The sequence below is a fragment of the Streptomyces sp. NPDC005799 genome, assembly GCF_040630525.1.
Lineage (GTDB): Bacteria > Actinomycetota > Actinomycetes > Streptomycetales > Streptomycetaceae > Streptomyces > Streptomyces griseorubiginosus_B.
This window is the reverse complement of the sequence record NZ_JBEXXQ010000009.1, coordinates 56,890-171,660: the sequence shown is the minus strand read 5'-3', so window position 1 is coordinate 171,660 and position 114,771 is coordinate 56,890. Positions and strand designations below refer to the sequence as shown.

Here is a 114,771-nt window from a genome sequence, read left to right as displayed (position 1 = left end):
GCGGAAGACGCGGCGGATCTCGTCGGGGTCGGCGCCGATCCGCTGGGCCTGCGCGGCAGCCGTGTCCAGGACCTGCTGCTCCCGGGCCGGGTCGTCGATGGGGCTGTCGGTGCCCCACTTCGCGGCGGCCACCAGGTCGGCGGTGGCGACGCGTTCGGCGGCCAGGGAGACCACGGGAAGCAGCGGTGAGGACGTGGGGGCCGCCGTCGCGGTGCTCGGCAGGGCGAGCAGCGCGGCGGCGGCGATCGCTGTGGTGCTCAGGGGGGTGGTGATGCGCATGTGCTCATCAAACCCCAGCCCGCCCACCTTCGGGTCAACTGCTGCTGACGCTCTCGCTGTTGACGGTGAAGTTCAGGCCACCGGAGGACGACGTGATCTCGAAGCCGAACTGCAGATCCCCGATGGTGACGTTGCCGAACCAGCCCTTGGTGTCCTTGATCCACTTCAGGATGGGCAGGACGTTGACGGTGCCGGAGGTCGAGTTCGAGGTGCGGACGAAGGAGAAGACGTCGTTGGAGCCGTTGTTGCCCTTGTAGACGGTCCAGGTGTGGCCGCCGAGCGTGACGGTGCCCTGCGAGGTGCCGAGCGGACCCACCGCGCCGGTCTTGTTGACCCAGAGCATGATCTCGTACTTGTAGCCGGTGTCCCAGATGTCGTACGACGTGTTGTAGGCGCCGGACGACGGGACCGAGACGTTGTAGCTGCTGGTGAGCGAGGCGAGCGAGGTGATCGACTTGTTGATCACCTTCTTGGCGTTGGGGTAGGACTTGATGCCGCCGGTGTTGGGGTGGTTGGCGTTGACGCCCCAGTTCGTGCCGGAGTTGGCCCAGATGCACTGGCTGCCGGCGCCGGAGCCCCAGATGTTGTTGTAGAGCGTGTAGCCGTTCAGCGTGGTGTTGCCCCACTGGTCGCAGGAGCTCCAGACGGCGGCGGAGGCGGGGGCGGACGCGAGGCCGACGGTGGCGCCGAGGGCCATCGCCGGGGCCAGCACGGCCATGGTGACCTTGCGCAGGGTGCTGTGTGCCATGGTGTCCCTTCCATGGGTGGGGGGAGATTGCGGGGAGTTACCACGCCCCCAGGGTGAGGACGTGGTCTTCTCCGGCGACGAGGTCGAGCGGTCGCGCGCCGGAGGAAGTCCGGAGTTCGACGCGGTGGGTCCGGGTGGGGCGGATCACCGCGGTCGCTTCCTCGGGGTTCCAGGTGAGGTCGAGGTCGGCTCCGAACCGGGTCCGGTAACCGAGGAGTTGGCCCGTCGGACAGGCGGCCGGGAGGGCGGGCAGCAGGACCAGACGGTCCGGGGTGGACTGGACGAGCATCTCCAGGAGCACGGCGGGCAGGGTGTGCGCGGCGTCGGCGTTGTAGACGTCCCGGTTCGGGTAGTGCGCGCTCATCAGCGAGGTGTGGAAGAAGTCGCCGCCCAGGACCTGCCCGAGGGCGTGGGCGACCCGTTCCCCGTCGCGCAGGCGGGCGGCGATCAGGGCGTGGTGCAGATGGCCGTGCGCGGAGTCGTTCTCGGCGCCGCGCAGTTCGAGGGCGCGGTGAGCGGCCGCCGCGAGGTCCGGGGTGTCGTAGGGGTTGATCTCGTCGAGCGGCCAGACGCCGTAGAGGTGGCTGAGATGGCGGTGGTCGTAGGAGTCGTCGAGGCCGGGCCAGGCCCATTCGGCGAGGGCGCCGTCCGTGTTGATCCGGTGCGGGGGCAGCCGCTCGGCGAGGGCACGCCACCGGTCGGCCTCCGGGGTGCCGGGGTGGTAGTCGGCGGCGGTGAGCAGGGCGTGCCGGGCGGCCGAGAGGTCCATCGCCGCGTTGATGGCGCCCCAACTCCCGTTCGCGGGACGGTTCTCGGGCGAGTAGGAGGGGACCACGACGAGATGGCCGTCCTTGTCGAAGCGGTCGAGGAAGTCCTCGTAGAAGAGAGCCACCTGGCCGAGGGCGTGGGCGGTGTGCGGGTCGCGGGAGCCCTCGGTCTCGTCGTGGTCGACGAGCGGCTTGAGCAGCCAGTCGGCGCCGGCCGTCCACAGATGCAGCGGGTACTCACGGCTGAAGTGGTACGACAGCCCCGACTCGCCGTCGGTGTGGGCGGGGGCGACCACGCCCCGGGCGCCGAAGACCGTACGGGCGTTGACCGCCCAGTCGGTGAGCTGACGGTGAATCAGTGAGGCGTGGGCCCGCGTCACTTCGGGCAGCGCGGCGCACGCCGCGGACGCGGTCTGGAGGTTGAGGTTGGCGTCGTTGGTGAAGGCGCCGGACCAGCCGGTGTTCCAGTCGCCGGTCCACAGCCCGGTCAGACGGGGTGGGTTGAGGCCGCTCGCGGAGAGCAGGTGGTAGCGGCCGGCGGCGAAGAGACGCTCCAGCAGGGCAGGGCTGTCGGGGAGGGACAGCAACTCCGACCCCGGCAGCGCGCGTTCGGCGGGATCGGCGCCGAGGTCGAGGGTCACGCGCTCGTAGGCGGTGCGGTGCAGGACGGTGTGACGGTCCAGGAGGACGGTGTACGGGTCCGCGGCGTCCGGCAGCGTGTCGCGCAGGGCGCGGGCGTGCGGGGTGGTGTCCAGCTCACCGGTGTGCCGCAGGACCCGGGTCAGCAGCAGCACCGACCCGGCGCCGGTGATCCGGACCCCGGGCGGCGCGAGCGCCGTGCGGCCGCCCTCGGCCACGACGAGGGTGAGCCCGGTGTACGCCGTCTCGCTGCCGGGGTAGCGGACGCGCAGCGTGAGCAGGACACCCTCGGGGGTGAGCACGGCACCGTCCCCGACGGCGAGACCGTGGGGCGCGCCGGGGAGGCGGTGGTCCAGGGCGATGTCGAGGTCGCCGCCGCTTGTGTACTGGACGATCACGTCGTCGGCCCGCGACACGAACACCTGGCTGCGCCGGGCACCGCACTCCGTCTCGACGACGCCGGTCGTGAAGTCGACCGAGCGGCGGTAGGGGTGCGGCTCCTCGCCGGGTGCCCTGCTCAGCCGTACCTGGAAGGCGGGATGGAAGGGCTGCACCCACTGCAGGTCCCGGCCGTCGGTGAAGGCCTCGGCGGCGCGCAGGTCGCCCGCGAGCAACCGGTCCTTCAGCAGCGGGAGTTGCGCGGCGAGCCGGGGCGGGCGGGCCTTCTCCCCGCCGTTCGGGCGGAGAAGGGTGTGATGGGTGACGACGGTCCGCTCGTCGTCCAGATCGCCGAACACAAGGGCGCCGTGGTGGCCGTTGCCGCTGAGGAAGCCGTCCTCCCAGCGTTCTGCGGGGCGGGGTTCCCAGGTACCGTGCGTGATGGTCATGGGCGCAACACCACCACGCCGTACCGGTCGAGTGTGACCTCGCCCGCGACTTTCACCCCGGTGAGCAGGTCCTGATGGCTGCCCGGCACCTGCACGGCGACCGGTTCCCGCCCGTGGTTGAGCAGGAAGAGCAGGTCCCCGCGGCGGACCGCCTCGACCTGGTCCGGCAGACCGTCGAGGACGGGACGGACGCCCGCCCCGGCCGCGATCCCGGCGAGCAGGACACGCAGCGCGTGCGGCTCGGGGAGCGTGGAGACGTACCAGGCACGACCGTTGCGCAGCACGGCGGGCAGGCCGTCGAGTTCCCCGCCCTTGTACACGGCCTCCACCGAGGCGTCCTCGACGGGATCGATCTCCTCCGACCACAGGATCCCGCGGAACCGGTCGGTCTCGACCGTCTCGTCCTCGTCCAGCGGCCACCACTCGTGCAGCGTGCGAATGCCGAGCAGTGCGCGCAGCCGGGCGTCCATGCCGCCGGTGCGCACCCGGTCGTCCTGGTCGGCGACGCCGGTCAGGAAGCCGCAGACGAGGGTTCCGCCGCCGCGGACGTAGGAGAGGAGGTTGTCGATCGCCGTGTCCGTGAGGGCGTACGACTGCGGGACGACGACCAGCTTGTACCCGGTGAGGTCGTGTTCGGGGCGGGCGAAGTCGGTGGCGAGGTGGGCCTGCCAGAGCGCCCGGTGCCAGGCGGTGAGAAGCTGCGGGTGGTCGACCTTGGTGGAGAGCCGGCCCTCGTGGGAGGCGGCCCACCAGGAGTGCCAGTCGTGAAGAATCGCGATGTCGCCGTCGGTGTGCCTGCCCGCCACCTGGTCACCGATTCGCGTGAGTTCGGCACCGAGCCGCTTGATCTCCTGGAAGGTGCGCCCCTCCTCCCCCGCGTGAGGGACCATCCCGGAGTGGAACTTCTCCGCGCCCTGCCGTGACTGCCGCCACTGGAAGTAGCAGACGGCGTCGGCGCCGCGGGCGACGGCCTGGAGGGACCAGAGCCGGTTGAGTCCGCGCGGCTTGGGGTGGTTGACGCCCCGCCAGTTCACCGGCCCGGCCGCCTGCTCCATCAGCATCCAGGGACCCCGGGCCTGCGAGCGGGTCATGTCCTGTACGAGGGCGCCGTGCTGGGCGCCGAACGGGTCACGCGGGTCGGGATACAGGTCGACCGAGACGACGTCCTCCTCCTCGGCCCACCGCCAGGCGTCCTGTCCGGCCCACAGCGGCATGAAGTTGGTGGTGACCGGGATGTGGGCCGGGGAGTGCCGGCGGACGATGTCCCGCTCGGCGACGTAGCACTCCAGGAGCATGTCGGAGGTGAACCGCTTGAAGTCCAGCACCTGCCCGGGGTTCTTCAGATAGTGGGCGTGGCGCGGCGGCAGCACCTCCTCCCACGACCCGTATCCCTGGCTCCAGAAGGCCGTACCCCAGGCGGAGTTGAGGGCGTCGAGCGTGCCGTACCCCGTCCGCAGCCAGTCGCGGAAGCGGGCGGCGGACTCGTCGCCCCAGTCGTAGGTGCAGTACTCGTTGTTGATGTGCCACATGGTGAGGGCGGGGTGGCCGCCGTAGCGGGCGGCGAGGTCCTCGGTGATGGCGGCGGCGTAGCGGCGGTAGACGGCGCTGGAGTGTGAGAAGTGCTGCCGTCCGCCCCACCACTCGACACGGCCGTCCTCGTCATGGGGCAGGGTCTCGGAGTGGAGGTGCCCCAGCCAGGGCGGGGGCGAGGAGGTCGGGGTGGCGAGGACGACACCGATGCCATTGTCGTGCAGGAGGTCCATCAAACGGTCCAGCCAGCCGAAGTCCCGCTCCCCCGGCCGGGGTTCGAGCTTCGACCAGGAGAAGACGCCGAGGGTGACGGAGTTGACGCCGGCGTCCCTCATCAGCCGGACGTCCTCGTGCCAGGTCTCCTCGGGCCACTGCTCCGGGTTGTAGTCGCCGCCGAAGAGGATGCGGCCACGGGTGGCGTCACCGAGCCCCGGCATCAGACGGGCTCCCCGTACTGGATCCCCCGCCCGTTGGTGGCGAGGTAGACCCGCCCGTGGATGCGGGGGTCACCGACGATGACGTCTCCGATGTACCCCCACTGATGCCGGTCGTCGTTGATCCGCACCCAGGTCCTGGCGCCGTCGTCGGAGCGGTGGACGGCGGTGCTGCTCTCGGTCGAACCCACCTGGTAGACCGCCGGGTAGTCCGCCCCGTCGGCGGCCTTGCCGAAGCCGAGCGTGTACGAGGCCCGGCAGCTGTCGACCTTCGAGAAGCCGGCCCCGCCGTCGACGGACCGGAAAAGCCCGTTCCCCTTGGCGCTCAGCCACAGGTCACCGGAGCGCCCGGGCGCCGCGACCACCTTGAACTGACTGTCGCCGGAGGGCAGCCCGGTCGCACGCGCGGTGAAGGAACGGCCACTGTCAGTGCTGGCGAGTAGCGTTCCTGTATCGGTGTCGTACGCGTAGAAGAGCGTCGGGTCGGCCGGGTCGGCGACCGGCGTGGCGCCCTTCGGGAAGGAGGAGATCTCGGTCCAGGTCGTGCCGTTGTCCGCCGAGCGGTGGGCGGGGTACTTCGTGCCGTCCCAGTGCACGAAGGACCACAGCAGCACACTGCCGTCGGCGTTGGTGGCGATCGGTCCCGGTGCGTCGTGCGCGATGGAGGGCCGGCCCGCGAAGGGTGCCCAGGTCCGTCCGCCGTCGTTCGAGTACGCGCCGTTGCCGTTGTCGCCCCAGCCGGTGCGCACCACGTACGCCGGCCTGCCCGCGGCCTGCGCGAGTCCCGTCGCCGACCCGAACACGGGGTTCGTCGCCATGCCGCGGGAGGGCGAGGCGGTGAGCCGCTCGTGGTACAGCACGCCGATGTCCCCGGACCCGCTGATCAGATGCGCCTCCCCGACCGGGGGCGAGATCAGCTGGCGCACGGACGTCTCCTCCAGGCCCCGGATCCGCGGGGCCCAGTGGACGAGGTCCCGTGTGCCGTAGAGCGTCGCGCCGGTGCCGTACACGACGTGCCGGGAGTCGTACGGGTCGACGGCGACGGACTGGATCCACCAGCCGAACTTCGGCTGATCGGCGCCGAACCTGAGAAAGGGGGTTTCCGAGACGTCGAGGACCGCCGTGTCCTTGAGGGACGTCCAGCTGCGGCCGCCGTCGGTGGTCCGGTACAGGGTGTCCACGGCCGCCCACCGGTTGTTGGTGGAGACGACGACGGTCCCGGGACGACGGGCGTCGACGGCGACACCGCCGTACCCGAAGGTGTCGGCGGACCCGTCGCCGGCGGTCCCGCCGGGCTTCACGGGGGTGACGTCGGTCCACTTTCCGCTGGAGGTGGCGAGCTTGTGCACACTGCCGTTCGCCTGCCCGTTGGGCCCGGGCGCGTCGGCGTACGTCACGTACAACTCACGGGCGTGGCAGTCGTACGCGGCCCGGATCGGCACCTTGGCGGACGCACCGGAGGGTTGCCCGGTCACGGCTTCCCACCTGCTGCCGTCGGCGGTCCGGAAGAGGTTCGGGGAGGAGCCGTCTCCGTCTCCCCACCCGGCGTAGACGCAGCGCCCGACGGCGAGGAGCAGGGTCACGCCCTGCCCGCCTGCACTCGGGATGCCCGGGAAGGCGGCGACGGCCGCCCAGGTCGCGCCACGGTCAGTGGACTTCAGGAGCCCGTCGTGCCGCGTCCCCAGCCACAGCACGTCACTGTCCCGGGGATCGACGAGCAACCGCTCCCCCGCCCCCCGGCCGTCCTCGTTGGCACCGAGCTTCACGGTCAGGTCGCTACGGCTCCAGGTCACACCCCTGTCCTCGGACCGCAGGACGGCACCGTTGCCTGCCCAGGACTGCGTGTAGGTGCCGAGGGCGAGATAAAGCCGGTCCGGGTGAACGGGATCGACGGCGATCGCCTCGACGCCCAGCAGATTCCAGTCGTCCCACCCGATGTGATCGATGAGGGGAATCCAGCGTGCGGCGCGATCGTCCCAGCGGTAGGCCCCGCCGATGTCGGTACGGGCGTAGGCGAGACCGCGGACCGACGGATGGAACAACACACCGGTGACGAACCCGGTCCCGCCGATGACGGCGTTGCGCCAGCGATAGGAGGGGGCAGTGGCGTCGGCTCCGGCAGCTTGCGCACGGCCGCAGAGGAGCGGTACTGCGGCAGCGGCAGCGGTACCGGCGAGAACGGCACGACGACTCAGGTAGGACATGCTCATGACACACCTCGCTCTTCGAACAGGGGTGGGGGACCTACCTCAGGGGCGCAGGGCCGTATCGATGTGCGGCTCCGCCGCATGGGCGCAACCAGCGGTCACCCCTTCACCGCTCCGGTCAACATGCCCTTCTTGAAATGCCGCTGCACGAACGGCGACAACACGGCCACCGGCAGCAGCGCCATCACCATGACCGCCATCTGGATGGCGAGCCCGGACAGCTGGCCGGTCCTGATGGCCTGCCCCAGCCCGACCGGCTGCTGCTGCCTCTGCACCAGCTGGATCATGACGTTCTGCAACGGCATCTTGTCCTGGTCGTTCAGGTAGAGCGAGGCGTTGAACCAGGCACTCCAGTACCCGACGGCGTAGAACAGCGTGATCACCGCGAGGACGGCCCGTGACAGCGGCATCACGATCGTCCACAGGATCCGGAAGTCCCCGGCTCCGTCGATGCGCGCGCTGTCGATGAGTTCCTGCGAGATCCCCATGAAGAACCCGCGCAGGACCAGGATGTTGAAGACGCTCACCGCGCTCGGCAGGATCAGCGCGAGGTAGGAGTCCGTCAGGCCGACGGACTGCACCAGCAGATAGGTGGGGATGAGGCCGGCGCTGAAGAACATGGTCGCCAGCAGTGTCATGAGAATCCCGCGGTGGGCGAGCGAGCCGCTGCGGGACAGGCCGTAGGCGCACAGCACGGACACCGCCATGGAGAACAGCGTGCCGACCAGGGTGACGAGAACGCTGACCGTCGTGGCCCGGGTGACCTGACCGCCGCTGAGCAGTTCCTTGTAGGCGATGAAGGTGATCCCCTGGGGCACGATCACCAGGCCGCCCGCCTCGTCGATGGTCTTGCGCGAGGAGAGGCTGGTGACGACCACGATCCACAGCGGGAAGAGGACCGCCAGGCAGGCGAACGACAGGACCAGCCCCTTGCCCGCGAGGCCGGCCCTCGAGGGCTCCTCCTCCCACGCCGGGCGCTCGGCTGCGGCCCACCGGATCGGCTTGGTCGCCGGTTCTTCGATGACGGTGGTCACTTCTTGTACACCCCCTGCTCGCCCATGAGATGGGCCACCTTGTTCGCGGTGAGGACCAGGCCGATGCTGACCACTCCCTTGATCAGACCGGCGGCGGCCGCGTAGCCGAAGTCCTGGTTGCGTACGCCGTTCCACCACACGAACGTGTCGAGGACCTCACCCGCGTCCGGTCCGACGGCATCGCGTTGGAGCAGGATCTGTTCGAACCCGACGGTCAGGGCGTCGCCGACGCGCAGCACGAGAAGCAGGGCGACCACCGGGCGCAGGGCGGGGAGCGTGACGTGCCACATCCGGCGCCAGCGGCCGGCACCGTCCATCGCGGCGGCTTCGTACAGGTCCGGGGGAACCGAGGCGAGCGCGGCGAGGAAGACGATGATCCCCCATCCGGCGTCCTTCCAGACGCTCTGCGCGGTGACCAGGAGGGGGAAGGTGTTCGGGTCGGTCATGATGTCGAAGCCGTTGTAGCCGTGCTGCCGCAGCAGTTGGGAGAGCATGCCCGCGCCGCCGAACATCTGCTGGAAGACGGCGATGACCAGGACCCAGGAGAAGAAGTGCGGCAGATAGAGGACGGCCTGTGCCACGGCCCGTACCCGGGGCCGGACGAGGCTGTTGATGAGCAGCGCGAGCAGGATCGGGATGGGGAAGAACAGCACGAGCTGGACGAGGAACAGCACCAGCGTGTTCTCGACGGCGCTCCAGAACGCGGAGTCCCCGAAGACCTGCTGGAAGTTCTCCAGTCCCACGAAGGGGCTGTGCAGGATGGAGACGATGCCGTTGTCGCTGACGTAGGGGTCGTAGTCCTGGAAGGCGACGATGTTGCCGAGGATCGGCAGGTAGTTGAAGACCAGGAGCAGCACGACGGCCGGCAGCGTCATGAGGAGCAGGACGCGGTCGCGCCGGAACCTGACGCGCAGGCTCAGTTTTCCCGGACGTCGCTTCTCCCTGGAGCCGGTGGCGTCATCGGACGCCACCGGGGTCTTCTCGAGCATGCTGGCCTCGGCACCGCTCCGAGGCACCGTGCTGTGGGACACGGCGGTTCTCCTTGCCTCGGGGGCTGATCAGCTCGCGGCCGAGCCGTTCTCGTCGAGCAGCTTCTTGTACCAGTCGCGCAGTTTGTCGCCACCCTTCGACTTCCAGTCGGCGATGGCCTGCTGCATGTCGCTGATCTTCTTGTGGCCGCGGACGATGTCGTCCTCGAGCTGCTCGAAGTTGTCGGCGAGGTTGGTGTAACGGTTCGGCTCGGCGACCTGCAGTCCCCAGAAGGACGACTTGCTGGTGAAGGAGCCCATCCGCTGCTGCCACTCCACCATGCCCTTGGTGTAGTCCGGGAGGTCGGGGTGCGCGATGGTGGCGGCCGGACTGGCGACCATGACGAAGGCGTTGACGACCTCGTTGTTGCCCTTGTCGTTCTTGACGGGCACGCCGTTCTTGAGCGTGTAGTGGGTGCCCTCGACGCCGTAGTTGGTCATCATCCACTCCTTGGTGCCGTACGGCGCCGCGGTGACGTTGGCGACCGCCAGGACGTCGTGGATGACGGACTCGGAGGCCTTCTTGTTGACGAAGGCGAAGATGCCTGCCGGGTTCGCGGCCCACAGCTTCGGGGTGCTGCCGTCGTGGCCCCAGAGGTCCATGCCCCAGACCTTGAAGTCGGGGTTCTGGGTGATCTGGGAGGCCTGTCGGCCGTACCAGTTGGAGATGTCGTCGTTCCAGATCAGGAACTCGGCGGCGGCGAACAGGGGGGCGGGGTCGCCGATCTGGCTCTTGCCCAGCCGGAACTGGGGGTGGACGTAACCGGCGGCCATCAGCTTGCGCGCCCACTCCAGCGCTTCGAGGTACTCCGGGGTCTCGATGCGGTTGATCATCTTGCCGTCGACCACGGTCCAGCCGAGCGACTTCTCCCCGCCGCTGATCACCCCGAAGGTGTTGAACGCGGTCCACTTCATGTCACCGCAGGCCCACCGCTTGGACTTGGGCCTGGTGATCTCCTTGCACAGGGCCGTGAACTCGTCGGCTGACTTCGGGACTTCGTAGCCCTCCTTGTCGAAGATGTCCTGGCGGTAGAGGGGCACGATGTTCTGGACGAACGGGGCGGGCATCGGCAGGCCCAGCAGCTTGCCGCCGAAGATGGACCGCTGCCAGGCGTCGCTGGGGATCGCCGCGAGGTTCGCGTACTCCTTGACCTTGTCCCCGGACAGGTAGGGACCGAGGTCGGCGAACTTGCCCGTGATGGCGCTGGGTATCCGGCCGGTCATGTTCCAGCCGGGAATCACGACCACGTCCGGGATGTCGCTGGAGGCGAGGACCGCGCCGAGTTTCTGGTCGTAGGTGTTGCCGTCCTGGTTCCGCCACTGGACGTCGACGCCGATCTGGTCGTTCATCGCCCTGTAGTAGGGGTTGCCCTGCTTCGGCGGGGAGCCCCAGAACGGCGACATGACGGTGACCTTGCCGCCCTTGCCGAGCTTCTTCGGGACCGAGGTCTTGAGGTCGGCGATCGCGAGCTCTCGGGTGAAGCCCATCGCCGAGCCGTTCTTGGCCGGGATGTCGGGTGTCACCACGTTGCTGGCCACGTAGGCCGGAAGCAGTTTCCTCGCGTCCTTGCCCGAGGTGGTCCCACCGCGCGAGCCGCTGTCCGACCCTCCGCACGCGGCCAGCAGCGGCATCCCGCCGGCGACCGCCGCGGTGGCGACCGCAGTCGAGGCGAGGAAGCTTCTCCGGCTCGGCCCGGAGGGGTAAGCGGCGTTCGGCGTCATTGCGTCAACCCTTCGTGGCACACCAGGACACCCGGCGGTGGCCGTCGGCTGCGGTGTCTTGAGTGGAACTGGCTGAGCGGAAGCGGTCCTTCGACGCAGTGCGAGGGCATTCGATTAGTCGAAGCGCTTCGATGTCGGTGTGAGGTTAGGTGAACGCCTGGGGGTGCACAAGGGTCGATTCCAAGATTCCTACGCTCCCTCATACTCGGCCGGTTCGCGTATGCCGCACGAAGTAAACGTGCCCCTCTCTTGACACCCGCCCATCCGTCGAATGAGCATCGAAGCGCTTCGAAAGCGCTCCGTCGCTCCATCACAAGGGGACCTCCACGTGACCGAACAGACGCCGCCCACGCCGCCGTTCCGCGATCCGCAGCTGCCGTTCGCGAAGCGCATCGACGACCTGGTGGAGCGGTTGACGCTCGCTGAGAAGATCTCCTTCCTGCACCAGTTCGCGCCCGCCGTGGAGCGGCTCGGCATCGCCGCGTTCCGCACGGGCCAGGAGGCCCTGCACGGCGTCGCCTGGATGGGTCCGGCGACGGTCTTCCCGCAGGCCGTCGGCCTCGGCGCCACCTGGAACACGGACCTGGTGCGCCGCGTCGGCGAGGCGGTCTCGAAGGAGACCCGCGCGATGCGCGCCCGGGACGACCGCGTGGGCCTCAACGTCTGGTCCCCGACGGTGAATCTGCTGCGGCATCCGCTGTGGGGCCGCAACGAGGAGGGCTACTCGGAGGATCCGAGACTGACCTCGGCCATCGCGACGGCGTACACCCGGGGTCTGCGCGCCGACCACCCGACGTACTGGCGCACGGCGCCGGTCCTCAAGCACTGGCTCGCCCACAACAACGAGACGGACCGCGCCACTTCGTCCTCCTCGGTGCGTCCGCGCGTCCTGCACGAGTACGACCTGCGCGCCTTCCGCGAGACGGTCGAGGCGGGCGCGGTCGCCGGGGTGATGCCCGCGTACAACCTGGTCAACGGCCGCCCCAACCACGTCTCCCCCTCTCTGCGCGAGCACCTGCGCACCTGGACGGAGGAGGAGCTGCTGGTCTGCTCGGACGCGGGGGCGCCCTCCAACCTCGTCGACTCCGAGCATTACTACGACAGCCACGAGGAGGCGACGGCGGCCGCGCTGCACGCGGGTGTGGACAGCTTCACCGATCACGGGACGGACCCCTCTAAGATCACCGCCCGGGTCCGAGGGGCCCTGGACCGGGGCCTGTTGACGGAGGCCGACATCGACACGGCCGTCCGCCGCCAGCTCTCGGTACGTTTCCGTCTCGGCGAGTTCGACCCGCTCCACGACCCGCACACGGGCGCCCACGACTTCGACACCCCGGCGCACCGCGCGCTCGCCCAGGAGGCGGCCGAGCAGGCGATCGTGCTGCTGAAGAACGACGGTCTGCTGCCCCTCGCCGCCGACACCCGCGTGGCCGTGGTGGGCCTGCTGGCCGACGAGTGCAAACTCGACTGGTACAGCGGCACGTTGATCCACCGCTCCACCCCGCTGGAGGGTCTGTACGAGCGCTTCGGCGCGGACCGCGTGGAGTTCGCGGAGGGCGTCGACCACGTCCGCCTCAGGACGTCGGCCGGCGCGTTCGTGGAGGTCCCCTCGGCCGGCGCGGACGACGAAGTGCCCGGTGCGGAGGGGGCGTTGGACCCGGCCCTGCTGGCCGGCCGCACCGATCTGCCGCCGCTGACCACCGGTCCGGCCGGCACCGAACTCGCCCTCGTGGACTGGGGGGACGGCGTCCTCACGCTCCGGGCCCCCGACGGCCGTTACCTCTCGGTCGCCGACGACGGCCGCGTCCGCGCCTCCGCAAACCAGCCCGGCGGCTGGGTCGTCCAGGAGACCTTCCGCCTGGAACCCCACGAGAACGGTCACCTCCTCAGGCACCTCGGCACAGGTCGCCATGTCACTGTCGCCACCGACGGAGTGAAGGTTGCCGAGGGGAATCCGGAAATCTTCGAGCTGGTCTTCGCCGAGCGCGGCGAGGAGGCCGTGCGCAGGGTCGCCGAGCAGGCGGACGTGGTCGTGGTCGTCGCCGGCAACGACCCGCACATCAACGGGCGCGAGACCGAGGACCGTACGACGCTGCGGCTGCCCGGCCACCAGGAGCGCCTGCTGCGCGCGACCCGCGCCGCCAACCCGCGCACGGTGCTGGCGCTGGTCTCCGCCTATCCGTACAGCGTGCGGACCACCTCGCTCCCGGCGGTGCTGTGGACCGCGCACGGCGGCCAGGCGGCCGGCACCGCGCTCGCCCGAGTGCTGGCCGGAGACGTCTCCCCGGCCGGCCGGCTCCCGCAGACCTGGTACGAGAGCGACGCCGATCTGCCCGGACTGCTCGACTACGACGTGATCGGCGGCCGGCAGACCTATCTGTACTTCGAGGGCACGCCCCTGTTCCCGTTCGGACACGGCCTGTCCTACGCCGCCTTCTCCTACGGCGACCTGACGACCGGGGTGGAGGGCGACGCGCTGCGCGTCTCCTTCACGGTCACCAACACCGGCGATGTGACGGCCGACGAGGTCGCCCAGCTCTACACCCGGGCCGTGGAACCTACGGTGCCGCGTCCGCGGCGCGAGCTGCTCGCGCACCGCCGGGTCACGCTCGCGCCGGGCGAGCGGGCGGAGCTGGACTTCGAAGTCCCGCTGTCCGCCTTCGAGTTCTGGGACGTGGCGCGGGGCGGGTGGCGGCTGGAGCCGGGCCCGTACGACATCCTGGCGGGCGCCTCCAGCGAGGACGTCCGGCTGCGCACGACGGTGATCCTGGACGGTGCGCCCGGCGCCCCGCGGCCGGTGCTCCGACGCGGGCTGGAGGCGGCCGACTTCGACGAGCAGAGCGGGGCCGTCATCGTCGACCGGACGAAGGTGGCGGGTGACGCGGTGACGTCGGAGGCCGACCGTGTCGCCGAACTGCTCTACCGGGACTGCGACTTGGGGGACGGCGTCAGCGAGGTGCGGGTGACGGTGGCGGGCGAGGGAGCCGTCGAGGTGTCCCTGGACGGGGGCGCGGTGCTGGCCGTGCTCAGCCCGAGGACGCCCACCCCGGGGCCGTACGACTACACCACCCTGCGCGCCGGCATCGTCGCCGAGGGCGTGCACGACGTGCATCTCAGGCTGCGCGGCCCGCTGCGGCTCGCGCATGTCGGCTTCTCCGGTTGAGGGGCCGGGGAAGGCCGGCGTGAGGAAGGGGCCCGGCACCGGAAGGCATCGGTGCCGGGTCCCTTCGGGGAGCCTATATGAAAATGGTTCCCATTAATCAGGAGGGTCGACTCAGAGGGCGAGCCCGGTCAGCACGAGGACGCGCTCGTAGGTGTAGTCGTCCATCGCGAACTTCACGCCCTCGCGGCCCACGCCGGACTGCTTGGCGCCGCCGTACGGCATCTGGTCGGCCCGGTAGGAGGGGACGTCGCCGATGACGACGCCGCCGACCTCGAGGGCGCGGTGGGCGCGGAAGGCGGCCTGCAGGTCGTGGGTGAACACCCCTGCCTGGAGGCCGTACTTGGAGGAGTTGACGGCCGCGAAGGCCGTGTCCTCGCCGTCCGCCTGCTGCACGGTCAGGACGGGACCGAAGACCTCCTCGCAGGAGATGGTCACATCGGCCGGAACGTCGGTGAGGACGGTCGGCGCGTAGGAGGCGCCGTCACGGTCGCCGCCGGTGAGCAGGGTCGCGCCCGCCTCCACGGCCTCCTTCACCCACGACTCGACGCGCTTGGCCGCGTCCTCGCTGACCAGCGGGCCGACGTCCGTCTTGTCGTCGCTCGGGTCGCCGGTGACCTGGGCCTCGACGGCGGCGACGATGCGCGGCAGCAGACGGTCGTAGACGGAGGCGTCGGCGATGACCCGCTGCACGGAGATGCAGGACTGGCCGCCCTGGTAGTTGGAGAAGGTGGCGATGCGGGTGGCGGCCCAGTCGAGGTCGGCGTCGCTCGCGTAGTCGGCGAGGACGACGGCCGCGCCGTTGCCGCCGAGCTCCAGCGTGAGGTGCTTGCGCGGCACCGAGTCCATGATCGCGTAGCCGACCTTGTCGGAGCCCGTGAAGGAGATGACCGGCAGCCGCTCGTCCTGGACCAGGGCGGGCATCTTGTCGTTGGCGACCGGCAGGATGCTCCAGGACCCGGCCGGGAGCTCGGTCTCGGCGAGGAGGTCACCGATGATCAGGCCGGAGAGCGGGGTGGCCGGGGCGGGCTTCAGAATGATCGGCGCGCCGGCGGCGATCGCCGGGGCGATCTTGTGGGCGCAGAGGTTGAGCGGGAAGTTGAACGGCGCGATGCCGAGGACGACGCCCTTGGGGAAGCGGCGGGTCAGCGCGAGCCGGCCCTGGCCGCCGAGGTCGGTGTCGAGGCGCTGGGCCTCGCCGCTGTTGAAGCGCCGGGCCTCCTCGGCGGCGAACCGGAACACGGACACGGCACGGCCGACCTCGCCGCGCGCCCACTTGATGGGCTTGCCGTTCTCGGCGGAGATCAGCCGGGCGATCTCCTCGGTGCGCTCCACGAGACGGCGGCTGACGTGGTCCAGGGCGGCGGCACGGACGTGGGCGGGGGTGGCGGCGAACTCGTCGCGCACGGCGTACGCCGCGGCGACGGCCTCCTCGACCTGGGCGTCCGTCGGCACACTCACCCGGCCGACCACGTGGCCGTCCCACGGGGAGGTGACGTCGACGGTGTCCTCGCCGGTGACCTGGCGGCCGGCGAGCCAGAAGGCGGTGGTGGAAGTCATTGCGGGATCCCGGCCCTTCCGTTGGGGTGTACAGGGGGTTCGCGTCCACGGTAGGCCGCGTCGGGCGGGGGTGCGTTTGTCCGGCGTGTAGTGGTCGACCGGCCAGGTGCGCCTCTTTGGCGAGTCCGCGGAGCCCGGGCGGGGGCGCGTCCGGCGGGCAACGGCCGACCAGCCGCGTGCGCCTCATGGGCCGGCCCACGGACCTCATCGAAGCACCGGGCTCAAGTGCCTCCGACAGGCAACGGTCCACCACCCGCGCACACCTCACCGGCCAGTCCCCGCACCTCCTCGACCATGCCAAACAACGGGGCGCCCGGCAGGCAACGGTCGACCAGCCGCGCACGCCTAGTCACCCATCTCCTCGAAGCGCCGGACACGAGTGCCTTCGGCAGGCGGCGGTCGACCACCCCGCGCACGCCTCATCGGCCAGTCGGCCGATCTCCTCGACCGTGCCGAGCGAGGAGGCATCCGGCAGGCAACGGTCGACCAGCCGCGCACGCCTCATGGGCCAGTCCGCAGATCTCATCGAAGCGCCGCGCACGCCTCATCGCCCAGGCCGCCGATCTCCTCGACCGCGCCAGGCACGAGTGCCGCCGGCGGGGAGCTGTCGATCAGCTGCGTGCCCTTGTCTCCGGCTTCCTACTCCGCCGACGTCGCCTTCAGCGCCAGCCACAGCTCCATCCGTACGTCCGGGTCGTCCAGGGAGCGGCCGAGGATCTCCTCGACGCGCCGCATCCGGTAGCGCAGGGTGTGCCGGTGGACGCCCAGGTCGGCCGCCGCCGCGTCCCACTGGCCGTGCCGTGACAGCCAGGCCCGCAGCGAGGCCACCAGGTCGCCCCGGCCGGTCGCGTCGTGCTCGTACAGCGGGCGCAGCAGGCCGTCCGCGAAGGCCTTCACCGCGTCGTCGGCCAGCAGCGGCACCACGGAACCGGAGGCCAGCTGCTCATGGGCCACGTACACCCGCCCCCGCCGCCGGGCGACCGACAGCGCCTGTTCGGCCTGCTTGTAGGCCGCCGCCACGGCGATCGGGCCGACCGGCGCCGACACGCCGACGACCAGTTCGTCCTCGTCGCCGCCCAACTGCTCCCGGGCCGCCCCCGTCCGCGCGGCCTCCAGGCCCGCCGCGAAGTCCGCGCAGGCCGCCAGAACCGCGCCCTCGTCGGCCGCGAGCGCCATCAGCCGCTCCCCGTCGGGTACGACCAGCAGGGCCTCCCCCGCCCGCGCGGCGGCGGACTCCGCGGCCTCGGCGAGCGCGGCCAGCGGATCGGCGCCGACGGCGTCGGTCCCGGTTCTGACCGTCTCCAGGTGCGCGTGGGAGTCGACGCTCATCCGGACGGCCGGGGCCGACTCGGCGACGATCATCCGGAACGGGGCGTCCAGGAGCCCTCCGTACAGGTCCCCGGCCACGGCTCGCGCGTGGTCCGGCTCCCCGGCGAGCAGCATCCGCAGTACCGCCACCCCGATCCGCTGCTCGGCGGCGCGCAGCGAACGGGACCGCTCGGTGGTGAGCGTCAGCAGGGCGATCGCCGAATGGACCGCGTACCGCTCGGCCGTGCCGAGTGCCGACGCCGTCCCCACCGCCAGCGCGGCCCGCGGCCGGCGTCCCGTGCCGAGCGAGTGCAGCTCGACCCGGTCCTCGTTGTCCGGGCCGCCGACCACCGAGGACGCCGGGGCCGGCCGTTCCCGCAGCCGTTCCACGTCCGCCGTGAGCCGCGCGGCCCGCCGCCCCGCCCACTCCGGCGCGGTCGCGACGACGGCACCGGAGGCGTCGTACAGCGCGGCCCAGCCGTCGACCTGTCCGGCGAGCGCGGCGAGCAGTCCCTCCGGGCCTTCGGCGAGCGCCTGCCTGGTCAGTTCCCGCTGGGCGGCGAAGCCGGCCGTGACCGCCCGGTACTGGTCGGCCGCGATCGCGGCCGACACGGCCTTGCTGATGGCGAGAAACGGCGTGCGGCGCGGCACCTCCAGCAGCGGCAGCCCTTCTTGTTCCGCCGCGTCGATGAGCGCCTTCGGGATCTCCTCGTAGTTGACCCCGACCGCGAAGCCGAGTCCGACGACCCCGGCACCCACCAGCCGCTTCACATACCGCCGCATCGCCTCCGGGTCCTCCGCGTCCAGCTTCAGCGCGGTGATCAGCAGCAGCTCGCCGCCCTCCATGTACGGCACGGGATCGGCGAGCTCGCTGACGTGCGCCCAGCGGACGGGCACGTCCAGCCGGTCCTCGCCCGCGCGCACGGTCAGCTTGAGCGCGGAGTGGTGGACGAGCGAGGCGAGGGTCGGGGGCATGGGGCCTTCAGGTCTGTGTGGGCAGCGTGATCCCTGTGATCACTTGGCCGCCGTGTATGAACAGACTATGCCGATTCCGCCGAACCGTACGATCCGGTTTCAGCCCCTGAGGTCCACCAGCAGCGGCGGCGCGTGCTCCCCCTTCACGTTCGTCAGGGACAGCACCGCGTGGCCCGGCGGCACCCCGTGCGCCAGCTCCGACGCCGACCAGCGCTCCCGCTCCACCTGACGCACGGTCACCGCGCGCTGCGTGGGCGCCTTTCCGGTGATCACCCGGCGCAGTATGTGCAGGGCCTTGCCGGCCGGGGTCTCGGCGATGATCTGCCGGTCGGTGACGTCCCGCGCCTCGATCCACTCCTTGCCCCACACCTCGGCGAAGTCCTGCCCGTCCCACGGGGTGAGCCCGGACAGCGCCATCCGGCAGCCGACGGCACCCAGCAGCGGACCACGCAGGGGCCTGGCCACGTCGTCGAGGGTGCGCAGAGTCAGCACGACGCCGGCGTTCCCCGACCGCAGCCGCTGGATGCCGCGCACCGCCTCCGGGGTGACGACGCCCGTCGCGTCGTCCAGCACCAGACAGGCGAACAGCGACCGGTCCTCCCGTACCGCCACGCTGGCCGTGAACTGCGCGAGCACCAGCCGCGCCAGCATCCGCGAGGCGTCCGCGTGTCCGCGCTCGGGCAGGTCGATCCGCACCCGGACCGGGTGGTCGAGGGCCTTGAGGGAGAACGGCTTGGACTGACCGGAGGTGTCGAAGAAGCCGGCGAAGGCGGGCCGGTCCAGCAGCGCCACCCGGTCCGCGAGCACCGCCGCCACATCGCCCGGATGCCCCGACTGCCGCTCCCGCGCGTCGAGTTCACGGATCAGCGACTCCTGCCCGGAGCCCTCCAACGCGCTGCGCAGCTCCCGCAGCGGCTCGGGCGCGCCGTCGAGCAGCCGGCGCAGCTCGGGTACGGAGGGGAAGCGGCCGTGGACCGCCCGGAACGGTCCGAGCAGCTGGGCGAGCACGGTCGTGGAGCGCCGGCTGTCGCTGCCCGGGTGCGGATCGGCGAGGTCCCCGACCAGCGCCTCGGCGAGCACGGCCGCCGCCTCGTCGGGATCGGCGCTCCCGCCGTACAGGTCCAGGTCGTACTCCGACTCCGGGTTCCCGATCCGTACGACTACGTCGAAGGCGTCGGCCGGTCCGAGCCCCGCGCCCGCCGCGCCGACCACGACGACCGCGGCCCGTCCGGCCAGCGCGTGCAGGCACAGCGACTCGGCGAGCGGGCGCACCACGGTACCGGTCTTGCCGGAGCCGGCCGGGCCCACGGCGAGCAGGGAGGTGCCGAGCAGTTCGGTGCCGAGGCCGAGCCCGGCGCCGCGGTAGGCGTAGGGGTTGCGGGGGTCGTCGGCGGTGGTGCCCAGCCGTACCTGGCCGGTGAGCAGGTCGTGGCGGGCGATCCGGGTGGACAGGTCGCGCTCGCCGGAGGGGTGCAGACAGGCGGCGGCGCCGTCCTTGAGCACGGCACCGGTGAACGTGGCGAGGTTGAACCGGCCGCTGCGCACGCCCTGCCAGGCCCGGACGATCCGTGCGTGATCGACGTCCCGCATCCTCCCGGCACGCGCCTCGGCGGCGAGCCGCTCGGCGGCGTCGACGGCTCCGGCGGCACGCAGTTGCGGCCACTCGGCGGGGTCGTGGTCGGGGGCGGGCGGACGCTCGGTACGGGGTGCGGTCTTGCCGCGCCAGGCGGGCGGGCCGTAGCGGCGCCAGATCTCGCTCCAGCGGCCGAGCCTGCCGACGGCCAGCATGATGATCAGGGCGATCAGCACGTAATAGGCGTAGACGACCACCACCGAGGCGAAGCTGTGCGGTTCGGCCCACGAGTCCGGGATCATCGCGTAGAGCGGCAGCAGCCACCAGCCGCCGAGGTAGCCGTTCCACAGCAGCGACCAGACGAGCCAGCCGACGAGGAAGGCGATCAGCGCACCGCTGATCAGCTGGCGGGCGGGGATGAGCTCCGGTTCCTCCTGCGCGCGGGGCTTGTGCCCCAGCCGCCACACCCCGGGCAGCGCCTCCGGGCGCGGCGCCCTGAGCCATGCCAGGAACCCCGAGCTGTCAGGTTGCGGCGGAACCGGCGGCGCCGTGGGCATCGGCGGCACCGCGGAGCGTGCCCGCGGCACAGGATTCGCATGCGTCTCCCGCGCGTCCCGCGTCCCGTCGCTGTCCATCGCCCTCGCTCCCTGACCAGCCGCTTCCATCCACCTTCAGCGGTCAATCTAACGCCCTCACCAAGGGAGTTCACCGATTGCGCGGCCGAGCGGGCCCGGGTGCTCCCGGATGCGCCATGTCCACCGCGGACAACCCGATCCGCCGACAACGCCCACATGGAGCATGCCCACCCCCCGCTCCCCGTCCTAGCCTGCGAGAAAAGAAGGCAAGAAACCGCAATTCCCCCCAGGAGCCCCTCATGAGCGACCTTCCGCAGGAGCGCCGCGTCGTCACCGCCATCCCCGGCCCGAAGTCGCAGGAGCTGCAGGCCCGCCGTACCGCCGCGGTCGCGCAGGGCGTGGGCTCCGTGCTGCCCGTGTTCACCGCGCGCGCGGGCGGCGGGATCATCGAGGACGTCGACGGCAACCGGCTGATCGACTTCGGTTCCGGCATCGCCGTGACGTCCGTCGGCGCGTCCGCCGAGGCCGTCGTACGCCGGGCCTCCGCCCAGCTCGCCGACTTCACCCACACCTGTTTCATGGTCACCCCGTACGAGGGCTACGTGGAGGTCGCCGAGGCCCTCGCCGAACTCACCCCGGGTGACCACGCGAAGAAGTCGGCGCTGTTCAACTCCGGCGCCGAGGCCGTCGAGAACGCCGTGAAGATCGCGCGGGCCTACACCAAGCGGCAGGCCGTGGTGGTCTTCGACCACGGGTACCACGGGCGGACCAACCTGACGATGGCGCTCACCGCCAAGAACATGCCGTACAAGCACGGCTTCGGGCCGTTCGCGCCCGAGGTCTACCGGGTGCCCGTGGCCTACGGCTACCGCTGGCCGACCGGTCCGGAGAACGCGGGTCCGGAGGCCGCCGCGCAGGCCATCGACCAGATCAGCAAGCAGGTCGGCCCGGACAACGTGGCCGCGATCATCATCGAGCCGGTGCTCGGCGAGGGCGGCTTCATCGAGCCGGCGAAGGGCTTCCTGCCGGCGATCCGCAAGTTCGCCTCGGACAACGGCATCGTCTTCGTCGCCGACGAGATCCAGTCCGGCTTCTGCCGCACCGGCCAGTGGTTCGCGTGCGAGGACGAGGGGATCGTCCCGGACCTGATCACCACCGCCAAGGGCATCGCGGGCGGGCTCCCGCTCGCCGCCGTCACCGGTCGTGCCGAGATCATGGACGCCGCGCACGCGGGCGGGCTGGGCGGTACGTACGGCGGCAACCCCGTCGCCTGCGCCGGTGCGCTGGGCGCCATCGAGACCATGAAGGAGCTCGACCTCAACGCCCGGGCGAAGACCATCGAGTCGATCATGAAGCCCCGGCTGACCGCCATGGCCGACAAGTTCGACGTGATCGGCGACGTCCGCGGCCGCGGCGCCATGATCGCCGTCGAGCTGGTCAAGGACCGTACGACCAAGGAGCCGAACCCGGAGGCGACCGCCGCGCTGGCCAAGGCCTGCCACCAGGAGGGCCTGCTGGTCCTGACCTGTGGCACCTACGGAAACGTCCTCCGCTTCCTGCCCCCGCTGGTCATCGGCGAGGACCTGCTCGGCGAGGGTCTCGACATCATCGAGCAGGCCCTCGCACGGATCTGAGACACAGGGAATCCGCAGCTCACGCACAGGAAACCGGTCTCTCGCGCCCCAGCAGTCCCAGCCCTTTCGAGCGCCGGGACTGCGTGGCTGGGGCGGCGAGCGGCAGGCCGTGTGAAGAACGTGTGCGAGGTGTCTGTCGGGACTCGATTCCGCCTGTCTTCGGCCACCGGACTGCCGTAGGTTCTACCCAGATGAGAGATACACCCCGCCCACAGGGGACTGTGGGCGATTTCAGGCCGTGGCCTCCCCAGCTACGACCTGGTCGTGCCCTCGCGCACACACCCGGAGCCTCCGGTTCCGGATCTCCTCACCGATCGGACAGTCGCCCGCCCCAAACCCCCCGGGGTGGGCGTCCATCCGGTCAGATCGGCCGCCTCGGAACGACCCCCCCTGTTCCGGGGCGGCCGGCCTCCTTCTTCCTCCTTTTCCTCGGGCTTCCCGCCCTGCTCTTCACGCTGATCACCTGGCAGGTCGCGGCCGGCGGCCTGCTGGTGCGCGTGGACAAGCGGCTCAGCCACGCGCTCGTGGACCCGCGGCGCTTCTACGAGGTCCTCGCCGACCTGGGCAACATCGGTGTCGCCGTCCCCGTGCTCGCCGTCGCCATCGGGTACGTCGCCTGGCGCGGGCGCGCCACCGGTACAGACCGCTGGTGGCTGCCGCCCCTCGCCGCGGCCGTCCTGATGGCACTGGTCCCGGCCCTGGTCGTCTCGCTGAAGGTGCTGATCGACCGTCCGGGCCCGCCGGTCACGGGCCCGGGCACCGGCTACTACCCGTCCGGCCACACCGCCACCGCCTCCGTCGCGTACGGCGCGGCGGTCCTGCTCCTCCTCCCCGGGCTCCGTGCGATGTACGCCCGGCGGGGACTGGTCGTCGCCTGCGCGGTGGTGAATCTCGCCGTCGGCTACGGCCTCGTGCGGCGCGGCTACCACTGGCCACTGGACGTCGTGGCCAGCTGGTGCCTGTGCGCGCCGCTGCTGACGGGCTTCTGGATGCTCGTCAGCCGAAATAGCCGTCGAACGTCTTCTGGAACTCCCCGTTCGAGTAGCGGTCCCAGTTGATCGACCAGGTCATCAGGCCGCGCAGCGCGGGCCAGGTGCCATGGGTGGGGTACGAGCCGCAGTTCGCCTTCCTGGTCAGGCAGTCGAGGGTCTTCACGACCTCGGCGGGGGCCACGTAACCGTTGCCCGCGTTCGTCGAGGCGGGCATGCCGATGGCCACCTGGTCGGGGCGCAGCGGCGGGAAGACGTTGGCCGGGTCGCCCGCGACCGGGAAGCCGGTGAGCAGCATGTCGGTCATGGCGATGTGGAAGTCGGCGCCGCCCATCGAGTGGTACTGGTTGTCCAGCCCCATGATCGGGCCCGAGTTGTAGTCCTGGACGTGCAGCAGGGTCAGGTCGTCGCGCAGGGCGTGGATGACCGGGAGGTAGGCGCCGCACCGGGGGTCCTGGCCGCCCCACTTGCCGGTGCCGTAGTACTGGTAGCCCAGCTGCACGAAGAAGGTCTCCGGGGCCATGGTGAGCACGAACCTGCTGCCGTACTTCGCCTTCAGGGTCTTCAGCGCCGAGATCAGGTTGACGATCACCGGGGTGGTCGGGTGCTTGAAGTCCGTGTCGTCGGCGTTGAGCGAGAGGGAGTGGCCCTCGAAGTCGATGTCCAGACCGTCGAGTCCGTAGGTGTCGATGATGTTCGAGACCGAGGAGACGAAGGCGTCACGGGCCGCGGTGGTGGTCAGCTGGACCTGGCCGTTCTGGCCGCCGACCGAGATCAGCACCTTCTTGCCGGCCGCCTGCTTGGCCTTGATCGCCGCCTTGAACTCGGCGTCGGACTCGACGTTCGGGCACTCGGCGACCGGGCAGCGGGTGAAGCGGATGTCGCCGGAGGTGGCGGAGGTCGGCTCGCCGAAGGCCAGGTCGATGACGTCCCAGCTCGCCGGGACGTCGGCCAGACGGGTGTAGCCGGAGCCGTTGGCGAAGCTCGCGTGGAGGTAGCCCACCAGGGCGTGGGCGGGCAGGTCCGGCGTGCCGCCGGTTGAGCCGGTCGTGGTCGTGGCCGTAACGGCGGCCGACTTCGCGGACTCGCCGGCGTCGTTCACGGCGGTGACCTGGAAGCTGTAGGCGGTGGACGGGGACAGACCGGAGACGGTGGCCGAAGTGCCGCTCGCTGTCTGGACCTTGGCGCCGTCGCGGTAGACGGCGTAGCTCGTCGCGCCGGTGACGGCGGACCAGGACAGGGCGACCGACGAAGACGTGACGGCGCCGGCCGTGAGGCCGGTGGGGGCGGCCGGGGGCTGTCCGGTGGAGGCGCCGCCCGGGCCGACGAGCGAGATGTCGTCGGCGTAGTAGGCGCCGGTGCCGTACCAGCCGTGGGTGTAGATCGTGACCTTGGTGGTGGCCGCGCTGGTGGTGAGGGTGGTGGTCAGCTTCTGCCAGTCGGCGGCAGTCGGCGTCCAGGTGGAGACGTCGGTGGTGCCGGTGCCGGACGCGCCGAGGTAGACGTAGGAACCGCGGACGTAACCGCTCAGTGTGTAGGTGGAGTTGGGCTGGACGCTCACCGTCTGCGCGCACTGGGCGTTGTCGCTGCCGGCCGGGGTCGCCCGCAGTGCCGCGTTTCCGCTGTGCACGGGTGTGCCGACCGTCGTGCCCGCGCTGCAACTCCAGTTGTCGAGGCCGGACTCGAAGCCGCCGTTCCGCGCCAGGTCCGCGTCGGCCGCACGGGCGGCCGACGAGAGCGCGGTGAGGCCCCTACGACGCCGCAGACGACCAACAACCTCGGGCCCCACGGCGCTCAGTCGTCCTCGGCCAGGCCCGCGGCAGCTTCGTGCATCGCCAGTTCCAGCAGCGCCGGGTCCGTGAGGGTGCCCGAGCCGTCCGGCGGCACCAGCCAGCGGACGCCGCCGGTGGAGCGGCCCGGGTACGGCACCACGATCCAGGTGCCGGCGCCCACCGTACGGATGCCGGTGCCCAGCCAGCGGGCGGCGGTTCCGGGCGGCACGAAGAAGCCCATGCGCGCGTCCCCGAAGTCGACCAGCACCGGGCCGAGCTGGTCGAGGATGCGGGTGAGGACGTCGAGCGTGGGATAGCCGAGCTCGCCCGGCAGGATCAGCACGTCCCAGGCCTTGCCGGCGGGCAGCAGCGCGACCCCGAGGGGGTTGCGCTCCCACTCCCAACGGCAGGCCTCGGGATCCGGAGCAACGGATGCCAGCCACTCGACCGCCGTCTTCGCCCCAGTCATGAGAAGACCTCCCTCTCTCCTGGACGCTGGTCGCGTCACGGGAGAGAGGGAGGTCTCCTGGTCTGCATTACGCGGGTTTCGTTCACTCTTCGGAGTGAACCGGGTCACATGTGAACGGCTAGCTGTCGAAACCGAGTCCGAGTCTGTCCATCGTGCGCAGCCACAGGTTGCGGTGGCCGGCGTGGGAGTCGGCCCGGGCGAGGGACCACTTGGTGAGGGCGATGCCGGTCCAGGCGAAGGGCTCGGGCGGGAAGGGGAGCGGCTTCTTGCGGACCATCTCCAGCGAGGTGCGCTCCGTGGCCTCCCCCGCCAGCAGGTCGAGCATGACCTCGGCGCCGAAGCGGGTGGCGCCGACGCCCAGGCCCGTGTAGCCGGCCGCGTACGACACCCGGCCCTGGTGCGCGGTGCCGAAGAACGCGGAGAAGCGGGAGCAGGTGTCGATCGCGCCGCCCCACGCGTGCGTGAAGCGGACGCCCTCCAGCTGCGGGAAGCAGGTGAAGAAGTGCCCGGCGAGCTTGGCGTAGGTCTCCGGACGGTCGTCGTACTCGGCGCGCACCCGGCCGCCGTAGTGGTGGACCGCGTCGTAACCGCCCCACAGGATGCGGTTGTCGGCGGAGAGACGGAAGTAGTGGAACTGGTTCGCCGAGTCGCCGAGACCCTGGCGGTTCTTCCAGCCGACGGAGGCCAGCTGGTCGGCGGTCAGCGGCTCGGTCATCAGGGCGTAGTCGTAGACCGGGACGGTGTACGCCCGCACCCGCCTGAGCAGGTTGGGGAAGATATTGGTGCCGAGCGCGACCTTGCGGGCGTGCACCGAGCCGTACGGCGTGCGTACGGACATCCCCGCGCCGTACGGCTTCAGGGTGAGGGCCGGGGTGTGCTCGTGGATACGGACGCCGAGGCGGAGGCAGGCACGCTTGAGGCCCCAGGCCAGCTTGGCGGGGTGCAGCATGGCGACACCCCTGCGGTCCCACAGGCCCGCCTGGAAGGTCGGTGAGTCGACCTGTTCCCGGACCGCGTCGGCGTCCAGGAACTCGACGCCCTCGGCGAGCCCCTGGCGCTCCATCTCCTCGTACCAGTCCCGCAGTTCCCAGGCCTGGTAGGTCTCGGTGGCCACGTCGATCTCACCGGTGCGCTCGAAGTCGCAGTCCAGACCGTGGCGGGCGACCGCCTTCTCGATCTCGTCGAGGTTGCGGGCGCCGAGTTCCTGGAGCTTGTGGATCTCGTCCGGCCAGCGGGTCAGGCCGTTGGGCAGGCCGTGGGTGAGAGAGGCGGCGCAGAAGCCGCCGTTGCGCCCGGAGGCGGCCCAGCCCGCCTCCCGGCCTTCCAGCAGGACGACATCCCGTGCGGGGTCGCGCTCCTTGGCGATCAGCGCGGTCCACAGTCCGCTGTAGCCACCACCGACGACCAGCAGATCGCAGGTCTCGGTGCCGGTGAGCGCGGGCTCGGGGTGGGGCTTGCCGGGGTCTTCCAGCCAGTACGGGACCGGCTGCGCGTCGGAAAGAGATGTCGTCCAGCGGTTCATGGCGCCTGGGGCCATGATGTCAACTCCCTACAGGGCTTATGCCTTTTGCTTGTTCCTACGATTACCGATCACCATGGACGTCAGGACCAGCAGTACGGCGACCAGGAACATGGTCGTGCCGATGACGTTGATCTGAACGGGCGTTCCGCGCTGTGCCGAACCCCAGACGAACATGGGGAAGGTGACGGTCGAGCCCGCGTTGAAGTTGGTGATGATGAAATCGTCGAAGGAGAGCGCGAAGGACAGCAGCGCGCCCGCGGCGATTCCCGGTGCCGCGATCGGCAGGGTGACCCTCAGGAAGGTCTGCGCCGGGCTGGCGTACAGGTCCCGCGCGGCCTCCTCGAGGCGCGGGTCCATCGACATCACGCGCGCCTTGACGGCGACGACGACGAAGCTGAGGCAGAACATGATGTGGGCGATCAGGATCGTCCAGAAGCCCAGCTGGGCACCCAGGTTGAGGAACAGGGTGAGCAGCGAGGCCGCCATGACGACTTCGGGCATCGCCATCGGCAGGAAGATCAGCGAGTTCACGGCGCCCCGCGCGCGGAAGCGGTAGCGGACCAGCGCGAAGGCGATCATCGTGCCGAGGATCGTCGCGCCGATGGTCGCGAGCGTGGCGATCTGCAGGCTGATGGAGAGCGAGCCGCACATGTCGGCGACTCCGCAGGGCTGTTTCCAGGCGTCCAGGGAGAACTGCTGCCACTCGTAGTTGAAGCGCCCCTTCGGTTTGTTGAAGGAGAACACCGTCACGATGACGTTGGGGAGCAGGAGATATCCGAGGGTGATCAGCCCCGCGATGACGACGAGATGGCGCTTGAGCCAGTTGACGAAGGCCATTTAAACCAGATCCTCCGTCCCGGACCTGCGGATGTAGAAGGTGACCATGATGAGGATCGCGGCCATGAGGATGAAGGAAAGGGCGGCGGCCGTCGGATAGTCGAGAATTCTCAGGAACTGCGTCTGGATGACGTTTCCGACCATCCGGGTGTCCGTCGAACCGAGCAGGTCCGCGTTGACGTAGTCGCCGGCCGCCGGGATGAAGGTCAGCAGCGTGCCGGAGACCACGCCCGGCATCGACAGCGGGAAGGTCACCTTGCGGAAGGTGGTGAACGGCTTCGCGTACAGGTCGCCCGCCGCCTCGTGCAGCCGCCCGTCGATGCGCTCCAGCGAGGTGTACAGCGGCAGGATCATGAACGGCAGGAAGTTGTAGGTCAGTCCGCACACGACCGCGAGCGGTGTGGCCAGCACCCGGTCACCGGCCGTCCAGCCCAGCCAGTCGGTCAGGCTCAGGATGTGCAGCGAGTTGAGGGTGTGCACGACCGGGCCGTTGTCGGCGAGGATCGTCTTCCAGGCCAGGGTGCGGATCAGGAAGCTGGTGAAGAACGGTGCGATCACCAGGATCATGATCAGGTTCCGCCAGCGTCCCGCCCGGAACGCGATCAGGTAGGCCAGCGGATACCCGAGCAGCAGACACAGCACGGTCGCCGCGGTGGCGTAGAGGACCGAGCGCAGGAACTGCGGCCAGTACTCGGACAGGGCGTCCCAGTAGGTGGCGAAGTGCCAGGTGACCTTGTAGCCCTCCTCCAGGGAGCCCGTCTGCACGGACGTGGAGGCCTGGTAGATCATCGGCAGCGCGAAGAAGATGATCAGCCAGAGGATGCCGGGCAGCAGCAGCCAGTACGGCACCAGGCGGCCCCGCTTGCGCGGGGGCTTCTTCTCGGGGGCCGGCGGCAGGGGCGGCGCCTCGGTGACGGCGGCCATCAGGCAGCCTCCTCCTCGACCTCGGCGACACCCGCGTCGATGTCCTGGGCCGCGTCGAGGCCGAAGGTGTGGGCCGGGTTCCAGTGCAGGACGACCTCGGCGCCGGGCACCAGCCGGGCGTCGCGGTCGATGTTCTGCGCGTAGACCTCGAACTCGGGGCAGACGGGGCTGTCGATGACGTACTGGGTGGAGACGCCGATGAAGGAGGAGTCGGCGATCCTTCCGGTGATGCGGTTGCGGCCCTCGGCGATCTCGCCCGCGTCGTCGGCGTGGGTGAGGGAGATCTTCTCGGGGCGCACACCGACCAGGACCTTGCCGCCGGTCGTGGTGGGCGCCGAACAACGCGCCTCGGGCAGCACGAGCTTGCCGCCGCCCGCCCTGAGCACGATGTCGTCGCCGCTCTTGGTGTCGACCTCGGCCTCGATGAGGTTCGAGGTACCGAGGAAGTTGGCGACGAACGTGGTCTGCGGGTTCTCGTACAGGTCGGTCGGGGAGCCGAGCTGCTCCACACGGCCCGCGTTCATCACGGCGACCGTGTCGGCCATGGTCATGGCCTCCTCCTGGTCGTGCGTGACATGGATGAAGGTGATGCCGACCTCGGTCTGGATGCGCTTGAGCTCCAGCTGCATCTGGCGGCGCAGCTTGAGGTCGAGGGCGCCGAGGGGCTCGTCGAGCAGGAGCACCTTGGGGTGGTTGATCAGGGCGCGGGCGACGGCGACGCGCTGCTGCTGGCCGCCGGAGAGCTGGTGCGGTTTCTTGCGGGCCTGCTCGCCGAGCTGGACCAGCTCCAGCATGTCCTCGACCTGCTTCTTCACGCTCTTGATGCCGCGCCGGCGCAGACCGAAGGCGACGTTCTCGAAGATGTCGAGGTGCGGGAAGAGGGCGTACGACTGGAAGACGGTGTTCACCGGCCGCTTGTAGGGCGGGAGCTGGGTGACCTCCTGCTCGCCGAGGTGGACGGTGCCGCTGGTGGGGTCCTCCAGGCCGGCGATCATGCGCAGGGTGGTGGTCTTGCCGCAGCCGGAGGCGCCGAGCAGGGCGAAGAAGGAGCCCTGCGGCACGGTCAGTTCGAGCGGGTGCACCGCGGTGAAACCGTTGTCGTACGTCTTGCTGATACCGGAGAGGCGGACATCGCCGCTGGTGTCCTTGGTCATCTTCGTCACGCCCCTGTGAGCTTCGCGAACTTCTGCTGGTAGGCCGTCTCTTCCTTCGAGCTCAGGGCACGGAAGGCGTGGGACTTGGCCTGCATGGCCCGGTCGGGGACGATCAACGGGTTGCTCGCCGCCGACTTGTCGATCTTGGCAAGGTAGGGCACCACTCCCGCGACGGGGCTGACGTAGTTGACGTAGGCGGCGAGCTCGGCGGCCGGTTCGGGCTCGTAGTAGTAGTCGATGAGCCGCTCGGCGTTCGTCTTGTGACGGGCCTTGTTGGGGATCATCATGTTGTCCGTCGAGGTCATGTAACCGCTGTCGGGGATGACGTACCCGACGTGCGGGTTGTCCGCCTGCAGCTGGACGATGTCGCCGCCCCAGGCCACGCACGCGGCGAAGTCGCCCTTGGTGAGGTCGGACGTGTAGTCGTTGCCGGTGAAGCGGCGGATCTGGCCCTTGTCGACGGCCTTCTGGAGGCGGGCGATGACGGCGTCGTAGTCGTCGTCGGTGAACTTCGCCGGGTCCTTGCCCATGTCCAGCATGGTCATGCCGACGGTGTCACGCATCTCGGTCAGGAGACCGACCCGGCCCTTGAGCTTGGGGTTGTCGAGCAGGTCGGAGACCGACTTCACCTCGACACCGTCGAGCGCCTTCTTGTTGTACGCGATGACGGTCGAGATGCCCTGCCACACGTACGAGTAGGCGCGGCCCGGGTCCCAGTCGGGGCTGCGGAACTGGTCCGAGAGGTTGGCGAAGGCGTGCGGCAGGTTCGACGCGTCCAGTTTCTGCACGTAGCCGAGCCGGATCATGCGGGCCGCCAGCCAGTCGGTGAGGACGATCAGGTCACGGCCGGTGTCCTGCCCGGCGGCGAGCTGCGGCTGGATCTTGCCGAAGAACTCGTCGTTGTCGTTGATGTCCTCGGTGTACTTGACCGTGATGCCGGTCCGCCTGCGGAACGCGTCCAGCGTCGGATGGTGCTTCCCGCTGTCGTCGACGTCGATGTACTCGGGCCAGTTGGAGAAGTTGACCTCCTTCTCCTTGGCCGAGTGGTCGTCCGCGGAGACACCGCCGCTCGTCTTGCCGGCCGCGGGGATGCCGCAGGCGCTCAGCGCGCCGAGGCCGCCGACGGTGAGCGCGCCGCCCGCGGAGGCGCGCAACAGGGACCGGCGGGTCATCGCCGCCCGGCCGTTGCGAAGGCTGCGCCGCATCGCGGCCGCCACGGCCGGTGACAGGCGGTCGGGCTCGTACTGCTCCATGCGCTGCTGCCCTTTCGGGAGTCGCGGCCGCGGGTCGGGCGGCCTGCTCTACTGCTGTCGGTCCCCGAAGATCGTGCGGTGCCAGTCCTTGCGGGCCACCGCCGTGTTGTCGAACATGACGTGTTTGATCTGGGTGTACTCCTCGAACGAGTACGCGGACATGTCCTTGCCGAAGCCGGACGCCTTGTACCCGCCGTGCGGCATCTCGCTGATGATCGGAATGTGGTCGTTGACCCACACACAGCCCGCCTTGATCTCGCGGGTCGCGCGGTTCGCCCGGTAGACGTCCCGGCTCCAGGCCGAGGCGGCGAGACCGTACGGCGTGTCGTTGGCGAGTCCGATGCCTTCATCGTCGCTGTCGAACGGCAGGACCACCAACACCGGGCCGAAGATCTCGGACTGGACGATCTCGCTGTCCTGGGCGGCGTCGGCGACCAGGGTCGGGCGGTAGTAGGCGCCGTTCTTCAGCTCCCCCTGCGGAGCCTCGCCGCCGGTGACCACGCGCGCGTAGGAGCGCGCCCGATCGACGAAACCGGCGACGCGGTCGCGCTGGACGTGCGAGATCAGCGGCCCGAGGTCGGTGCCCGGTGCGAACGGGTCGCCGAGACGGACGGTCTCCATGAGGGCGGCCGTCCGTTCCACGAACGCCTCGTAGAGGGGCCGCTGCACGTACGCGCGCGTGGCGGCCGTGCAGTCCTGCCCGGTGTTGATGAGCGCACCCGCGACCGCCCCGTTGACGGCCGCCTCCAGGTCGGCATCGTCGAAGACGACGAAGGGGGCCTTGCCGCCGAGCTCCAGGTGCAGGCGCTTGACGGTCGCGGTGGCGATCTCGGCGACGCGCTTGCCGACGGCGGTGGAGCCGGTGAAGGAGGTCATCGCCACGTCGGGGTGACCGACCAGGCGTTCGCCGGCCTCCTTGCCGGTCCCGGTGACAATGTTGACGACACCGTCCGGGATGCCGGCGTCGGTGGCGGCCTGGGCGAACAGCAGCGAGGTGAGCGGGGTCAGCTCGGCGGGCTTCAGCACGATGGTGTTGCCCGCGGCGATCGCCGGGAGGATCTTCCAGGCGGCCATCTGGAGGGGGTAGTTCCAGGGCGCGATGGAGCCGACGACGCCGATCGGTTCGCGGCGGACGTACGAGGTGTGGTCGCCGGAGTACTCGCCGGCCGACTGTCCCTGCAGATGCCGGGCGGCGCCCGCGAAGAAGGCGGTGTTGTCGATGGTGCCCGGCACGTCGAACTCGCGGGTCAGCTTCAGCGGCTTGCCGCACTGCAGTGCCTCGGCGCGCGCGAACTCCTCGGCACGGTCGGCGATCACGGCGGCGAAACGGTGCAGGGCGTCCGAGCGCTCGCCCGGGGTGGCACCCGCCCAGCCCGGGAAGGCCTCGCGGGCGGCGGCGACGGCCGCGTCCACGTCGTCCGGGCCGGCCAGCTCGTACGTGTAGACCTCCTCGCCGGTCGCCGGGTCGACGACGGCGTGCGTACGGCCGGACGTGCCCTTGGTCAGGCGTCCCGCGATGTACTGCGCGCCGTCCGCGAGGCGGTCCTGCGCGGGGAATCGTTCCGGGGTGGCGGTGCCCGGGTTCTGCATGTCGCTCTCCTCCGCCGTCGCCCCACGGGGAAAGGGGGCGGGTGGCGTAGCTCCAGCTCGATTTGAGTGCCGATCCTGACAGAGGGAATGGCCGTCGACAAGTGATTCCGTTGTTGCCTTTCGGTTACGCGACGGAATCTGTCGACCAGGTGTCGAGTGAGGGTGGAAAAGGGGGGACGGAGTGTCAGTGGTGGCTGCGAGACTCGAATGCATGGAGAGGATCACGGGGAGGATCGACTCGCGGGAGGCCCTGGTCAGGGAGGTCCGCGCGGGGGCGAAGATCAAGTACTTGCACTTCTGGGGGCATCGGCCGCGGGCGGACGGACAAGTCGGGGCGAGCTGTCTGAGCCAGTGGTGGCCGTCGCCGTTCACGGTGGACGGGGTCATCTACGCGACCGCCGAGCACTGGATGATGGCGCGCAAGGCGCGGCTGTTCGGGGACGCGGAGGCGGAGCGGCATGCCCTGGAGGCCGGGCATCCCTCGCAGGCCAAGAAGGCGGGGCGGCTGGTGCGGGGCTTCGACGAGGCGGTCTGGGAGCGCGAGCGCTTCGGGATCGTCGTCGAGGGCAGCGTCCACAAGTTCGCCGCGCACGCCGATCTACGCGGCTTTCTGCTGGGCACAGGTGATCGGGTGCTGGTGGAGGCGAGCCCCGTGGACCGCGTATGGGGCATCGGCCTCACGGCGGACGACGAGGCGGCGACGGATCCGGAGCGGTGGAGGGGGCCGAACCTGCTGGGCTTCGCGCTGATGGAGGCGCGGGGGAGGTTGCGGGAGGGGTGAGCCGGGGGCGGGGGAGCTTTCGGGAGGGCTGACCTGCCGCTGATTCGGCTGAGGTCCGGTGGTGGAGGCGCGGGCGGATCCGGGACGGCGAGCCGGGACTGGATCGGCGGTTCCCGTAGTGGAGGCGGGGCGGTTTCGGGAGGGTCGAGCAGGGCGGAACCTGAGGAACCTGCTGGGGCCGCGTTGATGGAGGCACGGAGGACGCCTGCGGGACAGACGGGCGGGGGCTGAGCGTGGCTGAGCGGGGGTTCGCCCGCGCTCAGCCCTGCGCCGTCAGTCGCGCGCCGCCGGTCCTGCGCCGCCGGTCGGGCGCCGTCAGTCCAGCGCCGCCAGACCTGCGCCGCCAGTCGGCCGCCGTCAGCCAGGCGCCGCCAGACCTGCGCCGTAAGCCGGGCGCCATCAGACTTGCGCCGTCAGTCCTGCACGGTCAGTCCTGCGCCGCCGGTCGGGGTCCGCCAGCCAGGCGCCGTCAGACCTGCGCCGTCAGTCGTGCGCCGCCAATCGTGCGCCGCCAGCCAGGCGCCGCCAGACCTGCGCCGTAAGCCGGGCGACTTCAATCCTGTCCCCTCAGCCCTGCACCGCCGGGCGGCCGCCGCCAGTCGAGCGCCGTCAGACCTGCGCCGCCAGACCTGCACGGTCAGTTCTGCGCCGCCAGTCCTGGGCCGTCCGACTGGCGCTGCCAGCTGTCGGACCTGCGCTGTCAGTCCTGGGTGAGGAGGGGTGCGGAGATGCTGGGGGCGGAGTTGTAGGACGGTTCGTCGTCCGTGCGGTTCTTCTCGTCGTTGATGGCGAGGACTATGCCGACGATCAGCAGGGCGATCGTGGCGAGGCCAAGGATGATGCCGATGATGCCGGTGATGAAGCCCGCCTGGGCCTGTCCGCGGTTGGTCGCCTCGCCACGGTCCGCGCGCCGCTTGCCCTTGATGCCGAAGACGACCGCGAGGACGCCGAGGATCAGGCCGACGATGCCGTAGAGGCAGAACAGGCAGCAGGACAGGATGCCCAGCACCATCGCCGCGGTGCCCATGCCGTTCTGCGGGGGCGCCTGCATACCGGGCCAGCCGTAGCCCTGTGGGTAGGCGGGGTAGCCGTACCCACCGCCCCCGGGCCCCTGCGGTCCGGCACCCGCGCCGGGCGCGACCGGCGGAGGCGGCACGGCGGACTCGGCCCAGCCGTTCGGGGCACCGGGGGTGCCGGCCGGGGCGTAGGAGGGGGCGCCGAAGCCGGGGGTACCCTGGGCGGGGGTTCCCTGACCGGAGGCGTCCTGGCCCGGGGCGGCGAAACCGGACCCCGGTGCGGGCTGGACCGGGGCGCCGAAACCGGAGGTGGACTGGCCGGGGGCGCCCTGGGCGGGCGGGCCGAAGCCGTCCGAGGGGAAGGACGTCACCGTGGCCTGATCGTGCACGGACGGCTGCCGGTCCTGCGGGGCGGGCTGCGTGCCGGGGGCTGACGAGGCGCCCTTGTCCAGCGAGGTCTTGCGCTCCGGCGGCGCCCACGGGTCCTGCTCGGCTCCCGCGCCCCCACCCGGCTGTGTCTGATCCGCCACGTCCCCGTCCCCCTCAGTCGATCGTCACGCCATGGTAAATGCTCATCCCACCTGGCTCACGGCCCGGTCACCGACCACCAACTCCCCACCGCGGCACCCCCCGAGCCAATGCCACGCCACCGCCCACGCCACCACCGCAAGCCGTCCCCGAGCCCCACCGGCTCCGCCCCCAGCACCCCCACCCACCCGTCACCCCCGGCCTACGATGATCTCGAGTCATCGATCAGCCGATCACCCGCGTCCCGTGCCGCAACGCCCGGGGCGCCGTTCCGGGGAGGAACCTTGTCCGAGCATCTTGTCGAGCCGGGTGTACCGCGTGATCTGCACGCCTTCATCGCCTCGCTGCCGAAGGCCGAACTGCACGTCCACCACGTCGGCTCCGCCTCCCCCCGGATCGTGTCGGAACTGGCGGCCCGGCACCCCGACTCCCGGGTGCCGAGCGACCCCGAGGCCCTGGCCGACTACTTCACGTTCACGGACTTCGCGCACTTCATCGAGGTGTATCTGTCCGTCGTCGACCTCATCCGCACCCCGGAGGACGTCCGGCTGCTGACGTACGAGGTGGCGCGTGACCTGGCCCGGCAGCGGGTGCGGTACGCCGAGCTGACGATCACGCCGTTCTCCTCGACCCGGCGCGGCATCGACGAGCGTGCCTTCATGGAGGCGATCGAGGACGCCCGCAAGGCCGCGGAGGCCGAGTTCGGGACCGTACTGCGGTGGTGCTTCGACATCCCCGGGGAGGCGGGCCTGGAGGCGGCCGAGGAGACCGCGCGGCTCGCCACCGACGACCGGCTGCGCCCGGAGGGCCTGGTCTCCTTCGGTCTCGGCGGCCCCGAGATCGGCGTACCGCGACCGCAGTTCAAGCCGTACTTCGACCGTGCCATCGCCGCCGGCCTGCACTCCGTGCCGCACGCGGGCGAGACCACCGGCCCGGAGACGGTCTGGGACGCGCTCACCCACCTGCGCGCCGAGCGCATCGGGCACGGCACCAGCTCCGCCCAGGACCAGAAGTTGCTCGCCCATCTCGCCGAGCACCGCATCGCCCTGGAGGTCTGCCCGACCTCCAACATCGCCACGCGCGCCGTCCGTACCCTCGACGAGCACCCGCTGGCGCAGTTCGTGAAGGCCGGCGTCCTGGTCACGATCAACTCCGACGACCCGCCGATGTTCGGCACCGACCTCGACAACGAGTACGCCGTCGCCGCCCGCCTGCTGGACCTCGACGAGCGGGGACTGGCCGACCTCGCCAAGAACGCGGTCGAGGCGTCCTTCCTGGACGAGGCCGGCAAGCGCCGTATCAAGGACGAGATCGACACGTACACGACGGACTGGCTCGCTCCCTGAGTCACCTCGCCTCCCCCGGTCCCGGTACGTCCCGACACAATGGGCGCATGCAGACGCTGACTGCCGTGGCCCATCGCGGCGACCCCTACCGCTTCCGTGAGAACACGATCGACTCGCTGCGTTCCGCGCTCGACCGGGGCGCGGACGCGGTCGAGATCGACGTACGGCTCACGAAGGACGGCGTGCCCGTGCTGCTGCACGACGAGACGCTGAAGCGGCTGTGGGAGCAGGACCGTCCGCTGCTCGCGCTGTCCGCGGCCGAGGTGCGCGGGCTGACGGCGGGAGCGGTGCCGACCCTCGCGGAGGCGCTCGCGGCGACCGGGGGCAGCCGGGTGATGCTGGACCTGCCGGGGACCCGGGAGGTGCGCGCCGCGCGGCGGGTCGTGGACGTCGTACGGGAGGCGGGCGCGGCCGACCGGGTCTACTACTGCGCCGACGCCGCCGCGATGCTCGCCGTGCGCGGCGCCGATCCGGCCGCGGAGATCGCCCTGACCTGCACCAGCCTGGCTCCCCCGCGTCCCGCCCTGCTGGACGCGATCAAGCCGCGCTGGCTCAACTACCGTTTCTCCCTGGTCGACCGCGACCTCGCGGCCCGCGTCCACCACGGCGGCCGTCTGCTGTCCGTGTGGACCCCGGACACCCGCCGTTCCATGCGCCGGCTGATCGATCTGGGCGTCGACTCGATCACCAGCAACCGCATCGACCTGCTGTGCGCGCTGCGGGACTACACGCGGGAGCGCTGAGGCACCGTCGCCGGGTCGGCCAGTCGTCTCGGCGTCGGCGTGCGTCCTCATGCCCGCACCTTCTCAGCCGGGCCCCTGCTGTTGGCGATGTCGCAGATCACGCCCCGGGGACGGTCCGGGCCGGCACCCCACTGTCGGTCCCCGTAGGGGAAGGCCCCGGCAACTCCCTTATCGGCTATGGCATTTGCTCCGGGTTCGGTCAGGGGCGCGGCCCCTCCCCGCCGGCGATCCGCGGGGCCTCGCCCGCGCCCAGGATGATCGACGACACTCACCCCAAGGCCCCCGGAGCAGCCGATGCGCGCCCGCACCCCGATCCTCGCCGCCTGTCTCGTCCTCGCCCTGTCCGCCGGCCCGCTCGCCGCGCCCGCCCTCGCCGTCACCTCGGCGAGCTCGGCGCACGCCGGCTCGGCACCCGACGCCGACGCCCTGCGGGCCGCGATCGCCGGACTCCCTGACACGGACGCGACCGCCGCCCTGGTCAGGGTCGGTGGTCGCGACGGCACCTGGCGCGGCAGCGCGGGCGTGCACGATCTGGCGAGCGGCCGGGCGGCGGACCCGGACGCCCGCTTCCGCGCCGGGTCCACGACGAAGGTCGTGACGGCGGCGGCCGTGCTGAGGCTCGCGGCGCAGGGCAGGGTCGATCTGGACAGGCCGGTCCAGCGGTATCTGCCGGGGCTGCTGACGTCCGCCTTCGAGCCGGTCACCGTACGGCAGTTGCTGAACCACACCAGCGGCATCCAGGCCGGGGACGGCTGGGGCGACTCCTTCGAGGCGCAGTACGCGCACCGCTTCGACACGCTCACAGCGCGGCAGGTGGTGGCGTCGGCGGTGGCGAAGGGACCGGAGTTCCGGCCGGGCACCCGGCAGGAGTACCTGAACGTCAACTACACGATCCTGGGGCTGCTGATCGAGAAGGTGACCGGGCACTCGTACGCCGAGGAGGCCACACGGCTCGTGCTGCGGCCGGCCGGGATGCGGGACACCTACTTCCCGGGCGCCGATCCCCGCATCCGCGGACCGCACAACCATGGCTACCAGGTGGGCCGACGGGCCGACGGCGGCACGGAGTTCGTCGACGTCACCGACTGGAACCAGGCGGACCGGCTGGCGGCCGGGGACATGATCTCGACCACCGCCGACCTGGAGCGGCTGATCACGGCACTGTTCCGGGGCCGGATCGTGCCCGGGCCGCAACTGGAGGAGATGTTCACGGTTCCTGCGGGCATCAAGGGCGCCAGTTACAGCGCGGGGCTCCAGCGGTTCGAGCACCGGGGTCGGGTGTACTGGCTGAAGTCGGGGGCGCGGTACGGCTACAGCGCGGTCGTGGCGGCGACCCGGGACCTGAGCCGTACCCTCGTCTACTCGGTCAACTCGACCGACGCCAAGGGGGAGTCGATGAACCCGGTCGCCGAACGCGTAGTGCTGGCCGCGCTCAGGTAGCGAGCGCGGAGGTGGAGCCGGGGTGCGGGGTGAGCGCTTCGAGGCGCTTGATCTTCCTGCGCAGTATGTACAGCGGGATCACCCCGAACACCCCGAAGGACATGTCGATCACCGACCACCAGAAGGGGATGCCCCGGATCGGCCCGCAGATCAGGGCGAGCGGGATGATGCCGGCGCAGGCGATCATCGCGAACTCGACGACCCAGATGTTGCGTACGGGGTCGCGGTAGGGCCCGTAGAAGGCGACGGCGATGACGAGGTGGGCGAAGGCCAGCCAGTCCGTGCCGTAGAGCAGGAACGGGTAGTCGGTGTCGGCGGTGTCGAGTCCGCGCCGGACGCGGGCGATCCAGTCCATGAGCGGGTCCGGCGTGGGCAGGGACCGCAACACGTCCTCGGTCCAGCGCAGTTCGTGCACCAGGGGGAAGGCCGTGGCGCCGCTGAGCACCAGGCAGACGACGAACAGGACCAGCCAGACGCGGATGCCCTTGAGCAGGGCGGCTCTGTCGCTCATGGCGGCAGCGTACGCCTGTAATTGAACGTGTTCAAAAACTAATCCGGTGAGGGCGAGGGCTTGGGCTTGGGTCAGCGGCCCTCCGCGGCGGAGGGCACGCTCGTCGGGGTCGCCCGGACGTCGGAGGGGGTCTTGGACGGGCGGGCCGAGGGGACTTGCGTGCGTGTACGGGCGGAGGGGGCGGTGGAGGGGCTGGTGCGCTCGCTGGTAGTGGGCGGCGTGCTCGGGACGAGGGTGCGCCGGCCCCGGCTGGGTACGGGGCTCTCGGGGGCCGGCGTCCGGGACGACGGCGGGGCGGAGGGGCTGCTGACCCGGGGCGGGGCCATCGGAACGGTCGGGGAGGACGGGGTGTCGGAGGCCGTCAGGCGCAGGGGCAGGATCACCAGAGCCGCCACTCCGCACGTCAGTGCCGCACCGGCGGCCGCGCGCAGAAGACGCCGCCGGGACGCACCTCGCCGGATCGCCTCGTAACGACCGGGGGGCGGGCCGAGGTACTCGGCCGGGGGGCGCAGAAGCACCGTCAGTTCGTCGTCTGGCCCGAGGTCCAGGTACTCGCCACCGGAGCCGAACTCCCGCCGCCCACCCAGGGAACCGCCCCCCGGTCCCCCGTCATACGCGGACGCGATACCCCGCCCGACACCCTCGGCCTCGAAACGCCACCCGGCTTCCCCGGCACCGGATTCCCGCGCGGGGTCCCCGGAACCGAAGCCCCGCCCGACACCGTCAGGAACGTGCCCCGGCCCGATGTCCGAGGCCCCGAGACCCCCCGCGCCGTCACCGGAACCGAGCGCACGCCCGGCGTCCTGCGAACCAAAGCCCCGCCCGGCGGCCGTGGAGGGGAAGCTCCGCCCGGTGTCCTCAAGACCCGAACCCGGCCCGGCATCACCAATACCTTGCCCCCCACCGGCGTCGCCGGCACCGAAGTCCCGCCCGGCACCCCCGGCACCGAGACCCCGGTCGCCGCCCTCAGGCTCCGTGCCCCACTCGGCGTCCCCGAAGCCGAAGCCCTCACCGACGCCCTCCGGCCCGGTGCCCCGCCCCGCGTCCCCGGGACCGCGCCCCCACCCGGCGCCCCCGGAGTCAAAGCCTTCACCGGCGTCCTCCGGCCCGGTGCCCGTCCCAGCGTCCCCGGGGTCGCGATCGCCGCGCCCGGGGGTCTCGCCGCCGGGGCCCTGTCCGGTGTTCTCGGGGGCGCGGTCTGCGGGCTCGGTCTCGTGGTCGAAGTCCGGGCCCTCGTCAGAGTGTGTGGTCAACGCTTCTCCTCAGGTGGGCGCGGAGCAGTTCACGGGCGGCGTGCAGGTCGGCCTTGACGGTTCCCTCCTTGCGTCCGGTCAGCACGGACACCTCCCGGATCGGCATGTCAGCGTAGTAGTGCAGCAGGATCGGGACGCGCAGGCGTTCGGGCAGGGCCTGTACGAGCAGCCGCACCGAGGGGTCCGCCTGCTCGGTCGGCGGGCTCACCGCGACCTCGTTGGTGGCACGCCGCACGGCCCGGCGTTCACGCTCAAGCTTGCGCCAGTGGTCCCGGACGAGGTTGGCCGCGGTGACGTAGAGGAAGCCGCGCGGTTCGGTGACGGCCGTCCAGCGCGCCCACAGCCGGGTGAACGCCTCCGAGGCGATCTCATGAGCCGTCTCGTCGTCGTCGACGAGCCGGCGGCACCAGCCGGCGAGACGCGGATAGAGGGCGGCGAACAACTCGGACGCGGCCTTCTCGCGGGACCGTTTCAACGTTCTCCCGGGTTCGTGGGGGGTCACTCGTGGAGGAAGAGCCCGGGCCTGCGGCGTACGTTCCGCGGGCCCGGGTTCCGGTCGGTGGTCAGTGGCCGGTGCCGGTCAGTGCCGCGAAGACGATGACGTTGTCGCGGTAGCCGTCACCGGTGCGCTCCCCGCCGCAGGTGATCAGGCGCAGCTCCGGCCGGTCCACGTTCCCGTACACCTCCTTGGTCGGGAAGTTCGCCTTCGCCACCGTCCGTACGTCCGTCACGGTGAACACCGCAGTGGTGCCGTTCTCCAGGCGCGCCTCGATCCGCTCGCCCCGGCGCAGTTCCCCGAGGTGACGGAAGACGCCGTCCCCGTAGGCGCCGACCGTGACATGACCGAGGATCACCGACGGTCCGGTCTGTCCCGGCGTCGGCGAGTTCTCGTACCAGCCCGCCCGGTCGTGCGCCTGGATCGGCGGCACCTGCACGGTCCCGCCGGCGGCCAGCCCCAGCTTCATCACCGGGGTGTCGACTCCGATGGCCGGTATCCGGAGCCCGACCGGGACGGATCGCCCCACCGCCGGCACCTGCTTCGCGGCGGGCGGCGCCGAGGACGACGACGAGGACGAGGTGCTCGCGGAACTCCCCTGCGGGGCACTCCCGGTCGAGGCTCCGGTGCCGCCGCAGCCCACGAGCAGCGCGGCCAGCGCGAGGCCGGCGAGGGCGCGCCCGGAGAGGTGGCTCATTCCCCGTTCGCCTGCCGACGGCGCAGGAGGAAGACCGCCCCGCCGCCCACGACGACGGCCGCGGCGGCGCCCCCGCCGACCAGCGCGCCCGTGTTCGAGGAGTCCGAGGTGGTGGTCACGCCGGTGTTCGGCGCGCCGCTCGGCACGACGGAGACCTGGCCGCGGGGCACCCGGGTCGGGACGGGGCTCGGGGCCAGGGTGGCCGGACGGCGCTTGGTGGGGACGGCGCTGGGCTCCTGGCCGTCGGTCGGACGGGTCTTGGTCGGGACGGCGCTGGGAGCGGTGGTGGCCCGCTCGGCGGGGCTCGGGGTCGCGGACGTCCCCGCGGCGAACGCGGGCATCGCGCCCGCCAGGACGGCGGTGGCCGCGATCACCATGGCACTGAGGCCGGTTCGGCGCATGAATCGCTCTCTTTCGTCGGTCCGCCCGGCGGTAGGGCCGGGCGGGCTGTGGCGTGGATCGAGCGGAGAGACGAGACAGCACGGGAGCGGGTTGTAAAGAGCTGGCAAAGTCGTCGAATGTCCTTCCGGTGTACGGGAGTTGGCCCACCGGTGGCGTGGGCGCGGCGAATGGGACCGGGGTGGCTCAAGGGGCGTCTGCCGTGCCTGTGCCTTGATTACGTTGAGGCCGTGTGGAACCAGCAGCAGCCACGGGACGGCAGAACCGGCACTTCCCGGCAGGCGCCCGCGGCGCCCCGCATCGCCGGGCCACCCGCCCATCCCCTGCTCGCCTTCCAGCAGTCCGCGGGGAACGCGGCCACGGCCCGGGCGGTGCGGCGGGCGCGCACCGATCGCTCGCGGCCCGCGCTGCCGGGCATCGAGGAGCGCGCCGAGGCCGGGTTCGAGCTGCCGTCGTACCTGATGGGACTGGAGGCGGCCGGGCTGTCGACGGCGTACGGGCTGACCGGGCACGAGTTCGTGCGGCACGCGGTGGCCGCAGCGGTCGGGCACGCCGACGGCACGGTCGGTGACATCGCGGCCGAGCTGGCCGGACGGCCGGAGAGCTTCTTCGGACAGGGCCGCGCCTTCGCGGTGCGGGGCCGGACCGGCAAGGAGTGGTACGACGTCACGGTCGCCGTCCGCCGGGCCCCCGACGACCGGCCGCCCGTCTTCCGCTCCCAGGACCTGCCGGCCGCCGCCGTCTCCGGCACCGACGAGGTGGCCGAGCTGGAGGATCCGGAGGGCAAGGACACCAAGGTCGACGTCCAGCACAACACCGCCGCCACGGTGAGCAGTACGGCCGGCGGCTCGGCCTCCAAGGGCGTCGGCGGGCTGGCGTTCGGGCTGGCTCCCGTGGCGCCCGGCCTGTGGGTCGGCGGCGCCGCCACCGGCAACGTCCAGCCCTGGCAGTCCTCGCGGGAGTCCCGGCACCAGAGGAACGTGGCCGAGCCGCGCGTCCTGCGCAGCGACAAGGGCTCGGTCGAGGTCCACCGCAAGGTGGTCTACGAGGTACGGGTGCAGAAGACCGGCACCGAGGAGACGCAGACCTTCCGGGACAAGGGGACGCTCACCCAGCGGGTGCCGACCGAGCACCTGGTCCCGGTCGGAACGGGTGTGCCCGCGCCCGCGCGGCCGCTCGCCGCGGACACCGCGCGCGGCGTCTCGCTCGCCGACTCGCTGGCGCCGGTCGCCGTCACCGACACGGCGGCCCCGCACCAGAGCGGCCGTGGGCTCTTCGACGCGGTCGCCTCCGTGCTGCACCCTTCGCTCACCGCGGCGGGCGCGCCGGGCCGGGCCCGGCTGTACGAGGCGACCGCGACGGCGACCGTGCTGGAGGACATGCCCCGGCTGCTGCGCGACGGCGTGGTCGGCGAGGACCTGCAGTCCAAGGACGGGAAGACGGCGGGCAGCTACCACCTGCGGGCGGCGCTGACCGGCCTCTCCCCCGCCTGGGGCACCGGCAAGACCCAGCTGCGCACCCATCAGCAGACCCAGCACACGGTGACCGAGTCCGCGGGCAAGGGCCGGGCCGTCGCCGCCGGTCTGGGCCCGGCGATCGGTGTCGGCGCGGCGGGCAACGCGGCCGTGCTGCGGGGGACCGCGATGCCGGTCGCGGCGGCCCGCAAGGCCCGCTTCAGCGTGACCGAGCAGACCGTCTCCACCCGGCAGGGCGCGGAGGTCCGGGGTGAGAAGGTGCTGTACTTCGGGACGGTGCTGTTCACCGCGGAGGGCACGGGCCCGCGCTCGGCCGAGCACATCCTGAACCCCGGGCGCCGGGTCGCCACCCACTCGATGAACGTGTGGATGAGCCTGCGGGCCGACGAGGCGCAGGAGTTGGGGCTGCCGCTGCCGCAGGGCACGAACGCCGGGCCGTTCGCCGTAAAGCCCCGGCGGACCGACGAGAACGGCGAGGAAGCGGAGGTCGAGCGCCATCTCCCGTACGGCGCGAAGGGATCGAGCGTCACGCTGAGCCGGCTCGACACCGGGCCCATGGTGCGGGCGGTGCGTGAACTGTTCGCCACCGACCCGAGGCTGGCGGGCTATCTGCCGGCCTTCGGCGCCACTCCACCGGCCCTGCAGACCGGCGACGAGGAGGCCAAGGCCCAGCGGCGCAACTACCGCGAGCTGATGACCGTCCTGTCAGAGACCAACCTCCGGGTCAACAAGGACCAGTTGCTGTCCACCGGCATCCGGGTGCGGCTGCGCCGCAAGACCACCCTGCACTCGCACGACGTACAACTCCTCGTCAAGGGCGAGATGTCGGACGCCGAGTACCAGGGCGACATCAAGGACTGGATGGTGCGCGCCCACTCCGGCGTCACCAGCAACTCGACCAGTGGGCGCGGCAGTTCGCGCTCGATCGGCGGTCTGGTGCTCGGACAGGCCCGGCTGATCCCGGGGGCGCTGACCGGTGCGGCCCGCTACGAGAGGCACAGCACCGGCACCCGTCGCAACCAGGCGGGGCCCACGGGCCGTTCGGACATCCTGACCAACGGCTCGGAGAACGCGAGCGCCTTCGCCGCGGCCCTGAGCATGCAGGTCGACGTCACCATGACCTCCCGGCCCCGCAAGCTCGCCCGCGGCCTCAGCGTCGGCTCGCCCGGCCAGGACGCGCCGGACGCCAAACTGCTGGCGGGGCTGCACATGGAGCCACAGGACGTACGGCTGCTCACACCGGCGGAGTTCACGCTGGACCAGGAGGGCCGCGACCGGCGGGACGCGGTGGCGGGGGCGCGCAGGGCGCAGGCGCCCGCCCCGGATCACGCCTTCAACGCCGAGGGCATCGGCGACCTGGCCTCGCTCACCCCGCGGCCGTCCACCGGGCGGGCGCTGCGCGACTGGCAGTTGGTGGAGAACCTCGACTCGGAGCCGGTCCGGGCGCTCGCCTTCCAGCTGCTGGCGCAGGCCGCGGCCCGCAACAAGGGTCTGCGGGAGGATCCGGCGCTGGCGACGGAGGGGCTCGCGCCCCGGCTGGCGGTGGAGGACCGGTTCGGCGAGCGGGCGGTCAAGGCGGCCCTGAGGCAGGCCGCGTCCTCCGGCTGGGTGGTGAAGAACCTCCGCTATCCGCGCCGGCTCGCCGCCCTCAATGGCGCGGTCGGCACCCGGCTGACCCTGGCCAACCCGAAGTTCGTGCACAAGGGCGAGGGGCCGGGCACCGAGACCTTCATCCTCGGCGGCCACCAGTCCGCCGGCCAGGTGGGCCAGGGGATTACCAGCACCGTGCAGTTCGGGGCGACCGGCTCCGAGAACGGTCCCGAGTGGCGCACCGGGCAGGGGCTGTCGACGTTCCGCACCACGGGCCACGGGGACAGCCGGGCCGCCGCCCTGTCCGGCACGGTGGAGCGCAACGCCCACACGCCGAAGAAGGCCCCGCTGTATCTGGTCCAGTGCGATGTGCTGGTCAACATGGTCGCCGAGGTCAAGGTCACCGGCGGCGGCCCCTATGTGAGCCAGGGCGCCCGCACGCTGCCGGGCGCGGCGGCGGTGTGGCTGACGGAGGCGCAGCTGCCGCAGCGGATCCGGCGGCAGCTGAACCTCGACGCCGACGCCGACCTCGTCATGCGTCCACCGGCGGCGCGGGGCGAGAGCAGGGCGGAGAGTTCCCGGACGGCCGCCGAACGGGCGCGGGCCACCGCGGGTACGTCCTCGTCCGCGCCGGCCCGGAGCAGCGGTGGGCCCGCGTCCTCGCGCACGGACGGCCCCGGTTTCGGCAGCGGTCTGCCCCTCGGCTTCGGCATGGTCGAGGACCTGCCCGACTTCGTGCCGCTGCTGGGACGGCTGCGGTCCGACCTGGTCCAGAACCGGCACCAGGACGTCGCCGACGACCTGCTGCCCCGGCAGCAGCTCAAGGACCGCAACGACAACGTGCAGCGGCTGCTGCGCATCCTGGACCGGGACGGCTCGGCCGGGCTGCTGTCCAGCGCCATGGACGGCGGGGTCACGGTGGAACTGCTCGACGGCCGCAGCACGCCCTACTGGGCGGTGTTCCGCGTCGACCGCAGGGGGGACGGCGCGTACACGGGCGACGCGGGCGACGGCCGGGACATGGAGTACATCACCGCGGCCGTCTCCCAGCAGGCCGTCTCCCAGGACGAGGGCACGGTGACCGGCGTCGAGGGCGTCCTCGCCGGCTCGGGCAAACCGGACGCGGGCGCCGGGCAGTTGAAGAGCACCGGCGGCGCGGCGGGCGTCGGCTACGCCTCCGGCGACTCACGGCGCAGCGGTGCGGCGAGCCGTGGCCAGCTCGGCATGAAGACGGTCGCCGAGGCGAAGTCCGCGCCGTCCGCCAGGATGCGGCTGCCGGTGCGGGCGAGCCTCGAACTGTACAAGGGCGGCACCCGGCTGGCGCTGGCCCGCATGGACAACCTGGCGCTGACCCACCGTGTGCTGCACAAGGACCTGGCCGCGCTGAACCGGGTGAGCGCACCGGTGCGGGCCACGGCGCCCCCGGTGCGCGGCCCGCGCGACGACGGCCCGTCCGGACTCGGCTCCTGGCACGCGGGCGGGGTGCGGCTGCCGATGGAGGCACAGGTCAACGGCTTCCAAGGGGCGCCACGCGTACGGGAGCTGGTGACGGCGGCGGTCCGGCAGGCGGGCGGCGGCGAGCGGTTCCGGGACAAGGGGCAGGCCGCCGCGTACGCGCTCAACGAGGCCGTCTCCACCGAGTGGATGATCGCCGCGCTGCCGCTGCTCACCTCCGCCGGCGTGGACCTGCCGCCGGTGCACGCCTCCGGCGCGGAGGGGCAGGACCTGCGGGCCTCCCTGCACGCGCGGCTGCGGGCCGGGCGGGTGCTGGGCCTGGGCGACACGATGACGTTCGAGACAGTGGGCCAGAGCCATCTCCAGGCGCCCCGGCCCACCCAGAGCGACGGCGTGAGCTCCGCCGAGCACGGCAGACAGGCCCGGGCGCTCGGCGGCGCGGGGCTGCTCAACGCGGACGAGTTCCGCCTCAACCAGCTGATGGCCAACACGGGCGGATCGGGCGGTGTCTCGGACGCCGCGGCGAACTCGGCGGGGTCGATGCCGCTGCACAAACCGAAGATGAAGGCGGTCCTGGTCCAGTTCACGCTGGACGTCAGGGTGGTGGCCAGGGTGACCAACCGGGTCCGCAGCGGCCGTACGAGCACGGCGGTGCGCGAGCTGACCCTGCCGACGCCGGTGGTGATCCGTATGCCGGAGCCGATGGTCCGCCGCATGCTGACGACAGAGGGCGGACAACTCCAGGACCCCGACAACCACTTGGGCGTCACGGCGACGGTCGCGCCGCCGCCCCCGTCGGCCACCTGAGCGGACATGGTGAAGTCCGCAGCGGTTCGGTAACGCCCCTGAAGGGGCGCGGGGCTGCGGTCGATGTGCGGCTCCGCCGCGCGGGCGCGACCGGCCACGACGGCGCCGCGGACGACCGACGACACAGCGCGGCACTTCCAGCGGAGCGCTTAGTCGGCGCTCAGCGCCTCTCTCAGCTCGCCGCGCCGCCGGATGCCCAACTTCTTGTAGGCGCTGGTGAGATGGGTCTCCACGGTGCGCCGGGCGAGGTGCAGCAGCCCGGCGATCTCGGTGTTCGTGCGGCCGTCGGCGGCGAGGCGGGCGATGCGCAGCTCGCTGCCGGTGAGGGAGCCCGAACCGGTGCGGACGAGGGCGGGGCGACGTGCGCCGCCCTCGCGCAGCGCCTCCTCGGCGAGCTCCCGCAGCCGCAACGCGCCCAGCCTCTCGGCACGTTCGGCCGCCTCCCGCAGACACTCCCGGGCCCTGCCGCGCTCCCCGGCGGCGGTCAGCAGCCGGCCCTGTGCGAGCAGCGCGGCCGCCAGCTCCGGTTCCGTAGCCGCGGGCGCGTCCCGCAGCAGTCGTACGGCCTCCTCGGTCAGCTCAAGGCCCCGGCGGCCGCCCGTGACGGAGCCGAGGGTGCGCAGGGCACGGCCCACCGTGCGGGGCGTGGCCCACTCGCGGGCCAGCCGCAGCTCCTCCTCTGCCAGGGCGAGGGCCTCCTTCGGGTTGCCGAGGGTGAACCAGCACTCGGCGGCGGCCGACCGCCACGGGGTGACGACCGGACTGACCACCTCGCGCGCCGACTGACGGCGGCCGCACTCCATGAAGTCGTGCAGGGCCCCCGCCGGATCGCCCGCGGCGGCGCGCTGGACTCCACGCGCGTACAGGAAGCGGTTCAACTCCCAGCTGTCCGGGGCCTCGCGCAGGTCGAAGCCGTCCGCGAGGCGCTGCGCCTCGGCCGCGCGGCCGGTCTCCACGAGCGCCAGCAGGATGTGCGCGTGCGCGTTGGAGGGGCCGGTGACGGGCAGTACGGGCGGTTCGGCCGGGAGGCGCCCGAACTCGCCGCGGGCCGCCGCGATGTCGTCGCGGGTGCTGAGCAGCGCCTGGTGCATCGGGTGCAGCAGCCCGGGGCGTTGGCCGGCCAGGCCGCGCTCCACCAGCCGGTCCGCCTCGTCGAGTTCGTCGGCCCACTGGGCGAGCGCGGCGGCCGTGCCCAGCAGGAAGGGCTCCGTCAGCGGATCGGCGGGCTCGGCGAGCAGGGCGCGCACCCGGTGCATCGCCTCGGCCGCCGAGGTCAGTCCGGCGGTGGCCGCGTACCGGACGAGGATGGCCCGGGTGGCCGGGCCGAGCAGCTCCGGCGCGTTCTCCGCGGTGTCGCACAGCTCGCGGTACACCTCGCGGCGGACCGTCTGGTCCTGGTCGGAGAGGAGGGCGGAGGCGCTCTGCAGGGTGGCGGCGAGTTCGGGCCGGTCGGCCAGCTGTTCGCCGACGGAGCGCAGGACGTCCACGGCGGCGCGGGGCCGGCCGCGCCCGGCGAGCGCGGTGCCGAGGGCGATCGCCGCGCGCACCCGGTCCTGCGGGGTCCCCGGCAGCCGCAGCGCCTCGGTGAGCCGGGGGATACCGGCCGAGGATGTGCGGTCGGCGACCTCCAGGGAGCCCAGTTCGGTCAGCAGCCGCTGCCGGCGTTCGTCGGGCAGCGGCTCGTCCAGGGCCCGGCGCAGAAAGGCCACCGCGTCCTCGGCGCGGTCGTCGCGCAGGGCGAACGAGGCGGCGTCCTGCAGCACGGTCGAGGCCCAGGGGGCGTACACCGGGTCGGCCAGCAGCAGTTGCCGGGCCACGGGTTCGACGGGGGCACCCCGGTGCAGCAGCGTCTCGGCGGCCGTCCGGTGCGCGGCCCGCCGCCGGGACACGGGCACGCCGGTGAGCACGGCGTCCCGCAGCAGCGGATGGCCGTAGCGCGGGCGGCCGTGGCCGTCGGGGCGCAGCAGACCGAGCCCGGTCATGGCGGTGAGCCAGCCCACCACCCGGGCGGGGTCGGCCCCGGCCAGCTCGGCGAGCAGGGCGCCGAGTCCCTCGGGGACACGGTCGAACTCGGGGGCGGAGCGCTCCCACCGTTCGTCGGAGCCGTCGAAGGAGCCGCGCACCTCGTCGAGGTCCGGGTGCGTACGGCCCGTTCGGGACGGTCCCTTGTGGTCCCAGCCCTCGTCGAGCACGGCCAGGACGCGGGCCACCTCCGCGGTGCCCGGTCCGGCGCTGTCCAGCCACCAGGACACGGCCGCCGGATACGCCCCCGGGTACAGCGCGGCGCAGCTCTCCGGCACGGACGCGGGCTCGCCGGACGCCCGCAGATCGTCGAGGAGGGCCCGCAGCAGCAAGGGGCTGCCCGCGCCGGCCCGGACGCAGTCCTCCGCCCAGGACGCGGTCACGCGGGGGAAATCGGCGCGCACCAGGGCGGCCGCCGACTCCGGGGTGAGCGGGGCGAGGGTGTGGGTGCCGACGAGGGCCGGCGAGAGGGTGTGGGTGAAGCCCGGCGCGGGCAGTTCGACGTCGTACTGACTGCGCTCGGTGACGGCCAGCAGGATCGGCAGGGCTAATCGGTCCACATGCCGGGCGTACTCCACCAGCCAGCGGTACGAGGGCGCGTCGGCCAGGTGGACGTCGTCCACGGCGACCAGCAGCGGCGACTGTTCGGCGCGGGCGTCCAACGCCCTTTGCAGCACGGCACCCTGCTCGCGTTCGGTGTCGGCCGCGTCGAACCCGGGCACCCCGCCGAGGAGTTGGAACACCGCGGCGAAGGGCACCGCGGCGTCGGCGGGAGCGCAGCGGGCGCGCAGCACCCGCATGCCGTGCGCGGCGGCGGCCTCGGCGGCGGCCTCCAGCACGGTGGTCCGGCCGGTGCCGGTGGCGCCGCGCAGCAGCACCAGACCGCCCGCCCCGGTGCGGGCGCGCGCCGCGGCGTCCGCCAACAGCACGGCGGCTTCCCGGTGTTCGCGCGGCTGCTCACCCTGCGCTACGGCCATGCCTGCCTCCTTGCTCGGACCGGACGTGTTCCGCAGTCGAGGACGGCCCTCGTCCCGCGGCGGTGGCGTGACAAGTCCCACGGCGGCCGGATCCGGCCCTCGCGGAACCGGGAGGTCGGGCGCCGTCGTGGTAGTCGTACGGCCGATCTCGTGGTGCTGCTCGTGGTCCTCCACGATTGCGGCCGCCCCACCCGTCACACGAGTGTGGGAAACGCACGCCTGTCACCAACCCCCCAGAGGTTGCGTGCACGTGGACATAGGGGAAACGCTTGCTCAGCTCATCGCGGACCACACGCTCCGGTACGGCCGACGTGCCCGAGCGGATACCCGTGGCGGTGCACGCCTCCGACCCGATCCTGCGCGAGGGGGCGATCGGCCAGCTGCGCCGGTATCCCGAGATCGACCTGCGCGAGGAGTCCGGTCCCGGCACGGTGGCGCTGCTCGTCGGCGACGTGCTCGACGAGACCGCGCTGACCCGGCTGCGCCGGCTGGTGCGCAGTGAGGGGGCGCGGGCGGTGCTCGTCGTGGGCTCCCTGCGCGAGAGCGAACTGCTCGACGTGATCGAGTGCGGGGTCGGCGCCATCGTGTGGCGGCACGAGGCCACCTCGACCCGGCTGGTGCAGGCCGTGCTCGCGGCGGCGCGCGGCGACGGCGACCTGCCCGCCGACCTGCTGGGCCGGCTGATCAACCAGGTGGGAACCCTGCACCGCAGTGCGGCCGGACGGCCCGGCGGACCGTCGTCGGGGCTGACCCCGCGCGAGGTGGACGTGCTGCGTCTGGTCGCCGAGGGCCTCGACACCGGAGAGATCGCCGGCAAGCTGTCCTACTCCGAACGCACGGTCAAGAACGTGATCCACGGGCTGACCACCCGGCTGCATCTGCGCAACCGGGCGCACGCCGTCGCGCATGCCCTGCGGGAAGGCTACATCTGACCGAACGGGCAGCCCACTCCGCCCCCTTGGGCAGCGGAGTGCGCCCGTGAACCGTCCCCCGCGTGCCTGCACGGACGGCCGGGGCGGAGGGCAGGATCGGGTACGGCAGCGGGTTTCATGCGGTGCGGGGCATCGCGGGGCGGGAGCAAGACGGTGATCCACGAGGTGGACGAGGTCCTCAAGGGCCTGCTGAGCGGTGGCGCGTTGTCCGGCTCGGGCATCGACGTCGCCTTCGACGCCCCGACCCGCGACTGGGCCGCGCGCCGCAACTCGCCCACGATCAACGCCTACTTGTACGACATCCGGGAGGACGTCAACCGTCGGCAGCGGGGCCACGTCGCCGTGCACGACGAGCGGGACGTGATCGTCAAGCGGCGCCAGCCGCCGCGCTGGTTCCGGCTGTCGTACCTGGTGACGGCGTGGACCAAACGGCCGCAGGACGAACACCGGCTGCTGTCCGCGGTGCTCGCCACACTGATCCCGCGTGAGCTGATCGGACCCTCCGAACTCCCGGGCGCGCTCGGCGCACTGGGCCTGACCATCCCGTTGTCGGTGGCCGGCATCCAGACCGAGTCCCGCTCCCTGGCGGAGATCTGGTCCGCGCTCGGCGGCGAACTCAAGCCGTCCCTGGACCTGGTGGTCACGGCCCCCTTCCCGGCCTACCCCGAGTACGACGCCGGCCCACCGGTCACGGAGGGCGCCGCGGTCCGCGTCCGCACCCTGGACGACGCCCCGGTCACGGACGAACGCGCCCACCGCCCGAGCCAGGTGGCGGCGGTCAGGGAGGCCCGAGCGGCGGCCCGCACCACGGACCGGACACCGTGACGGCCGACGCGCTGACGGACGGCGCGGCGGCCGCGGACGGTGTTTCGCGGGAGCACCCGGAGGATGATCCGGTCGGTGCGCCCCACGTGCCGTACGGCGTGGCCGAGTTGGCCGAAACAGATCCAGCCGTCGCCCTCGTCACGCGGCTCGGGGTGCTGCGCGAGCGGGTCGCCCTGGTCGTGGAGCAGCGGTCCGTGGACGATCCGACGGCGGCCGATCCGCTGCGCGGGCTGTATCTGTCGGAGGAGGCGGTACGGCATCTGCTGCGGCCGGTGGCGCCGGTGCGGCTCCCTCTCCCCGACCCCGCCGAGCAGCCGTACGACCGGCTGGGCGAGCTGTCCGCGCGGCTCGGGCTGACCGAGCTCGACGCGATGCTGCTGCTCATCGCCCTCGCGCCCGACCTGGACCGCACCTTCGAGCCGCTGTACGGCTACCTCAACGACGACGTCAGCCGCCGCCGGGCCACCGTCGCGCTCGCCCTGGACCTGGTCGGCGTCCCCGTCCACTCCCCGGCCGGACGGGCCCGGTTCCAGCCGGCCGCCCCCCTGTCCGCGCTCGGTCTCCTCACGGTCGAGGAGCCCGAACGCCCCTTTCTCGGGCGCTCCTTGCGCGTTCCGGACCGTCTGGCCGCCCACCTCCTCGGCGACGACACGCCCGACGCGGCGCTCGCCGGCCATCTGCATCCACTGAACGCGCCGTCGGACGGCGGGACCGACGGCGAGTTCGGCCGGTTCGTCGAACGGCTCGCCGCCCGCCTCGACGCCGGCCCCCCGCCCACCGTCTATCTCCGCGAGCGCCGTGAGGGCGACGGGCTCGCCTGTGCGGCCGCCGCTCTGCGTGCCGCCGGCGTCCCCGCCCTGCGTTTCTCCGGGCCCGAGGACCGGGTCCCCGACCTGCTGCGGGAGGCCCGGCTGCGCGGACAGACGGTGGTCGTGTCCGGGGTGCCGGACCAACCCGCCGGTCTGATACGACAGTTGGTGGCCGCCGCCGACGTACCCGTGCTGATCACGGCCCCGCGCCCCTACGACCCCCACTGGTCCGACCAGGACCCCCTCGTGCTGGACGTGCCCCGGCAGCACGCGGGGGCGGTGGACGCCTGGACGGCCGCACTCGGCGCGGAGAACGTCCACGGCTTCGATCTGGCGGCCACCGTCGCCCCGTACCATCTCCCTGGCGAGCACATCTCCCGGGCCGCGCGGGCCGCTCTCGGCCTCGCCCGCTTCGAAGGGACCCCGCTCTCCCCCGCCCATCTGCGCCTGGCCGCCCGCCAGCAGTCCGCGTCGGGGCTGGAGCAGCACGCCCGCCGGATCCGCCCGGCGGTCGACTGGACCGACCTCGTACTGCCCGACCGCCCCCTCACCCAACTGCGCGAACTCGCGCTGCGCGCCCGCCACCGCGACCGGGTTCTCGGCGACTGGCGGCTGAGCGCCGGCGGTGGCCGGGGCCGGGGCGTGCTGGGTCTGTTCGCGGGCGAGTCCGGCACCGGAAAGACGCTGAGCGCGGAGGTCGTGGCCGCCGAACTCGGCCTCGACCTCTATGTCGTCCAGCTGTCCTCGGTCGTCGACAAGTACGTCGGCGAGACGGAGAAGAACCTCGAACGCATCTTCACCGAGGCCGACCGCACGGACGCCGTGCTGCTCTTCGACGAGGCCGACGCCGTCTTCGGCAAGCGCTCCGAGGTCAAGGACGCGCACGACCGGTACGCCAACATGGAGAGCGCCTATCTCCTCCAGCGGCTGGAGTCCTTCGACGGGATCGCCCTGCTCACCACCAATCTGCGGGCCAACATCGACGAGGCGTTCACCCGCCGGCTGGACCTGGTGGTCGACTTCCCGTTCCCGGACGCCGAGCAGCGGCTCGCGCTGTGGCGGCACAGCCTGTCCCACGTGCCGTGCGCCGAGGGCGTCCAACTCGGGCCGGTGGCGGCCGACTTCGAGCTGGCGGGCGGTTCCATCCGCAGCGCCGTGGTGACGGCCGCGTACCTCGCCGCCGGCCGCGGCGACCTGGTCACCGCGGCCGATCTGCTGGAGGGCGCCCGGCGCGAGTACCGCAAGTCCGGCCGTCTGGTGCCGGGCGAGGGCGCCTGGTAGCGGCGCCCTCCCGCGTCAGTTCTGCACGCGCCACTTCTGGTTGGGTGTGCCGGAGCAGGTCCACAGCTGGAGCTTGGTGCCGTTGCCGGTGCCGTTGTCCGTGGCGTCCACGCACTTGTCGGCCTGCGGGTTGACCAGGTCGCCGGCCTGGCTCAGCACGAACTGCTGGGCCGGGTTGCCGCTGCACCGCGCCAGCTGGATGTGCGCCCCGTCGTCCTTGGAGCCCCACGCCACGTCCATGCACATCCCGACGGAGCGCACGGTGCCGTCCCCGCGGAAGTCCCACTTCTGGTTGGCGCTTCCGGCACAGTCCCACAGTTGCAGCTGTTTCCCGTCCTTGCCGACGCCGTTCTGCGCGTCGGTGACGTCGATGCAGCGGTTCGAGCCCTGCCCGATGATGAGTTGCCCCACGACGGGTGTGGCGGTCTTCCTGGGCGTGGTGTTCGAGGACCCGCCCCCGGACTTCTTGCCGCCGCCCGAGGACGTGCCGGACCCCTGCGAAGTCCCCGAGTCCCCCGCCCCCTTGGGCTGCTCGGCTCCACCGCCCTGCGCGGGGGTGGACGCCGGAGGGGCTGCCGGGGTGAGGGCGGGTGTCGGAGTGGGCCTCGGGGCCAGGGTGTTGGCCGCCTCGACGGTCTTCTCGGTGGCGCCGGAGTTGACGGCGGGTTTGTAGGCGATCCACAGCATCACGAAGGTGATCCCGAGGGCGACGAAGACACCGAAGAAGGTCGCCAGCCACCGCGGCAGGAACCCGCGCTGCAGGTAGGTCCCCTCCACCGGGAGCGGGTTGGTGCCCGAACGGACCACGTTCAGCGTGTAGGGATGCTGTTCCTTGCTCCCGAACCAGATGATCCGGCGCGGCTTCAGCGTCGTCTTCACGAACGCCGCACGCCCCGGCTCGATCTGCACATTGCTCGGATGGATGTCGTACGACAACTGATCACCGTTGTCGCTGCCGCTGACCGACGCCGTCAGCTTCGTGTTGCCCAGATTGTCCACCGCCAGCCGCGGCCGGCCCCGAAAACGCCCCTTCACGGTCGGCGGCACCAACTCCGCCCGCACCTCCGTGAACGGCGTGATCGTCAGATTCCCCTCCGGAACCGTCGTCGCCTCCGGATGCTCCGTCGGCGTGATCCGCACCGCATACGGATTCGGACCCGCCGCCGCATCCGGCGTACGCGGCGGAGCGAACGTCAACTCCACCGTCCCCGTCGTCCCCGGATACAACCGCAACGACTGCGGCTCCACCGTCGTCCAGGGCGCCACCGGCCCCACCGGCTCGAACCGGTACTCATCCACCACGTCACCGGTATTACGCAACCGCAACCGCACACGTGCACTACCACCCGGGTCCACAGTCGCGGAGGCGGGTTCCAGGGAGGTCCACAGGCTCACGCGTCGACGCTAGGCGGGTGCGGGCGTGCGGTCAGGAGTCTTCCGTGCACAGCTCGCTGCCCTCGGGGCCATAGAGGGGCGGGCCGGAGGACTCCCGGCCCCGTCGTGCGGCAGGGTCTGCCCGTTCGGCCACGCGATGCCGGCCTTCCGTACCTGGCGTCGGCCGTCGGCCCCGGGTATCGAGGAGTAGCCCTACCGCGTTCCCGCCCAGGAAGAGGTTGCATGCACACCCAGGACGGCACAAGAGTCACGGAGCAACGGGCCGGCGGCACGCGCATGACGTCACCTCGTCGTACGCCCCCGCCCCGTCCCGTCCCGGCCGTGCCGGACCCCCGGTCCAGGGGTGCGCTGAGTCCCGGCTCGATGGCCGCCATCCAGGCGACGGCGGGGAACGCGGCGGCCGTGCGGGCGGTCCAGCGGACGGCGACCACCCAGGAGCCCGCGACGGCGGCGCAGCCGCAGCACCAGCCGTACGAGCAGACTGTCGCCGAGTACCTCGCGGCGGGCGGGCCGCAGCGGCTGTACCGGGCGATCCGGATCGAGTCGCAGGTCAAGCGCCGCCAGGACGCGTCGGCGTCGTCCGTCACCGCGACGGCGGACGGAAACCTGGGCGAGGGGATCTCGGCGCCGGCCGAGGTGAAACGGATCTACCAGACCCTCAGCCGGTGGCCTGAGGGCAAGGACATCGAACCCGTCGATCCCCACGCGACCTTGACCGTGGCCCACCATGTGGCGGGCGACAACTACGGCACGCAGTACATCTCCTTCAGCCCGAGCCGTGAACGGGCCACCACCTACTCCAGGTACAACTTCAAGGAAGGGCCCGCGGAGAACCTGGAGTACGGCCAGAAGCCGCGTCGGGTGAAGCAGTGGGCACCCGTCATCGAGATCGACGTGAGCAGGCTGGGCTCCGGGACCCGGCTGGTGAACCTCGGAAACCCGGCCGTCCATGGGCAGACCAACCTCGCGGAGCGGTCGGACATCGGCTCCATGGCGACGAGCGACATGGAAGTGCTCATCAAGGGCACGGTCGCGGCGGGCGCGGTCACGCAGGTGTTCGGTGTCGAGGACGCCATCAGGGAGATGGACCTGGACGCCCGCAGGTACCTCATGGAGCGGGAGTTCAGGCTCGGCCGCCGGGAGGACGACCGGGAGGGCTGGGACAGCATGTTCCAGGCCAATGTCCCCGAACATCTCCGGCAGCACTTCCAGCACCTCCAGGAGGAGCCGGAGGAGGTCGCGCCGGAGCCCCGGAACAGGCGGCGCCCCGCGTCGCAGTCGCCGGTCCGCCAGGACGACGACCCCGGGCCCGTCGTCAAGAAACCGAAGAAGAAGACCAAGGCGAAGGCGAACCCGAACCTGCTCAGCTTCCGAGACGACGAGTAGGCCCGGTCCCCGGCCGGGTGTCAGGCGCCGCCCAGATCGGGGGCGGCGCCCTGGGCCATCCGGCGGCCGTTGGCGGCGGCCCTGCGCTCGAAGGGGTCACCGGGGTCGGAGACCCGCGCGCCCGAACCGTCGTCGGTGCCGGCCACGGGCCCCGAGCTCTGCTGGTGGACGTGGTCGATCTCGTGGAACAGCGTCTCGTCGTCGATGCCCTGGGCGCCCACCACGATGTCGGAGCCGGAGGTGTAGGCGCGGGCGCCGTACTCCAGGGCCGAGCGCTGCGCCACCGTCCCGGAGTGCACCCGGACATGGGCGAAGCTCATGCCGTACGCCTGCTCCGCCTTCGCCTGGATCCGTGGCTCCAGCGGACTGCCCGGCGAGCTGGTCGCCTCGAACACCGACGAGCGACGCTGGACGGCCGGCTCTCCGGAGGCGTCGCGCTGGACCTCCGCGGTGTGGCCGCAGTCGGGTCCGTGCTCGTGCCGCGCCTCCTGGATGGCGCGCGTGACCGCGGCGTTGCCGGCGGCGCGCTGCAGGGCGAGCAGCGGCGGCAGCGGGGCGGCGGACCGGGCGGGGGCGGGTGTGCGGTCGGCGGACGAGCGGTTCTCTTCGTGTGCGCGCATGGGCCTTCCCGGTCGCGGACGGGACGTCTGACTCCCGGAATAACGGCTCGGGTGCGACGGCGGAAGGACCTCAGGGGCAGTCCTGCGGGCAGATCCGACGGCCGAGGGGGGCACGGGCAGCGAACAACTGCCCTTGAGGGCAGCCGGATTGCCCGAGGTCCGGCACCGCAGGCCGTTTCCCGGGGACTTGCGCGCGCGTGAGGCTGGAGGCGTTCCTGTCTCGTACCCCGAGGAGAGCAGAGCATGCCGTCCTACCTGTCGCCCGGCGTCTACGTCGAGGAGGTGGCCAGCGGCTCGCGCCCCATCGAAGGGGTGGGCACGTCGGTCGCGGCCTTCGTGGGGCTCGCCCCGACCGGTCCGCTCGACGAGCCGACGCTGGTGACCAACTGGAGCCAGTACGTCGCGAGCTTCGGTGAGTTCACCGACGGGTACTACCTCGCGCACTCGGTCTACGGCTTCTTCCAGAACGGCGGCAGCGCCGCGTACGTCGTGCGCGTGGGCGGTTCCGCCGACGACGCCGCGGCCGCGGCCGGCACCGCCCCCGCCGCCGTGACCGGCTCCGCCGCCAAGGCCGCGCTGCCGGCGGCCGAGCCCAAGCAGATCGGCACGTTCTCCGTGACGGCCATCGCCTCCGGCAGCAGCGGCTCGCTGAGCGTCGAGGTCGCCGACCCGGAGGGCGAGGGCCCCGCCGAGCGGTTCAAGCTGATCGTCAAGGACGGCGACAAGGCCGTCGAGAGCTTCGACGTGACCGCCAAGAAGGGCGGCCGCAACTATGTGGTCACGCAGGTGAAGGAGCGCTCGAAGCTCATCACCGTGACCGAGGCCGCGCCGGCCGCGCAGCTGGTCCGCCCGGACAACCAGACGGTGGCCCTCGCGGCCCCGGCGCCCGCGCCCGCCGTACCGGACAAGGCCGTCGAGAACGGCTCGCACCCCGGCCCCGCCCACTACCTCGGCGACTCCGCCGACCGTACCGGCTTCGGCGGTCTGGAGGCCGTGGACGAGATCTCCATGGTCGCCGTGCCCGACCTGATGGCCGCCTACCAGCGCGGCGCGATCGACCTGGAGGCCGTCAAGGCGGTCCAGTTGGGTCTGATCGCGCACTGCGAGCTGATGGGCGACCGCGTCGCGGTCATCGACCCCCCGCCGGGCCTGAACGCCCGTCAGATCCGGGTCTGGCGCCAGGAGACGGCCGGCTACGACTCCAAGTACGCCGCCCTGTACTACCCCTGGATCAAGACCTTCGACCCCGCCAGCGGCTCCTCCCGGCTGATCCCGCCGAGCGGTCACGTGGCCGGCATCTGGGCGCGCAACGACTCCGAGCGCGGTGTGCACAAGGCGCCCGCCAACGAGGTCGTCCGCGGCGCGGTGGACCTGGAGATCCAGATCACCCGCGGTGAGCAGGACCTGCTGAACCCCATCGGCGTCAACTGCATCCGCGCCTTCCCGGGCCGGGGCATCCGCGTCTGGGGCGCCCGCACCCTCTCCTCCGACCCGGCCTGGCGCTACCTGAACATCCGCCGGTACTTCAACTACCTGGAGGAGTCGATCCTGATCGGCACCCAGTGGGTGGTGTTCGAGCCGAACGACCACGCCCTGTGGGCCCGGATCCGGCGCAACATCTCGGCGTTCCTGGTCAACGAGTGGCGCAGCGGCGCCCTGTTCGGCCAGCGGCCCGAGGAGGCGTTCTACGTCAAGTGTGACGAGGAGACCAACCCGCCGGAGTCGGTCGACGTCGGCCGGGTCGTCTGCGAGATCGGCATCGCGCCGGTCAAGCCGGCCGAGTTCGTGATCTTCCGGCTGGCCCAGTTCTCCAGCGGCAGCGGGGAGTTGGAGGAGTAGGCCGCGCGCCGAGCCTCCGTACGGCCCTTTTCGAGACCCTTAGAAGGACAGCGAAGACATGAGTCTCCAGCCGGGTGACGCCCTCACCTCACACAATTTCGGCCTGCAGATCGACGGCGTGATGGTCGAGTACCTCGCCGAGGTCAGCGGTCTGAGCATCGAGCAGGACGTCATCACGTACCAACAGAACACCCCTAACGGCCAGAACGTGGTCAAGAACCTGCCGGGTGTGAAGAAGAACGGCACCTGCACGGTCGTCCGCGGTATGACCCAGTCGGCCTCGTTCACCCAGTGGATCAACGAGTCGATCAGCGGCCAGATGACGACGGCCCGCAAGAACGCGTCGATCATCATGATGGACTTCCAGAACAACCCGGTGAAGCGCTACCACCTCCGCAACGCCTGGTGCAACAAGATCGACGCGAGCACGGTGAAGGCGGGCGAGGCCTCCGCGCTCACCGAGACCGTGACCATCGCGTTCGAAGAACTGGTCATCGAGTAATGCGGCGTTCGGCTGCCAGGGCCGGCGCCGCCGTCACGTACTCCGGCGTGGACGCGGCGGCGTCCGCGCCGGAGACGGACCGGGAGCTGCCGGGGCCGGAGGCGACACCGGCCCCGGCTCCCGCGTCGGCCCCCGTGCGCCAACAGGAGTCACTGCGCACGGAGTTCCCCTTCCAGCTGCCGCGCGGGTACGTCGACGAGACGGGCACCGTCCACCGGGACGGCGTGATGCGCCTGTCGACGGCACGGGACGAGCTGGTGCCGCTGCGGGACGTCCGTGTGCAGGAGAACCCGGCGTACCTGTCCGTGGTCCTGCTCGGCCGGGTCATCACCCGCCTGGGCACGCTGCCCATGGTCCACGACGGGATCGTGGAGAACATGTTCGCCTCCGACCTGGCGTTCCTGCAGGACTTCTACCGCCAGATCAACGCGGAGGGGCACACCCGGGCGGCGGTCCGGTGTCCGCACTGCTCGGAGCCCTTCGAGGTGGAACTCGGCGGGAGCCGCCTGGGGGAATCGTGACGTACGCGACCGACCGGCTGCACGAGGAGATCGCGTACGTCGCTTACCACTTCCACTGGAGCATGGACGAGATCCTGGACCTGGAGCACCACGACCGCCGCCGCTTCACTGACGAGATCGCGTCCCTGGTGACCCGGGCCGGGGCGGAGGGCTGAGCGGTGGGGTTCCTGGACCGGTTGCGGAAGCGGACCGAAGGCGCCGACGTGCCACGGGTCGACGTCACGGCTGACGGTGACGGTGGTGTGCGAGCGGTGGAGCCCACGCCCCCTCCGTCCGCCGCCTCTGCCGCGGACACGCGGGCGCGCCCCGTCGTGGCCGCCTCATGGCCGGGGTTGCCGCCGATTCAGCGGGCCGTGGTGCCCGGGCGGGCCGAGGTGGCGGACGCCGGGTTCGGGGGACGGTTGCCGACCTGGCAGAACCCGTCGTTCGCGGGTACGGCCTCCCCCGCGGTGCTGGACGGACGCGCGAGCGCGAGCCTCGCCGGTGACGCGCCGCGTACGGCCGTGGGCCGACCGGTGCCGGGCCTCGAACGCCACGCCGGCGCCCTGCCCCTGGCCGACCCCGTCACCCCGGTCCAGCGCACTCCGGCGGTACCGCTGCGGGCGCTTCCGGCGCGGGAGTCGGGGACGGGGGCGGGGCCGCGGAGCGCGGCAGTGCCGACCTCCGGTTCGGGCAACGGAGAAGAGGCCCCGGCCCCCTCGGCTTCGGCTCGTGCACCCCAGTGGCGGGCAGCTCCGACACAGGCCCCCGCCGCAGCGCCGCGCCCTGCGCCCGGGGTCCGGGTGACACCGGTACCGGCCGCTGCTTCGTCATCCCCACCGAGGTCCCTGACGAAGGCCCGGACCGGGACAGCGGCCGTACAGCGACGGACACTGCCGGTGGCCCGACGGGCTTCGACGCCTGCGAGCGAGTCGGTGTCGGCATCAACTGACGGTGCCGCGGGCCAAGTTGCACCGACAGGGTCCTCCTCACCGGTCGGGACGGTCTCGCACGACGGTGACGTGGAGCCGTCGGTTCAGCGGGCGCCGGGCGGTCCGGCTTCTGCGAGCACGAGGGCCGTCGCGGGTGGCGAGCCGTCTGGTCCTGTACGGGGTCCCGGTCGGGCTTCCGGTGCCGTGCCGGATGCGCCTGCCCAGGGGCGGCCCACGCACGGGAACTCGTCCGGCGGCGGCACCGTCATGCCGCCCACGCCCCCGCGCACCCCCGCGGTCCCGGCATCCCCCGCAGTCCAACGCCGCGCGGCCTCCGGCTCGGAACGTCCCCGGTCCTCCTCGAACGACAGCGGCGGTACGGCACCTCCTGCCGCCGGCGGCTCCCGGTCCTCGTCCAGCGACGACAGCGGTACGGCACTCCCAGCCCCCGGCGGTCCCCCGTCCTCGTCCAGCGACGACAGCGGTACGGCACTCCCAGCCCCAGGCGGTCCCCCGTCCTCGTCCAGCGACGGCAGCGGTCCGGCACCGGCACCCGTCCAGCGGGCCCGCGCCACGACTCCGGATCTCAGTACGCCTGGCAGCACGGCACCGTCTTCATCCCAGCCGACGTCCGTCAACACACCGGCCGGCCAGGCCGCTTCGCCCTCCACGCCTCCGATCGACGTACAGCGCACGGGATCCGGCGCACCTACCGGTCCATCCGGAACACGGCCGACCACTCCTGCGGTGGGCGTCCCCACGGGAGCCCCCGTACAGCCGGCTGAGGGTGCTTCGAACTCGGGTCCCACGTCCGTTCAGCGCGCGGCGGCCGCGCCCGCCCCGCACCGGGCGGGACCGATCCCGAGCAGCGCGCCCACCCAGACGCAGAACTCTTCCGGAACCCCGGTCCAGGGCACCGGGCCGACTGCCCCCATCGCCGGCACCCCGACGTCACCCCCGGTGCAGCGTGCCATGGCCCCAGCGCACCAACCGCGGACGACGTCGGATACGAACCCCACGTCGACCGAGCACGCGCCGACCACCCCGGCGTCGCAGCAGCCGACGTCGACATCGAGCACCGCGCCGACGTCCGCCCCGAACCTCGGCACCACACCCACCCAGCGCACCGAGCCGGCCGGCACCGCTACCGGCTCCCCGGCAGCGCCCTCCGTACAGCGGGCTCCGACCACCGCGTCCACGGCACACCGGTCAGGGGCGCCGTCGAGCACAACGCCTGCAAACGCCCCGAGCCCCGCCGCACCCCCCATCGCGCACCGGTCGGGGGCGGCGTCGACCGCGAATCCCACGCCTGTCCAGCGCACGGCGGCCACGTCGGCCCCGAACACCGCCAGTCCGAGCAGTGGCGCCCCCGCACTCCCGCTCGGCGGCGCGACGACCACGGCCTCGGAAGCACAGCCCCCCACCCCCGCTTCCGCCACCGCCCCGCGTACCGAACCCGGAACCGGCCCGACCATCCAGCGGACCGAGCAGTCCTCCGTCACCACTCCCTCATCGGCTCAGCGGCACGCCACCCCCGGCAGCACCCCCATCCCGCCCGCACCGCAGCCGACGACGCCCAGCTCGACGGCAGTTCGCCCGACGCACCCCACGTCATCCGTCCCCGTCGGCGCGCCCATCCAGCGAGCCCCCAAGCCCGCCACCCCGCGCTCCACACCCCCTGCGCCACCGGTCCAGCGAACCGCCAACCGCCCGGGTCTCGGAGCCCCGATCGCCTCCCAGCCCGCCCCCTCCCGAAGCCCGCACCCGGGACCTGTGGCCGTCAACTCCCCTGCGCCCAAGCCGACTCCCGCCCCGCCCGCTTCCCCGCCGGCGCCCCCGATCCGGCACACCGACACCACCTCGCCCTCCGCGGGCCCCGGTTCAGCCGCGCGCCCGACGACCTCCGCGGCCTCGACGACCGACACACCGACCCCCTCCATCCAGCGGACCAAGTCCATCTCCCCGCCGAGCACCGCCCCCTCCGCCGCATCCCGCCGCCCCGCCCTGGGCGCGCCCCTGCCCACATCCCCCGCGGACACCACCCCCCTCGCCGGATCCCTCGCGGAACCGCACCACCCCACACCCCAGCCGCCCACACCGCAGCCCCCCGCGGCCCCCACGTCCCCAACTCCCCTCCTCCCACACCCAGTCCAGCGCACCACAACAGCGACCACCCCGGCTCCGACCCCAGCGCCCACCCCCCTCAAGGTCGCCCCCCTACACCAGCCGGCACCCCGTACCACCACCCCCGGCGCCCCCTCTCCCCTCCCCGTGGCCCCCCTCACTCCTCCACCCGTCGTCCAACGCCTCGGGTTCGGCAAGAAGGCCAAGTCCCCCGCCAAGCCCCCGGCGAAGTCCGCCACCGGTGCCCTCGCCGCGTCGGCCGCGGCCGTCGTCGCCTCCGCCACGCCCGCCCTCACCCACCGGACCTCTCAGGCACCCCGGTCGGCCGCGTCGCACGGCACCCCCCCGCCCCCGTACAGCGCGTCGGCCGCCGCCCCGCCGCCGTACGAACCGCCTCCGCCCTACACGCCACCGGCCACACCCCCGCCCGCGTACACGGAGATCCCCGCCGGCGCCTTCGACCCCCGTGAACTCACCGACTTCCAGCTCGACGAGCTCGTGCACCGGATCATCGGCCGCATCACCCGCCTGATCCGTACCGAACTCCGCCTGGACCGCGAACGCATCGGCAAGCTCCGCGACCCCCGTCACTGACCGCATCCGACCCCAACCCGCCATCCACCCCGAACGACAGAAAGGCCGGCCGCGATGTCCCGCCAGGACCCGGGCTCCACCATCTGGTTCTCCCTCAGCATCGACGGTGAGAGCCTCGGCTACTTCAACGGCTGTGAGGGACTGTCGTCGCAGGTGGAGATCGAGCAGCGCCAGGAGGGCGGCAACAACGGCTTCGTCTGGCAGCTGCCGACCCGCGTGACGTTCTCGAACATCCGGCTGACCCGCCCGCTGACCCCGGACACGGCGAAGGTCGCCAAGTGGATCTCGTCCGTGCAGACCGGCATCAAGCGCCCCACGGCGCAGATCGCGGCGCTCAGGGCGGACGGTTCGGAAGTCGCGCGGTGGGGGCTGATCGACGTGCTGCCGGTCAGCTGGACCGGCCCCTCCCTGGACCCCGCCAGCCCGGCCGTGGCGACCGAGGTGCTGGAGATCGCCCACCACGGGTTCACGGACTGAGAGGGACCGCAGACATGGCCAAGGGCAGCAAGAGCGGCGCCGGCAAGAGCCTCGTACGCGCCACGCTCGCGATCCACGAACCGCCGAAGGGCAAGAGCAGGACGCCCGGCGGGATCATCAAGACATTCGGCTTCGACTTCAACCCGGCGCAGCTGTCGCTGACCCGCCGCGCGCAGTGGAAGGTGACCCCGGCGCAGATCGAACGGGACGGCCCGCTCCCGGAGTTCATGGGCGCCGAGCCGCGGGAGATGGGTGTGGAGATCTTCCTCGACACCTCCGACGAGCCGACCAGCAACACCGTGCTGAAGAAGGTCGAGTCGCTGCTGGCCTGCTGCGAGGTGACGAGCAAGAGCATCGCCGCCAAGCAGCCGTCGCCGCCGTGGGTCGTCTTCCAGTGGGGGTCGTTCTCGACGGCCCGGTTCACGGCGTACGTCAGCTCGGTCGAGGCCAGTTACACGCTGTTCTCGACGACCGGCGTGCCCATCCGCGCCACCTGCAAGCTCCAGTTGCACGAGATCCCCAGCAAGACCAAGGGGCAGAACCCGACCTCCGGCGCGCTCACCGCGCAGCGCGTGCACCGGGTCGTGGCGGGCGACTCCCTGCAGTCGCTGGCCTGGCGGGAGTACGGCAACGCGGCCGCCTGGCGTTCCATCGCCGAGGCCAACGGCATCGACGACCCCCAACAGCTGCGCACCGGCGTCGAACTGGTGCTGCCGGCCGCCGAGGAGGTGCGTACCTGATGGTGCAGTCCGCTTTCTCCAACGTCGTCGATGTGAAGATCGGCGGCGCCAAGCTGCCGCCCGAGTTCGCCCCGGACCTGGTGGACAGTTACGTCGACCAGGGCGTCGGCGTACCGGCCGCGTTCCGGCTGACCTTCCGCGACCCGTACCGGCTGCTGCTGGGCAAGCTGAACATCACCTTCGGCACCAAGGTGGTGTTCGCGCCCGTGGCGGACGGCGAGGGTGCCGGGGATCCGCTGCTGACCGGTGAGGTCACGGGACTTGAGGCCGACTACGACGGCACCGGCTCCTACACCGTCATCCGCGGCTACGACCTCGGCCACCGGCTGCTGCGCCAGCGCCGCGTGGCCGCCTACCGCAACCAGAGCGCCTCCGACATCGCCCGCAAGCTGGCCGCCAAGGACGGTGTGCCGATCGGGCGGATCGAGTCGACCAAGACGGTGTACGAGTTCATCTCCCAGTCCAATGTGACCGACTGGGACTTCCTCGCCCGGCTCGCGGACGAGAACGAGATGGTGATGTCCGTCGACGCGGACGGCAAGTTCCAGTTCGTGCGGCCCAAGTCGGCCGCCGGGGCGCCCTCTCCGGACACCGACGGCGACAAGAGTCCGTTCGTCCTGCAGGCCGGGCACGACATCCTGCGGCTGCGGGCCGCCGTCACCGCCGCCGACCAGGTGGGCAAGGTCGAGTCCCGCGGGTGGGACGTGACCACGAAGAAGAAGCTGACGGCCACCTCGCCGGCCTCCTCCAACCCCGGTATCACCATCGGCACTTCGCCGGGTGCGGCGGCCGGAAAGTTCACGTCGGCCACGCTTGTGGAGACGGGCACGCCCTACGACAAGCAGAACGAGGTGAAGTTCGCCGCCGACGCGCTCGCCGACGACGTCACCGGCTCGTTCGCCGAGCTGGAGGTCGTCGCGCGCGGAAACCCCAAGCTGCGCCCGGGAGTTCCGGTGGCGCTGGCGGACGTCGGGGTGCCGTTCGAGGGCAAGTACACGGTGACGTCCGTACGGCACGTCTTCGGGGACGGCAAGCACTACGAGTCGTGGGTGACGGTCAGCGGCCGGCAGTGGCGGTCGCTGTACGGGCTGGCCTCGGGCGGGGCGGACACCGCGCCCCGGCTGCCCAGTGTGGCCAACGCGCTGGTCACCGACGTCAACGACCCGCTCAAGCAGGGTCGGGTCAAACTGCAGTTCCCGTGGCTGGACGACACCTACGTCAGCGACTGGACGCGGACCGTGCAGATGGGCGGCCTCGGCGGGGGCGGGATCTTCCCGCTGGACGTCAACGACGAGGTGCTGGTCGCCTTCGACCGGGGCGCGCTGGACCATCCGTTCGTGATCGGCGGGCTCTACAACGGCCGGGACAAACCGACCGTGGTGAGCGATGTGCCTCTTCACGACACCGTACGGAAGAAGGCGAGCCGGCACACCGTCTCCGACCGGGACGGCAACCGGATGGACCTGCTCAGCCAGAAGACCGGCCTGCGCAGACAGGGGGTCCGGCTGATCTCCGGCGACAAGCAGCTGACCATCAACCTGGACCGGACGAAGACCGAGATCACCATCGACAGCAAGGGATCGGTCACCATCAAGGGCAGCCGGTCGGTCTCGGTGGAGGCGGGTACCGATCTGTCGCTCAGCGCCCGGCGCAACCTGACCATCAAGAGCGGCGCCGCGCTGAGCATCCAGGGCAGCATGGTCAACGTGCGCGCGCCCGAGATCGGGCTGACGGCGACGGGCGCCCTGAACATGACGGGCACCGTCACCAACCTCACCGGCCTGACGACCCTGCAGCTCAACTCCCCTCTGACGACGGTCAAGGGAGCCAACTTCACGGTCGCGGCCCCCACGTTCCTGTGCGCCACCATCCCCGTACCGGCGCCGCTGTGAACCGTTTTCGAGCAAGGCAGGTGGAGTTCTGATGGCCGAGCAGTTCGTCGGTTCCGGCTGGTCGTTCCCGTTGCGCATCGGGCCGACCGGCGGGATCGCGCTGGTCAGCGGGGAGCGCGAGATCGAGGAGGCGATCCGGCTCGTCCTGTCGACCTCGCCGGGCGAACGGCCCATGCGGCCGGACTTCGGCTGCGCGATCCACGACCTGGTCTTCGCGCCGGTCAACGAGCAGACCGCGGGCCGTATCCAGCACGAGGTGCACGTCAGCCTGGACCGCTGGGAGCCGCGTATCGAGGTCGAGGACGTCGAGGTCACGGCGGGCGCCGACCAGAGCGTGCTGTTCATCGACGTCCGCTACTCGATCCGCGGCACCAACAACCCGCGCAGCCTGGTCTTCCCGTTCTACGTCATTCCGTCCCACGAGGAGCCCGACGCCGGCCCCGGCGCGGGCAACTCCCCTGAAAGCGACCGCTGATGGCCCTGCCCTCCCCCAATCTCGACGACCGCCGCTTCCAGCAGTTCGTCGACGACGCCAAGCGCTACATCCAGCAGCGCGCCCCGGAGTGGACCGACCACAACGTCTCCGACCCGGGCGTCACCCTGGTCGAGACGGTGGCGCACATGGCGGACCAGATCGTCTACCGGCTCAACCGGGTGCCGGAGAAGAACCATCTGGCCTTCCTGGACCTGGTCGGGATCACCCTGTTCCCGCCCTCGGCCGCGCGCACGGACGTGACGTTCTGGCTGTCGGCGCCCCAGGAGGAGTCGATCGCCGTGCCGCTGGGCACCGAGGTGGCCACCATGCGCACCGAGAGCGAGGAGGCGGTGGTCTTCGCGACCGAGCGCGAACTGACCGTCGTCCCGTGCGAGTTGCGGCATCTGCTGGTGCAGCACAAGGGCGAGGCGGCGGTGGAGCGCACGCACGACCTGGCCGAGGACGACAAGGATCTGCTCTGCTTCTCGGAGTCCCCGGATCCGGGTGACTGCATGCTGCTGGGGCTGAGCGCGGCCGTGCCGCACTGCGCGATCGCGCTGGACCTGGACAGCCGGGTGGACGGCGTCGGCGTGGACCCGCGGCAGCCGCCGCTGGTGTGGGAGGCGTGGACCGCGGACGGCTGGCAGACCTGCGAGGTCGACCGGGACGGCACCGGCGGTCTGAACCGTCCCGGTGAGGTGGTCCTGCACGTGCCCGGCGGGCACGTGCTGTCCCGCAACGCCGGTCAGGAGGGCGGCTGGATCCGCTGCCGGGTCACCGAGCCGCTGCCCGGCCAGCCCTTCTACACCACCTCGCCCACCATCCGCGCCGCCGAGGCCTTCACCGTCGGCGGCACCACGGGTGTCGTCCACGCCGAGACGGTGTACGACGAGGCGCTCGGCGAGTCGACCGGTCTGCCCGGTCAGCGGCTTCGGCTGATGCACGCGCCCGTGGTCGGCGACGACCCGCCGGTGCTGCTGCAGACGGCCGAGCACGAGGGCTGGGTCGACTGGCAGGTGGTCCCCAACTTCGCGGGCTCGGGGCCGTACGACCGGCACATCACCCTCGACGCGACGACCGGGGAGATCGCCTTCGGACCGGCGGTGCGCGAACCGGACGGCACGCTGCGGCAGTACGGCACGGTCGCGCCCAAGGGCTCCCCGATCCGCGCCCGCCGGTACCGCACCGGCGGCGGCCGGGCCGGCAACGTGGCCCGGGGCGCGGTGCAGATCCTGCGCACCTCCATCCCGTACGTCTCCGAGGTCGTCAACCGTGAGGCCGCGCGCGGCGGGGTGGACGGCGAGACGGTCGAGGAGGCGAAGGTACGGGCGCCGATCACGCTGCGCGCCCAGGAGCGGGCGGTGACCCTGCGGGACTACGAGGAGCTGGCCCGCCGCGCCGCCCCGGAGACCGCGCGCATCACCTGCCTGGAGGGCGAGGAGGGCGAGCACGGGGCCTACGCGGTACGGGTGTTGGTCGTCCCGCAGGCCGTCCCGGACCCCGGCGGCAGACTGCGCTTCGAACAACTGGTGCCCGGGGACGCCCTGTTGGACCGGATCACCCGCCATCTGGACGAACGGCGGCTGATCGGGACCAGGTTGGCGGTCGGGCCGCCGTACTACCAGGGCGTGACCGTCGTCGCCACCGTCCACGCCTTCCGGGGCGTCGACACGGACAAGGTGCGGCGCGAGGCCCATGACGCGCTGTACCGGCACCTGGATCCGCTGACCGGGGGCGCGAACGGCACGGGGTGGCCGTTCGGCCGCCCCGTCCAGGCCGGTGAGGTGTTCGCGGTGCTGCAACGGGTGCCCGGGGTGGAGCTGGTCGACGAGGTGGTCCTGCACCCGGCGGACCCGTTGACCGGCAAACGGGGCGAGGCGACGGACCGCATCGACCTCTCGGCGCCGTCGCTGGTCTTCTCGTTCGACCACCGCGTCCGGGTGATCGGGGACAGCGCATGAGGGGGTCCATCGACGGTCTCGGCTCCTCCGCGCCGATCGGCATGATGCTGCCGGCCGTCTTCGCGGACGACGATCTCGCCCAGCGGTTCGTCGCGGGGCTCGACGAGACGGTCGCGCCGATCCACAGCGTGCTGGACTGCCTCGACACCTACTTCCGGCCGTCCCTCGCCCCGCTCGACTTCGTCCAGTGGCTGGGGAGTTGGGTGGGCGCGGAGACGGACGGCGGCGAACCGGAGCCGCTGCTGCGGGCGGCCGTGGCCGCGGCGGCGTATCTCCACCGCATCCGTGGCACGCGGCGCGGGCTGGCGGAGGCCGTGCGGCTGGCGTTCGGCGTCGAACCGGAGATCACGGAGAGCGGCGGCGCGTCCTGGAGCGCCCGCCCGCTCGGCCCGTTCCCCGGCACTCCCCGCCCCCGTCTCCACGTCCACCTCCGCCTCCCCGCACCCACCCCGGCGGACCACCACCGCCTGGACACGCTCGTGGCGACCGCCCGCCCCGCCCATATGCCGTACACGGTCCAGGTGACCGCCACCGCTCCCGCCGAAAGGACCCCGTCCCCATGACGACCACCCAGAACTGCGCCGAATGCGGCACCCGCGCGGAACCGGGCCAGTCATTCTGCGACGCCTGCGGCGCGGTGCTCAGCTGGAAGGACCGCGAGCCAAGAAGCAACCGCCCGTCGACGGCCGCGGACCCCACGTCCGACCCGAGCAACGAAGCCGACGGCACGGCGGGCCGACGTGAGGCTTCCGACGGCGTGTTGACGGACACGAGCAGCAGGACCGAAGCGAGCGGCAGCACCAGCGGCAGGACCCACGCGAGCAACGGGGACGGCGCCTCCGGCAGCCGGTTCGGCGCTACGGCTGACGCGAGCAGCGCATCGGGCAGCGCGATCGGCGGATCCGGCGGCGCCGCCCACCGCACCCCCGGCGCGGACGCCGCCGCCGGTGGCGCGGGGGAGGCCTTCGGGCGGACGGACGGTGGCGGGGTCGGTCGTGCGGACGGCTCTGCCGCGGGCACCGGGGTCTCCGGTGAGCCCTCGGACCGCGGTGGGCTGGGGGACGCCCCCGCCTCGGCCTCGGCGGCGGGATCCGGCACGACCGCCCCTTCGGCCACCTCGGCGGCGGCCGGTCCGTCCTCCTCCGCCGCCTCCGACCACGGCCCCGGCTGGGACGCCTTCTCGCGGCCGGACGGCGGCGCCGGTCTGGCCCGTACCCCCAGGGACCTCTTGGTCTCCGGTACCGCCACCGACGTTGACCGAGCCGCACCCGGTAGCGACCCCACCGACGGCGATCCCGCCACCCCGGCCGCCGCACCGGCGCCCGCCGCCGCACCGAACTCGCCCTCCCCGAGCGCCTCTTCGAACCCCACCCCGCCCATGGACGACACAGCCCCCACCGAACCGGTCCCCGCGGCGGCCGTCACGACGCCCCTCCCCGAGGTCGCGTCCACCCCAGCGTCCGCCCCGCCCCAGGCTCCCTCCGATCCGAGCGGCCTCACCGACCGCGCCCGCCAACTCCTCGTCCCCGTGGCCGACCCGGAGCCCCGCCCCGCGGCGGCCCCCTCCGTCGCCCCCGTCCTCCCCGGCCGCCCCGTCCCCCAGCGGCCGCAGGTCGTACGGGCCCCCGGTGAGGAACTCGGCGCGGACGGCGGCACCCCGTGTCCCTGGTGCGGCACCCGTAACCGCCCCGACCGGCACTTCTGCACGCGCTGCGCGATGCCGATGACCGGCGAGGCCCAGTCCCCCGGCCGACTGCCCTGGTGGCGGCGGCTGTTCGGGGCAGGCAACCGCGAGACCCCGTGGGCCGGCGACCGCCCCCGGCTGCGCCGCGCCTTCGACCGCGTACTGACCTGGCTGGGCGCGGCGGTCGTACTGACCCTGCTGATCGTGGGCGCCGTCAACCTCCCCCAGGGCATCCAGGCGACCCGGGACCACTTCTCCAAGCGCGCCCCGGTGGACCCGGACAGCTACAGCGCCTCCCGCTCCTACCCGGGCCACAAGCCCGACCTGGCCTTCGACAAGTTCAACAACACCTGGTGGGGTCCGGGTGTGTCGGACTCGGGCCAGGGCCAGTGGATCGAGGCGAAGTTCAACGAGCCGACCCGTCTGCTGGACCTGCGGATCACCCCCGGCGTCTCCACCCGCGCCGACCAGCTCCAGCAGTCGGCCCGCCCGCACCGCATCGAGGCCACCGTCACCCTGGCCAACGGCAAGAAGACCACCCGTCAACTCGTCCTCGACCAAGGCCCGGGCAGCCAGCGCGAGCCCTTCCGCGTCGGCGAGGTCACCGCGGTCCGCTTCACCATCGAGTCGGCCTACGGCACGGACGCCAGCAAGCAGGTCGCGATCGCCGAGATCGAGTTCTACGGCCCGTCCAACGCCAACTCCTCCTGACCACACGCACAACCGGGCGCGCCCCGGTGGCCGGCGACAGACGCCGGCCACCGGGGCGCCGTCGTGTGCGGGCCACTCACGGATAGACACTCCGAACCTGACCGGTCATAATCGGACCGTCCAATAATGGAGTGTCAGCAGCTTCTTGTCCGCACCAGAAGGAAACGACGAATGGCCGAGGCCATGGCGCAGACCGCCGCCGAGCCGCACCAACCGACTGCCGCGCCCGTGCCGGTCAGCCCGGAGCGATTGATCTACTTCTCCGACGCGGTGGTGGCCATCGCCATCACCCTGCTGGCGCTGGAGCTGCCGGTGCCCGGCGGCGACGCCCACGGCGACAGCGGCGTACTGCACTTCCTGCGCGAACACCTGACGGAGTACGTCGCGTTCCTCGTCAGTTTCTCGGCCATCGCCGTCCACTGGATGGTCCACCAGCGCCTCTTCCGGTACGCGACCGGCCTGACGGGCAGCGTCATCCGCTGGAACCTGCTCTGGCTGCTCACGATCGTCGTCACACCGTTCACGACGAAGCTGCTGACCAGCGAAGCCGACGCGTTCCGGATCCAGTTCATCACCTACGCGGCGGTCCAGGTCCTGACCGGCCTGTCCTTCCGGCTGGCCTTCGCGGACCTGCGCAGGTCCGGACTGCTGCGCGCCGACACCCCGCCCGGGGCCGTCGAGGACACCCTGATCTGGGTGACCGCGATGATCACGACCTTCACGCTGTCGATACCTCTCGCCCTGGCCACGCACTGGGCGTCCCTGTCCTGGTGCCTGCTCCCCCTGACCAGACTGGCCCTGGACCGCCTCGGACGCCGGATCAAGGGCACGACCGCCGGATAAGCGCGCTACCGGGAGTGCCGTGGCACCTACAACCCCACGATCGCGTTCCACCGCCTCGCGAACTCCACCCGCTCCCTCGACGTGATGTCCCGTGCGATCACCAGCCGTTGGCGCATCTTGGCGTCGGGGAAGATCAGCGGGTTCCCGGCGAGGGCGGCGGTGTCCTTGTCCTTGGCGGAGGCCAGGACCTCACGGGCGGCCGGGACGGGGCAGACGTAGTTGACCCAGGCGGCGAGTTCGGCGGCGGTCCCGGGGTCGTAGTAGTAGTCGACGAGCCGTTCCGCGTTGCGCTTGTGCAGGGCGCGGTCGGGGATCATCAGGGAGTCCGACCACAGCTCGGCGCCCTCCTCGGGGACGACGAAACGGATGTCGGGGTTGTCGGCCTGGAGTTGGATGACGTCACCGGAGTAGGCCTGACAGGCGAGGACGTCACCGGTCACCAGGTCCTTCGTGTAGTCGTTGCCGGTGAAGCGGCGGATCTGGCCGTCGCTGACGTACTTCTCCACCTGGTCGCACACCGTGTGGAAGTCGGCGGCGGTCCACCGGGTGATGTCGACGCCGTTGCCCTGCATCAGCAGCGCGAACGCCTCGTCCAGACCGGAGAGGAGGGTCACCCGGCCCTTGAGGTCCTTCGCCCACAGGTCGGAGACATGACGGACCTCCCGGCCGAGCTTCCGGTGGTTGTACGCGATGCCGGTGATCCCCGACTGCCACGGCACGGTGTACCTGCGGCCCGGGTCGAAGGCGGGGGAACTCAACTGCGGGTCAAGGTACTTGGCCACGTTGGGCTGGCGGGCCCGGTCCATCTGCTGGACCCACCCCAGCCGGACGAACCGCGCGCACATCCAGTCGGACATGACGATCAGGTCCCGTCCGGTCTGCTGGTGGTTCATCAGCGCCGGGCTGATCTTGCCGAAGAACTCGTCGTTGTCGTTGATCTCCTCGGTGTACTTGACGGAGATCCCGGTGCGCTTCTCGAAGGCGTCGAGCGTGGGCCGCCGGTTCGGGTCGGCGTCGTCGACGTCGATGTACAGCGGCCAGTTCGCCCACGTCAGTCTCCTCTGACGGGCCGACAGATCCGCGACGGCGCGCTCACCGGGCCGCACATAGGCCGCGGGCACTCCGCAGCCGGCCACTGAGCCGAGGAGCGCGAGCAGCAGTGAACGACGGGGAAGCGAAAGGTTCTTCGGCGTCAGGGGCATGGGCGCAGCATCCCGCCCCCGCCCGCGCGACGACAATCGACGCCGCGTCAAGGAGCGAGGCGCCGGGACCGGACACCTTGTCGATGTCCGGTCCCCGGGTGTCCGTACCTCACGCCTCCAGCGACGTCATCACGTGCTTGATCCGCGTGTAGTCCTCGAAGCCGTAGCCCGACAGGTCCTTGCCGTAGCCCGACTTCTTGAAGCCGCCGTGGGGCATCTCCGCGACCAGCGGGATGTGCGTGTTGATCCACACGCATCCGAAGTCCAGCTTCTTCGACATCCGCATGGCCCGCCCGTGGTCCTTGGTCCACACCGAGGAGGCGAGGGCGTACTCGACGCCGTTGGCCCACTCCACGGCCTGGTCCTCGTCCCGGAAGGACTGGACGGTGATGACCGGTCCGAAGACCTCCTTCTGGATGATCTCGTCGTCCTGCTTGAGTCCGGAGACGACGGTCGGCGCGTAGAAGTAGCCCTTGTCACCGACCTGGTGGCCACCGGTCTCGACCTTGGCGTGCGCGGGCAGCCGCTCGATGAATCCGGTCACCTGCTTGAGCTGGTTGGGGTTGTTCAGCGGACCGAAGAGCACGTCCTCGTCGTCCGGCTGCCCGGTCTTCGTCTCGCCGGCCGCCTTCGCGAGCGCCGCGACGAACTCGTCGTGGATGGACTCGTGCACGAGGACGCGCGTGGCCGCCGTACAGTCCTGTCCGGCGTTGAAGAACCCGGCCACGGAGATGTCCTCCACGGCCTTGGCGATGTCCGTGTCCTCGAAGACGACGACGGGCGCCTTGCCGCCCAGCTCCAGGTGGACCCGCTTCAGGTCCTTGGACGCGGACTCGGCGACCTGCATACCGGCGCGCACCGACCCGGTGATGGAGGCCATCGCGGGGGTCGGGTGCTCGACCATCAGCCGGCCCGTCTCCCGGTCACCGGTGATGACGTTGAAGACGCCCTTCGGCAGGATCTCCCCGATGATCTCCGCGATCAGCACGGTCGAGGCGGGCGTGGTGTCGGAGGGCTTCAGCACCACCGTGTTGCCGGCCGCGATCGCCGGCGCGAACTTCCACACGGCCATCATCATCGGGTAGTTCCACGGCGCGACCTGCGCGCAGACGCCGACCGGCTCACGGCGGACGATCGAGGTGAGCCCCTCCATGTACTCGCCGGCCGAGCGGCCCTCCAGCATCCGGGCCGCGCCCGCGAAGAAGCGGATCTGGTCGACCATGGGCGGGATCTCCTCGGACCGCGTGAGCCCGATCGGCTTGCCCGTGTTCTCGACCTCGGCCGCGATGAGTTCCTCGGCGCGCTCCTCGAAGGCGTCGGCGATCTTCAGCAGGTGCTTCTGCCGCTCGGCAGGGGTCGTGTCGCGCCAGGCCGGGAAGGCCGCGGCGGCGGCCGCCATCGCGGCGTCGACGTCCGCCTGACCGGACAGCGGCGCGGTCGCGTAGGCCTTGCCCGTCACGGGGTTGACCACCTCGGTGGTCCGTCCGTCGGCGGCGTCCCGGAACTCACCGTCGATGTAGTTGCGCAGACGACGCAGCTCGGTGCTCACTGCCGGCCCTCCAAGTTCGGTGTCCATTACCTGAGACACCACCCTAATCCGCGAGCCCACGTTTTCAACACCCCCACTCCCACCGATCCTGCGAATTCCGCAGATCTCAGTCACGTAAACAACGAATTTCATTGTTCATGGCTTGCGGAACTGTCGAGACGTCGTGCACAGTGACCTCGTGGCCAGTCGAAGCGCAGAGCAAAGGGACTCCTCCCGCGAGTCCAGGAACGGCACTCCCCATCTGGATGCCGTCTCCCTCGCCATCATCGAGCAGCTCCAGGAGGACGGCAGGCGTCCGTACGCCGCGATCGGCAAGGCCGTGGGCCTGTCCGAGGCGGCCGTGCGCCAGCGCGTGCAGAAGCTGCTCGACCAGGGCGTGATGCAGATCGTCGCCGTCACGGACCCGCTCACCGTGGGCTTCCGCCGGCAGGCGATGGTCGGGATCAACGTCGAGGGCGATGTCGAGAAGATCGCCGAAGCGCTGACTGACATGTCGGAAGTCGAGTACGTGGTGATGACCGCGGGCTCGTTCGACATCCTCGCCGAGATCGTCTGCGAGGACGACGACCACCTGCTGGACGTCATCAACAAACGCATCCGGTCACTGCCCGGCGTGCGCTCCACCGAGAGCTTCGTCTACCTCAAGCTCAAGAAGCAGACCTACATGTGGGGAACCCGATAACCGTGAGCCAGAAGGACCTCAGCAAGACCGCGTACGACCACCTGTGGATGCACTTCACCCGCATGTCCTCGTACGAGAACTCCCCCGTCCCGACGATCGTGCGCGGCGAGGGCACCTACATCTACGACGACAAGGGCAAGCGCTACCTCGACGGTCTCGCCGGTCTGTTCGTGGTCCAGGCCGGTCACGGCCGCACGGAACTCGCCGAGACCGCCTTCAAGCAGGCCCAGGAGCTGGCGTTCTTCCCGGTCTGGTCCTACGCCCACCCCAAGGCCGTGGAGCTGGCCGAGCGGCTGGCCGACCACGCCCCGGGCGACCTGAACAAGGTCTTCTTCACCACCGGCGGCGGCGAGGCGGTCGAGACCGCCTGGAAGCTGGCCAAGCAGTACTTCAAGCTGGTCGGCAAGCCCACCAAGTACAAGGTCATCTCCCGCGCGGTCGCTTACCACGGCACCCCGCAGGGCGCCCTGTCCATCACGGGCCTGCCCGGCCTGAAGGCGCCGTTCGAGCCGCTGGTCCCGGGCGCGCACAAGGTGCCGAACACCAACATCTACCGCGCCCCGCTCTTCGGCGACGACCCCGAGGCCTTCGGCCGCTGGGCCGCCGACCAGATCGAGCAGCAGATCCTCTTCGAGGGCCCGGACACGGTCGCCGCGGTCTTCCTGGAGCCGGTCCAGAACGCCGGCGGCTGCTTCCCGCCCCCGCCCGGCTACTTCCAGCGGGTGCGCGAGATCTGCGACCAGTACGACGTGCTCCTCGTGTCGGACGAGGTCATCTGCGCCTTCGGCCGCCTCGGCACGATGTTCGCCTGCGACAAGTTCGGCTACGTCCCGGACATGATCACCTGCGCCAAGGGCATGACCTCGGGCTACTCCCCGATCGGCGCCTGCATCATCTCCGACCGCCTCGCCGAACCCTTCTACAAGGGCGACAACACCTTCCTGCACGGCTACACCTTCGGCGGCCACCCGGTCTCCGCCGCGGTGGGCCTGGCCAACCTCGACCTCTTCGAGCGCGAGGGCCTCAACCAGCACGTGCTGGACAACGAGGGCGCCTTCCTGTCCACCCTGCAGAAGCTGCACGACCTGCCGATCGTCGGCGACGTCCGCGGCAACGGCTTCTTCTACGGCATCGAGCTGGTGAAGGACAAGGCCACTAAGGAGTCCTTCAACGACGAGGAGACCGAGCGCGTCCTGTACGGCTTCCTCTCCAAGGCCCTCTTCGACAACGGCCTGTACTGCCGTGCCGACGACCGCGGCGACCCGGTCGTCCAGCTCGCTCCGCCGCTGATCTCCAACCAGGACACGTTCGACGAGATCGAGCAGATCCTGCGCGCGACGCTGACGGAGGCGTGGACGAAGCTCTGATGAGCTGACTCTGTGATCAACAACGGCCCCGGTGCCGCCCGTTCGAGTGAGAAACGGGCGCCCGGGGCCGTGTGCTGTCCGTCCTCCGGGCGGTGCCTGCCTAGCGTGCGAGTGACCGATCGGCCCTGCCTTCGTTCCCCCGCACGGGGGATCGGCACGGCAAAAACGGATCTGACTCGAGGTGTACGCCCATGGTGGCCCCGCCGGACAACGACGTGCTCTGGGCACGCACCCTGCACTTCCAGCACAGCGACGGCTCGCCCGCGCTTCTCGGCGTCTCCATCGGCGTCCAGGAGGGCGAGATCCTCGCCATCAGCGGGCCGCGCGGCAGCGGCAAGACGACCCTGCTGCGCTGTCTGTCCGGACTGGTGGCGGCCCAGCGCGGCGAAGTCTGGTTCAACAGCGTGCCCGTCCACACGATGGGCCCGCTGACCCGGGAACGGCTGCGCCGCGACCGGTTCGGCTGGATCGACCCGGCGCCGGTCCTGGTCCCCGAGCTCAACGTCTGGGAGAACGCGGCACTTCCCCTGATGCTGCGCGGCACGAGCCGCCGCCGGGCCAGGACGGCCGCGCTGGAATGGCTGGAACGCCTCGACGTCGGCGACCGCTCCCGCCACCGTCCGCACGAACTGACCCAGGCGGAACGCCAGCGCGTCTCGATCGCCCGCGCCCTGGCCCCCGCGCCGACGGTCCTGTTCGCCGACGAGCCGACGGCCCCGCTGCACCGCGCGGACCGGGCGCACGTCCTGCGGACCCTGACCACCGCGGCCCGCTCGCACGGCATCACGGTGGTCCTGGCGACCCACGACGCGGAGACGGCGGCTCTCGCCGATCGCACGGTGCCCCTGCTGGACGGCCGTCGCGTGACCACGGTCCACCTCCCGCCGATGGCGGAGGCGGAGGCGCGGGGCCCGGAGAGCCGACGGAGCGGGCCGGGCGGCCGGGGGACCGGGTCCGAAGGCCAGGGGGCCGCGTGCTCGCTCTCCGTCTGACCCGCACCGCCCGTCCGGCCGTCCATCTGCGCCGGCTGCTGGTGACCCTGGCCTCGGGCGGCACCGGCTTCCTGCTCCTGTGCAGCCTCGGCCACGCCCTGAGCCACCCCGACTCCCCGTCCGTCTCGGCCCTCCGCCTGGCCTGGTGTCTGACGCCACTGGCGGCCACGGTCCATCTGGCGGTGGCGGTCTCCCGTACCGACCCGGCCGCGAAGCCCCGCCCGGGCCTGTCCTCCATCGGCCTGGGCCCGGCCCGTCTGATGACCATCGCGGCCACGACGACGGCCCTGTCCACCACCCTGGGCTCCCTGCTGGCGCTCCTGCTCTTCCTGCATCTGCGGGGTGACCTGACGGGCATTCCCTTCGACGGCGCGGCAGCGGACGCGCTGGCGGCAGACAAGCCGTTGCCCCTCCCGGCGTCCGTGACGCTCCTGTCCCTGGTCCCGGCGCTGGCGTCGGCGGCGGTGGCGCTCGTCCTGCGCCCCCGTGACGCGCGGCCGGGCGCCGCGCGCGGCACGGCCCGCCCGTACGGCCGCTTCGGCGCCTACGGCAGATCGGCCGCACGGGAGAGGTTCGTGGCGTACGGCCGCTTCGGCGCCCGCCTCCGCGGGGGCCGCCCCGCGGCACGTCCGCCCATGGACGGGCGCGGCGCGGAGGGCGTCGCACCGGCGCACACGGGCGAAACGCCACCCGTCACGGACATGCCCCCGCCGGGCCAGGACCCCACCCGGCCCCCGGCCCCCCGCACCGCTCCCTCCGGCCTCCCCTGGGGCATCGCGACCCTCGCCGCAGGCGTCGCGGTGGAGGCCTACGCGAGCCTCACGACCCGGAACCGGACCGTCGAACTCCCCGGCGGCCTCACCACCGCCACCCCCGCCGTCCTCGTCGGCCTCGCCCTGACCGTCCTCGGTCTGGCCCTCGCCGCCCCTGCCCTCACCCATCTCACCGGCCGCCTGCTCCAGTCCGCCGGCCCCGGCGCCCTGCGCCTCCTGGCGGGCCGCGTCCTCATGGAGGAGGCCACCCGCATCGGCCGCCCCCTCGGCATCGTCTGCGCCGTCGCCTCCGCCGCGTACGCCATGACCACGCTCTACGACCCCTCGGAGCCCTCCTTCGGGCCCCTCGCCACCCTCGGCACCCTGCTGGTCACCGGCTGCACCCTCGCCACCCTCCTGACGGCCGCCGTGGAGGCCAGACAGGCCCGGGCCGACACCACGGCGGCCCTGGTCCGCCTCGGCGCCCCGGCCACGATGCTCCGCACCGCCGCCGCCCTGCGCGCCGCCGCCCTGCTGACCCTCTTCACCCCGCTGACCCTGCTGGTGGCCGAACTCGCGGCGCTCCCCCTCACCCGCTGAGCGCTCCCGGGAAACACATCTCCCGGCCACCGATGAGTTCCGCCGGCGCCCATGGTCTACCCCACCGAACAGCACACCCCGCCCGATGGGAGAGCCCGGCATGTACCAGCAGATGATCTTCGTGAACCTGGCCACCGACGACGTCGACGCGTCGAAGAAGTTCTTCACGGAGCTCGGCTACACGATCAACCCCCAGTTCAGCGGCGACGACTGCGCCTGCGTCGTGATCAGCGACACCATCGTGACGATGCTGCTCAGCAAGCAGCGCTACGCCGATTTCACCAAGAAGGAGATCGCGGACTCGACGCGGACCAGCGAGGTGCTGATCTGTCTGAGCGCCGAGAGCCGCGAGAAGGTCGACGAGCTGGTCGAGAAGGCCGTCGCCGCGGGCGGCAGGGCCAACGACGACGTCCAGGACCACGGTTACATGTACGGCCGCTCCTTCGACGACCTCGACGGCCACTCCTGGGAGGTCGTGTGGATGGACCCGGCTGCGGTCCAGAGCTGAACCCGCGGGGTGCCTAGCATGGGCCCGTGCAGACGAGCCCGGCCCATGCGGCCCACCACGACGAGCGCGAGATCGAAACGCTCGAGGACTTCGACGCGACGGTCTCGGCCCGCGGCACCCTCGCCGGCCACCGCGTACAGGGCGTCGATCTGACGGACCGGACAAGGGAGTTGCTGACCACGGACACCGCCGAGGCGGTCTTCCTCGGCTGTCCGATGCGGGAGGAGGCGGCGACGAAGGTCCGCGCCGACGGGGCGCTGGTCTTCCCGCCGGTCCCGTATCTCCCGTTCGACCCCTACCGAGGCCGCCTCTACACCGCCGACGAGCTGTTCGCCTCCCTGGACAAGGGCTACGAGCAGACACCCGACGCCCTCGCCTACGCCTGGTTCCAGCGCACCAAGGCGGACGGCGACATATACGCCTCGATGCTGCGCGCCGTCCACGACGACTCCGTCTCCGACGCCCTGGACGAACTCCTGCGCGGCGCCCGGGTGGTGGGCGTGATGGGCGGCCACGCGATGGCACGCGGCACGGAGGCGTACGCCGGTGCCGCGCGCCTCGGCCGGGAGCTGAGCCGCGCCGGGCTGACCGTGGCGACCGGCGGCGGCCCGGGCGCGATGGAGGCGGCGAACCTGGGCGCGTACGCCGCGCCGTACGAGGACGCGATGCTGGACGAGGCGTGCGAACTGCTGGGCGAAGCGCCCTCGTTCACCCCCTCGATCACCGAGTGGGCGCGGGCCGCCTTCGAGGTGCGCTCCCGCTGGCCGAAGGGCAACCACTCCATCGGCATCCCCACCTGGTTCTACGGCCACGAGCCGCCAAACCCCTTCGCCTCGCACATCGCCAAGTACTTCGCCAACGCCACCCGCGAGGACGGACTGCTGGCCCGGTGCAACGCGGGCGTGGTGTTCCTGCCGGGCGCGGCCGGGACCGTACAGGAGATCTTCGACAACGCGACGCCCAACTACTACGAGTCGCGTGGCGAGCCGACGCCGATGGTGCTCGTCGACCGGGAGCACTGGACGGAGCGGCTGCCGGCGTGGCCCCTCTTGCGGTCACTAGCCCGGGAACGCTCGATGGAGTCCCGTATCGCCCTCGTTGACCGGATCGAGGAGGCCCCTGACGCGTTGAAACATGTCGGTGGTTAATGAGAAGGTAAAGTCAACGCCCGGGACGGGCATATGCGTTGACACTCCTTATGAAACACTTATAGACCTGTGAGCCTCCTGGGGAGAGTGAAGCCTCACCTCACTGTTGCCTCACTTCTCTTACAACCCCCCTCAGTTGCATATCCCCGTGAAGGGCAAAAGTGACCATATCTCGCCGTACCGCCCGACGTTCCGCGCAGATCCTGGGCGTCGCCGCGGCCTCGACAGCGCTCGCCATGAGCGCCGCGGGCTCCGCGCTCGCGTGCAACATCCGGGACTTCTCCGCCGCAGCTTCCTGCGACGGCAGCAAGGGCGTCATCACCGTCACCGACAAGGACGCCTCCGGCCAGACTGCCACCATCACGGTGTTCCTCGAGGGTCCGGCCGGCAACGAGACTCCGGTCGGCCAGCCGCAGACCGTCAAGGGCTCGGCCGCGGGCACGCCTGTCACGTTCGACGAGGACTGGAAGCCGAACGCGGAGTACCGCGTCCACGTCACGGTCGACACCGAGAAGTTCAAGTTCGACAAGGACATCAAGCCGAACGTGACCACCCCGTCCGAGGCTTGCTCGAAGGGCGAGACCACGGCGCCGGCCACCACGGCGCCCGCCACGACTCCCCCGGCCACCACCCCGGCCTCGGAGACCCCGACCCCGACCGCGTCGGCCTCGGACAGCACCGCTCCGGCGACCACGTCGTCCAACGCCCCGTCCCCGGCGGCCGGTGACTCCAACCTCGCCGAGACCGGTGCGAACTCCAACACCGGCCTGATCGCCGGTGTCGCGGGCGCCCTCGTCGTCGTCGGCGGCGGTGCCGTCTTCTTCGGCATGCGCCGTCGTGGGGCCAACAGCGGCCGCTGACGCCTCACCAGCACCATCGCGAAGGCCCGTCCCCGTATCCCCGGGGGACGGGCCTTCGTCGTTCAGCCGAACGTCGCCCGTTCCAGCCAGAATTCGAGCAACTGCCGGTCACCGAGGACCTCCAACCCCGAACCGTCCAGCGGCAGTCGGCGGTAGAAGACAAGGAGCAGGGAGGTGAGCGGTCCGCGCAGGGCGACATCGGCCTTCTCGTGCCCACGGCGCCAGGTGACGCCCTGCTCGGTCCCTTCGACCAGCCACTCGGCGCGCAACTCGGGTGCCGTGTCGGTCGCGTGGAGGTGCAGGCTGCGCCCGGCGGCGAGCGGCCGTTCCATCTCCCCGCGCTCGCCCGCCGGCCCCACGAGTTGCAACCACTCGTCGATCGCGTCAGCGGCGATGTCGGGCGCGACCTCGTAGGGCAGTCCGGCGGCCAGGGTGGCGTCCGCGCGGTGGACGGTGATCTCGTGGGTCATCCGGCGCGCCCAGAAGCCGGAGCCGAGCATTCCGGCCCACGACCACACCTTGGCGTCCGGACCGGCCTCCCGGAGCGCGCGGACGACCAGGTCACCGGCCTCCGCGAGCCAGGCATCGAGTTCGGCGGCGTCGCCCGTGGTCTCCGGGCCGTCGCCGCGGGGAATGTCCTCGTCCCGGACATCCTCCTCGGCCCGGGTCCTGACCAGCACCTCCACCCAGCGCAGCACCCCGCCCATGTGCAGGACGAGCTGTTCCAGGGTCCAGTCGGGGCAGGTGGGCACCTTCGCGGACAGATCGGCGCCGGAGGTCACCACGGTCCTCAACTCGGCCACCTGGTGGGCTATCTCGTCGCAGTAGCGGTCGTACGCAAGCAAGGTCATGGACCGCACCCTATGCGCGACCCGATCAGCCCAGCACCACGATTTCCGCCGCGTCGAACTCCACGCCGACCACGTCCCCGACCTCCGGCGCCTCCCGCAGCGCGCACGCCGCCTCCAGGCGGGGCGCGTCCTCGGGCTGGAGACGTACGGCGACATGGGTGCCCTTGAAGGTGCGGGCGGCGACCGTGCAGCGCAGGCCCTCGTCGGCGGGGACGAGCCGGACGCCGACGGGGCGGACCAGGAGACCGCGGGTGCCCTGGGGGGCGTCCTCGGGCACCGGGACCTTGCCCCAGGGCGTGTCCGCGGCCTCCCCCGCGACCGTGCCCTCGACCACGTTCTCGAAGCCGAGGAACCGGGCCACGAACTCGTCCGCCGGCCGCTGCCAGACCTCCAGCGGTGTACCGGACTGGGCGATCCGTCCGTCCCGCATCACCACCACCCGGTCGGCGAGCGCGAAGGCCTCTCCCTGGTCGTGCGTCACGGCGAGCACAGTGGTGCCCAACCGGCCGAACAGCTCCCGGAGTTCGACGACCAGCCGCTCCCGCAGCGAGCGGTCGAGCTGACCGAGCGGCTCGTCCAGCATCAGCAGCCGCGGCCGGGGCGCGAGGGCCCTGGCGAGCGCCACGCGCTGCTGCTCACCGCCGGACAGCGCGCCCACGGCCCGCCGCTCGGCGCCGGGCAGCCCGACGAGTTCCAGCAACTCCCGTACGCGGTCCTGCTGTTCGCTTCTCGGCGCCCCGTGCATCCGCAGGCCGAAGGCGACGTTGCCGCCCACGTCCCGCTGCGGGAAGAGCTGGTGGTCCTGGAACATCAGGCCGACCCCACGCTTGTGCGCGGGCACACCGGCCTGGTCGCGGCCGTCGAGCAACACCCGCCCGGCGTCCAGCGGTTGCAGCCCGGCCACCGCCCGCAGCAGCGTGGACTTGCCGCTGCCGCTGGGCCCGAGCACGCACACCACCTCGTGCTCGGCGACCTCGAGGCCGACGGCGTCGAGCACGGCCCGCGCGCCGAAGCGGACGGTGGCCTCTTCCAGGCTCAGCAGCATCTAGAACTCCCCGGTCCGGTCGGTACGGAGCCGCTCGAGCACCAGCAGCGCCACCGCGCACACCACCATCAGGATCGTCGAAAGGGCCATCGCCTGGCCGTAGTTGAGGTCCCCGGGCCGCCCGAGCAGCCGCGCCACGGCGACTGGCAGGGTCGGGTTGTCGGGCCGTGCGATGAACACGGTCGCCCCGAACTCCCCCAGCGACACGGCGAAGGCGAACCCGGCCGCGACCAGCAACGCCCGCCGCACCAGGGGCAGATCGACCTCCCGCCACACCCGCCAGGGCGAGGCCCCGAGCACGGCCGCCGCCTCCCGCAGCCGGATGTCCACGGCCCGCAGCACCGGCAGCATGGTCCGTACGACGAACGGCACGCCCACCAGCGCCTGTGCGAGCGGCACCAGGATCCAGGACTGGCGCAGGTCCAGCGGGGGCTTGTCCAGGGCGATCAGGAAGCCGAAGCCGACGGTCACCGCGGAGACGCCGAGCGGCAGCATCAGCAGCGCGTCGAAGCCGCGCACCAGTCGTCCGGCGTCCCGGCGGGCGAGGGCCGCGGCGGCCAGAGCGCCGATCACGACGGCGATGGCGGTCGCGGCGAGGGCGTACTGCAGTGAGTTGCCGATCGCGTCGATCGGCGGGACGAGGAAGGTGTCGCCGGTCTCGCTGGTCAGCGCCCGGTAGTAGCGGAAGTCCGGCGCGTCCAGCGACCGTTGCACCAGCACGGCGAGCGGCAGCAGGAGCAGGACGGCGACGGTGAAGAGGACTCCGGCCAGCAGCGCCCACTGGGCCGTCCCGCGCGGCCGCCGGGCCGTCACGGACGCGTCCACGAGCCGCAGGGCGCTCTCCCGCCGCCGTACCGTCCAGGCGTGCACGGCGAGGATCGCGCCGACGGCCAGGAACTGGACGATCGTGAGCACGGCGGCCGTGGACAGGTCGAAGATCTCGGAGGTCTGCCGGTAGATCTCGACTTCCAGGGTGGAGAAGGTGGGCCCGCCGAGGATCTGGACGACGCCGAAGGACGTGAAGGTGAAGAGGAACACCATCAGCGCGGCGGCGGCCACGGCGGGCGCGAGGGCGGGCAGGGTGACCCTGCGCCAGGCGCGCAGCGGGGACGCGCCCAGCATCCGCGCGGCCTCCTCCTGCCGCGGGTCCAGTTGCGCCCACAGTCCGCCCACGGTCCGTACGACGACCGCGTAGTTGAAGAAGACGTGCGCCAGCAGGATGGCCCACACGGTCGTGTCCAGCCGTACGCCCCACAACTGGTCGAGCAGTCCGCCGCGTCCGACGAGCGCGAGGAAGGCCGTTCCGACGACGACCGTCGGCAGGACGAAGGGGACGGTGACGACGGCCCGCAGCACCTGTCGGCCCGGGAAGTCGAAGCGCGCGAAGACGTAGGCGCCGGGAAGGGCGACCAGGAGGGTGAGCGCTGTTGAGGCGAGCGCCTGCCAGGTGGTGAACCACAGGACGTGCCGGATGTCGGACTGGGTGACGACGTCCGCGATCCGCCCGAGCCGCCACGCCCCGTCGACCTTCAGCCCGCGCGCGACGATCGCGGCGACGGGCCAGGCGAAGAACAGTGCGAAGAACGCGACGGGCACGGCCATGAGCCCGTAACGCGCCGCGTTCCCCTGCCGGGTCCTGCGCGGGGCCGCTTCGGTCGGGGCTACTTCAGTACGAGTGACGTCCACGACTTGACCCACTGGTCACGGTTGGCGGCGATCTTCGCGGGAGCCATCGTCTCGGGGTTCTTGGCGGCGGGACCGTACTCGGTGAACTCCTTGGGCACCGCGGCCCCTTCGATCACCGGGTAGACGAACATGTTGAGCGGCATGTCCTCCTGGAACTCCTTGGTCACCAGGAAGTCGATGAACGCCTTGCCGCCCTTGCTGTTGTGCGCGTTGCTGAGCAGTCCCGCGTACTCGATCTGCCGGAAGCAGGTGCCGTACGACACTCCGGTCGGCGCGGTCTTCGGCCTCGGGTCGGCATAGACGACCTCCGCGGGCGGCGAGGAGGCGTAGGAGACGACGAGCGGCCGGTCCCCCTTGGCCTTCTTGCCGCCGGCCGAGCCGGAGAACTCCTCGTTGTAGGCCTGCTCCCAGCCGTCGACGACCTTGACGCCGTTGGCCTTGAGCTTCTTCCAGTAGCCCTGCCAGCCCCCATCGCCGTACTTCGCGGCGGAGCCGAGCAGGAAGCCGAGGCCGGGCGAGGAGGTGGCGGCGTTCTCGGTGACGAGGAGGTTCTTGTACTCGGGCTTGACCAGGTCGTCGAAGGACTGCGGCGGGGTCAGCTGGTGCTTGCTGAAGTAGGCCTTGTCGTAGTTGACGCAGATGTCGCCGGAGTCGATGGGCGTGACCCGGTGCTTGTCCTGGTCGACCCGGTACTGCGGCTTGATCCGGTCGGAGCCCTTCGCCTCGTACGACTGGAACAGTCCGTTGTCGAGGGCCCGGGAGAGCAGGGTGTTGTCAACGCCGAAGAAGACGTCGCCCTGGGGGTTGTCCTTCGTCAGGATGGCCTTGTTGACGGCCTGCCCGGCGTCTCCGTCCTTGAGGACGTGGACCTTGTAGCCGGACTGCTTCTCGAAGTCGGCGAGGACGCTCTTCGAGACGGCCCAGGAGTCGTGGCTGACCAGGGTGACGGTCTTGGAGTCGGCGGAGGAACCGCTGCCTGAGGAGCCGCAGGCGGACAGCGTGAGCATGCCGAGGCCACAGCCGAGGCCTATGACGGCAGCACAGTACTTCTTGGTGTTCACGGTGATGACCGAACTTCCTACCCAGAATGACCTGGGCGAGGTTCAGAGGGTCTGCGGCCCGATTGCCGCACTCTCAGCGCTGTGGCGCTCCCCTGTCGGATATGAAGGTGTACGTACGGGCAAAGGTTACCGCTCGGTGGCCGCCAGCTGTCCACAGGCCCCGTCGATCTCCTGACCTCGGGTGTCCCGGATGGTCACCGGTACACCGTGCGCGGCGATGGCCTCGACGAAGGCCTTCTCGTCCTCGGGCCGGGAGGCGGTCCACTTCGAGCCCGGGGTCGGGTTCAGCGGAATGAGGTTGACGTGCACGGGTTTGCCCTTGAGCAGCCGCCCGAGCCGGTCACCCCGCCACGCCTGGTCGTTGATGTCCCGGATGAGCGCGTACTCGATGCTCAGCCGTCGCCCGCTCTTCTCCACGTACTCGAACCCGGCGTCGAGCACCTCCCGCACCTTCCAGCGCGTGTTCACGGGGACGAGGGTGTCACGCAGCTCGTCGTCGGGGGCGTGCAGCGAGATCGCGAGCCGGCACTTGAAGCCCTCGTCGGCGAAGCGATGGATGGCGGGCACGAGCCCGACCGTCGACACGGTGATCCCGCGCTGCGAGAGCCCGAGCCCGTCGGGGGCGGGGTCGGTGAGCGCGCGAATGGCTCCGACCACTCGCTTGTAGTTGGCGAGCGGCTCCCCCATCCCCATGAAGACGATGTTGGACAGCCGCGCGGGCCCGCCCGGGACCTCTCCGTCCCTCAGCGCCCGCATCCCGTCCACGATCTGGTGCACGATCTCGGCGGTCGACAGATTCCGGTCCAGCCCGGCCTGCCCGGTGGCGCAGAACGGGCAGTTCATCCCGCACCCCGCCTGCGAGCTGATGCACATGGTCACCCGGTCCGGGTACCGCATCAGCACCGACTCGACGAGCGTCCCGTCGAACAGCCGCCACAGCGTCTTGCGGGTGGTCCCCTGGTCGGTCGACAGATGCCGTACGACGGTCATCAGCTCGGGAAGCAGCGCCTCCCGCAGCTTGGGGCGCGCCGCGGCCGGGATGTCGGTCCACTCCGCGGGGTCGTGCGCGTACCGCGCGAAGTAGTGCTGCGACAACTGCTTGGCACGAAACGGCTTCTCCCCGACCTCGGCAACGACCTCCTTGCGCTCGGCAGGAGTGAGATCGGCAAGATGCCGCGGCGGCTTCTGAGCTCCGCGGGGGGCGACGAAAGTAAGTTCTCCGGGCTTAGGCATGGCTCAACCAGTGTCGCAGATCGAACCGGGTGGCCCGGGACAGCTGAGGTGTAGCCCACTCCGCCTCCGATACAGGGGCGGGTTCCCTCGTGGGGCAGGGGAGGCGCCGGGATGGTGGAGACCTCGACATCGAGCCGGCCAGGGCGCCGGGCTGCGTGCGCGGCTACGACACGATCGCGGGCAGTCCGAGGGCGATCCACGAGGCCGGGTCGGCCGCGGCGAGCGGCCCCTCGCGGATCGGCGAGTCCATCGACACCACCGAGAAGAACTCGACAGCATCGGTGACCACACTGGCGACGGCAAGGTCGACAAGGCTGTGCAGGACCTGGACCGGGCCGTCGCCGACTACAACAGGGCCGTCCTCGCCGGCGAGAACCCGGACTCGCGTGCGATCGACAAGGCGGCCGACGAGCTGAAGGACGTCTGCACCTCGCAGCGAGGGCCGGGAAGCGACGCTAGGACGTGTGCTCCAGGCGGTCCTTGAGCAGGCGTTCGTTGCGCGGCAGTTCCTTGCGGACCTGGGGGCGGACGAACAGGGGCAGCATCACCTTGCCGAGGCCGTGGCCCTCGAAGTCGAGGTCCATCTTCACCCGGGAGCGGCGCCCGTCGTCCAGCGGTTCCACCTCGGCGTGGAACAGGCCCCTGACCGGGCCGTCGATGCCGCGCACACTCCAGCTGTGCGGCGGGTCGTACTCGGTGTACTCCATGGTCATCGGCATCTCACGGCGGTGCCCGAGGCGCCGGGTGACCCGGACCTGGGATCCGGTGTGCAGCGGCCCCTCGTCGAGCCGCTCCGCGGATACCGCGCTCAGCTGCCACTCGGGCAGATGGGAGGGATCGATGACGTACGCCCAGACGTCCTCAGGAGCACGGTCGACGTCGATCTCTTCATGGAAGGCGGACATGACGCCCTCCTTTCAGGGGATCCCCTTCGAGGGCTTACACGGGGATCGTCCCACTCGCCCGACGGCCGCGCCAACGAGCGAGCGGGACTCCCGGACCCGTCAGCCGGCCCCCACGAACAACACCATCAACAGCCACACCACGGGCGCCGTGGGCAACAGGGAGTCCAGGCGGTCCATGATGCCGCCATGTCCCGGCAGCAGCGTGCCCATGTCCTTGATGCCCAGGTCCCGCTTGATCATCGACTCGCCGAGGTCGCCCAGCGTGGCGCTGGCCGCGACGGCGAGACCCAGCAGCAGGCCCTGCCACCAGGCACCGTCGTCGATCAGGAACTGCATGCACAGCGCGCCCGCCACCATCGCGAAGGTCACCGCGCCCAGCAGACCCTCCCGCGTCTTGCCGGGGCTGATGCGCGGCGCGAGCTTGTGCTTGCCGAAGCGCCAGCCGACGGCGTACGCGCCCGTGTCGCTGACGACCGTGAGCAGGAGGAAGGTCAGGACGCGCCACGGCCCGTCGTCCGCCGCGAGCATGAGCGCCACGAACGTCGCCAGGAACGGCACGTAGAACGCCGCGAAGACGCCCGCCGTGACGTCCCGGAGATAGTTCTCCGGCGGTTCCGTCATGCGCCAGACGAGGACCGCGAGTGCCGTGAGCGCCATGGCGACCCACGCGCCCTCGGCCCCGCGCACATATCCGGCGACGACCATCGCCGCGCCGCCGAGCGCCAGCGGAACCAGCGGCGCCTTGATGTCCTTGCGCTCGGCGAGCCTGCTGGTCAGCTCCCACAGGCCGACGACCACGGCGACCGCGACCACGCCCACGAAGACGGCCTTGACGACGAAGAGCGACGCGATGATCACCACGCCGAGTCCGACGCCGACACCTATGGCCGCGCTCAGATCGCGCCCAGCGCTCTTCTTCTGCGGCTGGGGCGCCGACTGCGAGGCGTCGGGCATGGGCTCCGGATTCTGCTGCACCGCCAGGGGCGGCGGTGCCTGCGGCGTCTCGTCGCGGAACAGGGGGCCGCTCAGCCGTGCGGCCCCCCGGTCGTCATCCTGGTCTCCGCCGTACGCGGGTACCTCGGGCACGATGGGCATGGGGCGAGTCTGCTGCGCCTCAGGCGCATCGTACGCGGGACCCGCCGGGGCAGCCCCCTGGACAGGCCCCTGGTCGGACGGCCCCCAGTACCCGTTGTGTGGCGGCGCTCCCCAGGAAGAGTTGTTCATCAGACCTCGAGCAGCTCCGCTTCCTTGTGCTTGAGGAGCTCGTCCACCTGGGCCACGTACTTGTGCGTGGTGTCGTCGAGCTCCTTCTCGGCGCGGCGGCCCTCGTCCTCACCGACGTCGCCGTCCTTGACGGCCTTGTCGAGGGCGTCCTTGGCCTTGCGGCGCACGGAGCGGATGGACACACGCGCGTCCTCGGCCTTGCCCTTGGCGACCTTGATGTAGTCGCGGCGGCGCTCCTCGGTCAGCTCGGGGAACACCACCCGGATGATGTTGCCGTCATTGCTCGGGTTGACGCCCAGGTCGGAGTCGCGGATGGCCTGCTCGATGTTGCGCAGGGCCGTCTTGTCGAACGGGGTCACGACCGCCATGCGCGGCTCCGGCACGGAGAACGAAGCCAGCTGGTTGATCGGCGTCGGCGCGCCGTAGTAGTCGGCCACGATCTTGTTGAACATCGCCGGGTGCGCACGACCGGTGCGGATCGCGGCGAAGTCCTCCTTGGCGACCACGACGGCCTTCTCCATCTTCTCCTCGGCCTCGAGGAGGGTCTCTTCGATCACCACTTGCTCCTGCGTGTCTTGAGTAAGGCCCGGCTGCGGTTCCTGTGGGGGGCGGCGGCCGGCTGCGTCGCGTCTTCTTCCTGCACGGTTCCCGACCTGCGGGACATTGTCCATCCCCCGGTCAGGGTCCGTCGGTGTTGCTGTCAGTCCCGGCTGTCCTGGTCACCCACCAGCGTGCCGATCTTCTCACCCTTGACGGCGCGGGCGATATTGCCCTCGGTCAGGAGCTCGAAGACGAGGATCGGGAGCTTGTTGTCGCGGCACAGCGTGATGGCGGTGGCGTCGGCGACCTTGAGGTCACGGGTGATGACCTCGCCGTAGCCGAGGGAGTCGAACTTGACGGCGTCCGGGTTGCGCTTGGGGTCGGAGTCGTAGACCCCGTCCACGCCGTTCTTGCCCATCAGCAGCGCCTCGGCGTCGATCTCCAGGGCGCGCTGGGCTGCGGTGGTGTCGGTGGAGAAGTACGGCATGCCCATACCGGCGCCGAAGATGACCACGCGGCCCTTCTCCAGGTGACGCACGGCCCGCAGCGGGATGTACGGCTCGGCGACCTGGCCCATGGTGATGGCGGTCTGCACCCGGCTGTCGATGCCCTCCTTCTCCAGGAAGTCCTGGAGGGCGAGGCAGTTCATCACGGTACCGAGCATGCCCATGTAGTCCGAGCGGGCCCGGTCCATGCCGCGCTGCTGCAGCTCCGCGCCGCGGAAGAAGTTGCCGCCGCCGATGACGACCGCGACCTGCGCTCCGTCGCGGACGACGGCCGCGATCTCACGGGCGATCTTGTGCACCACGTCGGGGTCCACGCCCAGGCCCCCGCCACCGGAGAAGGCCTCTCCGGACAGCTTCAGCAGAAACCGGCCGGGTACTTTGCCGTCGTCGCTCTTCTGGGGCTTGGTGGTCATGGAGATCCCGCCTCTTTCACCTGTTGCACATACGAAGAAGGCCATTGCCGCTGGGGTTTGGTTCCCGTGCTCGGCAATGGCCTCCTCGTCAGATCCGCTGTCGTCCGTCACCCGCTGACAACTGCGTACGACCCTATCGGGGTCGCGCGCCGATCGCGGTACGGACTCAGATGCCGACCTTGATGCGCGTGAAGCGCTTCAGGGTGACACCGGCCTCGTCCAGGACCTTCTGGACGGACTTCTTCGCGTCGAGCGCGTACGGCTGACCGAGCACGGTGGCGTCCTTGAAGAAGCCGTTGAGACGACCCTCGACGATCTTGGCGATCGCGGCCTCGGGCTTGCCCTCGGCGCGGGTGGTCTCCTCGGCGATGCGGCGCTCGGACTCGACGACCTCGGCCGGCACGTCCTCCTTGGAGAGGTACTTCGGCGCGAAGGCGGCGATGTGCTGGGCGATGCCGCGGGCGACCTCGGCGTTCGGCTTGTCCAGCTCGACGAGGACACCGATCTGCGGGGGCAGGTCGGGCATCGTGCGATGCATGTACGCGGTCACGTAGCCGTCGGCGAACTGCGCGAAGCGGTCCAGGACGATCTTCTCGCCGAGGTTGGCGTTGGCCTCGTCCACGAACGCCTGGACGGTCTTGCCGGCCTCGATCTCGGAGCCCAGCAGGGCCTCGAGGTCGGCCGGGGAGGTCTTGGCGACGTGCTCGGCGATCGCGTTGGCGACGGCCTGGAACTTCTCGCCCTTGGCGACGAAGTCCGTCTCGCACTTCAGCTCGACGAGGACGCCGGAGGAGTTGTCGTCGGCGATGATGGAGACCACGGCGCCGTTCTCGGCGGAGCGGCCCTCGCGCTTGGCGACGCCCTTCTGGCCCTTGATGCGCAGCGCCTCGACGGCCTTCTCGACGTTGCCCTCGGCCTCGTCCAGTGCCTTCTTGCAGTCCATCATGCCGGCGCCGGTGAGCTCACGAAGCTTCTTGACGTCGGCGGCGGTGTAGTTCGCCATGAGTCTGTGAATCTTTCTCGAAGTCTGGAAGATCGAAGATCTACGGGTCTACGGCCCTCATGTAGCGGGGGCCGCCGACTCTCCACTGACCTACGGGTGAACGGCGGGGGCGACCCGGATGTCGCCGCCCCCGCCGTCAACGCTGACTGATCAGGCCTGCTCGGCGTCCGCGGCCGGGGCCTCGGCAGCCGGGGTCTCGGCAGCCGGGGCTTCGGCAGCCGGGGTCTCGGCAGCCGGGGTCTCGGCAGCCGGGGTCTCGACAGCCTCGGCCGCGGGGGCCTCGGCGGCAGGAGCCTCAGCGGCGGCCTCGGCCGGCTTCTCGGCCTCGTCCGCCTTCTTCTCGCCCTCGAGCAGGTCGCGCTCCCACTCGGCGAGCGGCTCGCCCGCGGCCTTCTCCTTGCCCTCGGTGGCGACACCGCTGCGGGCGATGAGGCCCTCGGCGACGGCGTCGGCGATCACACGGGTGAGCAGGGTGACGGAGCGGATCGCGTCGTCGTTGCCCGGGATCTTGTAGTCGACCTCGTCGGGGTCGCAGTTGGTGTCGAGGATCGCGACGACCGGGATGTTGAGCTTCCGGGCCTCACCGACCGCGATGTGCTCCTTCTTGGTGTCCACGATCCAGACGGCGCTGGGCACCTTCTGCATCTCGCGGATACCGCCGAGGGTCTTCTCCAGCTTGGCCTTCTCGCGCGAGAGCACGAGAAGCTCCTTCTTGGTCAGACCGGACGCGGCGACGTCCTCGAAGTCGATCTGCTCGAGCTCCTTGAGGCGCTGCAGACGCTTGTAGACGGTGGAGAAGTTGGTGAGCATGCCGCCCAGCCAGCGCTGGTTGACGTAGGGCATGCCGACGCGGGTGGCCTGCTCGGCGATGGCCTCCTGCGCCTGCTTCTTCGTGCCGACGAACATGACCGTGCCGCCGTGGGCGACGGTCTCCTTGACGAACTCGTAGGCGCGGTCGATGTACGACAGCGACTGGAGCAGGTCGATGATGTAGATGCCGTTGCGCTCGGTGAAGATGAAGCGCTTCATCTTCGGGTTCCAGCGACGGGTCTGGTGACCGAAGTGGACGCCGCTCTCCAGCAGCTCCCGCATCGTGACGACGGCCATGGCCGTATCTCCTTGAATTTCTCGGTTGTCCCGCGGATGCCGTGCGGTATCCGCGCCTGACGCCCGCGTGCGCCGTGCCACAGAGGACCGAGAGGCGCTGACACCGGCTTGTGATCACCTGGTGTCGGGGCGTGCGAAGTCGACCCGGTGCCCCGGATCGCCAGAAGAAGTGTACGGGACCGGCGAGGCACCGGGTGACGCCGCTGTCCACAACCCGGGAGTAGTCCACAGATCCCGCCATGATCGGCGGCTGGTGCGGGACGGTTCCGTCATGCGAGCGAACCGATACGTGCGTCTGACGATGACGGCTCTCCTGGCGCTGACGTGGGCCGTCCTGACCCCCTGGGCCTGGGCGGAGCCCCCACCGCCCCCGGTCGACCCGCCCCCTGGCGTTCCCGCCATCGGCCGCGCCTGGCCGGTGGGCACCCGTCCCGCGGTCGTGCGGGGCTGGGAGCCCCCGGCGACGGTCTACGGCCGGGGCCACCGCGGCGTGGATCTGGCGGCCCCGGCCGGGTCACCGGTCCGCGCGGTGGCAGCCGGCAGGGTGTCCTTCGTGGGCCGGGTGGCGGGGAGGGGAGTCGTGTCGGTGGAACTGACGGGCACGGACCTGCGCACGACCTACGAACCGGTGAGCGCGTCGGCGCAGAAGGGGGACGAGGTCGAGGCCGGCGAGGTGGTGGGGACGGTGGACCCCACGGGCTCGCACTGCACGGTCACGTGCGTCCACTGGGGCTTGCTGCGGGGCGAGACCTACCTGGACCCCTTGTCCCTACTCCCACCGTGGCTCCTGCACAGGGGCCCGTCGAGACTGCTGCCGGTACTGGGGGTTCCGCTGCCTGGGTAGCTTGCGGTGACAGTTGTGCCGTGCGTGCCTGCGGCCTGCGGCCTGCGGGAGCAGACGCACCGTGCCCGCCTTCGACCAGCGAGGAGCGCATTCGCGCGCCAACCTGCTCAGCCCACGGGGGCAGTCGCGCCGAACCCGCCTTCGACCACCGGGCACAGCCGCGCAGCGACCTGCTCGCCAACGGGAGCAATAGCACCAAGCCCGCCTTCGACCAGCGAGGAACGCATTCGCGCGCCAACCTGCTCAGCCCACGGGGGCAGTCGCGCCGAACCCGCCTTCGACCACCGGGCACAGCCGCGCAGCGACCTGCTCAGCCCACCGGAGCAATAGCACCAAGCCCGCCTTCGACCAGCGAGGAGCGCATTCGCGCGGCAACCTGCTCAGCCTCGGGGGCAGTCGCGCCGAACCCGCCTTCGACCAGCGGGCACAGCCGCGCAGCGACCTGCTCAGCCCACGGGGCAATGGCGCCGAGCCCGCCTTCCGCCAGCGGGCACAGCCCCGCGCAGCGGCCTGCTCGGCCCGTACGAGCAATGGCACCGCTCGCCCTGCCCGCCTCAGCCGCGCGCACCCCTCAGCACCAACGCCACGGCCGCGTCCGCGATCACCCCGGGAGGCTCTGCCACCCCCAGCTCGATCCGCCGGACCGCAGCGTCCACGACCCCCTGCACCAGCAGCGCGCCCAGCCGGGGCTCGGGGTGCCCCATCTCGCCCAGGGCCTCCACGATCATCGCCACGAGCCCGCCGTGCGCGGCCCGGATCTTCTCCCGGGCCCCCGCGTCCAGCTCGCTCGCGGAGATCGCCACGACCGCGCGGTGCCGCCGGTCTCCCACCAGCTCCAGCTGCCGCCGCACATACGCCTCGACCTTGCCCACCGCCGAACCGGCCCCCGACATGGCGGCCTCGACCTCGGCCGCCCACACCGGGAAGTCGACCGCGCACAGTTCCTCGACGACGGCGGCCCGGGACCGGAAGTACTCGTACACCGACGACCGCGCCAGCCCCGTTCGCTCGGCGAGCGCGGGGAACGTCAGCGCGTCCGTCCCTCCCTCGGACAGCAACGACCGGGCCGCGTCCAGCAGGGCGGCTCGCTGCATCGACCGGTGCTCGGCCACGGAGGCCGCTCGAATCCTTGGCACGTCAACCACTTTACGGACGCGCCACTCCGGGCGGGAGTGACTCGCATGGACACGGCCTGCCCCGGCGCGGCCGCCGGACTCACCGCCCGAAGCTCGCGAGCTTCGCCCGCAACTGCAGCACCGACTTGGTGTGGATCTGGCTGACCCGGCTCTCGGTCACACCCAGCACGTTCCCGATCTCGGCGAGCGTGAGTCCCTCGTAGTAGTAGAGGGTGACCACGGTCTTCTCCCGCTCGGGCAAGGTGTTGATCGCCCGCGCCAGGAACCGCCTGAGCTCCCGGTCCTCGGCCACCTCCACGGGGTCGTCCGCGGCGGTGTCCTCCAGCGTGTCCATGACGCTCAGCCCGTCGCCGCTCTCGCCCCCGACGTGCAGCAACTCCTCCAGCGCCACCACGTTCGCCAGCGACAACTGACTGAACACCGCGTGGAGTTCGTCCACCCCGATGCCCATCTCGGCGGCCACCTCGCCCTCCGACGGCGTCCGCCGCAGCCGCGCCTCCAGCGTCGCGTACGCCCGCTCCACGTTCCGCGCCTTCTGCCGCACCGACCGCGGGATCCAGTCCAGCGCCCTCAGCTCGTCGATCATCGCGCCGCGGATCCGGGTGATCGCGTACGTCTCGAACTTGATCTCCCGGTCGATGTCGAACTTCTCGATCGCGTCGATCAGTCCGAAGACACCCGAGGAGACGAAGTCGGCCTGCTCGACGTTGGGCGGCAGACCGACGCTCACCCGTCCCGCCACGTACTTGACCAGCGGCGAGTAGTGCAGGATCAGCTGCTCCCGCAGCCGTTCGTCCCCCGTGTCCTTGTACGACCGCCACAGTTCGTCGAGCGTCGAGGGAGCGGGCGGCCGCGCGCTGCCACCGTCACGGGCGGCTGGGGGGATCGCCGCCCGGTCGGACCCGGAGGTGTGCTGGGGCATTCGTCGCCTTGTGCCGTTCTGCCGTGAAGTGCGTACTGCGCCGGAACCTCGTGAGCGTAGCGTGACTGAGCTGTCGCGGTCAGCGAACAGTGAGGGGGAACGCTTACGCGGACGTGTCCCGCGGGCCGTCCCGCCGGGTCACGACGGTCGCTTTCCGTGATCGCCCGGGGACCCGACCGCCGCTGTTTGCACAGGTGCGGGGCTTCCCCCGGACGGCCGAACACGCTGCGTCAGCATCCGCCCCGGCCGTCGCGGACGGAGATCATCGCCTGGCGTGTCAACCTCCAGCCGTCGCCGTGTCGTTCGACGTAACCGAGTGATCGGAGTTCGTACAGTCTCGCGATCGCGTCGTCCCGGGTGGTCTGTGCCCCGCGGGCGACCGCGTCGGCCGAGGCGGCTCCCCGGCCCGGCAGGGCGGCGAGCACCCGTCCGGCGCCCGGCTCCAGCAGGTCCCTGGGCAGCACGGGTCCGCGCCGCTGGGGTGCCAGCTCCCCCATGTCGCCGACGAGTTCGACGACCTCGGCGGCGTCCGTGACGAGGACGGCGTCGTCGCGCAGCAGTTCGTGCACGCCTGCCGAAAGGCCGCTGGTGGCCGGTCCGGGTACTCCCATCGTGTGGCGTCCGAGCCGTTGTGCCGCCCGTGCGGTGACGAGCGAGCCGCTGCGGTGGGCGGCCTCGACCACCACGGTGCCCGTGGTCAGGGCGGCGATGACCCGGTTGCGGACGATGAATCTGCTGGCCGTCGGATGCTCGCCGAGCGGCAGTTCCCCGACCACGAGTCCCTGCTCGGCGATCCGGTTGAGCAACTCGGTGTGCCCGCGCGGATAGGGCCGGTCGACGCCCGAAGCGAGCACGGCCACGGTCGCCCCGCCGGCCCCGAGCGCCCCTCGATGAGCGGCCCCGTCCACCCCGTAGGCGCCGCCGGACACGACGACCCACCCGCGCTCGGCAAGCCCGGCGCCGAGTGTGGCGGCCATGTGAGCCCCGTACTCGGTACAGGCCCGCGCCCCGACGACGGCGACGGATCGCAACGCCCACATCCGCAGACTGGGCCTGCCCCGGACCCAGAGGCCCACGGGGCGGGCGTCGCCGAGGTCATCGAGCTGGGCCGACCACTCCGTGTCTCCCGGGATCACGAAGCGGACCCCGGCTTCCCGGGCGAGGCCGAGATCCCGCGCGGCGTCGGCCTCCTTGGCGCGGGTGAGCAGCCCTGCCCAGCGCTTGTCGGTGACCCCGGCGAGCTGCGGCGCCCCTTTCCGCAGCACCCGCGCGGTCTCCACGGCCCCGAGCTCCCGCACCCAACGGCCCGCCACTTCGTCACCGGGTTCCAGGACTCGGCTGAGGAAGACCCGGGCGAGCAGCTCGCGGTCCGGGCCGTCGGCGGTCACGTCAGCGCCCCGATGGCCATGGGCACGCCCCGGGGAACGCCTGTGCGCAGTTGCAGCGCGAGGCCGACGTCCGTCGCGTCGGGCCGGTCGTGCCCGACCAGGTCGGCGACGGTCCAGGCGACACGCAGGACGCGGTCGAGCCCGCGGGCGGTCAGCACGCCCCGCTCCAGGTTGCGTTCGGCCTCGTCCATCGCCCCGCTCACGACGTGCCACCGGCTGCGCAGCTCCCGGCCGGGGACCTCGCTGTTGGTCCGCCACGGGGTGCCCGCGAGCCGCGCCGCCGCGCGCTCCCTCGCCGCCCGCACCCGCTCGGCGACCCTCGCCGTGGACTCGCCCCGCGCGCCGAACTGCGTGAGCTCGGACCGCGTGACCCGGTCCACCTCGACCCGGAGGTCGACCCGGTCCAGCAATGGCCCGGACAGCCGCGCCTGGTAGCGGCGGATCGCCGAGGGCGGACACTCGCAGAAGTCGTCCGTCTGGGAGAAGCGCCCACAGGGGCAGGGGTTGGCGGCGAGCACCATCAGGAACTTCGCCGGGAAACGCACCACGCCCGCGCTGCGGGCGATCACCACATGACCGGCTTCCAGCGGCTGGCGCAGTGCGTCAAGGGCGTGACTGCTGAACTCCGGCGTCTCGTCCAGGAAGAGAACGCCCCGGTGCGACAGCGACACCGCCCCGGGCCGGGCGCCGCCGGGACCGCCGCCGACGAGTGCCTGCATGGTCGCCGAATGGTGCGGGGCACAGTACGGGGCGATGTCGATCAGGGGTTTGCCCGGCGGCAGCAGTCCCGCCACCGAGTGGACCGCGGTGACCTCCAGCGACTCCTCACGGCAGAGCCTGGGCAGGATGGCGGGCAGTCGTTCCGCCAGCATGGTCTTGCCGGCGCCGGGCGGGCCCTCCAGGAACAGATGGTGTCCGCCCGCGGCGGCGACCTCCACCGCCGTCCGCGCCGAGATCTGGCCCACCACGTCGGCGAGGTCGTGGCCCTGGTCGTGCTGTGCGGCGCCCATGCTGTGCATGCCCGTGGCCGCACCGGTGCCGGGCACACGCAGCCCCGCGAGGAGCGGATCCGGACGGCCGGGCTCCTCCGGTTCCTCGTCGGGCACGGGCTCGTCCGCCAGCACGGCGATCAGTTGCCGCAGGCTTCGCACGCCCAGGACGGACACCCCGGGCACGAGGGAGGCCTCGGCCGCGGCGCACTCGGGCACGACGACCTGTTCGTAGCCGGCGTCCGCCGCGGCCAGCACCGCCGGCAGGATTCCCCGGACCGGCCGCACCCGGCCGTCCAGGCCCAGCTCGCCGATCATCACGATGTCCGCCAGCACCCGCGGGTCGATGCGCTCCGACGCACCCAGCACCGCGCAGGCCACGGCCAGGTCGAAGCCGGAGCCTGCTTTCGGCACCGATGCCGGACTGAGCCCGACCGTCAGTTTCTTCTGCGGCCACTCGCCCCCCGAGTTCACCACAGCCGCCCGCACCCGGTCCCGGCTCTCCGTCAGGCTCTTGTCCGGGAGGCCCACCAGGGTGAACGCCGCCACCCCGGGCTCCAGGTCCGCCTGGACCTCGACCACCACGCCCTCGACGCCCACCAGCGCCACCGAGCACGTCCGCGCGAAACCCATCTCAGGCCACCCCCCGCGCGTGCTCGACCACCGGGGCGCCCTTGACCGGGAGCACCACGCCGATCAGGTCGACTCGGACGCCTCCCGGCGGTGCTCCCCCGTGTGTCTGGATCCACCTCTCGGCGAGATCCCGCAGCCGCCGCGCCTTCTCCGGCGTGATCGCCGCCATCGGGTGCTCGAAGCGGCCGTCCCTGCGGGTCTTCACCTCGCAGACGACCAGGACGTCCCCGTCCCGGGCCACGATGTCGATCTCCCCGGTCCTGCCACTGCGCCAGTTGCGCTCCAGGACCGTCATACCGGCGTCCGTCAGCCGCCGCGCGGCCAGATCCTCGCCGTACCTGCCGAGTGCACTGCGTGCGTTCATGTCGGCACCACCTCCGGCGCCAACCGTCACGCACCTCACCAAGAGAAGTGGATCTTGGTGGACAACTCACCGGCTGTGGATAACTTCGTCACCCGCCCGGCAGCTCCAGGTCGCTCTTGTTCAGCTCCTCGATGTTCACGTCCTTGAACGTGAGAACGCGGACCTGCTTCACGAAACGCGCCGGGCGGTACATGTCCCACACCCACGCGTCCGCCATCGACACCTCGAAGAACACCTCGCCCTGGACCGAGTGCACCTGCATCTCGTAGTCGTTGGTGAGGTAGAAGCGCCGCTCGGTCTCGATCACGTATTTGAACAGACCGACGACATCGCGGTACTCCCGGTAGAGCTTCAGCTCCATCTCGGTCTCGTACTTCTCGAGGTCCTCGGCGCTCATGGCAGCTTCCCCTTCAGCCGTGCGGTCCCACCATTGTGCGCCAGTCCCGTAACCCCCTAGACGATTTCCTTGTCAAGGGTCACGGGCCCGGCCGGGGGCCCTTCGTCGAGCAGCCGGCGCAGCAGCTCGGCGAGTCTGGTCGGATACACCGTCTCATGTGCCCGGGCAAGTTCCGCACACGTCCACCAGCGCGCTCCGGCGACGCTGCGCCGCTCCAGCTCGGTGAGGCCCCTGGCCTCGGTGGCCGTCTGGGTCGTACGGGCCAGGTAGTACCACTCGTCCTGGTCCCAGCGTCGCCCCGCGAAGGGGAAGGAGCACGTCCGCCGCCACAGCACCGGACCGAGTTCGACCTCGGTGATGCCGGTCTCCTCGGCGAGTTCCCTCAGTGCGGCCTGTTCACGACTCTCGTCGCCCTCCAAGCCCCCGCCCGGCGTGAACCACCAGTCGTCGGCGGGATCGTCCGGTTCGTGGCCGTGCAGGAGCAGGATGCGGTCCTCGGGGTCGAGCAGGACGACCCGGGCCACCTTGCGCAGGCCGCCCGCGCGGGAGTCCTCGTACGCGCCCGTCGCCTCAGCGGGCACCCACGGGCTCCGTCCTGGTGCGGGAGCGCCTGCCGCCCAGACGCTTGGCGATCGGGCCGTACGCCCCGCCGCCGAGGACGAGGACGGCACCGACCACGATCAGGGTGACGATCACGCGCAGCGGGCCCGGCGTCGACAGCGCGCCCAGCGTCCCGAAGCCCGTGGGACGGGCCAGCATGCCCTTCATGGGCCACACGACGGCGTCCACCCGGGCCGTGACCGCGGACTCGGCCACCGTGCCCTGGGCCGCGTCGGTGAGGTGGGCGGAGGAGTCCAGGGAGCCCTGGCGCTCGTCGCCGAGCAGGAACAGCCGGCCCTTGGGGACCTTGACGGTCGGGATGGTCTTGTCCTCGACCGCGCCGCCCTTGAGGTAGCCCTCGTCGATCTGCTTGCCGTTGACGGTCAGCTTGCCGTCGGTGCAGCAGGCGACGGTGTCCCCGCCGACCGCGACCACGCGCTTGACCACGGGCGCGTTGGTGACCCAGGTCTTGTCCGTGAAGACGACGACGTCGCCCCGGTGCACCTCACTGCCGTCGACGCGCTGGGCCAGCACCCGGTCACCGGCGTCGATCGTCGGCGTCATCGAGGTCGTCGGCACGGTGTAGGGCCGGTAGACCAGCGCCCCCCAGCCGAATCCACCGAGGAACAGCACGATGCCCAGGGCGACCGCGATGCCGGACAGGCGCTGTCCGGTCTTGGTGCCCACCGGGCTCGTGCTCTTGCCGCCGCCGCGCGGGGCCGTACGTGTCGTGCTCTCGCCACCCATGGACCCGCACCCTACCCGGCGGTACCTGAACGGGTCAGCCCCTCATGGCCGCTCGGGGTCACAGCTGCACCAGGGTTTCACCAAGGCGGGGTGCGGGGCCCGGTTCAGCGGGTCTCGGCGGGCGCGATCCTCCTGCGCCGCCACAGCACCACCGGTACCGCGCCGGCGAGCGCGAGGACGTTCGGGGCGACGGTCAGGGCGGCGGACGCCGAGGACTTGTCGTTGATGCCGGGCTGCTCGAAGGTGTCCGGGATGGGCAGGGTGCTCCAGCGGTTGATCGGCCAGGCGATGACGATGGCGCGGCCCACGACCTTGTCCACCGGGACCATGCCGTTGTGCTTGTCGCTCTGGTTGTAGCGGGAGTCGCGGGAGTTCTGGCGGTGGTCGCCCATCACCCAGATGTAGCCCTTGGGGACCTTCACCGTGAACTGGCCGCCCTGGTCGTCGACGCTGCACGGGGTGTTGCCCGGGTAGACGATCGAGGTGTCGTTCAGTGCCTTGCCGTTGACCTTCAGGGGGCCGCTGCCCTTGCAGGAGACCGTGTCGCCGCCGACGCCGATGACGCGCTTGATCAGGTCCTTCTCCTCGGCGGACGGCATCAGGCCGATCCAGCTGAGGACCTTCTGCAGCGCGTTCGGGTTGGCCGTCGGCTCGCCGGCCAGCCAGTTGTCCGGGTCGTGGAAGACCACCACCTCTCCACGCTCGGGCTTCGAGCCGAACCAGGGGGTGAGCTTGTCCACCAGGACGCGGTCACCCTGCTGGAGGGTGTTCTGCATCGAGTCCGAGGGAATCGAGAACGCCTGCACGAGGAAGGTCTTGATCAGCAGCGCGAGGACGAGCGCGATGACGATCAGGATGGGCAGCTCCTTCCAGAAGGAGCGTTGCTTCTTCGCCGTGGGCGTCGAGTCACCCGGGCCCTGGTCGTCCGTCCTGGTCGGTTCGCCGGGCGCCGCGGACTCGTCCCGCGCGCCGGAGTCACTCCCGGAGGTCACGGCGCTGTCCGCGGCCGGGACGGCTGATTCCGCGGGGCGCCCGCGGTGCTCCTCGCCGTCGTGTCCGGACCGTGCGCCAACCGCCACATCCCCCACGCCAACTCCTTACTCTGTGCCGCCGCCTGAGCCGTACCCGGCGCAGGCCCACCACTCCCATAACGAGCGGGAGTTCCGCAGGGCTCGGGAGCTGGATCGCTGTCTTCGGATCGTCGGGTGCAACCCTATGCGACAGCTCGGGGGACGCGGTCGTCCCCGACACGGAGTTGGAAACGGAGGAGAAAGTTTTAGGTTCCTTCAAGGACGTCATGTGCCCGAGGGGCCAGGCGATCACCATGGCCCGCCCGACGACGGAGTGCAGGGAGACCGTGCCGCCGTAGTCGGTGTTCATGTGGGCGCGCGAGTCGGCCGAGTTGCCCCGGTGGTCGCCCATCACCCACAGCCGCCCCTGGGGGACGGTGATGTCGAACGGCTGAGTGGAGGGGGCGTTGCCGGGATACAGGTAGTCCGCCTCGGTCAGGGGAACGCCGTTGACGGTCACCCGCCCCTCGGTGTCACAGCATTTGACGTGGTCGCCGCCGACGCCGATGACCCGTTTGATGAGGTCCTTGTCGTTGGCCGAGGGCAGCAGACCGATGAAGGTGAGCCCTTCCTTGATCTGCTTGACGACGACGGGGTCGTTCTTGGTCGTCGTGGTCTGCTCGCCCGCGAGCCAGCCGCCGGGGTCCTTGAACACGACGACGTCCCCGCGCTTGGGCTCGGAGCCGAACCACGGGGTGAACTTGTCGACCAGGACGCGGTCGCCGATCCGGATCGTCTGCTCCATGGAGCCGGACGGGATCACGAACGCCTGGACGAGGAACGTCTTCAGGACCAGCGCTATCAGGACCGCCACACCTACCAGGAGCGGTATCTCCTTGACCGCGCTGCGCCTGCGCTTTCGTTTGACCTTGCGCTGCAGCTTGCGCCGCTCCGCGCGGGTACGGCCGCCACTCGGCGCGGTGCCGGTGGAGGTGCGCCGGGAGCCGGTGGGCAGCAGGTTCTCGGTGCCGAACGTGCCGTAGCCGCCGCTCGCCTCCGGACGGCGCGGTTTGCCGCGGTTACCCATGCGCACCGCCGGCGGCGGGCACGCGCGCGTAGGCGGCGGGGCGGTGCAGGCGGGTCCAGTGGGTGGTGGGCCATACGATCCAGTCGGCGCGGCCGATGACGTCGGAGACCGGGATCATGCCGCCGCCCGGCGAGCCCAGGTGGTCGCGTGAGTCGCTCGAGTCGCTGCGGTGGTCGCCGAGGACGAAGAGGGTGCCGTCGGGCACGACGACGCGGAAGGGCACCGTCGACGGGCTGTCCCCGGGGTACAGGAAAGCCGACTCGTCGACCGACCGGCCGTTCACCTCGATCCTCCCCTCCTTGTCGCAGCAGACAACGCGGTCTCCGCCCACGCCCACGACGCGCTTGATGTAGTCCGCGTCACCGAAATACCCAGTTCCGTCGAACACCACAACATCGCCACGGCGCGGCTCGGCACCGAAACGGTACGCCAACTTATTTACGAGAACGCGGTCCCCGATCCTCAATCCCTGTTCCATGGATCCGCTGGGAATCTGGAATGGTTGAGCCACGAAAGAGTTGAGGAGCAGCAAAAAGACCAGGCAGACCAGCAGGGTCAGGGTGATCCGGCCGCCGGGCAGCCAGTCGGTGATCCGCGCCACCAACGCGAAACGCGACCGTCCCTCCGCAGCCACTGGTTCAGGGCGGGAGGAGCGGTCGCGCTCCGTGTGCTGTGCTTCGGTGTCCATCGGGGCCGAATGCTATCCGGCCCCGCTTTGACCACCGGTAAGCGCTCAGCTCTCGCGCTTCTCCTTGATCTTCGCCGCCTTGCCGCGCAGCTCGCGCAGGTAGTACAGCTTGGCGCGACGCACGTCACCGCGGGTGACGAGCTCGATCTTCTCCACGATCGGGGTGTGCACCGGGAAGGTGCGCTCGACGCCGACGGAGAAGGAGACCTTGCGGACCGTGAAGGTCTCGCGGACACCGGCGCCCTGGCGGCGGATCACAACGCCCTTGAACTGCTGCACACGGGAGCGGTTGCCCTCGATGACGCGGACGTGGACGTTGACGGTGTCACCCGGGCGGAAGGCCGGGATGTCGCTGCGCAGCGACGCGGAGTCGACGGAGTCGAGCAGGTGAGACATTTCGTCTGCTTTCTTCGCTGATGCCACAGGTCATCAACGGGAGCTAGGTGTTCCAGGAAGGATGCTGTCCGTGTCGGGGCGGGCGTCGTGTCCCCCTGTGGCAGGGGCGCACGCCGGACGACGCACAACAGCGCCCTATTCTTCCACGCCCTCCGGCCTGCGCCAAAATCGGCCGTAGGGCTCGCCCTCCGGATCCGGCGCCCAGCCCAGGATGGAGAGCATCTCGCGGTCCTTCTTGTCGAAGACCTTGGGGTCGCAGCGCTCGATCAGGTCGGGCCGGTTGGCCGTCGTACGCCTGAGGGCCTCGTCGCGGCGCCAGCGGGCGATTTTGCCGTGATGGCCGCTGAGCAGCACATCGGGGATGGAACGTCCGCGCCACTCGGGGGGCTTGGTGTAGACGGGGCCCTCCAGAAGGTTGGCCATGGCGCCGGGCGCGAAGGAGTCGTCGCGGTGCGACTCCGCGTTGCCGAGGACGCCGGGCAGCAGCCGGGCCACGGCCTCCGTGATCACCAGTACGGCCGCCTCGCCGCCGGCGAGGACGTAGTCGCCGATCGACACCTCGTACACCGGTACGCGGGTCGCGTACTCGTCGATGACGCGGCGGTCGATGCCCTCGTAGCGCGCGGGCGTGAAGATCAGCCAGGGGCGCTCGGAGAGCTCGACGGCGAGTTCCTGGGTGAAGGGGCGGCCGCTGGGGGTGGGCACGATCAGCGCCGGGGCGTGCGCGCCGGTCTCGTAGCCGTCGGCGAGCACGGTGTCGAGCGCGTCGCCCCAGGGGTCGGTCTTCATGACCATGCCGGGGCCGCCGCCGTACGGGGTGTCGTCGACGGTGTTGTGCCGGTCGTACGTCCACGCGCGCAGGTCGTGCACCTGGACGTCGAGCTGCCCACGCGCGCGTGCCTTGCCGACGAGGGAGACGTTCAGCGGTTCGAGGTACTCGGGAAAGATCGTGACGACGTCCAGGCGCATCGCTTACGACTCTTCCCGCGAGGAGGCGATCTCCGCCTGGTCGTCGATCAGACCGGGCGGCGGCGTGATGACGGCCTTCTGCTCGGCGAGGTCGATCTCGGCGACGATCTCCTCGACGAAGGGGATCATCACCTCGCTGCCGTCCGGGCGCTCGACGATGAAGAGGTCCTGGGACGGCAGGTGCGAGATCTCGGTGATCCGGCCCACCTCCACACCGTCCATGGTGACGACGTCCAGGTCGATGAGCTGGTGGTCGTAGTACTCGTCCTCCTCCTCGGGCAGCTCGTCCGGGTCGACCTCGGCGATCAGGAGCGTGTTGCGCAGGGCCTCGGCGGCGTTGCGGTCGTTCACTCCCTCGAACCGCAACAGGAGCCGCCCGCTGTGGACGCGGCCGGTCTCGATGGTGAGGGGACCCGTGGTGGCCGGGTCGGTGGCCAGGACGGCGCCGGGCGCGAGCCGCAGTTCGGGCTCGTCGGTACGGACCTCGACGGTGACCTCGCCCTTGATGCCGTGGGCACGGCCGATCCGCGCTACTACGAGCTGCACTTCTCAGGATCTCCTGTCATACGACTACGGGCCGGGGACGGCCCAGTGGCCCTCCCCGGCCCGAGCCGGTGCTGCGTTTTCGGCGTCAGCGGACGTGGTCGACGTCGACGAGGTCGACGCGGACACCGCGGCCGCCGATGGCGCCCACGACGGTACGCAGAGCGCGTGCGGTGCGGCCGTTGCGGCCGATCACCTTGCCGAGGTCGTCGGGGTGGACCCGGACCTCGAGGACGCGTCCGCGGCGCAGGTTGCGGGATGCGACCTGCACATCGTCGGGGTTGTCGACGATGCCCTTCACGAGGTGCTCGAGAGCCTCCTCGAGCATGCTCAGGCCTCGGCCGACTCGGACTCGGCGGCAGCCTCGTCCTTCTTCTCCGCCTTCTTCTTCTGGGTGATCGCCTCACCCTTGCCCTCGTCGTCGCCACCCAGGGCCTCGAACGACGGGCGCGCCTTCTTCGGCTCGGCGACGAGCAGCGGAGCCGGGGCGGGCTCGCCCTTGAACTTCTGCCAGTCGCCGGTCTTCTTCAGGATGGCGAGGACGGGCTCGGTCGGCTGCGCGCCGACACCCAGCCAGTACGCCACGCGCTCGGCGTCCACCTCGATGACCGACGGGTTGTAGACCGGGTGGTACTTGCCGATCTCCTCGATCGCACGGCCGTCGCGACGGGTGCGGGAGTCGGCGACGACGATGCGGTAGTGAGGCGAACGGATCTTGCCCAGACGCTTCAGCTTGATCTTGACTGCCACGGGAGTGGGTTCTCCTGGATTTGACGTGGTTGGGCACGGCGAGAATGCCGCGTGGGGTTGCGGTACCCGAGTGCCCGATGGACGCGTCAGCCGGAGGAGAGAGGGGTCCTGTGCGGCTGTCGAGTACAGCTAGCCATTGTGCCACACCCGGCGGGTCGCTCACGCCGGGTGGTCCGGGGCATGCCTGAGAGGCACCCGGCTCTCCGGGTGCCCACAGGCTGCACACGTCCGCCACGGCATCGCGGGTGCGGCTGCCACGAGCAGCCGCGTCCTCATGCCGCGCCGACGACCTCCGGAATCCGGAACGGCTTGCCGCAGCCGCCGCAGACGATGGGGGCCTGGGCCAGGACGGACGGGACGACCCGGACGTTGCGCCCGCAGTCGCACACGGCCTTCACGCGCACCCCGCCGCCGGAGGAACCGTGCCGGGCGGCCGGTCCCCGGAAGCTCTTCGGGGTGTCCGCGGAGGTCGCCGCCGTGTGTGCCTTCAGGGCGCGCTGGAGGCGCTCCATCGTCGGGCGGTAACGGCGCTTGGCCTCGGGGTTGAGCGTGACCAGCGAGAAGCCGCTGCTGGGATGCGGTTCCTCGGGGTGGTCCAGGCCCAGCTCCTCGGCGATCGCGAGGAATCTGCGGTTGTGGTACCGGCCGGCACGGGACGTGTCGCGCACGCCGCGCGCTGCGGCGATGCCGTGGACTGCCTCATGGAGCAGTCGCTCGAAGGAGAGCTCGTGCCCGCACGCGGACGACGACTCTCCGATCAGGGATTCTGGCGCGGCGAGGTCGGGCAGCTCGGGGTGGTACCGCTGAATGTCGGCCCACGCCTGTGCCAGCTCGGCGGCGAGAACAGGTGGTGTCTGTGTCGTGCTCACGTAATGACAACGAGCGGGGGTGCCGCTGTGTTCCTATTCCGGGGCATCCCAAATAATTTGCACGTACCCGTCAGTTGCCGCTGATGAGTGGAGACGAGGGCGGGTGCGCTGATCTGCGGAGAAACCTCACAGCTCCTCCCAAGGTGGTACGTAGCCAGACCTACGCACCGGCGCGTAGCCGTCGTCCGCGCGCCGGTGCGGCTGTGCTCCGCGGATGCGCAAGGGGCGTTTCGGCCGCTCTCGCCGCGGAAGGGCGCTGTATCAGTAAGCGCGCGCGACGAGGGCGACGTTACCGGGTGCGTCCTCGGACTCCGGCACCGACCCGTCGGCGCCGACCAGACACCGTACGGTCACCGCGTGCTCGGCCAGCCTGGCCTCGCCCTCCGCGCCGAGATGCGCCCACGGGACGCGCGCCCAGCCGCCGGCCACGGCCGCCTCGACGGCCTCCTCGACCGTCGACACGTCGGCCGTGCGCGACTCACGCCGCGCGCGGGACTGCTCCAGCAGCAGCGCCTGGTCCTCCTCCAGGACGGACGGCAGCAGTCGTACGAGGGAGTCGATCGCCACCGGCTCCTTGCCTCCCGGGATCCGCCGGGCGAGCATCGCCGTGCCGTTCTCCAGGTCACGGGGGCCGACCTCGATCCGTACCGGCACGCCCTTGAGCTCCCAGTCGACGGCCCGGCGACCGAAGGGGATGTCGGCGCGGTCGTCGACATGGACGCGGACACCTGCGGCCGCCAGCAGATCCCCGATCTCGCGGACCTTGGCCAGAACCGTCTCGTCGCCCTTGATCGCGAGGACGACGACCTGGATCTGCGCCAGCCGCGGCGGGACGCGCAGGCCGTTGTCATCGCCGTGAGTCATCACCAGGGCGCCGATCATCCGGGTGGTGGAGCCCCAGGAGGTCTGCCAGACGAGTTCCTGGCTGCCTTCCTTCGACAGGTACCGGGTGTTGAAGGCCTTGGCGAAGTTCTGGCCCAGCTCGTGACTGGTGACCATCTGGAGGGCCTTGCCGTCGCCCATCATGCTTTCGAGGGTCAGGGTGTTGATGGCACCCGCGAAGCGCTCCTTGACCGTCTTGCGACCGGAGACGAAGTCCATAGCGAGGACGTCCCGCAGGAAATCCCCGTAGACGTGCCGCTGAATACGGGCGGCGAAGTCGCGTGCCTCCTCGTAGGTGGCGTGCGCGGTGTGGCCCTCCTGCCACAGGAACTCGGTCGTACGGAGGAAGAGGCGGGGCCGCAACTCCCAACGCACCACGTTCGCCCACTGATTGATCAGCAACGGCAGATCGCGGTAGCTCTGCACCCACTTCGAGAAGTACTCGTTGATGATCGTCTCGGAGGTGGGCCGGACGACCGCCGGCTCCTCCAGTTCCTTGCCGCCGGCGTGGGTGACCACGGCCAGCTCCGGTGCGAAGCCCTCGACATGGTCCGCCTCGCGGGTGAGGTACGACTGCGGGATCAGCAGCGGGAAGTACGCGTTCTGCGTGCCCGTTGCCTTGATCCGGGCGTCCATCTCGGCCTGCATCCGCTCCCAGAGCCCGTACCCGTACGGTCGGATGACCATGGTGCCGCGCACCGGTCCGTTGTCCGCCAGTTCGGCTTTGTTGATCAGGTCCTGGTACCAGCGCGGGAAGTCGTCCGCCCGCGGGGTGAGCACGGATGCCTTTGCCATGCCGGGATATTACGAGGGCACATTGCCGGGATGTGAATTCTTTTCACCGGCGCAGTCAAGCCACAAGCCGGGGACCGTCAACCCCTGGACGAGCGGTCGAGTGCGGAGTTACCTGGCATACGGGGGGAGTGCGAGCGCACGTCACGGGGGCCACGGAAACGGGCACAGCGGCAACTCTCGGCGGATTGGGGCGCTTTACATGACACCTACGCTCGTGCGGCAGCACCTGCCTCATACGGGGACGACACCCCGTGTGGACCTGTGTGCACGCGCGCGTGACTGGTCCGAGATCCAGGAGCGGATGCTGGTTCCGCTCTACGAGGCCGTCTACGAGCGACTGGAGGTGGGCTCCGGCACCCGACTGCTGGGCCTGGGCTGCGGCAGCGGACTCGCCCTGTTGATGGCGGCGTCCAGAGGCGCCGCGGTCACCGGTGTCGACCACCGCTCGCCCGAACGGCTCGCCCTCGCACGGGAGCGGCTGCTCCCGGAGACGGGGGCCACGCGCGCGCGTGGGGACACGCGACTCATCGACGGTTCGCCCGGGGACGTCGGGGCCGCGGGCGACGCGGAGACGCCCGCGTACACCCTGGTGACCGCTTTCGAGCCCATCGGGTGTCTCGCGGGCGACTCGGAGGGGCTCGGCGGGCTGCTACGGGCAGTGACACCGCTCGCCGAGCGCGGGGCGCCCGTGGTGCTCGCCGGCTGGGGTCCGCCGGAACGCTGCGCCACGTCGTCCGTGCTGCGGGTGGCCGCCAGGCTGGCGGATCCGCTGCGCAGCGCGGGCAGTTGGCGCCCCGCCCTTCGCGACGACCTGGAGGAGGTCGCCCAGCGGGCCGGCCTCAAGCCGGACGGCTCGGGCCGGGTCTCCTGCCCCTTCGGCTACGCGGGCGTCGGCAGCGCGCTGCGGGGGCTGCTCTCCACCGGCCTCTTCGACGCGGCGATCACCGCGACGGACCAGGTCCAGGTCGACAAGGAGCTGACGGAGGCGCTGCACCCGTACCGGCGCGGCGACGGGACGGTATGGATGCCGAACGTCTTCCGCTACCTGATCGCGCGCGTGCCCTAAAGGGACTCCTTGGGCCGGCCGCCAAGTGCCGCCGCGTCCTCGACGTCCTTGGTCGGACGGGTGATGCCCGCGATGCGGTACACGTCCGCCTCCTCCAGGGTCTCCCGCTCCAGCAGGGCCTCGGCGAGGGCGTCGAGTCGGCCGCGGTGTTCGGTGAGCTTGCGGCAGGCCTCGTCGTAGCACTCGTCGACGATGCGGCGCATCTCGCCGTCGATGACATCGAGGGTCTGCGGGGCCGCCGCGAGGCCGTAGGCCTGCTGGGCGTCGTTGGGGAGGGCGGAGAGGCGGCCGACGCGGTCGCTCATGCCCCAGCGGGCGACCATGCCGCGCGCGATGCCGGTGACCTGTTCGAGGTCGTTCTCGGCGCCGGTGGTGATCACCCCGTACACGACCTGTTCCGCCGCCATGCCGCCGAGCGCGCCGATGATCCGGCCGCGCAGGTACTGCTCGGTGTAGGCGTACTTGTCGGACTCCGGCGTCGACAGGGTGACGCCGAGGGCGCGGCCGCGCGGGACGATGGTGATCTTGCGGACGGGGTCGGCGCCCGGCTGGAGCATGCCCAGCAGGGCGTGTCCGCTCTCGTGATACGCCGTCCTGCGCCGCTCCTCGTCGGGCATCACCAGCGGCCGTTCCGCGCCCAGCTGGACCTTCTCCAGCGCCTCCGAGAGGTCGGCCTGGGTGACCTTCTCCTGCTTGCGCTTGACGGCGAGGAGGGCGGCCTCGTTGGCGAGGTTGGCGAGTTCGGCGCCGGTCATGCCCGGGGTGGTCCGGGCGACCTGGGCGAGGTCGACGTCCTTCGCGAGCGGGATCTGGCGGGTGTGGATCTCCAGGATGGCCTGGCGGCCGCCGCGGTCCGGGGGCGAGACCATGACCACCCGGTCGAAGCGGCCGGGGCGGGTCAGGGCCGGGTCGAGGACGTCTGCGCGGTTGGTGGCCGCGATGACGATGACGCCCTCCGAGCCGGAGAAGCCGTCCATCTCGGTGAGGATCTGGTTCAGCGTCTGCTCGCGCTCGTCGTGACCGCCCATTCCGGAACCGCCGCCGCGGGCCCGGCCGATGGTGTCGATCTCGTCGATGAAGATGATCGACGGGGCCACCTTGCGGGCCTCCGCGAACAGTTCACGCACGCGTGAGGCGCCCACACCGACGATCATCTCGATGAACTCGGAGGCGGACGCCGAGAAGAACGGCACCCCCGCCTCGCCGGCGACCGCCCGCGCGAGCAGCGTCTTGCCGGTGCCGGGAGGGCCCGCGAGCAGCACGCCCTTGGGCATCTTCGCGCCCATCCTGCGGTAGGCGTCGGGGTTCTTCAGGAAGTCCACGACGTCGTTGAGCTCACCCTCGACCTCGTCGATGCCGGCGACGTCCTCGAACGTGGTGCGCTGCTGCCCAGGTTCCAGCTCCACCGGCTTGGGCGGCGCCTTGCGGCCGAGCATGCCGCCCGCGCCGCCGAGCCCCGAGCTCATCCTGCGTGCGATGAACACCCACACCGCGATCAGCAGCAGCATCGGCGCCAGCGAGATCAGCAGGTTGGACAGGAAGCTGCGGTGCTGGACGACCGGCTCCGCGGTGACCGTGACGTCGTGCTTGGTCAGGTCCTCCCAGACCTTGTCGTCCGCGAAGGTGGGCCGCTCGGTGTTGAACTTGGTGTACTTGCCCTCGCCCTGGGGGTTGTCCCGGGCCTTCTTGAGCTGGCCCTGGATGGCGTTGCCCTTGGCGTAGATCTTGCTGACGTTGCCCGCGTCGACCTGCTTGCTGAACTCGGTGTAGGAGATCGTCGGCTCGTCGCCCTCGTTGAAGAACGACAGCAGCACGTTGGCGAGCAGGTACACGACCAGCGCCGTGAGGATCAGGCTCCACCAGCCGCCGCGCATCCTCCGGCCGCCGGGGGACGGCTTCTGCGGCTCCTCGGGCGTGCCCTCCGTACGCCAGGGCTGGTCGGGCGACTTGCGCGGCGGCGCGGGGTTGGTCATAGCCGGACGTTACGACAACGACCAACCCCGGGCATGCGCTGCCGGTGAAATCGACCCATGAACTTAACGAGCGGCCCGTGAACTCTCGTGGAGTTCAGCTCATGAACCTCTCGATCAGCCCATCAATTTCTCGATCGGCCCATCACCTTGTCGATCAGCCCATGAACTTCTTGAACTCGTCCGGCAGCTCGAAGTCCTGGCCGCCCTGCTGACCCGGCAGCCCGAAGGCACCGCCCGGCACGGCACCGCCCTGGGCGGCGGCCCGGCGTGCGGCCTCCTCCTGCTCCTGCTGCTTGCGCTTCATCGGGTTGCCCGAGCGCTGCTTGCCCTTGGCCTTCTTCGGCTGCTTCCGGCTGCGGCCGGGACCGCCGCCCATGCCGGGGATCCCCGGCATCCCGGGCATGCCGCCGCCCTGGGCCATGCGGGACATCATCTTGCGGGCCTCGAAGAACCGCTCGACGAGGTTCTTGACGGCGCTGACCTCGACGCCGGAACCCTTGGCGATACGCGCGCGGCGGGAGCCGTTGATGATCGTCGGGTCCTGGCGCTCACCCGGGGTCATCGACTTGATGATGGCGGCCGTACGGTCGACGTCCCGTTCGTCGATGTTGTTGATCTGTTCCTTGATCTGGCCCATGCCGGGCATCATGCCGAGCAGCTTGCTGATGCTGCCCATCTTCCTGACCTGCTCCATCTGGGACAGGAAGTCGTCGAGGGTGAAGTCCTGGCCCTTCTTGGAGGCGAGCTTGGAGGCCATCTTCGCGGCCTCTTCCTCGCTGAACTCCTTCTGCGCCTTCTCGAACAGGGTGGCGAGGTCACCCATGTCGAGGATGCGGGAGGCCATCCGGTCCGGGTGGAAGACGTCGAAGTCGTCCAGCTTCTCGCCGTTGGAGGCGAACATGATCGGCTTGCCGGTGACCGAGGCGATCGACAGGGCCGCACCACCGCGGGCGTCACCGTCGAGCTTGGAGAGGACCACGCCGTCGAAGCCGACGCCGTCGCGGAAGGCCTCCGCCGTGTTGACGGCGTCCTGACCGATCATCGCGTCGACGACGAAGAGGATCTCGTCCGGCGAGACCGCGTCCCGGATGTCCGCGGCCTGCTGCATCATCTCCTGGTCGATGCCGAGGCGGCCGGCGGTGTCGACGATGACGATGTCGTGGAGCTTGGTCCTGGCGTGCTGAACGGAGTCCCTGGCGACCTTGACCGGATCCCCCACGCCGTTGCCCGGCTCCGGAGCGAAGACGGCGACGCCCGCGCGCTCGGCGACGACGCTGAGCTGGTTGACCGCGTTCGGGCGCTGGAGGTCTGCGGCGACCAGGAGCGGCGAGTGGCCCTCTTCCTTGAGGTGCTTGGCGAGCTTGCCCGCGAGGGTGGTCTTACCGGCACCCTGCAGACCCGCGAGCATGATCACGGTCGGGGGCTGCTTGGCGAAGCGCAGCCGGCGGGTCTGGCCGCCCAGGACGGTGACCAGCTCGTCGTTGACGATGTCCAGCACCCGCTGGGCGGGGTACTGCGTACCGGAGACCTCGGGGCCGAGGGCGCGTTCCTTGACGTTCTTGATGAACGCCCGGACGACCGGCAGGGCCACGTCCGCCTCGAGCAGCGCGATACGGATCTCGCGCGCGGTGGCGTCGATGTCCGCCTCGCTCAGACGCCCCTTGCCGCGCAGATTCTTGAAGGTCGCTGAAAGGCGATCGGAGAGAGTGTCGAACACGGCGGCGTCGGTCCTCGGAGTCGGGGTCAGTGTGAGCGTCTTCCAGGGTATCCGGACCGGCAGGACAATCGCCCCCGCCCGGTACCTTCGAGGTCACCCCCGCAGCGTCTCCTCCAGTTTTCGGGCCACCGAGGCAGCTTCCTCGGTGGGCAGGGGCGTGCCCTCGGGGGCGGTGACGTAGAAGGCGTCCACGGCGTTGGCGCC

At 71.2% G+C, this 114,771-nt stretch carries 99 protein-coding genes and 1 riboswitch (2 of these 100 cut by a window edge); of the genes, 34 read left to right on the top strand and 65 right to left on the bottom strand.

Annotated elements, in window-relative coordinates; genetic code table 11:
- The 8 genes from ABZ453_RS11700 to ABZ453_RS11665 form a co-directional block, all read right to left on the bottom strand.
- Nucleotides 1-279, bottom strand: partial view of a chorismate mutase gene (locus tag ABZ453_RS11700; RefSeq protein ID WP_359014005.1) — the 5' portion only. The gene continues 291 nt to the left of window position 1, outside the view; the window shows 279 of its 570 coding nt (coding positions 1-279); it begins with the start codon at nucleotides 277-279; its stop codon lies beyond the left edge, outside the window.
- A 34-nt stretch (nucleotides 280-313) separates the two neighbouring features.
- Nucleotides 314-1,027 carry a hypothetical protein gene (locus ABZ453_RS11695; protein WP_240867065.1) on the bottom strand — a complete coding sequence of 238 codons (714 nt, stop codon included), beginning with the start codon at nucleotides 1,025-1,027 and terminating at the stop codon, nucleotides 314-316.
- 37 nt (nucleotides 1,028-1,064) lie between these two features.
- On the bottom strand, nucleotides 1,065-3,260 hold the full coding sequence (locus tag ABZ453_RS11690; RefSeq protein WP_359014003.1) for a glycoside hydrolase N-terminal domain-containing protein: 2,196 nt from the start codon (nucleotides 3,258-3,260) through the stop codon (nucleotides 1,065-1,067).
- Nucleotides 3,257-5,227 carry a beta-galactosidase gene (locus tag ABZ453_RS11685; protein WP_359014001.1) on the bottom strand — a complete coding sequence of 657 codons (1,971 nt, stop codon included), beginning with the start codon at nucleotides 5,225-5,227 and terminating at the stop codon, nucleotides 3,257-3,259. Before ABZ453_RS11685 ends, ABZ453_RS11690 begins: the two co-directional genes overlap by 4 nt.
- A complete protein-coding gene (locus ABZ453_RS11680) occupies nucleotides 5,227-7,434 on the bottom strand; it encodes a sialidase family protein (RefSeq protein ID WP_359013999.1) in 2,208 nt (735 codons plus the stop codon). Before ABZ453_RS11680 ends, ABZ453_RS11685 begins: the two co-directional genes overlap by 1 nt.
- A 95-nt stretch (nucleotides 7,435-7,529) precedes the next feature.
- Entirely contained in the window at nucleotides 7,530-8,465 is a 936-nt protein-coding gene (locus ABZ453_RS11675) for a carbohydrate ABC transporter permease (RefSeq protein WP_359013997.1), read from the bottom strand.
- On the bottom strand, nucleotides 8,462-9,496 hold the full coding sequence (locus tag ABZ453_RS11670; RefSeq protein ID WP_359013995.1) for an ABC transporter permease subunit: 1,035 nt from the start codon (nucleotides 9,494-9,496) through the stop codon (nucleotides 8,462-8,464). Before ABZ453_RS11670 ends, ABZ453_RS11675 begins: the two co-directional genes overlap by 4 nt.
- A gap of 27 nt (nucleotides 9,497-9,523) precedes the next feature.
- Nucleotides 9,524-11,215, bottom strand: coding sequence for an extracellular solute-binding protein (locus ABZ453_RS11665; protein WP_359013993.1), 1,692 nt, complete (start codon nucleotides 11,213-11,215; stop codon nucleotides 9,524-9,526).
- Between the two features lie 328 nt (nucleotides 11,216-11,543).
- Here ABZ453_RS11665 and ABZ453_RS11660 point away from each other — a divergent pair, with 328 nt between their 5' ends.
- A complete protein-coding gene (locus tag ABZ453_RS11660) occupies nucleotides 11,544-14,378 on the top strand; it encodes a glycoside hydrolase family 3 C-terminal domain-containing protein (protein WP_359013991.1) in 2,835 nt (944 codons plus the stop codon).
- A gap of 111 nt (nucleotides 14,379-14,489) precedes the next feature.
- Here ABZ453_RS11660 and ABZ453_RS11655 read toward each other — a convergent pair whose 3' ends face one another.
- The 3 genes from ABZ453_RS11655 to ABZ453_RS11645 form a co-directional block, all read right to left on the bottom strand.
- Nucleotides 14,490-15,935: an aldehyde dehydrogenase family protein gene (locus tag ABZ453_RS11655; RefSeq protein ID WP_359013989.1), complete on the bottom strand. Its 1,446-nt coding sequence runs from the start codon at nucleotides 15,933-15,935 to the stop codon at nucleotides 14,490-14,492.
- Nucleotides 15,936-16,574: 639 nt separating this feature from the next.
- The gene (locus tag ABZ453_RS11650; protein ID WP_359013987.1) at nucleotides 16,575-18,218 is read right to left on the bottom strand and encodes a PucR family transcriptional regulator; all 1,644 of its coding nucleotides are present in this window, start codon (nucleotides 18,216-18,218) and stop codon (nucleotides 16,575-16,577) included.
- Nucleotides 18,219-18,317: 99 nt separating this feature from the next.
- Nucleotides 18,318-20,426 (bottom strand): ATP-binding protein, encoded by a 2,109-nt coding sequence (locus ABZ453_RS11645; protein WP_359013985.1) that lies wholly within the window; start codon nucleotides 20,424-20,426, stop codon nucleotides 18,318-18,320.
- A gap of 239 nt (nucleotides 20,427-20,665) precedes the next feature.
- On the opposite strand from ABZ453_RS11645, the gene gabT reads away from it, so the two are divergent.
- On the top strand, nucleotides 20,666-22,000 hold the full coding sequence (gene gabT, locus ABZ453_RS11640) for a 4-aminobutyrate--2-oxoglutarate transaminase (RefSeq protein ID WP_359013983.1): 1,335 nt from the start codon (nucleotides 20,666-20,668) through the stop codon (nucleotides 21,998-22,000).
- Between the two features lie 191 nt (nucleotides 22,001-22,191).
- Nucleotides 22,192-23,058 carry a phosphatase PAP2 family protein gene (locus ABZ453_RS11635; protein ID WP_359013981.1) on the top strand — a complete coding sequence of 289 codons (867 nt, stop codon included), beginning with the start codon at nucleotides 22,192-22,194 and terminating at the stop codon, nucleotides 23,056-23,058.
- Here ABZ453_RS11635 and ABZ453_RS11630 read toward each other — a convergent pair.
- From ABZ453_RS11630 to ABZ453_RS11595, 8 genes are all read right to left on the bottom strand, one after another.
- Nucleotides 22,997-24,778: a glycoside hydrolase family 18 protein gene (locus ABZ453_RS11630; protein WP_359013979.1), complete on the bottom strand. Its 1,782-nt coding sequence runs from the start codon at nucleotides 24,776-24,778 to the stop codon at nucleotides 22,997-22,999. The genes ABZ453_RS11635 and ABZ453_RS11630 overlap by 62 nt on opposite strands.
- Before the next feature lie 5 nt (nucleotides 24,779-24,783).
- Nucleotides 24,784-25,230, bottom strand: a complete 447-nt coding sequence (locus ABZ453_RS11625; RefSeq protein WP_359013977.1) for a hypothetical protein — start codon at nucleotides 25,228-25,230, stop codon at nucleotides 24,784-24,786.
- Nucleotides 25,231-25,348: 118 nt separating this feature from the next.
- On the bottom strand, nucleotides 25,349-26,767 hold the full coding sequence (locus ABZ453_RS11620; RefSeq protein ID WP_359013975.1) for an FAD-dependent oxidoreductase: 1,419 nt from the start codon (nucleotides 26,765-26,767) through the stop codon (nucleotides 25,349-25,351).
- A 21-nt stretch (nucleotides 26,768-26,788) separates the two neighbouring features.
- On the bottom strand, nucleotides 26,789-27,589 hold the full coding sequence (locus tag ABZ453_RS11615) for an ABC transporter permease (RefSeq protein ID WP_359013973.1): 801 nt from the start codon (nucleotides 27,587-27,589) through the stop codon (nucleotides 26,789-26,791).
- Nucleotides 27,590-28,513, bottom strand: coding sequence for an ABC transporter permease (locus tag ABZ453_RS11610; RefSeq protein WP_359013971.1), 924 nt, complete (start codon nucleotides 28,511-28,513; stop codon nucleotides 27,590-27,592).
- Nucleotides 28,513-29,667, bottom strand: coding sequence for an ABC transporter ATP-binding protein (locus tag ABZ453_RS11605; RefSeq protein ID WP_359014076.1), 1,155 nt, complete (start codon nucleotides 29,665-29,667; stop codon nucleotides 28,513-28,515). Before ABZ453_RS11605 ends, ABZ453_RS11610 begins: the two co-directional genes overlap by 1 nt.
- A 5-nt stretch (nucleotides 29,668-29,672) precedes the next feature.
- The gene (locus tag ABZ453_RS11600) at nucleotides 29,673-30,920 is read right to left on the bottom strand and encodes a spermidine/putrescine ABC transporter substrate-binding protein (protein WP_359013969.1); all 1,248 of its coding nucleotides are present in this window, start codon (nucleotides 30,918-30,920) and stop codon (nucleotides 29,673-29,675) included.
- Nucleotides 30,921-30,968: 48 nt separating this feature from the next.
- Nucleotides 30,969-32,510, bottom strand: coding sequence for a gamma-aminobutyraldehyde dehydrogenase (locus ABZ453_RS11595; RefSeq protein WP_359013967.1), 1,542 nt, complete (start codon nucleotides 32,508-32,510; stop codon nucleotides 30,969-30,971).
- A 211-nt stretch (nucleotides 32,511-32,721) separates the two neighbouring features.
- Here ABZ453_RS11595 and ABZ453_RS11590 point away from each other — a divergent pair, with 211 nt between their 5' ends.
- A complete protein-coding gene (locus ABZ453_RS11590; protein ID WP_359013965.1) occupies nucleotides 32,722-33,291 on the top strand; it encodes an NADAR family protein in 570 nt (189 codons plus the stop codon).
- Nucleotides 33,292-33,991: 700 nt separating this feature from the next.
- Here ABZ453_RS11590 and ABZ453_RS11585 read toward each other — a convergent pair.
- On the bottom strand, nucleotides 33,992-34,837 hold the full coding sequence (locus tag ABZ453_RS11585) for a DUF4190 domain-containing protein (protein ID WP_359013963.1): 846 nt from the start codon (nucleotides 34,835-34,837) through the stop codon (nucleotides 33,992-33,994).
- A 282-nt stretch (nucleotides 34,838-35,119) separates the two neighbouring features.
- Here ABZ453_RS11585 and ABZ453_RS11580 point away from each other — a divergent pair, with 282 nt between their 5' ends.
- The 3 genes from ABZ453_RS11580 (at nucleotide 35,120) to ABZ453_RS11570 (ending at nucleotide 38,364) form a co-directional block, all read left to right on the top strand.
- The gene (locus ABZ453_RS11580; protein WP_359013961.1) at nucleotides 35,120-36,181 is read left to right on the top strand and encodes an adenosine deaminase; all 1,062 of its coding nucleotides are present in this window, start codon (nucleotides 35,120-35,122) and stop codon (nucleotides 36,179-36,181) included.
- A 47-nt stretch (nucleotides 36,182-36,228) separates the two neighbouring features.
- Nucleotides 36,229-36,924 carry a glycerophosphodiester phosphodiesterase gene (locus ABZ453_RS11575; RefSeq protein ID WP_359013959.1) on the top strand — a complete coding sequence of 232 codons (696 nt, stop codon included), beginning with the start codon at nucleotides 36,229-36,231 and terminating at the stop codon, nucleotides 36,922-36,924.
- A gap of 294 nt (nucleotides 36,925-37,218) precedes the next feature.
- On the top strand, nucleotides 37,219-38,364 hold the full coding sequence (locus tag ABZ453_RS11570; protein ID WP_359013957.1) for a serine hydrolase domain-containing protein: 1,146 nt from the start codon (nucleotides 37,219-37,221) through the stop codon (nucleotides 38,362-38,364).
- Here the strand turns inward: ABZ453_RS11570 and ABZ453_RS11565 are convergent.
- The 5 genes from ABZ453_RS11565 to ABZ453_RS11545 form a co-directional block, all read right to left on the bottom strand.
- Complete coding sequence (locus ABZ453_RS11565; protein WP_359013955.1) at nucleotides 38,357-38,875, bottom strand: hypothetical protein; 519 nt, start codon at nucleotides 38,873-38,875, stop codon at nucleotides 38,357-38,359. The two genes, ABZ453_RS11570 and ABZ453_RS11565, sit on opposite strands and share 8 nt — an antisense overlap.
- 71 nt (nucleotides 38,876-38,946) lie before the next feature.
- Nucleotides 38,947-40,128 (bottom strand): hypothetical protein, encoded by a 1,182-nt coding sequence (locus tag ABZ453_RS11560; RefSeq protein ID WP_359013953.1) that lies wholly within the window; start codon nucleotides 40,126-40,128, stop codon nucleotides 38,947-38,949.
- Nucleotides 40,112-40,603 carry an RNA polymerase sigma factor gene (locus tag ABZ453_RS11555; protein WP_359013952.1) on the bottom strand — a complete coding sequence of 164 codons (492 nt, stop codon included), beginning with the start codon at nucleotides 40,601-40,603 and terminating at the stop codon, nucleotides 40,112-40,114. Before ABZ453_RS11555 ends, ABZ453_RS11560 begins: the two co-directional genes overlap by 17 nt.
- A gap of 88 nt (nucleotides 40,604-40,691) precedes the next feature.
- A complete protein-coding gene (locus ABZ453_RS11550) occupies nucleotides 40,692-41,321 on the bottom strand; it encodes a class F sortase (RefSeq protein WP_359013950.1) in 630 nt (209 codons plus the stop codon).
- Nucleotides 41,318-41,722: a sortase-dependent protein gene (locus ABZ453_RS11545; protein ID WP_359013948.1), complete on the bottom strand. Its 405-nt coding sequence runs from the start codon at nucleotides 41,720-41,722 to the stop codon at nucleotides 41,318-41,320. Before ABZ453_RS11545 ends, ABZ453_RS11550 begins: the two co-directional genes overlap by 4 nt.
- A 228-nt stretch (nucleotides 41,723-41,950) precedes the next feature.
- Here ABZ453_RS11545 and ABZ453_RS11540 point away from each other — a divergent pair, with 228 nt between their 5' ends.
- A complete protein-coding gene (locus ABZ453_RS11540) occupies nucleotides 41,951-47,047 on the top strand; it encodes a hypothetical protein (RefSeq protein ID WP_359013946.1) in 5,097 nt (1,698 codons plus the stop codon).
- 149 nt (nucleotides 47,048-47,196) lie between these two features.
- On the opposite strand, the gene ABZ453_RS11535 is transcribed toward ABZ453_RS11540, so the two are convergent.
- Nucleotides 47,197-50,046 carry an AAA family ATPase gene (locus ABZ453_RS11535; RefSeq protein ID WP_359013944.1) on the bottom strand — a complete coding sequence of 950 codons (2,850 nt, stop codon included), beginning with the start codon at nucleotides 50,044-50,046 and terminating at the stop codon, nucleotides 47,197-47,199.
- Nucleotides 50,047-50,315: 269 nt separating this feature from the next.
- On the opposite strand from ABZ453_RS11535, the gene ABZ453_RS11530 reads away from it, so the two are divergent.
- The 3 genes from ABZ453_RS11530 (at nucleotide 50,316) to ABZ453_RS11520 (ending at nucleotide 53,893) form a co-directional block, all read left to right on the top strand.
- Nucleotides 50,316-50,978 (top strand): response regulator transcription factor, encoded by a 663-nt coding sequence (locus ABZ453_RS11530; RefSeq protein ID WP_359013942.1) that lies wholly within the window; start codon nucleotides 50,316-50,318, stop codon nucleotides 50,976-50,978.
- A 153-nt stretch (nucleotides 50,979-51,131) separates the two neighbouring features.
- Nucleotides 51,132-51,803, top strand: a complete 672-nt coding sequence (locus ABZ453_RS11525) for a DUF4255 domain-containing protein (protein ID WP_359013940.1) — start codon at nucleotides 51,132-51,134, stop codon at nucleotides 51,801-51,803.
- 86 nt (nucleotides 51,804-51,889) lie between these two features.
- Nucleotides 51,890-53,893, top strand: coding sequence for an ATP-binding protein (locus ABZ453_RS11520; protein ID WP_359014074.1), 2,004 nt, complete (start codon nucleotides 51,890-51,892; stop codon nucleotides 53,891-53,893).
- A gap of 15 nt (nucleotides 53,894-53,908) precedes the next feature.
- Here ABZ453_RS11520 and ABZ453_RS11515 read toward each other — a convergent pair whose 3' ends face one another.
- Nucleotides 53,909-55,288, bottom strand: coding sequence for a ricin-type beta-trefoil lectin domain protein (locus ABZ453_RS11515; protein WP_359013938.1), 1,380 nt, complete (start codon nucleotides 55,286-55,288; stop codon nucleotides 53,909-53,911).
- A gap of 222 nt (nucleotides 55,289-55,510) precedes the next feature.
- Between ABZ453_RS11515 and ABZ453_RS11510 the strand changes: the two genes are divergently transcribed.
- Nucleotides 55,511-56,674: a hypothetical protein gene (locus tag ABZ453_RS11510; RefSeq protein ID WP_359013936.1), complete on the top strand. Its 1,164-nt coding sequence runs from the start codon at nucleotides 55,511-55,513 to the stop codon at nucleotides 56,672-56,674.
- A 20-nt stretch (nucleotides 56,675-56,694) separates the two neighbouring features.
- On the opposite strand, the gene ABZ453_RS11505 is transcribed toward ABZ453_RS11510, so the two are convergent.
- Nucleotides 56,695-57,294, bottom strand: coding sequence for a DUF4157 domain-containing protein (locus ABZ453_RS11505; RefSeq protein WP_359013934.1), 600 nt, complete (start codon nucleotides 57,292-57,294; stop codon nucleotides 56,695-56,697).
- 243 nt (nucleotides 57,295-57,537) lie between these two features.
- Between ABZ453_RS11505 and ABZ453_RS11500 the strand changes: the two genes are divergently transcribed.
- The 4 genes from ABZ453_RS11500 to ABZ453_RS11485 are packed head-to-tail and all read left to right on the top strand — an operon-like array spanning nucleotide 57,538 to nucleotide 60,311.
- Nucleotides 57,538-59,133, top strand: a complete 1,596-nt coding sequence (locus ABZ453_RS11500) for a phage tail sheath subtilisin-like domain-containing protein (protein WP_359013932.1) — start codon at nucleotides 57,538-57,540, stop codon at nucleotides 59,131-59,133.
- Between the two features lie 58 nt (nucleotides 59,134-59,191).
- A complete protein-coding gene (locus ABZ453_RS11495) occupies nucleotides 59,192-59,635 on the top strand; it encodes a phage tail protein (protein ID WP_132856017.1) in 444 nt (147 codons plus the stop codon).
- Nucleotides 59,635-60,156, top strand: coding sequence for a hypothetical protein (locus ABZ453_RS11490; RefSeq protein WP_359013929.1), 522 nt, complete (start codon nucleotides 59,635-59,637; stop codon nucleotides 60,154-60,156). The genes ABZ453_RS11495 and ABZ453_RS11490 overlap by 1 nt, the downstream gene beginning before the upstream one ends.
- Nucleotides 60,153-60,311: a DUF6760 family protein gene (locus ABZ453_RS11485; RefSeq protein ID WP_165955043.1), complete on the top strand. Its 159-nt coding sequence runs from the start codon at nucleotides 60,153-60,155 to the stop codon at nucleotides 60,309-60,311. Before ABZ453_RS11490 ends, ABZ453_RS11485 begins: the two co-directional genes overlap by 4 nt.
- 188 nt (nucleotides 60,312-60,499) lie before the next feature.
- Here ABZ453_RS11485 and ABZ453_RS11480 read toward each other — a convergent pair whose 3' ends face one another.
- Together ABZ453_RS11480 and ABZ453_RS11475 are read right to left on the bottom strand one after the other, a co-directional pair.
- Nucleotides 60,500-60,832 (bottom strand): hypothetical protein, encoded by a 333-nt coding sequence (locus ABZ453_RS11480; protein ID WP_359013927.1) that lies wholly within the window; start codon nucleotides 60,830-60,832, stop codon nucleotides 60,500-60,502.
- A gap of 1,050 nt (nucleotides 60,833-61,882) precedes the next feature.
- Nucleotides 61,883-62,569 carry a hypothetical protein gene (locus ABZ453_RS11475; RefSeq protein WP_359013925.1) on the bottom strand — a complete coding sequence of 229 codons (687 nt, stop codon included), beginning with the start codon at nucleotides 62,567-62,569 and terminating at the stop codon, nucleotides 61,883-61,885.
- 769 nt (nucleotides 62,570-63,338) lie between these two features.
- On the opposite strand from ABZ453_RS11475, the gene ABZ453_RS11470 reads away from it, so the two are divergent.
- The 9 genes from ABZ453_RS11470 to ABZ453_RS11430 all read left to right on the top strand — a co-directional run bounded on the left by ABZ453_RS11470 (nucleotide 63,339) and on the right by ABZ453_RS11430 (nucleotide 72,568).
- A complete protein-coding gene (locus ABZ453_RS11470; RefSeq protein WP_359013923.1) occupies nucleotides 63,339-63,785 on the top strand; it encodes an extensin in 447 nt (148 codons plus the stop codon).
- A 54-nt stretch (nucleotides 63,786-63,839) separates the two neighbouring features.
- Nucleotides 63,840-64,262 (top strand): phage tail protein, encoded by a 423-nt coding sequence (locus tag ABZ453_RS11465; protein ID WP_133047369.1) that lies wholly within the window; start codon nucleotides 63,840-63,842, stop codon nucleotides 64,260-64,262.
- 14 nt (nucleotides 64,263-64,276) lie between these two features.
- Nucleotides 64,277-65,002, top strand: coding sequence for a LysM peptidoglycan-binding domain-containing protein (locus ABZ453_RS11460; RefSeq protein ID WP_133047368.1), 726 nt, complete (start codon nucleotides 64,277-64,279; stop codon nucleotides 65,000-65,002).
- Nucleotides 65,002-66,894, top strand: coding sequence for a VgrG-related protein (locus ABZ453_RS11455; RefSeq protein ID WP_359013920.1), 1,893 nt, complete (start codon nucleotides 65,002-65,004; stop codon nucleotides 66,892-66,894). The genes ABZ453_RS11460 and ABZ453_RS11455 overlap by 1 nt, the downstream gene beginning before the upstream one ends.
- Nucleotides 66,895-66,925: 31 nt before the next feature.
- Nucleotides 66,926-67,369, top strand: coding sequence for a GPW/gp25 family protein (locus tag ABZ453_RS11450; protein WP_133047366.1), 444 nt, complete (start codon nucleotides 66,926-66,928; stop codon nucleotides 67,367-67,369).
- A complete protein-coding gene (locus tag ABZ453_RS11445) occupies nucleotides 67,369-69,330 on the top strand; it encodes a putative baseplate assembly protein (protein WP_359013918.1) in 1,962 nt (653 codons plus the stop codon). Before ABZ453_RS11450 ends, ABZ453_RS11445 begins: the two co-directional genes overlap by 1 nt.
- The gene (locus tag ABZ453_RS11440; RefSeq protein WP_133047364.1) at nucleotides 69,327-69,893 is read left to right on the top strand and encodes a phage tail protein; all 567 of its coding nucleotides are present in this window, start codon (nucleotides 69,327-69,329) and stop codon (nucleotides 69,891-69,893) included. Before ABZ453_RS11445 ends, ABZ453_RS11440 begins: the two co-directional genes overlap by 4 nt.
- A gap of 491 nt (nucleotides 69,894-70,384) precedes the next feature.
- Complete coding sequence (locus ABZ453_RS11435; RefSeq protein ID WP_359014072.1) at nucleotides 70,385-71,725, top strand: zinc ribbon domain-containing protein; 1,341 nt, start codon at nucleotides 70,385-70,387, stop codon at nucleotides 71,723-71,725.
- A 171-nt stretch (nucleotides 71,726-71,896) separates the two neighbouring features.
- On the top strand, nucleotides 71,897-72,568 hold the full coding sequence (locus ABZ453_RS11430; RefSeq protein ID WP_359013916.1) for a TMEM175 family protein: 672 nt from the start codon (nucleotides 71,897-71,899) through the stop codon (nucleotides 72,566-72,568).
- Nucleotides 72,569-72,594: 26 nt separating this feature from the next.
- Here ABZ453_RS11430 and ABZ453_RS11425 read toward each other — a convergent pair whose 3' ends face one another.
- Both ABZ453_RS11425 and ABZ453_RS11420 read right to left on the bottom strand, forming a co-directional pair.
- Nucleotides 72,595-73,770 carry a spermidine/putrescine ABC transporter substrate-binding protein gene (locus ABZ453_RS11425; RefSeq protein WP_359013914.1) on the bottom strand — a complete coding sequence of 392 codons (1,176 nt, stop codon included), beginning with the start codon at nucleotides 73,768-73,770 and terminating at the stop codon, nucleotides 72,595-72,597.
- Between the two features lie 109 nt (nucleotides 73,771-73,879).
- Nucleotides 73,880-75,319 carry a gamma-aminobutyraldehyde dehydrogenase gene (locus tag ABZ453_RS11420; protein ID WP_359013912.1) on the bottom strand — a complete coding sequence of 480 codons (1,440 nt, stop codon included), beginning with the start codon at nucleotides 75,317-75,319 and terminating at the stop codon, nucleotides 73,880-73,882.
- Between the two features lie 163 nt (nucleotides 75,320-75,482).
- On the opposite strand from ABZ453_RS11420, the gene ABZ453_RS11415 reads away from it, so the two are divergent.
- The 7 genes from ABZ453_RS11415 (at nucleotide 75,483) to ABZ453_RS11385 (ending at nucleotide 82,228) form a co-directional block, all read left to right on the top strand.
- The gene (locus ABZ453_RS11415; RefSeq protein WP_359013910.1) at nucleotides 75,483-76,001 is read left to right on the top strand and encodes an Lrp/AsnC family transcriptional regulator; all 519 of its coding nucleotides are present in this window, start codon (nucleotides 75,483-75,485) and stop codon (nucleotides 75,999-76,001) included.
- Nucleotides 75,986-77,368 carry an aspartate aminotransferase family protein gene (locus tag ABZ453_RS11410; RefSeq protein WP_359013908.1) on the top strand — a complete coding sequence of 461 codons (1,383 nt, stop codon included), beginning with the start codon at nucleotides 75,986-75,988 and terminating at the stop codon, nucleotides 77,366-77,368. Before ABZ453_RS11415 ends, ABZ453_RS11410 begins: the two co-directional genes overlap by 16 nt.
- A 191-nt stretch (nucleotides 77,369-77,559) precedes the next feature.
- Nucleotides 77,560-78,360 carry an ATP-binding cassette domain-containing protein gene (locus ABZ453_RS11405; protein WP_359013907.1) on the top strand — a complete coding sequence of 267 codons (801 nt, stop codon included), beginning with the start codon at nucleotides 77,560-77,562 and terminating at the stop codon, nucleotides 78,358-78,360.
- Nucleotides 78,342-79,712 (top strand): hypothetical protein, encoded by a 1,371-nt coding sequence (locus ABZ453_RS11400; RefSeq protein WP_359013905.1) that lies wholly within the window; start codon nucleotides 78,342-78,344, stop codon nucleotides 79,710-79,712. Before ABZ453_RS11405 ends, ABZ453_RS11400 begins: the two co-directional genes overlap by 19 nt.
- A 100-nt stretch (nucleotides 79,713-79,812) precedes the next feature.
- The gene (locus ABZ453_RS11395; RefSeq protein ID WP_356949461.1) at nucleotides 79,813-80,220 is read left to right on the top strand and encodes a VOC family protein; all 408 of its coding nucleotides are present in this window, start codon (nucleotides 79,813-79,815) and stop codon (nucleotides 80,218-80,220) included.
- Nucleotides 80,221-80,246: 26 nt separating this feature from the next.
- On the top strand, nucleotides 80,247-81,368 hold the full coding sequence (locus tag ABZ453_RS11390; protein ID WP_359013903.1) for an LOG family protein: 1,122 nt from the start codon (nucleotides 80,247-80,249) through the stop codon (nucleotides 81,366-81,368).
- A gap of 161 nt (nucleotides 81,369-81,529) precedes the next feature.
- The gene (locus tag ABZ453_RS11385) at nucleotides 81,530-82,228 is read left to right on the top strand and encodes an LAETG motif-containing sortase-dependent surface protein (protein WP_359013901.1); all 699 of its coding nucleotides are present in this window, start codon (nucleotides 81,530-81,532) and stop codon (nucleotides 82,226-82,228) included.
- Nucleotides 82,229-82,290: 62 nt separating this feature from the next.
- Here ABZ453_RS11385 and ABZ453_RS11380 read toward each other — a convergent pair whose 3' ends face one another.
- From ABZ453_RS11380 to rpsB, 12 genes are all read right to left on the bottom strand, one after another.
- Nucleotides 82,291-83,079, bottom strand: coding sequence for a maleylpyruvate isomerase family mycothiol-dependent enzyme (locus tag ABZ453_RS11380; protein ID WP_359013899.1), 789 nt, complete (start codon nucleotides 83,077-83,079; stop codon nucleotides 82,291-82,293).
- 25 nt (nucleotides 83,080-83,104) lie between these two features.
- Entirely contained in the window at nucleotides 83,105-84,124 is a 1,020-nt protein-coding gene (locus ABZ453_RS11375; RefSeq protein WP_359013897.1) for an ABC transporter ATP-binding protein, read from the bottom strand.
- A complete protein-coding gene (locus ABZ453_RS11370) occupies nucleotides 84,125-85,726 on the bottom strand; it encodes an iron ABC transporter permease (protein ID WP_359013895.1) in 1,602 nt (533 codons plus the stop codon). It lies immediately after the preceding gene.
- A gap of 59 nt (nucleotides 85,727-85,785) precedes the next feature.
- Nucleotides 85,786-86,871, bottom strand: coding sequence for a thiamine ABC transporter substrate-binding protein (locus tag ABZ453_RS11365; protein WP_359013893.1), 1,086 nt, complete (start codon nucleotides 86,869-86,871; stop codon nucleotides 85,786-85,788).
- A riboswitch (TPP riboswitch) is annotated at nucleotides 86,868-86,975 on the bottom strand. Its footprint overlaps the gene before it by 4 nt.
- Nucleotides 86,976-86,997: 22 nt before the next feature.
- Nucleotides 86,998-88,104, bottom strand: coding sequence for a 23S rRNA (adenine(2503)-C(2))-methyltransferase RlmN (rlmN, locus tag ABZ453_RS11360; RefSeq protein ID WP_359013891.1), 1,107 nt, complete (start codon nucleotides 88,102-88,104; stop codon nucleotides 86,998-87,000).
- Between the two features lie 163 nt (nucleotides 88,105-88,267).
- On the bottom strand, nucleotides 88,268-88,393 hold the full coding sequence (locus ABZ453_RS11355) for a hypothetical protein (protein WP_359013889.1): 126 nt from the start codon (nucleotides 88,391-88,393) through the stop codon (nucleotides 88,268-88,270).
- A 166-nt stretch (nucleotides 88,394-88,559) separates the two neighbouring features.
- Nucleotides 88,560-89,009 (bottom strand): SRPBCC family protein, encoded by a 450-nt coding sequence (locus tag ABZ453_RS11350; RefSeq protein WP_359013887.1) that lies wholly within the window; start codon nucleotides 89,007-89,009, stop codon nucleotides 88,560-88,562.
- A 99-nt stretch (nucleotides 89,010-89,108) separates the two neighbouring features.
- On the bottom strand, nucleotides 89,109-90,233 hold the full coding sequence (locus tag ABZ453_RS11345) for a phosphatidate cytidylyltransferase (protein ID WP_359013885.1): 1,125 nt from the start codon (nucleotides 90,231-90,233) through the stop codon (nucleotides 89,109-89,111).
- Nucleotides 90,233-90,790, bottom strand: coding sequence for a ribosome recycling factor (frr, locus tag ABZ453_RS11340; protein ID WP_359013883.1), 558 nt, complete (start codon nucleotides 90,788-90,790; stop codon nucleotides 90,233-90,235). Before frr ends, ABZ453_RS11345 begins: the two co-directional genes overlap by 1 nt.
- Nucleotides 90,791-90,933: 143 nt before the next feature.
- Complete coding sequence (pyrH, locus tag ABZ453_RS11335) at nucleotides 90,934-91,692, bottom strand: UMP kinase (protein ID WP_208782990.1); 759 nt, start codon at nucleotides 91,690-91,692, stop codon at nucleotides 90,934-90,936.
- A 166-nt stretch (nucleotides 91,693-91,858) separates the two neighbouring features.
- Entirely contained in the window at nucleotides 91,859-92,695 is an 837-nt protein-coding gene (gene tsf / locus ABZ453_RS11330) for a translation elongation factor Ts (protein WP_133047347.1), read from the bottom strand.
- Between the two features lie 150 nt (nucleotides 92,696-92,845).
- Nucleotides 92,846-93,802 carry a 30S ribosomal protein S2 gene (gene rpsB, locus ABZ453_RS11325; RefSeq protein WP_359013880.1) on the bottom strand — a complete coding sequence of 319 codons (957 nt, stop codon included), beginning with the start codon at nucleotides 93,800-93,802 and terminating at the stop codon, nucleotides 92,846-92,848.
- 271 nt (nucleotides 93,803-94,073) lie between these two features.
- Between rpsB and ABZ453_RS11320 the strand changes: the two genes are divergently transcribed.
- Entirely contained in the window at nucleotides 94,074-94,646 is a 573-nt protein-coding gene (locus tag ABZ453_RS11320; RefSeq protein WP_359013878.1) for a M23 family metallopeptidase, read from the top strand.
- 554 nt (nucleotides 94,647-95,200) lie between these two features.
- Here the strand turns inward: ABZ453_RS11320 and ABZ453_RS11315 are convergent.
- From ABZ453_RS11315 to proS, 18 genes are all read right to left on the bottom strand, one after another.
- Nucleotides 95,201-95,758 carry a helix-turn-helix domain-containing protein gene (locus ABZ453_RS11315; protein WP_359014069.1) on the bottom strand — a complete coding sequence of 186 codons (558 nt, stop codon included), beginning with the start codon at nucleotides 95,756-95,758 and terminating at the stop codon, nucleotides 95,201-95,203.
- A gap of 103 nt (nucleotides 95,759-95,861) precedes the next feature.
- Entirely contained in the window at nucleotides 95,862-96,704 is an 843-nt protein-coding gene (whiG, locus tag ABZ453_RS11310; RefSeq protein WP_359013876.1) for an RNA polymerase sigma factor WhiG, read from the bottom strand.
- 230 nt (nucleotides 96,705-96,934) lie between these two features.
- A complete protein-coding gene (gene dprA / locus ABZ453_RS11305) occupies nucleotides 96,935-98,092 on the bottom strand; it encodes a DNA-processing protein DprA (protein WP_359013874.1) in 1,158 nt (385 codons plus the stop codon).
- Nucleotides 98,089-99,714, bottom strand: coding sequence for an ATP-binding protein (locus tag ABZ453_RS11300; RefSeq protein ID WP_359013872.1), 1,626 nt, complete (start codon nucleotides 99,712-99,714; stop codon nucleotides 98,089-98,091). The genes dprA and ABZ453_RS11300 overlap by 4 nt, the downstream gene beginning before the upstream one ends.
- Before the next feature lies 1 nt (nucleotide 99,715).
- Entirely contained in the window at nucleotides 99,716-100,078 is a 363-nt protein-coding gene (locus ABZ453_RS11295; RefSeq protein WP_359013870.1) for a YraN family protein, read from the bottom strand.
- Nucleotides 100,079-100,166: 88 nt separating this feature from the next.
- Complete coding sequence (locus ABZ453_RS11290) at nucleotides 100,167-100,475, bottom strand: DUF2469 domain-containing protein (RefSeq protein WP_003965949.1); 309 nt, start codon at nucleotides 100,473-100,475, stop codon at nucleotides 100,167-100,169.
- 56 nt (nucleotides 100,476-100,531) lie between these two features.
- On the bottom strand, nucleotides 100,532-101,056 hold the full coding sequence (locus ABZ453_RS11285; RefSeq protein ID WP_359013868.1) for an NUDIX hydrolase: 525 nt from the start codon (nucleotides 101,054-101,056) through the stop codon (nucleotides 100,532-100,534).
- On the bottom strand, nucleotides 101,046-101,822 hold the full coding sequence (gene lepB / locus ABZ453_RS11280; protein WP_359013866.1) for a signal peptidase I: 777 nt from the start codon (nucleotides 101,820-101,822) through the stop codon (nucleotides 101,046-101,048). Before lepB (ABZ453_RS11280) ends, ABZ453_RS11285 begins: the two co-directional genes overlap by 11 nt.
- A gap of 104 nt (nucleotides 101,823-101,926) precedes the next feature.
- Entirely contained in the window at nucleotides 101,927-102,910 is a 984-nt protein-coding gene (gene lepB, locus ABZ453_RS11275; RefSeq protein WP_359013864.1) for a signal peptidase I, read from the bottom strand.
- Nucleotides 102,798-103,919, bottom strand: coding sequence for a signal peptidase I (lepB, locus tag ABZ453_RS11270; protein WP_359013862.1), 1,122 nt, complete (start codon nucleotides 103,917-103,919; stop codon nucleotides 102,798-102,800). Before lepB (ABZ453_RS11270) ends, lepB (ABZ453_RS11275) begins: the two co-directional genes overlap by 113 nt.
- On the bottom strand, nucleotides 103,912-104,607 hold the full coding sequence (gene lepB / locus ABZ453_RS11265) for a signal peptidase I (RefSeq protein ID WP_359013860.1): 696 nt from the start codon (nucleotides 104,605-104,607) through the stop codon (nucleotides 103,912-103,914). The genes lepB (ABZ453_RS11270) and lepB (ABZ453_RS11265) overlap by 8 nt, the downstream gene beginning before the upstream one ends.
- 45 nt (nucleotides 104,608-104,652) lie before the next feature.
- A complete protein-coding gene (gene rplS, locus ABZ453_RS11260) occupies nucleotides 104,653-105,003 on the bottom strand; it encodes a 50S ribosomal protein L19 (RefSeq protein ID WP_079309735.1) in 351 nt (116 codons plus the stop codon).
- 135 nt (nucleotides 105,004-105,138) lie between these two features.
- Nucleotides 105,139-105,972: a tRNA (guanosine(37)-N1)-methyltransferase TrmD gene (trmD, locus tag ABZ453_RS11255; RefSeq protein ID WP_359013857.1), complete on the bottom strand. Its 834-nt coding sequence runs from the start codon at nucleotides 105,970-105,972 to the stop codon at nucleotides 105,139-105,141.
- Between the two features lie 3 nt (nucleotides 105,973-105,975).
- Nucleotides 105,976-106,518, bottom strand: coding sequence for a ribosome maturation factor RimM (gene rimM / locus ABZ453_RS11250; protein ID WP_359013855.1), 543 nt, complete (start codon nucleotides 106,516-106,518; stop codon nucleotides 105,976-105,978).
- Between the two features lie 85 nt (nucleotides 106,519-106,603).
- The gene (locus ABZ453_RS11245) at nucleotides 106,604-106,843 is read right to left on the bottom strand and encodes an RNA-binding protein (RefSeq protein ID WP_003973401.1); all 240 of its coding nucleotides are present in this window, start codon (nucleotides 106,841-106,843) and stop codon (nucleotides 106,604-106,606) included.
- 2 nt (nucleotides 106,844-106,845) lie between these two features.
- On the bottom strand, nucleotides 106,846-107,265 hold the full coding sequence (rpsP, locus tag ABZ453_RS11240; protein ID WP_359013853.1) for a 30S ribosomal protein S16: 420 nt from the start codon (nucleotides 107,263-107,265) through the stop codon (nucleotides 106,846-106,848).
- A 272-nt stretch (nucleotides 107,266-107,537) separates the two neighbouring features.
- A complete protein-coding gene (locus ABZ453_RS11235) occupies nucleotides 107,538-108,134 on the bottom strand; it encodes a hypothetical protein (RefSeq protein WP_133046790.1) in 597 nt (198 codons plus the stop codon).
- 261 nt (nucleotides 108,135-108,395) lie between these two features.
- Nucleotides 108,396-109,811, bottom strand: a complete 1,416-nt coding sequence (gene proS / locus ABZ453_RS11230; protein ID WP_359013851.1) for a proline--tRNA ligase — start codon at nucleotides 109,809-109,811, stop codon at nucleotides 108,396-108,398.
- Nucleotides 109,812-110,010: 199 nt separating this feature from the next.
- Between proS and ABZ453_RS11225 the strand changes: the two genes are divergently transcribed.
- On the top strand, nucleotides 110,011-110,877 hold the full coding sequence (locus ABZ453_RS11225) for an SAM-dependent methyltransferase (protein WP_359013849.1): 867 nt from the start codon (nucleotides 110,011-110,013) through the stop codon (nucleotides 110,875-110,877).
- Here ABZ453_RS11225 and ftsH read toward each other — a convergent pair.
- From ftsH to ABZ453_RS11210, 3 genes are all read right to left on the bottom strand, one after another.
- Nucleotides 110,874-112,850, bottom strand: a complete 1,977-nt coding sequence (gene ftsH, locus ABZ453_RS11220) for an ATP-dependent zinc metalloprotease FtsH (protein ID WP_359013847.1) — start codon at nucleotides 112,848-112,850, stop codon at nucleotides 110,874-110,876. The two genes, ABZ453_RS11225 and ftsH, sit on opposite strands and share 4 nt — an antisense overlap.
- Before the next feature lie 154 nt (nucleotides 112,851-113,004).
- On the bottom strand, nucleotides 113,005-114,567 hold the full coding sequence (ffh, locus tag ABZ453_RS11215) for a signal recognition particle protein (protein WP_359013845.1): 1,563 nt from the start codon (nucleotides 114,565-114,567) through the stop codon (nucleotides 113,005-113,007).
- A gap of 93 nt (nucleotides 114,568-114,660) precedes the next feature.
- On the bottom strand, nucleotides 114,661-114,771 hold the 3' end of the coding sequence (locus ABZ453_RS11210; protein ID WP_359013843.1) for a [protein-PII] uridylyltransferase. 2,337 nt of this gene lie beyond the right edge of the window; 111 of the gene's 2,448 nt are visible here — the last part of the coding sequence; its start codon lies beyond the right edge, outside the window; it ends in the stop codon at nucleotides 114,661-114,663.

What these genes read in the sequence shown, in the direction of transcription:
- ABZ453_RS11695 (WP_240867065.1), bottom strand. Translation starts at nt 1,027, where the DNA reads ATGGCACACAGCACCCTGCGCAAGGTCACCATGGCCGTGCTGGCCCCG.
- ABZ453_RS11690 (WP_359014003.1), bottom strand. Translation starts at nt 3,260, where the DNA reads ATGACCATCACGCACGGTACCTGGGAACCCCGCCCCGCAGAACGCTGG.
- ABZ453_RS11685 (WP_359014001.1), bottom strand. Translation starts at nt 5,227, where the DNA reads ATGCCGGGGCTCGGTGACGCCACCCGTGGCCGCATCCTCTTCGGCGGC.
- ABZ453_RS11680 (WP_359013999.1), bottom strand. Translation starts at nt 7,434, where the DNA reads ATGAGCATGTCCTACCTGAGTCGTCGTGCCGTTCTCGCCGGTACCGCT.
- ABZ453_RS11665 (WP_359013993.1), bottom strand. Translation starts at nt 11,215, where the DNA reads ATGACGCCGAACGCCGCTTACCCCTCCGGGCCGAGCCGGAGAAGCTTC.
- ABZ453_RS11655 (WP_359013989.1), bottom strand. Translation starts at nt 15,935, where the DNA reads ATGACTTCCACCACCGCCTTCTGGCTCGCCGGCCGCCAGGTCACCGGC.
- ABZ453_RS11650 (WP_359013987.1), bottom strand. Translation starts at nt 18,218, where the DNA reads ATGCCCCCGACCCTCGCCTCGCTCGTCCACCACTCCGCGCTCAAGCTG.
- ABZ453_RS11645 (WP_359013985.1), bottom strand. Translation starts at nt 20,426, where the DNA reads ATGGACAGCGACGGGACGCGGGACGCGCGGGAGACGCATGCGAATCCT.
- gabT (WP_359013983.1), top strand. Translation starts at nt 20,666, where the DNA reads ATGAGCGACCTTCCGCAGGAGCGCCGCGTCGTCACCGCCATCCCCGGC.
- ABZ453_RS11635 (WP_359013981.1), top strand. Translation starts at nt 22,192, where the DNA reads ATGAGAGATACACCCCGCCCACAGGGGACTGTGGGCGATTTCAGGCCG.
- ABZ453_RS11625 (WP_359013977.1), bottom strand. Translation starts at nt 25,230, where the DNA reads ATGACTGGGGCGAAGACGGCGGTCGAGTGGCTGGCATCCGTTGCTCCG.
- ABZ453_RS11620 (WP_359013975.1), bottom strand. Translation starts at nt 26,767, where the DNA reads ATGGCCCCAGGCGCCATGAACCGCTGGACGACATCTCTTTCCGACGCG.
- ABZ453_RS11615 (WP_359013973.1), bottom strand. Translation starts at nt 27,589, where the DNA reads ATGGCCTTCGTCAACTGGCTCAAGCGCCATCTCGTCGTCATCGCGGGG.
- ABZ453_RS11610 (WP_359013971.1), bottom strand. Translation starts at nt 28,513, where the DNA reads ATGGCCGCCGTCACCGAGGCGCCGCCCCTGCCGCCGGCCCCCGAGAAG.
- ABZ453_RS11605 (WP_359014076.1), bottom strand. Translation starts at nt 29,667, where the DNA reads ATGACCAAGGACACCAGCGGCGATGTCCGCCTCTCCGGTATCAGCAAG.
- ABZ453_RS11600 (WP_359013969.1), bottom strand. Translation starts at nt 30,920, where the DNA reads ATGGAGCAGTACGAGCCCGACCGCCTGTCACCGGCCGTGGCGGCCGCG.
- ABZ453_RS11595 (WP_359013967.1), bottom strand. Translation starts at nt 32,510, where the DNA reads ATGCAGAACCCGGGCACCGCCACCCCGGAACGATTCCCCGCGCAGGAC.
- ABZ453_RS11590 (WP_359013965.1), top strand. Translation starts at nt 32,722, where the DNA reads ATGGAGAGGATCACGGGGAGGATCGACTCGCGGGAGGCCCTGGTCAGG.
- ABZ453_RS11575 (WP_359013959.1), top strand. Translation starts at nt 36,229, where the DNA reads ATGCAGACGCTGACTGCCGTGGCCCATCGCGGCGACCCCTACCGCTTC.
- ABZ453_RS11570 (WP_359013957.1), top strand. Translation starts at nt 37,219, where the DNA reads ATGCGCGCCCGCACCCCGATCCTCGCCGCCTGTCTCGTCCTCGCCCTG.
- ABZ453_RS11565 (WP_359013955.1), bottom strand. Translation starts at nt 38,875, where the DNA reads ATGAGCGACAGAGCCGCCCTGCTCAAGGGCATCCGCGTCTGGCTGGTC.
- ABZ453_RS11550 (WP_359013950.1), bottom strand. Translation starts at nt 41,321, where the DNA reads ATGAGCCACCTCTCCGGGCGCGCCCTCGCCGGCCTCGCGCTGGCCGCG.
- ABZ453_RS11545 (WP_359013948.1), bottom strand. Translation starts at nt 41,722, where the DNA reads ATGCGCCGAACCGGCCTCAGTGCCATGGTGATCGCGGCCACCGCCGTC.
- ABZ453_RS11535 (WP_359013944.1), bottom strand. Translation starts at nt 50,046, where the DNA reads ATGGCCGTAGCGCAGGGTGAGCAGCCGCGCGAACACCGGGAAGCCGCC.
- ABZ453_RS11510 (WP_359013936.1), top strand. Translation starts at nt 55,511, where the DNA reads ATGCACACCCAGGACGGCACAAGAGTCACGGAGCAACGGGCCGGCGGC.
- ABZ453_RS11505 (WP_359013934.1), bottom strand. Translation starts at nt 57,294, where the DNA reads ATGCGCGCACACGAAGAGAACCGCTCGTCCGCCGACCGCACACCCGCC.
- ABZ453_RS11500 (WP_359013932.1), top strand. Translation starts at nt 57,538, where the DNA reads ATGCCGTCCTACCTGTCGCCCGGCGTCTACGTCGAGGAGGTGGCCAGC.
- ABZ453_RS11495 (WP_132856017.1), top strand. Translation starts at nt 59,192, where the DNA reads ATGAGTCTCCAGCCGGGTGACGCCCTCACCTCACACAATTTCGGCCTG.
- ABZ453_RS11490 (WP_359013929.1), top strand. Translation starts at nt 59,635, where the DNA reads ATGCGGCGTTCGGCTGCCAGGGCCGGCGCCGCCGTCACGTACTCCGGC.
- ABZ453_RS11465 (WP_133047369.1), top strand. Translation starts at nt 63,840, where the DNA reads ATGTCCCGCCAGGACCCGGGCTCCACCATCTGGTTCTCCCTCAGCATC.
- ABZ453_RS11460 (WP_133047368.1), top strand. Translation starts at nt 64,277, where the DNA reads ATGGCCAAGGGCAGCAAGAGCGGCGCCGGCAAGAGCCTCGTACGCGCC.
- ABZ453_RS11455 (WP_359013920.1), top strand. Translation starts at nt 65,002, where the DNA reads ATGGTGCAGTCCGCTTTCTCCAACGTCGTCGATGTGAAGATCGGCGGC.
- ABZ453_RS11450 (WP_133047366.1), top strand. Translation starts at nt 66,926, where the DNA reads ATGGCCGAGCAGTTCGTCGGTTCCGGCTGGTCGTTCCCGTTGCGCATC.
- ABZ453_RS11445 (WP_359013918.1), top strand. Translation starts at nt 67,369, where the DNA reads ATGGCCCTGCCCTCCCCCAATCTCGACGACCGCCGCTTCCAGCAGTTC.
- ABZ453_RS11440 (WP_133047364.1), top strand. Translation starts at nt 69,327, where the DNA reads ATGAGGGGGTCCATCGACGGTCTCGGCTCCTCCGCGCCGATCGGCATG.
- ABZ453_RS11430 (WP_359013916.1), top strand. Translation starts at nt 71,897, where the DNA reads ATGGCCGAGGCCATGGCGCAGACCGCCGCCGAGCCGCACCAACCGACT.
- ABZ453_RS11425 (WP_359013914.1), bottom strand. Translation starts at nt 73,770, where the DNA reads ATGCCCCTGACGCCGAAGAACCTTTCGCTTCCCCGTCGTTCACTGCTG.
- ABZ453_RS11405 (WP_359013907.1), top strand. Translation starts at nt 77,560, where the DNA reads ATGGTGGCCCCGCCGGACAACGACGTGCTCTGGGCACGCACCCTGCAC.
- ABZ453_RS11395 (WP_356949461.1), top strand. Translation starts at nt 79,813, where the DNA reads ATGTACCAGCAGATGATCTTCGTGAACCTGGCCACCGACGACGTCGAC.
- ABZ453_RS11380 (WP_359013899.1), bottom strand. Translation starts at nt 83,079, where the DNA reads ATGACCTTGCTTGCGTACGACCGCTACTGCGACGAGATAGCCCACCAG.
- ABZ453_RS11375 (WP_359013897.1), bottom strand. Translation starts at nt 84,124, where the DNA reads ATGCTGCTGAGCCTGGAAGAGGCCACCGTCCGCTTCGGCGCGCGGGCC.
- ABZ453_RS11370 (WP_359013895.1), bottom strand. Translation starts at nt 85,726, where the DNA reads ATGGCCGTGCCCGTCGCGTTCTTCGCACTGTTCTTCGCCTGGCCCGTC.
- rlmN (WP_359013891.1), bottom strand. Translation starts at nt 88,104, where the DNA reads ATGCCTAAGCCCGGAGAACTTACTTTCGTCGCCCCCCGCGGAGCTCAG.
- ABZ453_RS11350 (WP_359013887.1), bottom strand. Translation starts at nt 89,009, where the DNA reads ATGTCCGCCTTCCATGAAGAGATCGACGTCGACCGTGCTCCTGAGGAC.
- ABZ453_RS11345 (WP_359013885.1), bottom strand. Translation starts at nt 90,233, where the DNA reads ATGAACAACTCTTCCTGGGGAGCGCCGCCACACAACGGGTACTGGGGG.
- pyrH (WP_208782990.1), bottom strand. Translation starts at nt 91,692, where the DNA reads ATGACCACCAAGCCCCAGAAGAGCGACGACGGCAAAGTACCCGGCCGG.
- tsf (WP_133047347.1), bottom strand. Translation starts at nt 92,695, where the DNA reads ATGGCGAACTACACCGCCGCCGACGTCAAGAAGCTTCGTGAGCTCACC.
- rpsB (WP_359013880.1), bottom strand. Translation starts at nt 93,802, where the DNA reads ATGGCCGTCGTCACGATGCGGGAGCTGCTGGAGAGCGGCGTCCACTTC.
- ABZ453_RS11320 (WP_359013878.1), top strand. Translation starts at nt 94,074, where the DNA reads ATGCGAGCGAACCGATACGTGCGTCTGACGATGACGGCTCTCCTGGCG.
- whiG (WP_359013876.1), bottom strand. Translation starts at nt 96,704, where the DNA reads ATGCCCCAGCACACCTCCGGGTCCGACCGGGCGGCGATCCCCCCAGCC.
- ABZ453_RS11300 (WP_359013872.1), bottom strand. Translation starts at nt 99,714, where the DNA reads ATGGGTTTCGCGCGGACGTGCTCGGTGGCGCTGGTGGGCGTCGAGGGC.
- ABZ453_RS11295 (WP_359013870.1), bottom strand. Translation starts at nt 100,078, where the DNA reads ATGAACGCACGCAGTGCACTCGGCAGGTACGGCGAGGATCTGGCCGCG.
- ABZ453_RS11290 (WP_003965949.1), bottom strand. Translation starts at nt 100,475, where the DNA reads ATGAGCGCCGAGGACCTCGAGAAGTACGAGACCGAGATGGAGCTGAAG.
- lepB (WP_359013866.1), bottom strand. Translation starts at nt 101,822, where the DNA reads ATGGGTGGCGAGAGCACGACACGTACGGCCCCGCGCGGCGGCGGCAAG.
- lepB (WP_359013862.1), bottom strand. Translation starts at nt 103,919, where the DNA reads ATGGGTAACCGCGGCAAACCGCGCCGTCCGGAGGCGAGCGGCGGCTAC.
- lepB (WP_359013860.1), bottom strand. Translation starts at nt 104,607, where the DNA reads ATGGACACCGAAGCACAGCACACGGAGCGCGACCGCTCCTCCCGCCCT.
- rplS (WP_079309735.1), bottom strand. Translation starts at nt 105,003, where the DNA reads ATGTCTCACCTGCTCGACTCCGTCGACTCCGCGTCGCTGCGCAGCGAC.
- trmD (WP_359013857.1), bottom strand. Translation starts at nt 105,972, where the DNA reads ATGCGCCTGGACGTCGTCACGATCTTTCCCGAGTACCTCGAACCGCTG.
- ABZ453_RS11245 (WP_003973401.1), bottom strand. Translation starts at nt 106,843, where the DNA reads ATGCTCGAGGAGGCTCTCGAGCACCTCGTGAAGGGCATCGTCGACAAC.
- proS (WP_359013851.1), bottom strand. Translation starts at nt 109,811, where the DNA reads ATGGCAAAGGCATCCGTGCTCACCCCGCGGGCGGACGACTTCCCGCGC.
- ABZ453_RS11225 (WP_359013849.1), top strand. Translation starts at nt 110,011, where the DNA reads ATGACACCTACGCTCGTGCGGCAGCACCTGCCTCATACGGGGACGACA.
- ftsH (WP_359013847.1), bottom strand. Translation starts at nt 112,850, where the DNA reads ATGACCAACCCCGCGCCGCCGCGCAAGTCGCCCGACCAGCCCTGGCGT.